Below are 113,690 nucleotides of genomic sequence, written 5' to 3'. Positions count from 1 at the left end.
GCTGCAGCGCCGGCACCAGAAGCTCGTGGAGGAGGCCCCGGCGCCATTCCTTACGCCGGACCAGCGGGCCGCCATCCATGCCTCGGCCAAGGCCATCTGCCGGGAAGCCGGATATGTGGGCGCCGGCACCGTGGAGTACCTGCTGGACGGCTCCGGTTTCCTGAGCTTCCTGGAAGTCAACACCCGGCTCCAGGTGGAGCACCCCATCACGGAGGAAACCTCCGGCGTGGACCTGGTGGCCGCCCAACTGTCCATCGCGGCGGGGGAGGTGCTGCCCATTCTTGACGACCCCGAGCCGCGCGGCCACGCGTTTGAGTTCCGGATCAACGCCGAGGACCCGGGCCGCGGATTCCTGCCGTCCCCGGGCACCGTGGATTCCTTCGAGGTGCCCACCGGGCCGGGAATCCGGCTGGATACCGGTGTGCGGGCCGGGTCAACAGTGCCGGGACAATTCGATTCGCTGCTCGCCAAACTGGTGGTGACCGGCGCGGACCGGCAACAGGCCCTCCGCCGCGCCCGCCGCGCCCTGCGCGAGTTCCGTGTTGGCGGGCTGGCCACCGTCCTGCCGTTCCACCGCGCCGTGGTGGAGGCTCCAGACTTCACCGGCACCGATTCCCTGGGCGTTTACACCACCTGGATCGAGAGGGAATTCGCTGCCGAGCTGGAAGCGGACCCCGCGTTCAGCCCCGCCGCACCCGAGGAACCGCGCCGGACCATTGGCATCGAAGTGGACGGCAAGCGGATGGAGCTCGGACTTCCGGCCGTGCTGCTGGATTCGCTGCTCAACGGCGGTGGCCGCGGCCGTCCCGACGCGGCGGAGGGGAGCGCGGCTGCTCCGGCCGGGAAGAACGACGGCGACCTGCTGGCCACCATGGCCGGCACCGTGGTCAAGTGGCTCGCTGAGCCCGGAACACTCGTCGAGGAAGGCGAGGCGGTGCTGGTGCTCGAAGCCATGAAGATGGAAACGGCCGTGACCGCCCACCGTGCCGGCACGGTCGGGGAGCTGTACGCGGCGCCCGGAGACGCCGTCGGGCCCGGCCAGGCGCTCGCCACCATCGTTTAGGCGGCCGGCGGGGCACCTGGCGACGGCATGCGCGCGAACACCCGGCAGACCGCGAGGCTGAACCAGAGCTGGAGGTCGTGGAACCGGTCCCGGAGCAGATGGCCGGTGAAGAGCCCCGAGGGTTCCTGGTGAGCGGACAGCCAGTCGCGCGCCCTGTCGGTCTTTTCCGATTGGAGGTTGGGACTGATGACACTGATTGCGTCGAGGGCGGACACGAGGTCCGTCATCCAAAAGGGAAAGCTGAACTCGGTCCAGTCGGAGACGCGGCCCTTGTCCGGGTAGGCATCCGGCTCGAAGAAGCGGCCCGCAAGCAGCGCCGCAGCGTGTTGTGCGGAGGCACCGGCGCGGTGCCCAGGATGGGCCGCGTACGCCCTGAGGACTACCCCGGTGATCAGGTGTGAGAAGGGCCGGGCCGGGTCGCCGGTGATGGTCCGCTGGTCGTCGAGCGCGTCGAGGTTTCTTCCCCGGGTGCGGAACGGAAGGGCCCAGCCGCCGTCGTCCTGCCGCGACGCCTCAAGCCAACTGAAGGCACGTTCCAACCGGGGGTCTCCGCTGTAGCCCGCCTTGCTGAGGAGCCCGATGAGGGCCGCCGTGTAGTTGGGAGACACTTGGTTGCCGTAAATCCCCCGAAGATCACCTTCGGCGGACTGGCGTGAGAGGACATAGTCGGCCGCTGCCGCGAGGGCGGGATGCCGGTGCGTGAGCCCGAACATCTCCACCAGGAACCCGAGTTGCCGGTAGGTTTCCAGCAGGTCGTAATCCGTCCGCGCCCGGGGCCGCCTCCCCGGGTAGGTCCACGACCCGTCCGCCGCCTGGCGCCGCAGGATCCGGCGCGGGATCGGAAGGTCCCAGAGTGCCGCTTCAGGCGTTCCCGCCGGGCCGGCGGCAGGGCCTGACGGTGGCGGGGGGAGTTCTTTGGCAGCCCAGTAACGCACAGCCGGGTGCCCGCTCGAAAGCAGCGGACTGATCGGGTCGAAGCGCAGGCCATACAGCCATGTCATGGTCACCATGATGGCGGAATACGTCAGGCGCGGACAGGGTACCCGTGCCCTGCCGATATCGTGGTGCCATGACGTTTGACGAGGTGCTGGCCGATCTTCAAGCCCAGGCCAGGACCACCAAGCACGCCGAAACCGGGCTGTGGGTGGCCGCACAGCTTCGCAGCCGCATTGAGGCCGGCCAGCTCAAGCCCGGCTCCAAGCTCGCCGAGGAAGCCCTCCGCGAGGCCCTCGGCGTGTCCCGGAACACCCTCCGGGAGGCGTTTGCAGCCCTGCACTCGGAACATATCGTCACCCGCATTCCCAACCGCGGCGTGTTCGTCGCGCACCCCACGGCCGAGGACATCCGCGAGATCTACCGGGTCCGCCGCTTCCTGGAGCCGTCAGCGGTCCTGTGGTCCGGCACGGTCTCCACGGAGCCCCTGGCGGCAATCGTCAAGGCAGCGAGGGCTGCCGCAGCCGACGGCGACATCCCGGGCATGGCCGGGGCCAACCAGGACTTCCACCGCGCCATCGTGGACCGCGCCGGCAGCGAACGCCTGAACAGCCTCATGGACCAGGTGCTGGCCGAGATGCGGCTGGTATTCCATTCCATGGCCGCCAATCCCGCCTTCCACGAACCCTACGTGGAGGACAACGCGAAGATCGTCGAGCTCCTGGAGGCCGGGGAACTGGCCGCGGCAGCGGACTTCCTGGCCGGCTACCTGGAGCGCGCCGAAGCGCAACTGCTCGCCGCCGTCGGCCGCTGACCTGATCCTTTCCGCAGGAGGGGTTGCGGGATTGTTGAACAAAACGCTATGCTGTGGATCACACCGTTGTCCTGCAGCACACACAATCCTGCAGCCCTAACGTGACCGGGGCTCCCGCCCCTCGGCGCCGCCCCACCGACTAAACCTGGGCACGGACGCGCCGGCCCCCACTTTCGCAGACCCGTCACGGGTCCCCTGGGAAGGGATAATCATGCTTGTACTCATCGGGGTGCTGCTGGTGATCGTTGGCTTCGCCATCCGCCTGAACCCCCTGATTGTCGTCACCGTCGCGGGCATCGTCACCGCGCTCCTGGGCGGCATGAACCCCGCGCAGATCCTCGAGTCGTTCGGCACCGGCTTCGCCAGCAGCCGCTCCGTCACCATCTTCGTGGCGGTCCTGCCGGTGGTGGGCATTATCGAATTCTTCGGGCTGCAGGAGCAGGCCAAAACCCTCATCGGCCGGCTCGCCAAACTGACCGCGGGGCGCGTCCTGATCGGCTACCTGGCCGTCCGCCAGATCACCGCCGCCGTGGGCCTGACCAGCATCGGCGGCCACGCACAGACCGTCCGCCCGCTGGTGTTCCCCATGGCGGAGGGCGCAGCGCTGCGCCGCTACGGCCACGTGCCGGAAAAGATCAGCGAGAAGATCAAGGGCCACGCCGCCGGCGCCGACAACGTTGGTGTGTTCTTCGGCGAGGACGTGTTCGTGGCGGTCGGCTCCATCCTGCTGATCACCACGTTCGTGGACACCACCTACCACCTGCACCTGGAACCGCTCCAGCTGGCGCTCTGGGCCATCCCCACCGCCATCGCCGCTTTCCTCATCCACGGCTTCAGGCTGCTGCGCCTGGACAAGCAACTGGACAGGGAATACCGCGAGTTTGAGCTCACCGCCCAGAAGGAAACCGCAGGAGAAGCCAAATGATCAACGTTGAAGCCGTTTACTGGCTGGTCGGCATTCTGTTCGTCGCATGGGCGTCGCTGATCGCCGCCGACACCAACCACCCCCGCCGCTGGGGCAGCTCGGCCTTCTGGGGCCTGCTGGGCCTGTGCTTCTTCTACAGCACCTGGGTCCAGGCAGGAACCGCACCCGCCTGGATCCTGGGCGTCGCCGTCCTGGTCCTGGTGGTACTGGCATCCACCGGCCTGCTGGGCCACGGCAAGCACCGCACCTCCACCGGGCCCGAGCGCGAGGCCTACGCCAAACGCTTCGGCAACAAGCTCTTTATCCCCGCCCTGACCCTGCCCCTGGTCACTGTGATCCTGGTGCTCGCTGCTCCTGTGCTGGTGATCGGCGGCACCCCGCTGCTGGATCCCAAGAACACCACGCTCGTGGCGCTGGCCATCGGCGCCGTAGCCGCCGTCGTCGTCGCCCTTGTCATCCTCAAGCCCAAGAACCCGGCCACGCCCCTCTTCGAAAGCCGCCGGATCCTCGAATCCATCGGCTGGGCCGCATTGCTGCCACAGATGCTCACCACGCTGGGCATCCTCTTCACCAAGGCCGGCGTCGGTACCGCGGTGGGTACCCTGGCATCCGGCCTGCTGCCCAAGGGCTCGCTGATCGCGGGCGTGCTGGTGTACTGCATCGGCATGTTCCTCTTCACCGTGCTGATGGGCAACGGCTTCGCGGCCTTCCCGATCATGACCGCCGCCATCGGCTGGCCCGTACTGGTGCAGACCTTCCACGGTGACCCCGCCATCATCTTCGCGATCGGCATGCTCGCCGGCTTCTGCGGCACCCTCTGCACGCCCATGGCAGCCAACTTCAACCTGGTGCCGTCCGCGCTGCTGGAGATGAAGAACAAGTACGGCGTCATCACGGCCCAGGTGGGCACGGCCATCCCGCTGCTGGCAGTCAACATCGTGCTGATGTACTTCCTGGCCTTCCACTAAACCTTCCGCTCATCCCGGCTTTCAAAGGAGCATGATGGACAACGATCTTCGCGTACAGGCGGCCCCGGACTACGCCGCCGTGGTGCTGGGCAACCTTTCGGAGCCCTACCCGCACTCGGCACACCACACCCAGGTGTCCGCCGACGACCGTCCCACGCCGGAGCAGATCCACCCCGCGTTCTACACCTCCTTCGACTGGCACTCCTGCGTCCACATGCACTGGCTGGGGGCCAGCCTGCTGGGGGCCGCCTCAGGATCGCCTTCGTCCGGGGCTGCTCCGCAGGGGGCGTCCGACGGCGGGACGGCGGCTTGGGTGGACGGCCCGACTGCCGCGTCGCTGCGGGAAGCCCTGGGCGCCAACCTGACCCCGGCCAAGCTGGCGGTGGAACGGGACTACCTGCTGGCCAACCCGTCCTGGGAACGTCCGTATGGCTGGGCGTGGCTCATGCGGCTTGCGGCCACCTGTTCCGCGTCCTCCGATGCGCAGATCCGCGAATGGGGCTCCGCCCTGGAGCCGCTGGTGGATGCAGTGGCGGAACTCAGCGTGGCGTGGATGGCCAAGGCGCAATACCCCGTCCGGCACGGGCTGCACACCAACGCCGCGTTCGGTGTGGGCTACATGCTGGATGCCTTCCGGTCACTGGGCCGCGCCGATGCTGCCAGGGCGTGCGAGGAAGCGGCCCGTGAGTGGTTTGGGAACGACCGTGGCTGGCCGGGGGACTGGGAGCTCAGCGGCCAGGACTTCCTCTCCGCCGGCCTCAGCGAGGCGGACCTGATGCGCCGGGTGCTTTCCGCGGACGAGTTCGCAGGCTGGTTCGCGGGGTTCCTGCCTGAGCTCTCCACGGCGTCGCGGATCTTGCAGCCGGTGAGCGTGACGGATGAGACCGACGGCTACCTGGTGCACCTGCACGGACTGAACCTGACCCGGGCCGGCCAGGTGGCGCGCATCATCGCCGCCCTGCGCGAATCCTCCAAGCCCGAGGCATCCGCCGCGGCGGCCGTCCTCAGCGAGGCACTCGATCCGCTGTTGAAGGCCGGGCTCGCCGGGCTGGAGAGCGGCGACTTCATGTCCACGCACTGGCTGGCGAGCTTCGCCTGGGACGCGCTGGGATCCGTGGCGGCGCTGGACTGAGGTTGCGCTGGCCGGGGCCGGTTTGCCGGTAGGCCCGTCGCCGGCTGACCAGTCACACTCCGTCCAAAGCCTCCGGACCATGCATGCTGTGCCATGGCGCGTTAGTCTTGCTGCACCACGCCGGCGTGCGTGACCTGGGAGCAGCGGGCAGGGTTGTAATGAGCTGACTGTCCGCCCATGAGCCCGGAGGAAACCGATGCGCCAGCACGTCAGTACATGCCTGCCAGACCCTGCCGTGGCAGGGGACACCGCCACCCTCAAGCCCCGGCGGAAGCGGACCAGGCACCCCCGGCTTGCGGTGGGGGACCGGGTCAGTTTTGCCGAAGGAACCTTGGCCGGCACCGGGGTCGTGGACGCCGTGACCTCCGATTATTCGATCATCTGGGTGTGGACCGATGAAGGCCAGGGCCGCAGGATGTTCTTGCAGGGGTACGGAAGCATCGTTTCTGCGGTTTAGGTTCGACGCCGAAGCCCGGGCGGCCGCGGACGACCGGCCACGAGCCACACAACTCCGCCCACCACGCCCGAAGGCAACCACAAGGCGGCGCCTGTCGCATTCACACGTCCAGTATGCTCCGGTTCCAAGCTCCCGGACGCCTTTGGTGGGACAATAAGTGCAGGGCCCCTGTCACGGCGCCAGCCAGGTGCCGGCACGGCCCGCGCAAAGACCAGGAGGGGATCCCGATGGACCCCACCACCGTGACTGTCATTGTCCTCGTTATCCTGCTTCTCGTTGCTGCGCGGATGTCCATCCGGATCGTCCGCCAATACGAGAAGGGCGTACTGTTCCGGCTTGGCAGGGTGGTCGGCGTAAGAGACCCCGGCCTGCGGTTGATCATTCCTGTTATCGACCGGCTGCCGCTGGTAAGCCTCAGGATCGTGACCATGCCCATCCAGTCGCAGGGCATCATTACCCAGGACAACGTCAGCGTGGACGTGTCAGCGGTGGCCTACTACCGGGTGGTGGACGCCGTGAAATCCGTCATCGCCATCGAGAACGTGGCCGCGGCCATCGACCAGATCGCCCAGACCACGTTGCGGAAGGTGGTTGGCCGCCATACCTTGGACCAGACCTTGTCCGAGACCGAACGGATCAACGGCGACATCCGCGAAATCCTCGACGTGCTCACCGTCGAATGGGGCGTGGAAGTCACCCTGGTGGAGCTCAAGGACATCCAGCTTCCCGAAAGCATGAAGCGTGCCATGGCCCGCCAGGCAGAAGCCGAACGCGAGAAGCGAGCGAAGATCATTGCCGCCGAAGGCGAGGCCATCGCCGCTTCAGCGCTCGGCGATGCGTCCGACACCATGATGGCGCACCCACTCGCGTTGCAGCTCCGCAACCTGCAGTCCCTGGTGGAAATCGCCGTCGACAAGAACTCCACGGTGGTGTTCCCCGCCCCGCTGATGAGCACCATCGGTGAACTCTCCGCCTTCCTGGCCCGCGAGAACCAGGCAGCGTCCGCCGCCGGGCCGTCCCCTGTGAAAGCGGCCTGACCGGCGGACCGGCCTGCGTACAACCAACGCGTCGGCCGGGCCCGCGCCAGTCCAGACGTCGGGTCCGCACCACAGCGGCCGCTAAAGTCGTGCCATGACCACTGCTGCTCTACGCCCTGTCTACTTCCTCTCGGACAGTACGGGCATCACCGCGGAAACGTTGGGCAATACGCTGCTGACCCAGTTCCCGGTGGCCGACTTTGACCGTGTCACCATCCCCTTCATCACCACGGCCGAGCAGGCACGGGCGGTGGTGCGCACCATCGACGGCCTTGCCGCCACCGGGCCCCGGCCGCTGGTCTTCTCCACCGCCGTCAGCAGCGAAATCCGGCAGATCCTGGCCGGCTGCAAAGGCGTGATCGTGGACCTGATCGGCACGCACGTGGGCGTGCTGGAACAGGCGCTCGGCGCGCCTGCCAGTGGCGAACCCGGCAGGGCGCACGGCCTGGGCAACGCCGCGCGCTACCAGTCCCGGATGGCGGCTGTGGAGTACGCGATGGAGCACGACGACGGCCAGAGCCTGCGTGCCCTGGAGAAGGCGCAGGTGATCCTGGTGGCCCCGTCCCGGTGCGGCAAGACGCCCACCACCATGTATTTGGCACTCCAGCACGGGATCTTCGCCGCCAACTTTCCGCTCGTTGACGAGGACTTCCAGCGGGACGGCCTGCCGAAGCCGCTGCAGCCCTTCGTGTCCAAGTGTTTCGGCCTGTCGTCCAACCCGCTGCGCCTGAGCCAGATCCGCACCGAACGGCGGCCCAGCTCACCCTACGCATCCTTGCGTCAGTGCGGCTTTGAGTTGCGCAGCGCCGAGCAGTTGTACGTATCCCACCGGATCCCGTACCTGAACTCCGCCACCGTGTCCGTGGAGGAGATGGCGGCCACCATCCTGCAGCGGATGAATCTCAAGCATTAGCAACAATTCACAAACGTGGCGTGGCGCACATCATGTGGAAAGTGCGCGGCAGACCTGCCACTGTTGACAAGGTTTTTCTTCCGGCCGGCACTACCGTGGCGGCCAGCAATGCCTAAGCCACCTCTGCAAAGGAGCAGTAAACATGACCACAGACGTTCTTTGGTTCTCCGAACTCGGGCTTGAGGACTTGGACAAGGTGGGCGGCAAGAACGCCTCCCTGGGCGAGATGGTGCAGAACCTGACGTCCGCCGGCGTCCAGGTCCCGGACGGATTCGCCACCACGGCGGACGCGTATCGCCGGTTCCTGTCCGATTCCGGCCTGGACCAGAAGATCGCCGACCGGCTCGTTGGCCTTGACACCGATGACGTGACGGCGCTGGCGGCTGCCGGCCAGGAGATCCGGTCCCTGGTCCGCGACACGCCGTTCCTGGCGGATTTCGAGGCGCAGGTCCGCGAGGCGTACGAGCAACTGGTGGACAAGCACGCCAGCTCGCAGGATCTTTCTTGGGCGGTGCGCTCCAGCGCCACGGCAGAAGACCTTCCCGACGCCTCGTTCGCCGGGCAGCAGGAGACCTTCCTTAATGTCCGCGGCATCGAGAACATCCTGCAGGCCATCAAGGACGTCTTTGCCTCGCTCTACAACGACCGCGCCATCGCCTACCGCGTGCACCACAAGTTCGAGCACGCCGAGGTGGCACTCTCGGCGGGCATCCAGCGCATGGTGCGTTCCGACGTCGGCGCTTCCGGCGTCATGTTCACCATGGACACCGAGTCCGGCTTCCAGGACGCCGTGTTCGTCACCTCCTCCTACGGGCTGGGGGAAGCAGTGGTCCAGGGCGCCGTGAACCCCGATGAGTTCTACGTGTACAAGCCCGCCCTGGAAGCCGGCCGGCCGGCCATCCTCAAGCGGGGCCTGGGCGAGAAGGCCCTCCAGATGACCTACACCACCAACAACGAGATCGGCCGCACCATCGACTTCGTGCCGGTGGAGGAGTCCCAGCGCTCGCGCTTCAGCCTCACGGACGACGACGTCGAGCAGCTGGCGCGCCACGCCGTCGCCATTGAGAAGCATTACGGCCGCCCGATGGACATTGAGTGGGGCAAGGACGGCATCGACGGTGGACTGTACATCCTGCAGGCCCGCCCGGAAACCGTGCAGTCCCGCCGGGCCCCCGGCAGCATGAGCCGGTTCCGCCTGAACGCGACCGGCCCGGTGCTGGTGGAGGGCCGCGCCATCGGCCAGCGGATCGGCGCCGGCAAGGTCCGGATCCTCACCGCGATCGACCAGATGGCCTCTTTCCAGACCGGCGATGTCCTGGTGGCGGACATGACCGACCCTGACTGGGAACCGATCATGAAGCGTGCCTCCGCGATCGTCACCAACCGCGGCGGACGCACCTGCCACGCGGCCATCATCGCCCGCGAGCTGGGGATTCCCGCCGTCGTGGGCACCGGCAACGCCACTGACGCGCTGGCCGACGGCCAGGAGGTGACCGTCTCCTGCGCCGACGGCGAGACCGGCACCATCTACGAGGGCCTGCTGGACTTCAGCGTCGAGGAGACCGGGGTCACCGATCTGCCCGAGGCGCCGGTGAAGGTCATGATGAACGTCGGCACGCCGGAACAGGCGTTCACTTTTGCGCAATTGCCCAACCACGGCGTGGGGCTGGCCCGGCTGGAGTTCATCATCAACCGGCAGATCGGCATCCACCCCAAGGCGCTCCTGAACCTGGACAGCCAGCCGGAGGAGGTGGCCGCCGAGATCCGCGGGCGGATTGCCGCGTACGACAGCCCCCGCGACTACTACATCAAGCGACTGGCCGAGGGCGTGGCCACCATTGCCGCCGCCTTTGCGCCCGAACCGGTGATTGTCCGCATGTCCGACTTCAAGTCCAACGAGTACGCCAACCTCATTGGCGGCCCGGCGTACGAACCGCACGAGGAGAACCCGATGATTGGGTTCCGCGGCGCGTCCCGCTACCTGGAACCATCCTTCCGGGACTGCTTCGACCTTGAATGTGAGGCACTGTCCTTCGTCCGCAACGAGATGGGCCTGACCAACGTCAAGCTGATGATCCCGTTCGTGCGGACACTGGACGAGGCACGCGGCGTCATCGACCTGCTCGCCGAGAACGGCCTGCGCCGCGGCGAAAACGGCCTTGAGGTCATCATGATGTGCGAACTGCCTTCCAACGCGCTGCTCGCCGACGACTTCCTGGAGTACTTCGACGGCTTTTCCATTGGCTCGAACGACATGACCCAGCTGACCCTGGGCCTTGACCGTGACTCGGCCATCGTGGCCAACAGTTTCGACGAGCGGGACGCGGCAGTGAAAAAGCTGCTCAGCATGGCCATCAAGGCCTGCCGGGCGCACGGCAAGTACGTGGGCATCTGCGGACAGGGCCCCAGCGACCACCCGGACTTCGCCGAATGGCTGGTTAAGGAAGGCGTCAACTCCGTCTCCCTGAACCCGGACACGGTGGTGGACACCTGGCTGCGGCTCGCGGGCGCGGCGGAAGACTCGTCCGCCGGGCCAGTGGCTGCCGCGGCCGGCGCAGCCTGACCAGAGCGCCGAAAGGTCCAGGGGCGGTCCCGCCGCGGTGTCATCGCCGTGACGGGACCGCCAGCACCTGCTCGCGCAGGATGTCCGCGTGGCCGCAGTGCTGGGCCAGTTCCCGCAGCATATGCAGGTACACCCAGCGCAGCGGAAGCGGGCCCCGCCGGTTGCCGGTGAGCACATCGTCCAGGCCCAGCCCGGCCGCGGCCGCCCGGGAGGCGGCGCACGCCTCCCGGTGGGCTGACCGGACGGAGGCCACCGTGTCGGCGTCGTCAAGCATGAACGATTCGTCCGGGGTGGCCGGGATGCCGATCTCACTGCGCGCGCGGCCCGTGACGGCTTCGTCGAACCAGACCTTCTCCACGAAGGTGGCGTGCTTCACCAGGCCCAGCAGCGTGGTGCGGGACGGAACCAGCCGGCGCCGGGCCTGCTCTTCGGTCAAGCCGTCCAGGCAGTCGTCGAGCGCAGCCCGGTGCTCGTCCAGGAAGAACTCGAACTGGGCACGCAGCGGCTCGGAAATCACGTCGTCCATGGAACGGGGGAGGATGGCCATACGCCGACCCTAGCAAGCCGGAAAGGATGCGCGGCTACAACGTCCGGGCCAGGGAACGCCCCACCGTCCTGCCGGTGAAGATGCAGCCGCCCAGGAAGGTGCCCTCGAGGGCGTTGTATCCGTGGGCGCCGCCGCCGCCGAACCCGGCGGCCTCCCCGGCGGCGTACAGCCCGGGAATGGGGGCGCCTTCCTGGCCGAGGGCCTGCCCGGACAAATTCGTCTGGATGCCGCCGAGCGTTTTCCGGGTGACGACGTGGAGCCGCACCGCGATCAGCGGGCCCGCCTTCGGATCCAGGATCCGGTGCGGCTTCACTGTCCGGAAGAGCCGGTCACCCAGGTAGCGGCGGCTGTTGCGGATGCCCGCCACCTGGGCGTCCTTGGAATAGGCATTACGGATCTCGGCGTCGCGTTCCCCGATCTGGCGCCGCAGCAGCGCACCGTCCAGCAGCGGTTCCGCGGTGAGCCCGTTCATGCCGCGGACCAGGTCCGGCAGGTTGTCCGCCACCACAAAGTCCGCGCCGTGCTCCTTGAACGCCTCGATGGGACCGGACGCGCCCCGGCCCAGCCGGGTCTTCAGCAGCAGCCTGAGGTCCCGGTTGGTAATGTCCGGGTTCTGTTCGGAGCCGGAAAGGGCGAACTCCTTTTCGATGATCCGCTGGTTGAGGATGAACCAGGAATGGTCGTACTGCTGGATGTCCGGGGTGGTCCGCAGCAAGCGGAGGGTGCCCAGCGTGTCGTAACCGGGCAGGCCGGGGGAGGGGAGCCGCCGGCCCAGAGCATCGAACCACAATGAGGAGGGGCCGGGCAGGATCCGGATGGCGTGGTCCGGCCAGATGGGATTCCAGTTCTGGATCCCCTCGGTGTAATGCCACATCCGGTCCCGGTTCACCAGCCGGACTCCGGACCCGTCGGCGATGTCCAGCATCCGCCCGTCCACATGCTGCGGCACCCCGGTGACCATCCTGCGCGGCGGTGTCCCCAGCCGGTCCGGCCACCAGCGCCGCACCTGCTCATGGTTGCCGCCGATCCCGCCGGAAGCGATCACCACAGCCTGCGCCCGCAACTCAAAGTCCCCAACAATACCCCGGTTGGAGGACACCCCACGCGGCGACGCATCAGGTGCCAGCACTGCGCCACGCACCCCGGTGACCGTACCGCCGTCGTACGTTAAACCGTCCACCCGGTGCCGGAAGAAGAACGTGACGCTGCCCGCCGCGGCCGCCTCCCGCGCCTTGTCCGCGAACGGTTCGGACACCCCGGTGCCGGTGCCCCACGGGACGTGGAAGCGGGGGACCGAGTTGCCGTGGCCGCCGGCCCTGCCATCGCCGCGCTCGGCCCAGCCCACCAGCGGCGTGAACCGGATGCCCTGCTCCTGCAGCCAGGCGCGCTTGTCGCCGGCGGCGAACTCCACGTAGGCGCGGCCCCACTGCGCGGCCCACTCGTCGTCCGGGTGCGGTCCGGAAAGCTGGTCCCATTGCGCTGAGCCCTGCCAGTCCTGCCACGCCAGCTCGAAGGAATCCTTAACGCCCAGCCGGCGCTGCATGGGGGTGTCCACAAGGAAAAGCCCGCCCAGCGACCAAAACGCCTGGCCGCCCAGGTTGGCCTGATTCTCCTGGTCCAGGATGGCGACGCGCTTTCCCGCACGGACCAGCTCGTTGCAGGCCACCAGCCCGGCCAACCCGCCACCAATGATGATCACGTCCGCGTCCATGCGTGCCTGCCCGGCGGGTTGTCCACTCATCGTCCCACTCTGCCATCCGAACCGGCCGTCGGAAACCAAGGCCGCGGGTTAGGCTGGAGCCACCCGCACCAGGAACCCGGAGAACACGTACGCCATGGCTGATGACGGAGCACCTGCCGCACCTTTCGACCGTGCCGTCCTGATCTTCAATCCCGGCCGGCCTGGAATGGGCCAGCGGATCGAGGCGTTGCAGCGGGAACTGGCCACCGACCTGCCGGGGCTGCCCGTTCACCTGTTGCCAACGGAATTTGCCGGCCACGCCCGTGAACTTGCCCGGGGCGAGGCGCGCCGGGGTGTGCCGCTCATCCTTTCCGTCAGCGGGGACGGCGGGTACAACGAGGTGGTCAACGGCGTGATGGACGTGCCCGGGAGCAAGGCCGTCTGCGCCGTCATTCCCGCCGGAAATGCCAACGACCACTACCGAAGCCTGCCGGTGCGAACCTTCGCGGAAGCAGTGTCAGCCGGTGTGGGCCGGCGCATTGACCTGCTGCGGATCACGCTCCGCACCGGAACGCAGGAACGGGTCCTGTACGCGCATTCCTACGTGGGGTTCGGGCTGACCTCGCTGATGGCCATCGGCATTGAACAGGGCGGCAAGGGTAAGGTCCTGGAGCTCGTCTCCGTGGCCCGCACGCTCTCGAGGTTGAAGCCCTTCGAACTTGTCCGAGATGACGGGGCCACCGCCCGGTTCGACAGCCTGATCCTGGCCAACGTCTCACGCATGGCCAAGTACGGCACCGTCAGCGAGTCGCATTACCCGGACGATGGGCGGTTCGAGGTGGTGACGCTGCCCCACGCCGGGTTGATGAAGATGGCCCTGATGACGCTCCGCGCGGTCACCCTGGGGCTGGGGCATCAACCGAGCGTCAGCCGCTATGCCTTCTCCACCAGCGATACGGTGCCCTGCCAGATTGATGGTGAGGTGGTCTACGTCGAGGCGGGAACCCATGTCCTGGTGGAAAGCGCCAAGGGAGCCCTGGCCACCCTCTGACGTCTTAGGTCGGAGTGACGCGCGGGCCGGGGTACCGCCGCCGGGCGGCAGTACCCCGGGACCAGCTACGGCTGCACGGAGTCGAAGAACGTGTAATCCGGATTCGGCCCGGCCTCATGGGATTTCATCCTGATAAAGTCCACGTCCTCCCGGGACAGCGTGGTCTCACCGTGGGGATCTCCGTTGGCTCCCTCGCCGGCGGCTGCACTGATCTGGGCGGAAATTGTCCGTGGCAGAATCATGCAGCCTGGGTTCGCCAGCAGCCATTGGGTGACCGGAGCGGGAAGCAGGTTCCACTGGTCGCGAATACTGATGTCAGTCATGGGGTGTGCCTTTCGTAATGGTGTCAAGGACGCCCCCAGGCCCGGGATGCGCCGGTGCCGGCCGCGGTTTACGCAGCCGGCACACGAGGAGGAAAGGCTTAATCGAAGTGGATGTCTGCGGCCGCCTTGCGCAGCGACTCAAGGCGCTCTTCTTCCACCAGGCCCAACGCTTCGAGTTCGTCGGTTCGGTGGGTCCGTTCCTGGGCGGCCTGGGCTGAAATGTCGCGCAGGATCACGCCTACAAGATGGGCCAGGCCTGCTTTGAGGTCCACCAGGTTGGTGTTGGTGATCAGGAGGCGGCGGTCTGAGACGCGGAGTTCCACATCGCTGTACCCGGCGTCGGCCAGGCGTTGTTTCGTCGCTTCGCCGTGCAGCAGCTCGATTTCGCGGGGCTGCGGCCGGCGGGAGAATACCGCCGGAACGGTGTACCGCGTGGGGCCTTGGGCGGTGCCCAGGTTCGGTGGCAACGCGGATGCGAGGACTCCGCTGACCGATAGCGCCGAGTCGGCGCGTATAACAGAGTCTTGGATGGTGGTCATGGTGTCTACCAGCGTTCTGAAGGGTGCACTGCCGGATCCCGGGACGCGGGGCGGAGTGGCTGGGGCAGGGGATCCGGGGCCGGATCGGCTGCAGTGGAGGTGAACGGTGTTAACCCGTTCCGGCCGGTGTTGTGGTGCGGCCCCTCGTCGTACCGATTCCCTGCTGTGCCGGCGTCGAGGCTACTCGGTACGGCGCGCGCCGGCGGCCGTGGAAGGCAACCGGGAATCGGGCTCATTTTCGGGGCAACGGATGTCCTGTCACGATGTCCCGAGATACTTTGAGTCTACGCTCATCAGCGACTCTTCCGGGCCGGGATGCGGAACCGGCCCGCCGAAGGTCGGACGCCGGCCGGAACGGTAGGCGGAATCAATTACGGATGCGAGTTCGTCCAGCACGGTGTGGTTTCCGGGGAGCACCACGTGGGCCAGGAATTCCGATTCGAGGGAGGCGATTCCCGCGGCCACGGCTCCGAGTTTGGCGTCAATGGCCAGGGCCAGGGCATGCCATGATTTGCGGTTAGCGCGTTCGAGGATTTTCGCGTTGGCTTCGTGGACCCGGCTGTCCGCGATGTCGCCACGAATGGCCAGGGCGCCGTCGGACTGCAGCAATGGCATGACAATCCGGAATTGCCGTCCGGTCCCCCTAAAAGCCACAGCGCTCCGGTCCCCTCGCTGGGTGAACAGGATGTCCGTTGCCCCGTAGTCCGTGAGCGCCTGCCTGATGTGCTTCCGGGAAGCCTCGCTGCTGAAGGAGTCGCCGCGGGTGTAAGGGCTTGTCATCTCCTAACTATGCGCCTCGCCGCCACCCTTTCCTAACGTCGCCATAACGCATCGGCCGCGGAACAGCAATGGACCCGGCAAACGCTGCACTGCAGTCCGTTTGCCGGGTCCATTCGAGGGGAGGCATGCAGCCCCGGTCAGGCTCAGACCCCCGCGTTGTACACGTCCAGGCCAAACCGGTTGAGCCCGGGCGTCCCGGCGTACCCCAGGTACGGCAGCCCAAAGGTGTCCTCGATGCTGGCGAGCAGGCTGTAGTGGTTGTACGGCGTGGTGGACCAGGTTCCGCCCTTCGTGAAGGGGGAGAGGACCAGCGCGCCGACGCGTCCGCCGCCCATGCCCGTGATGCCTGGCAGGGCCGCGTTCGGGCCCGGGCCTTCGCCGCAGCAGGCACTGGCGTCCGACTGGGGCCCGTCGGATTCGTCGAAGGTGATCACCAGGACGCCGTCCTGCTTGAACGCCGGAGAGTTGGTGATGACCGGAACCCATTGCTTGAGCCAGGCGTCAGCGCTTGCCAGGCCGCCGGGCTGCCCGTCCACGCAGGGGGAGTCGTGTCCGTCGTGGCAAAGGTTGGGCGTGATCATGGACAGGTTGGGCGTGGTGGCAGCCGAGGCGAGGTCCGTCTGCAAGGCGGAGAGGTCGACGTCGTTCGTGGCGCAGTCCGGTGAGCCGGTGATCCCGGCGAAGTAGACGAACGGGTTGTGGCGGGCGGCGTACTGGTCGCCCACCTTGGCTTTCTGGGTGTCATCGACGGCGCCCAATGCCGGGTGCCGGCAAGGGGTGCCCATGTCCTCCATGTACCCCTTCCAGGATTTCCCGGCGTCTTTGAGCTGCCCGGCCACCGTGGGAACGCTGGCCGGGAACACGCAGCCGTCGCCGACTGCTTGGCCGGGGCTGGCGGTGCCGCTGCCGACGAACGGGGTGTAGGTCTGGCAGTCGGCCTGCATCTGCGGGTTGGGTCCCTGGCCGGAAATCTGCGCCACGTAGTTGGGCTGGGAGTTGTGCGCCGTGCCGTAGTACTGGTTCAGCAGGACGCCTTGGCTGCGCAGGGTCTGGGAAAGATAAGGAGCGGCCGACGCCGGGCCCCAGGTTTCGTCGTAGCCCTTGTTTTCGAGGTTGATGACGAAGACGTGGTTGGCGCCGGGCAGGTAGCTGGAGGCCGCCGGCGCGGTGGCGGGAGCGGGGGCTGCGGCGGCCGGCTGTGACGGCGTTGCCGCCCCGCCGACGATGGCGGCGGCGAACACGGCGATGGCCGCTGCGGCGGCACGGAGTTTCATTGTCACGGGAGTTTCCATCCGTCGGCGAGTGCTTTCTGTTTCAGTCCAGACCATTCCTCTTCCGGCGGCGGACCCACCGGGGAGCAGGCGGGGCCGGCCACGAATGGCGGAACGAGGTATCTCGGGGCGGCCAGGTTGGCAGGGGTGCCGAAGTCCAGGACCTCTGCAATATTGCGGGCGGCCTGGTCACGCTGTGTGAGGGGCGCCAGGTTCCAGCGCCATTCGATCGCTTTCAGGACCGAGGTGTGGTCGTAGACATCGTGGGCGACGTACCGGCGCCGCGCCCTGGGCGAGACCACCAGGGACGGCACCCGGAAGCCCCGCAGGGCGGTGTCCGGGTTGGTGTCCGGGGCGGTGGCCGGGGGCACATGGTCGTAGAAGCCGCCCCATTCGTCGTAGTTGACCACCAGCAGGGTGGTGGCCCAGCCCGGCCCTGACGTCACGGCGTTGTAGACCTCGGCCAGGAACGTTTCTCCGGAGCGGATATCGGCGTGCGGGTGGTCATCGCCGGAGGTCCCGGAGCCTTCGTCGGTGAACCGTGGATCCACGAAGGACACCGCCGGCAGCGCCCCGGCGGAGCAGTCGGCGAGGAACTCCGCATAGGGGTGGGAAATGCCCTGGTACTTGGCTCCCCAGAGTGCGGTGAACGGGATGTCGCCGTAGTAGTACTTACCGGATACGCCTGCGCTGGCCAGCCGGTCCCAAATCGTGGGAAGGGTACTGGTGGCGGTGGAGTTGTGGATTCGGTCGGTGGCGGCGGCGTGCTGGTAGAACCGGTTGGGGTAGGTCTCGGCCATCGTCGCGGCGAAGTAGCGGTCGCAGACAGTCCAGTCGGGGCCGGCCTGACGCCAGAAGTCCAGGTCTTCGGCGCCGTAGTAGCCCACGGCGAACTCGTCGTTTTCGCCGGCCCGGAGCCAGCCGTCGTTCTTGCCGTTGTTGTATTGGATCCGGCCGCCCTCGTAGGAGTGGTCAGGATCCGGGTGGCCGCAGCCCTGGAAGTCGGTCAGGTGGTAGGTGGAGTGCGGGATGCCGTAGCGGTCCCGGAAGGTCAGTCCGGACTGTGTGCCGTCGGACCCGGGCAGCCAGCCGAGGAAGTGGTCGAAGGAGCGGTTTTCCATCATTACCACGACGATGTGCTCGATGCCGGAGTCACCGGGAGCCGGGAGGGCCGGCGGGGCCGCGGCGGCTGCCCGCAGGGTGCTTCCGGCGGCCAGGGTGGTGGCAGCCGCGGTGCCCGCTGCGAAGAAGCGGCGTCTGGAAAGATTCACGTCAGATTCCTTGTCCGTCATGGAGGACGGCGAAGCGGGCACGCCCCCCACGATGGGCCGATCGCCGGACCGTAAGTTACTGGTCGGTATATTTCGCGTTCACCAGTAGATCACGGCGAGGTTACGGCCCGGGCCCAAACCGGGGTCCGTTCATGCAGAGTTCACCGGACGTTCGGCGGCTTGAGGCGCGTCCCGTGGTGCCGCTCGCCGTATATTCACTACCGGTCGGCGCGCCAACAGTACGTTTGCTGATGATTTGCATGATGATTGCCGGAGGCAACGGGCCGGGCCCTTCGCCGCTGGACACCGTCGTCTTCCACCGAGCAAGGGAATCATCATCATGGGCTTCCTGGACCGTGACCGAACCATCGCCCCGCCGGGCTTCAACCGCTGGCTTGTCCCGCCGGCAGCGCTCGCTGTCCACCTCTGTATTGGCCAGGCCTATGCCACCAGCGTGTACAAAACCGCGCTGGTCAAGCATTTCGGCGCCAGCTTGACCGAGATCGGGGTGATCTTCTCCATCGCCATCGTGATGCTGGGCCTCTCCGCCGCGGTCATGGGCACGTGGGTGGACCGGAACGGTCCGCGGAAGGCGATGTTCACCTCGGCCATGTTCTGGGTGGGCGGCTTCCTGGTCGGCTCCCTGGGCATCTTCACGCACCAGCTTTGGCTGGTCTACCTGGGTTACGGCGTGGTGGGCGGCATCGGGCTTGGCATTGGCTACATCTCGCCGGTGTCCACGCTCATTAAATGGTTCCCGGACCGCCCCGGCCTGGCCACCGGCATGGCGATCATGGGCTTCGGCGGCGGCGCGCTGATCGCCAGCCCCGTGTCCCAGGCCCTGCTCAAGGCCTACGATCCCAACTCCGGTGCGCAGGGCTGGGTGGCCAGTGGCGATGCCGTGGGGAAGCTCTTCCTGACGCTCGCCGTCGTCTATCTCGCCTACATGCTGTTCGGCGCCTTCACCATCAAGGTCCCCGCAGACGGCTGGCGCCCGGCCGGGTTCGACCCCGCCAAGGTCAAGGCCGCCAAGCTGGTCACCACGGAGAACGTCTCCGCCAAGAACGCCATCAAGACCCGGCAGTTCTGGCTGGTATGGGTGGCGTTGTTCTGCAACGTCACCGCCGGCATCGGCATCCTGGAGCAGGCGGCGCCCATGATCCAGGACTTCTTCCGGAAGGCCGACGGCGGCTCCCTGGTCAGCGCCGGCGTTGCCGCGGGCTTCGTGGGGCTGCTGTCCATCGGCAACATGGCAGGGCGGTTCGCCTGGTCCGCCACCTCGGACATCACCGGCCGCAAGCGGATCTACATGGTGTACCTGGGCGTCGGCGCGGTCCTGTACACCGTGCTGGCGCTGGCCGGTGCCACGGCCACGTTCCTCTATGTGGTGCTGGCGTTCCTGATCATTTCGTTCTACGGCGGCGGTTTCGCCACTGCCCCGGCGTACCTGCGGGACCTGTTCGGGACGTTCCAGGTGGGCGCCATCCACGGCCGGCTGCTGACGGCCTGGTCAGCGGCCGGGGTGGCCGGTCCGCTGATCGTCAATGGCATCCTGGACGCGCAGGGGAAACCGGGCCAGTTGACCGGCGCGTCCTACCAGCCGGCCCTGCTGACCATGGTGGCCCTGCTGGTGGTGGGCTTCGTGGCCAACCTGCTGGTCACCCCCGTCGACGCCCGATTCCACGAACCCCGCCCCGCGCGGCACGAACCAGCCATGGAGGCCTGAGATGACCACAGCACATACCCACAGCGGGCAGGAACCGGTCCAAAGGTCCACCGGCAGGCTGGTCCTGGGCTGGATCCTGGTGGGGATCCCGCTGGCGTACGGGGTGTTCCAGACGCTGACCCAGGTGGCGGCGCTGTTCGGGTGAGCCCTGCGCGCCGTCCCGCGTCACGCAGGGCAGGCTTTAGCAGGGGCGGACGACGGCGGGTCCCGGCTTTACGGGGTTCCGCCGCCGTTCCTGGGTCTAAAGCGTGCTGTCCGTGACGCGGGCGCCACGAAGACTCAGGCTGCGGCAGGGCGGGCGAGCCGGCGCCGCAGCAAGGCGGCGGTGGCCCAGGTGACGATGCTGCAGGCCGCGGCTCCCCAAAGGATGTCCGTGACGGCCACCAGGGCAGGGAAATCCTTCAGCACGGCGAACCCGGTCAGCGCCCACGTGGCGTAGGTGAAGAACCCGAACAAGGCTGCTCCCGTGACGCGCTGGCGTACCGAGGCGTCGGGGGTGTTGGGGCGGACGCCGTAGTGCACCATTCCGGCGACGAAGATGACATAGAACAGCACGGCCCCGGCCAGGTTGGCCTTGGGAGCGAGCAGGCCGCCGATCTGGTTCTGGTACAGCGGGTTGGCCACCAGCAGGATCCACGCCACGTCCAGGACGGCGAAAATCACGGCACTGACAACGTAGGCGGTCAGCCAGTTCTTGGTGCGGGGGTTCATGCTTGGCTCCTTGAATCGGTGTACAGGTGGTCCACGAAATGCCGGGCGCGTTCGGCAAACACGGTGCGTTTGAGTTTCATCGTGGGCGTGACATTGCCGTGCGCTTCGTTGAGGTCCGCCAGCAGCAGGACAAATTTGCGCACCTGTTCGGACCGGGCCAGCCGGGCGTTTGCGGCACTGACCGCCTTGCCCACCACGCTGAGCAGCCGGGCGTCCTCGATCCGGACGGCGCCGCCGTCATCCGGAATCTTGAGCCCGCTAAGGTCTGCAATGCCTTCGCGCTCGGCCCACGCCGTCACGGACTCCGGGTCCAGCAGCACCAGGCCGCCAAGGTAGGGCTTGCCTTCGCCCACCATGATGGCGTGGGCCACCAGGGGATCGCCCTCCACATAGCCTTCCCAGATGGCGGGTGTGACGGTCTTGCCGCCGGCGGTCACAATCACGTCCTTGATGCGGCCTTTGAGGGTGAGCCGGCCGTGGGAGTCCAGTTCGCCCAGGTCCCCGGTACGGAAAAACCCGTCCACGAACGCTTCGTCGTTGTCGGAAACGCGGCGGTACCCGGCAAACACGCCCACCCCGCTGGCCAGCACTTCGCCCTGATCGGAGATCCGTACGGTGGTGCCGGGCATGGGGACGCCCACGGACCCGGAATGGATGGAGCCGGGAAGATTGCCGGTGAGCGGGGCTGTGGTTTCGGTGAGTCCGTAGCCTTCGATGACGGGCAGGCCGAGGCCCCGGAAGAACAGGGACAATTCTGTGTCCAGTGCGCCGGCGCCGGACAGCAGGTAGTCAAGGCGTCCGCCCACCAGCGCGCGGAGACGCGCGTAAAAAACACGGTCGAACACGGCCCGGCGGGCCCGCAGGCCCAGCGGGGCACGCACGCCGGGGTCGGCGTCGTGCGCTTCCGCGAACCTGCCCCATTCCACCGCGGTGCGCTGCGCCAGCGCCCAGACCCGGCCCAGGTGCTTTTGCGCCGCAGCGGCCGCCGCGGACGCCTGGATCTTCTGCAGGACGCGGGGCACCACCACCAGGAACGTGGGCTTGAGGGCGCCCAGGGCCGGCACCACTTCACGGGGATCGGCGAGGTGTGCGATGCGCATGCCGTTGGCCAGGCAGATGAGCTGCAGGCCGCGGGCCAGGACGTGCGCCATGGGCAGGAAGATGATGGTGTTGCCGCCCTCGCGGACCACGCTGGTGTAGGCGGCGCCGACGTTGAGGATCTGGCCCACAAAGTTGCCATGGGTGATCAACGCGCCCTTCGGGTCTGCGGTGGTGCCCGAGGTGTAGACGATCGTGGCCACGGACTCCTGGTCCGGCAGCAGGCGCCGTTCCTCCACGTCCCCGTCCGGAACGTCGGTGCCCAGTTCCACCAGCGCCTGAAGGTCAGCGCCGGGGCGGGCATCCATGGTCCAAATGCCCAAGTTTGGAGTTCCCGTCCGGGCGTACCCTTGCTCCAGCAGCGCGGCGTGCGCTGTGGTGCCGGCAATTGCCAGGCGGACGTCGGCGTCGGACAGCACGGCGGTCACTTGGGGCTGGGCGGAGGTTTCGTAGATGGGGACCACGACGGCGGCCGCGAACCACGCCGCCATGTCGGCCACCGCCCATTCGTACCGGGTGGGGGACATGATGGCCATGGTTTCGCCGGGTTGCAGGCCGGCCGCGATCAGGCCCTTGGCAAGGGCCCGGACCTCAGAATCGAACTGCCGGGTGGTCACCTGGCGCCAGGGGGCGGTGATGTCGGCACCGTTGGCCCGCACCTCGAAAGCGACGTGCTCCGGGGAGGTGCGGTACCGGTGCATTAGAAGATCGGTGGCGTTCCGGTGGGTGGACAGGTCGGCCAGGGGCGGCGAGGTGAACTCTCTCACGGGGTGTCCTTCTCGGAAAGGGAATGCAGATGGTCCTGCATGAGGGTCAAGGCGACGTCCAGGAATCCGGCGATGGCTGCCTGTTCGTCCGCGGGGAGCGTGTGGATGTGTCGGTTGGTGGCATCCATGAGGGGGAGCATCAGGTGCCGGATCCTGTCGGCAGCGGCGGGGGTGGCACTGACATGGACATGCCGCCTGTCCTCGGCGGAGCGCAGGCGTTCAGCGTAGCCGCGGGCTTCGAGCCGGCCGACAATGGCGGTGGTGGTGGCCGCGGTGGCGCCCAAAGTTTCCCCGAGGGCGCCGGCGGTGAGCGGTCCGGACTGGAGCAGGGCGCTAAGTGCCCGGTAGTCCGTGAGGTTCAGTTCAAGATGGCGGGCCACCTCGCGCTCTGTCTCATTGGCGAGGTTGAACAAGTTTTGGAGCGCGGCGGTGGCCGGATGGTGCTGCGGTGCGTCCACGGGTCCTCCTCCTTGGCCTTCCCATATTGTAGTTATTGTCCTCTAGTGATCAAATAGATTTGAATACATGAGAGACTAGCAGGATAAGAGGGTATCGTCAGCGCAGGATCGCGCTGGGGCCCCGGGAAAGGAGCCTGTCCGTGAATGGAAGCAGCCGCAAGGCGCTCGTCAGTACTGTCATCGCCGTGGTGGTGGCGGTCCTCATCGCCCTCGCCGGAAGCCAGGGAGGTTCCCGGATTGGCGGGTTCCCGGTGTTTGCGCTGGGGGTTGCCGCGGCGTTCGTGATCCAGTGGCTGGTGTTCATCCCCAGCTTCAAGGCGCAGACCGAGAAGTTCTATGACCTCACCGGGGCCCTTACCTACATCTCCATCACCGTGTTCCTGGTGCTGGCTTCCCCCGGCGTCGATGCACGCGGCCTGCTCCTGGCGGCCATGGTGGTGCTGTGGGCCGCGCGCCTGGGCAGCTTCCTGTTCCTGCGGATCAGCAAGCACGGCAAGGATGACCGGTTCGATGAGCTCAAGCCGGACTTCCTCCGCTTCCTGAACACCTGGACCATCCAGGGCCTGTGGGTGGTGCTCACGGCGGCGCTGGCATGGGTGGCCATCACGTCGGACAAAAAGGTTGGCCTGGACGGGTTCTTCTGGGTGGGCCTGCTGGTGTGGGCCGCGGGCATCACGGTGGAAACCCTGGCGGATATTGAGAAGAACCGGTTCAAGGCAGATCCCGCCAACAAGGGACGCTTCATCAATACCGGCCTGTGGTCAAAGTCCCGCCACCCGAACTACTTCGGCGAAATCACCCTGTGGGTGGGGGTGGCCATCATCGCGCTGCCCGTACTCCAGGGCTGGCAGTGGGCCGCGCTGATCTCCCCGGTGTTCGTGGCCCTGCTGCTCACCAAGGGCAGTGGCGTCCCGCCCCTGGAGAAGAAGGCGGACAAGAAGTGGGGCGGCCAGCCGGACTACGAGGCGTACAAGAAAAACACGCCGGTGCTGGTGCCAAAACTTAAATAGCGGCCCGGAAGGACGTACGACGACGGCGCGCGCCCCGGGTGCCGATGTACGGGCCGGCGGCCCGGCAAGGGAAGATCTCCCCATGCCGGCTGCGGGCGGGCAGGGGATGGTGCCGCCTAAGCTGTGGTCATGGAGATAACACCCTCAGCTTCCGCGGCCCCGATGAAGTCCTTGCTCTACTGGCGCAAGAGCATGATCAACGGAGCGAGGACAGTACCTGCCATCGTGGCCATGGACAGCGCGGGAACGTTCAGCATGCATGACGCTGACGGGGTGCCGGTATTTTCCGTGCCGGCAGCCCAGGCGGCGGTCCGGTTCACGAGTATGGGGACGATGGTGGTCACGGCGAACGGCCGGAAGTACGACATCGTGGGCGTGGGCGCGTCCTTGTCGCCCAGCCCGTCCTCCTGGCAACTCGCGGAGATGGCCGCCGGCGCGGATGGCCGCACGGACCCTACCGGCCTGAGCCGCACCGGTTCCGCCGGAGCCGCCATGAGCGGCGCGGGCGGCCTGGGTGCCGTGGCGGGCGCGGCCGGCGGAGCCGCCATGATGTTCGCCTACTACCAGGGCCTGGACGCCATCAAGGCATGGCAGGAAGCGCTCCCCAACGCCGGAGCCACGGTGCAGAAGAGCTCGATGAAGGCCGGACTCTACATTTCGCTGGGGGTTGTGGCCGCCGTGGTTATCGGCCTTGTGGTGGCGCTGAGCCTCAAATAGTCCACACCCCGGCCGCGGCGCTGGACTTCAAACAGCCCAGTCCCGGGCCGTGGTAGTCTCCCCGCTATGGCCGTGGACCCTGAATTGCTGGACTGGCTGCTCGACTCCGATCCCGCCCTGCGATGGCAGGTGCAAAGGGACCTGGGAGGCGCCCCGCCGTCCAACTGGGAAGCCACCCGGGCCAAAGTCCGGACGGAGGGTTTCGGGGCCAGGCTCTTGACGCTGCAAGACCCGGACGGGCAGTGGGCCGGTGGCGCCTACTTCCCGGCGGACTTTGACTTCGAAGGCCTGGAGGCCTCGGCCGACGCCGGTCAGCCGTACACCGCCACCACCTGGTCCTTGAACATGCTGCGTGAGTGGGGGCTGGAGGCGGACGCACTCCGCGGTACCGCCGAAAAGCTTGCCGCCAACAGCCGGTGGGAATACGAGAACCTGCCGTACTGGGACGGCGAAGTGGATTGCTGCATCAACGCATTCACCCTGGCCAACGGCGCGTGGCTGGGTGCGGACGTGGCCGGGCTTGCCGAGTGGTTCCTGGAGCATCAGCAGGACGACGGCGGCTGGAACTGCGAGTGGGTGGAAGGGTCAACGCGGTCCTCGTTCCATTCAACAATCAATTCCCTCAAAGGCCTGTTGTCCTACGAGGCAGCCATTGGCGGGTCAAGGGAGCTCCGGGCCGCCAGGAACCGTGGCCAGGAGTATCTCCTGGAGCGGCGGTTGCTGTACCGGAAAACCACGGGCGAGCCTGTGGCGACCTGGGCGTCGCGGTTCGTCTATCCGTTTCGCTGGTTTTACAGTGCGTTGAATGCGCTGGACTACTTCCGCGCCGCCGCGTTGCACGACGCCGCGGCGCCCGATCCGCGGCTGGCGGAGGCCGTTTCGTTGGTCAGGTCCGCCCGGCAAGCTGACGGCACGTGGGTCCAGGAGCGGCGCCACCCCGGCCGGGTCTGGTTCGAAACGGACGTTCCACCGGGCCAGCCGTCCAAGTGGCTGACATTCACCGCAATGAGGGTGCTGGATTGGTGGGACCAGGGCGGCGCCGTGGCTCCGGCCGTCGCTGCCCCCGCCCCAGACCGGCGGTAGGTCAGGCGGGGTTCGTTGGGCCACGGCTCACGACGGCGGGACCCGGGTGGCTGCCGGCGTGGCCACTTCGTGCCCGTGTTTGGGGACGGTGGTCCGTCCGAACAGTGCCACGCCGAGCGTGAGCAGCGCTGTCAGCAGGACCCCGAGGCCCAGGTGGAGATGCACGCAGCCCGCGCCGACCGCGGCTCCTGCCATGATCAGGCCCACTGCGGCAAGGCGCCGGCCCCAGAAGGGGTGCGTGCGGGCGCCAAGGTGGGAATCGGCCGCCAGGCCGGTGATGGTGGAGGTGACCACCACGGTGGGGACGTCCTTGACGTTCAGGTGCCGGGCGGTGGCGGCCTGCACGCCCATGGCAACGGCCAGGGTGCCGGTGATGGCTACGGTGGCGGTTTCGCTGCTCCTGGGGTTCGCGCCGCTGAGCAGGAGGATGGCCACGGCCGCCATGACGGTGCTGACGCCCGCCAGCAGGACGGTGGTGCGGTGGTTCCAGCCGGACTTGGTAGGCCGCAGTGCCCGTCCCGCGATGAGGGCGCCGGTCATGAACCCGGCCAGGGCACCGATGGGGCCCAGGATGGGGAGGTTGTCCGCGCCCAGCAGGGCCATGCCCAGGATCACCACGTTGCCGGTCATGTTCGCCGTAAACACGCGGTCCAGGCCCAGGTAGCCGACGGCGTCGAGCACCCCGGTGGAGAACGTCAGGACCAGCATGAGCACCAGGTGCAGCTTGGCCGGATTGGCGGGGGAGGTGCTGGCGGGCATGCGGGTGCCTTTCGGGGTCCGGGTCCGGAGGGGATGCGCGCGTGGTGGGGCGGCTCTTCCAGTATGCGCCGGACCGTCGCCGCCCGCGGAACCCGGGGTGCCGCCGTCGGGCGTCGCGGAGGGGTGGCAGACTTGAGGCTGATCCCACGAGCGAAAGCAGCCCCCTTGATTACCTTGCACCAGGACGCCGAAGGCTTTATCCGGATGAGCCGGCACTACCCGGCCGGTATCCGCATCCGGATCGCTTTCGCCGATGGCAGCACCGGTGAATTCTCCGGCCGGACCCTCAACAACGCCTACGATGCTGCGCTCGCGGAATTCCGGGCCAAGAACGGGCTCGACGCGCGGGGGTTCAACCGTGCCCCTGCCGGCCGGACCAACTCCGGCAACACCGTGGACTACGTTCCGGTGCATCCTGGCATGGGGGAGTAGCTCAGGCCAGCTGCAGCCCGTCCGCCACCACGGTGCCGCGGTGGATCACCGTGCGGCCGGGGAGCTTGTCCATCACGGCGGCGGTGACGGTGTCGCCCTCCAGCAGCACCAGTTCCGCGGGGTCGCCCACTGCCAGGCCGGGCCGGTCCGCCACGGAACCAAGCCGCTGTGCCGCGGGGTCGATGATGCTTGCCCCGCCGATGGTGGCCACGGCCGCACAGTGCTCGATCAGCCCGTCCGCCCGGAACTTGTTGGTGAACGCCAGCTGCCAGGTCCGGTCCAGCATGTCCGCGTTGCCGTAGGGGGACCAGTAGTCGCGCTGGCCATCCTCGCCCAGGCCCACCCGGATGCCGGCGGCGGTGAGCCGTTCCAGCGGCAGCGGGGACGCGGGCGCAACCGTTGCCACGGAGACGTCCAGCTCGGCCATGTCCGCCAGGAGCTCGTCGAGTTGGGCGTCCGGCAGCTCACCGAGGCAGAAGGCATGCGAGATGGTCACCAGCCCCTGCATGCCCAGCGCCTTGGTGCGTTCCAGGATCAGCTGGGTACTGAACAGGCCCAGCTGGCCCGGCTCGTGCAGGTGGATGTCCACGGGTTTGCCGTACTTTTCGGCCAGGCCAAAGACGATGTCCAGGTGCCGGACCGGGTCGCGGTCCAGTGCGCAGGGGTCGATCCCGCCCACCACGTCCGCGCCGAGCTTCAGCGCCTCCTCCAGTACCTCGGCGCTTCCCGGCTCCCGAAGCAGCCCGGCCTGCGGGAACGAGATCACCGCGACGTCCGCCCGGCTGCGGTGCGTTTCCCGGGCGGCGAGGACCGCCTCAAAGCGTTCCAGCCCGGCGTCGGCGTCCACCTGCGCGTAGCTGCGCACCCGGGTGGTGCCGCGCCCGATCATCGCGCCCAGGGTGTGCGTGGCCCGCTCGGTGATGGACGCTTCGGCGTCGCGCCAGTTGTTCCGGTCGTTGAGCATCATGTTCCACACCCCGGGCGTTCCGGTGTGCGGGCGGAACGGCAGCCCCAGCCGGGTGGAGTCGAGGTGGACGTGGACGTCGGAGAAAGACGGCAGCAGGATCCGGCCGCGCCCGTCCACGGTGGCGGCGGGCTTGGAGCCCGGGTCCCCTGGAGCAGCCCCTTCCACGGCAACGGGGCCGACGGCGGTGATCACCCCGCCGTCGAGCGTCACGTCGGCGGCGTCCCCGCCCCAGGGGCGGACGTTGTGGAGGACGAGGGTCATGGGCGCGGTCCTGTCATGGGAAAGTCGGCGGCAGGGTTCGGACTTCAGTTTAGGGCCGGCGGCGGAGGGTACGACGACGGGCCCCACCCGGGCGCCAGGAGCGGCCTGGTGCCGCTTGATGCCGTGCCCCGGCCGGTCCGGGCGGCAAGGCTTCCTGATGGGGGTGCGGCCCGCCACTGGGTCTGCTGCGCCGCGTAGGTAGGATCGGAGGACTGCCGCGGGGGTCGGCAGGAATTTGGGGGAATATCGTGATCCATCAGCCGCTTCGCCGTGCCGCCGGCGCGGTCTCTTCTGCCGGGATGGCACTGCTGGCCGGCGCCGCGCTGGTCCTGGCCTCCGCCGTCGTGGCCCCCGCCTGCCGCTGCCGCCGACGCCAAGTCGCTTGACGCCGTCGGCCAGCCCCTGGGCATTGCCACCGGACCGGACGGCACCCTGTACGTCAGCGACGACGCCTATGCCGGGGTTGTCAACGCCTACGCGCCCGGGGAGACCGCACCGTCCCGCACCATCAAGACCGGGCGCGGCCCTACCTCGCTGGCGGTGACCGCCGACGGGACCCTGTACGTGTCCCAAAGCGAGGGCGCCCAGTCCCAGATCGGCGTTGTTGCCCCGGGCGCCGGCGAGGTTTTCCTGGTGATGAAAGGTGTCTTCCGGGACCCACTGGCTGACCGTGGGCCCGGAGGGATCGCTGTACGTGGTGAATCCGGACGAGCACTCGGTGTCAGTCGTCAAGCCGGGCGACGCGTGGGTCCAGCGGACCATCCAGGCCGGCCCGCATCCGGTGAGGCTGGCGGTGGCCAAGGACGGGACAGCCTACGCCGTTAACGAAGCCGCAGGCACCGTGACCGTGATTCCGGCCGGTGCGCCGTGGCCGTCGCACACCATCGACGTGCAAGCCGGGGCCCACCCGCACGGGATTGCCGTCGCGCCGGACGGGACCGTCTACGTTGCCAACATCATGACCGCCGATGTGGCGGTGATCGAACCGGGCGGGACCACGGTGGCGCGGCGGATCCCCGTAGGCCAGGCGCCGCAGGAGGTCCTGGCCGCCGCGGACGGGACCGTGTACGTGACCAACAGCATGGACGATAATGTGTCCGTCATCGCGGCCGGTGCTGCCGCCGCGCAGACGGTTGCCGCCGGCGATGATCCGGGCCGCATGGCCCAGCGGGCTGACGGGTCCGTGGTGGTGGTCAACAGGCGGAGCAGATCGCTGACAGTGCTCGACGCCGGACAGGCCGGCGCTGTTGCGGCCCCCGCCACGGGTGGGGACGAGCCAGCGGAAGCAGCGGCCGACGGCGGCGCGTCAGACGGTGCGGTTGTTGCCAAGGCGTCCTTCAACGTGCCCGTTGCGGCAGTTGCCGCTGTGGCGGGTGTTGGGCTCCTCGCCAGTGCTGCGCTCCTTGTGCTCGTGCTCAGGCGGCGCAGGAAAACCGGCGGGGCCGACGCCGCCGCGGCCTGGGCGCTGGACTAAGCCCGGCTCCCAGCCCGGGGTGCCGGGCTGGTAACTACTGCGGGCACTGCCTTGACGCGAGGGCGGCCAGATCGTGGATCAGGCGCCGTACCTCATGCTCCCGGTTCCGTGCCCTGGAAGGCTGGCCCTGGATGGGTGTGAGCTTGGTGCGTGGGGGAGCAGGGACAGGCCGCCGGTGGGCGGCCGGTGCCGCCGTTCGCTGCTCCTTGGACACCGCTGGTTTGGCTATGCCTGCGTGCTCTGCCGCATCCGATGCGTTGCAGCTTGTGCCTGAAGATTCATCCGTGAATTTCAAGAGGGACCCCCTTGGGCGAGCTTGTCTGAACACCATAGGGACCTGTGCTGCGGCGGGGAAGGGGATTTATCCATGACGGGGATTAATTGCGCGAATCTTGAGATCACCCCGTGCGTGCCGGTCCTCGGCCGGCCGGAGCGTGGGCGGCCGGAGCTGGGCCACGGCGGGAGGCCAGCGCTTCCCGGAGAAGAGCTGACAACTGCTGCGAAACATATCAATGAAACCGGTGTCAATAGGCCCATTTTCCATCCGGCCGAAAATTCTGGGGTAAATTTCTTGAATGGAATCTCGACGGTATGGCAGCGCTACCTTGCTGGATGTCGCGCGCATGGCCGGCGTCTCCCGGTCCACCGCGGCCAGGGCGCTCGGCGGCTACGGCTCGGTAAGCCATGAGCTGCAGTCGATGGTGGCGGCTGCTGCCGAAGCGTTGGGTTACCGGGGGAACGCCCTGGCCCGGAGCGTGAGCTCCGGACGCTCGCACACCATCGGGGTGGTCATCAGTGACATCGAGAATCCCCACTTCGCCAAAGCCGTCCGGGGCATGACCGATGCCGCGAAGGCAGCCGGGTTCGACGTCATCCTGGCAAATACGGACGAGAATCTGGACGCGGAACGGGCGGCCGTCCAGGTGTTCCTGGACAAGCGGGTGGATGGGTTGATCGTAGCCTCCACGAGCCGAAGCGATTCCGCGCATTTGCTGGACGTGGTGCGGATGGGCCGGCCGCTGGTCCTCTTCGACCGGCGCCCGGACAATGTGGAAGCCGACTGGGTGGGGACTGACTGCTATGCCGACGCCACCGCTGTCATCGAGTACCTCATCGGCCGCGGCCACACGAACATCGTGTTCCTTTCGGCCACCACAAAGACGCCGGAGGAGCTGGAATCCGGGCATCCGCTGCCCATTTCCACCATCGCGGACAGGGTGCGCGCCGTCCGCACGGCCGCCCGGGCAGCGGGGATCCGGTACGAGTTCATCTCCGACGCCATGTCCCCGGAGCGGGCCCACGAAATTGTTGCCTCCCTCCTCCGCCGCCCTGACCGGCCCAGCGCCGTCATTGCCTCCTACAGCCGCCTGGCGCTGCCGGCGTTCCAAGCCTTCCGGGAGGCAGGCATGGAGGTTCCCCGGGACATCTCCCTGGTCTGCCTGGACGACGCCGAGTGGATGACCGTCAGCAGCCCCGAGGTGACGGCCGTTGCCTTGCCCGCTTATGAGTTGGGGCTGAAGGCGGCGGAGGTCCTGGTTGGCCGGATCGAGCACTCGGGTCCGGACCAGAGGGACCATCTGCTGCCGGCCACGTTCACGGAGCGTGGCTCCGTGGCGAAAATTCCCGCAGGCGCGTAACGGCAGGGCAGCTCCTCCGAGGGCTCCTGCACCGCGTGGCGTCCTCTTACTTTCAGCGTGCCCGGGCGCTTCGTCGCGCCTTCCTGGCCCGTAACAAACACCAGGTTCTCCGGTCACCTGGAGCGGAGGAGTAGTCAGGATACCGGTGTCTCAGCCACAATGATTTATCTTCTGAAACCGGTGTCACGAAATCGGCGTCATCAAATTAATAGGTGCGAAACAAAGCGGAAATCATTGACAGTTAGGGTTTACCCCAGAAATACTTTCGTTGCACGAAGTGATACGGATCACTTCCCGGGCAGTCTTCCCAAGGAGCTAGACGCATATGCAAGAACAGACAAAGCTGTGGGGCGGCCGGTTTGCTGGTGCCTCCAGTCCCGAACTCTCCCGCTTCTCACGGTCCGATCCGCGCTACTTCCGGATGGCCCCCTACGACCTGCATGGTTCCCGGGCCCACGTGCGCGAACTCAACCGGTCGGGCCTCATCGATGACGCCGAACTCGCGCTGTTCCTCGACACGATCGATCTCCTGGCCAGGGACATTGAAGCGGACCTGGTCCACCCGCAGGAAGCGGACGAGGACGTCCACACCTTCCTGGAGCGGCTGCTGATCGAACGCATGGGTCCGGTGGGCGGAAAGATCCGCGCCGGCCGCTCCCGCAATGACCAGGCCGCCAACGACCTCCGGCTCTACATGCGGGACAAGGTCCGGCTGATCGCCGACCTCCTGGTGGAACTGGCCGAGGCGCTGGGCTCCCAAGCAGACCGGCACCTCCACACTCCGGTCCCGGGATTCACCCACCTGCAGTCGGCGCAGCCCGTTGTGTTCGCGCACCAGCTGCTGGCCCACGCCCAACCCCTGGTCCGGGACCTGGACCGGTTCCGGGACTGGGACCGCAGGGCAGCCGTCTCGCCCCTTGGCGCGGCAGCGCTGGCCGGATCCACCTTCGCCCTGTCTCCGGAACTCGCAGCCCTGGACCAGGGCTACGATTCGAGCGCGGAAAACTCGATCGATGCCGTGGGAAGCCGCGATGCCGCCATCGAGTTCCTGTTCGTCTGCTCCCTGACGCTCATCGATATCTCCCGGCTCTGCGAGGAGATCATCTCCTGGGCGTCCCAGCAGTTCCGTTGGATCACCATGGACGATGCCTACTGCACAGGCAGCTCGATCATGCCGCAGAAGAAGAATCCGGACATCGCCGAACTCGCCAGGGGGAAGGCCGGCCGGGTCCTGGGGGACCTCATGGGGCTGATGGCTTCGGTCAAGTCGCTGCCGCTCGCCTACAACCGGGACCTTGCCGAGGACAAGAACGCGGTCATCGACGCGGTCGAGACCATCGAGGTCGCCCTGCCCGCCCTGTCCGGCCTGGTACGGACGTTCTCGGTCAACGTCGAGGAGGTCCGCCGGCAGGCAACCGCCGGCTACACCCTGGCCACCGAGGTTGCCGACTGGCTGGCGCGGCAGGGAATTCCGTTCAGCGAGGCGCACGAGATTTCCGGAGCGCTGGTGCGGTTCTGCGAGTCACACGGCCTGGACTACGACGACCTCACTGATGAACAGCTCGCTGCCGTGGATTCGCGGCTGACGCCGGATATCAGGGAGGTCCTCACCCTTGAAGCTGCCCTCGCGGCCCACTCCGGGTTTGGCGGTACCGCCCCGGAACGAGTCGCCGAACAACTGACGCGTCTCCGGGCGAAGCTTGACCAGGCACGGAGCTGGGCGGCCGACTACCAGGGGCTTCGCGTCCCGTCCGGCGCAGCGGGCTGACCCGTGGCGCCCACCAACGCCGGTCCCCGCGGCGACCTTGAAACCCTCCACGATCAGGAAAACGCCATGAAGACTCAACCAGCGCCCAGCATCACAGGCACTGCAGCGGCAGATCTGAAAATCGTCCCGCGCCGGCATATCGGGAGGTGGATTGGTGCTGCGGCCGTGGTGCTGCTCCTGGTCTGGCTGGCCGTCTCCTTCTCACGGGCCAAGATCAACTGGCCCACCGTGCAGGAATACCTGGCCGTTCCCGTCCTGATCCAGGGAATCGGAGTAGCCCTAATCCTCACCGCCGTCGCCATGGCGATCGGACTGGTTCTTGGCGTGGTCACCGCCGTAATGCGCCTGTCGAAGAACCCGGTGGTCTCGGGCGTTGCGTGGCTCTACATCTGGGTCTTCCGCGGCACCCCGGTGTACCTGCAGTTGTTGATGTGGTTCAACCTGGCCCTCATTTTCCCGGTGATCGGCATCCCGGGGCTCTACTCGGGCCGCATGATCGACATCCTGACCCCCTTCGTCGCCGCCTCCATCGGCCTGGGGCTGAACCAGGGCGCCTACACCTCCGAGGTGGTCCGCGGCGGCATCCTCTCCGTTGATGAGGGGCAAACGGAGGCCGCGCAGGCTGTCGGGATGACCCGGCTGCAGGCCATGCGGCGGATCGTCCTGCCGCAGGCCATGCGGGTCATCATCCCGCCCGTGGGCAACGAGGTCATCGGGATGCTGAAGACCACATCGCTGGCTTCCGCGATCGGCGTGAGCGAGATCCTTTCCGAGGCCCAGCACATCTACTACGTCAACAACCGGATCATGGAGCTCCTGATCGTCTGCGCCGTCTGGTACCTGGGCGCCGTGTCCATCCTGAGCATCGGGCAGTTCTACCTGGAACGGTTCTTCGCCAAGGGATCCTCAAGCCGCCAGCTGCCCATGACGCCCCTCCAGCGGCTGTCGAGCATTTTCGGTACCAACAGGAAGGCACAGTCATGACCACCAACGTTCTGGTCCGCGCCGAAAACGTCCACAAGAGTTTTGGCCTCAACGAGGTCCTCAAGGGCATCAACCTCGAGGTCAACAGCGGCGAGGTGGTCTGCCTGCTCGGTGCTTCAGGGTCCGGAAAGAGCACCTTCCTGCGGTGCATCAACCACCTGGAAACGCTCTCCAACGGGCGGATCTGGGTGGGGGACAAGGTGGTGGGTTACCGCCAGGACGGCAACCGCCTCTTTGAGCTCTCCGACAAGGAAGCCGCCCGCCAGCGCCGGTCCATCGGCATGGTGTTCCAGCGGTTCAACCTCTTCCCACACATGACCGTGCTGGAAAACATCATCGAAGGCCCGGTACTCGTCAACAAGGTCAAACCGGCCGAGGCCAAACGGCACGCCTCCGAACTGCTGGCCCGGGTGGGCCTGGAAGGACGCGAAGGGTCCTACCCGCGGCAGCTCTCCGGCGGCCAGCAGCAGCGCGTGGCGATCGCCAGGGCCCTGGCCATGAAACCCGAGCTGATCCTCTTTGACGAACCGACGTCGGCACTGGACCCCGAACTGGTGGGCGAAGTGCTGGACGTCATGAAGGACCTGGCAAAATCCGGCCTCACCATGATCGTGGTGACCCACGAGATTGGCTTCGCCAAGGAAGTGGCCGACCGTGTGGCGTTCATGCACGGCGGCGAAATCGTCGAAATCGGTCCTCCGGCCGAGGTCCTGGGCAACCCGCAGCACGAGCGGACCAAAGCCTTCCTTTCCCGCGTCTTCTAAACATCACCCCAACCCCTTTGGAGCCATCCATGAAGAAGTTCACCACGGCCGCCCGCATTGCGGCCATCACCGCAGTTGCCGCGTTCGGCCTCACCGGCTGTGTCGGCGGCGCCGAAACCACCGCGGACACCAGCGCCGGCAGCACCGGCCTGCCCCAGGCCATCAAGGACGCCGGGAAGATCAGGATCGGCCTCTCCCCGGACTTCCCGCCCATGGAATTCCGCGACTCCGACAAGAAGCTGGCAGGCGTGGACATCGAGCTGCAGCAAAAGCTGGGCGAGGCGCTCGGGGTTCAGGTCGAAGTGGTGGAATCGCCCTTTGACCAGCTGATCAACTCCGTCCAGACCGGCCGCGTGGACCTGGTCATGTCCGGCATCTCGGACACCGTGGAACGGCAGAAGACGGCCGACTTCGTTGACTACTTCAAGTCCCAGGGCCGCCTCTACACTTCGGGCACCCGGGCCGGTGAGTTCAAGCAGGAGAGCGATCTCTGCGGCAAGACCCTCGCGGTAAGCGGCAAGACCGATTACTTCGAACAGGTGAAAACCCTAAGCAAGACCATCTGCACGGACAAGGGCCTCCCGGAACTGAGCATCCTGCCCACGGACTCCGGCGCGGCCGCGCGGCTGCAGATCGACCAGGGCCGCGTGGACCTGGCCGCCCAGGGTGCCGAGAACCTCGCCTACTTCGACAAGACCGATCCCGGAAAGTACGCGGCCGTGCTCGATCCGCTGCCGGCCAAGCCCTTCGGCATCCTGATGCAGAAGGACAACACCCAGCTGGCCAACGCGGTCAAGGATGCCCTGACCAAGGTCACGGACAGCGGTGACTACCAGAAGATCCTGGACAAGTGGGGCATCGGCTACGGTGCCATGAAGCCCGAGATCAACGGGGTTAAGTGAACCAGCAGTCCCTGGAGGCGGGGGCGGCGCTGCGGTGGCCGGAAGGCAAGCGCAGCGCCGTCGCCCTGGCCTTCGATCTTGACGGTCCCACCGGCGATGCCATGTTGAAAGGCACCATCTGGACCCGGCCGGAGTATTTCAGCCAAGGTGCCTACGGACCGTGGCGGGCCCTGGACCGGATCCTCCGGCTCCTGGACGCCCACCAGGTCCCGGCAACTTTTTTTACTCCCGCCTGGGTGGTGGAAACCTGGCCCGAACAGTGCCGGCGGATCGTGGAGCACGGCCACGAAGTAGCACACCACGGCTATAAGCACGAAAAGTACTGGAACCTCAGCACGGGTGAACAGCGGCAGGTGATCGAGACCAGCCAGCGGATCTTCCAGGACGTCCTGGGCACTACGGCCGTCGGTTTCCGCACCCCGTCCGGTGACTGGCGTCCCGAGACCCCCGCCCTGCTCGCGGAGATGGGCTTCCTTTACTCCAGCTCCATGCGGGGCGACGACCGGCCCTACCTCCATGCCGGGGGGAAGCTTATCGAGATCCCGGCCAGGTCAGACATGGACGATTACGCCTCCCTGGCGTACACCACCAACCCGGACTGGCCCTCCGGCGGGGACCGGATCGCCGGCTACGAGCCCACCTTGGACAACTGGACCAGGGAGTTTGACGGGTACCACGCCGAGGGGCTGTGCCTTTCCACCATCTTCCATCCGAAGGTGGTGGGGAAGCCCGGCCGGGCAGCGCTCCTGGACCGCTGGATCCAGCACATGAAGGAGGCCGACGGCGTGTGGTTCGGCACGTGCGCGGAGATCGCCACCTGGTGGCAGCAACAGCACGGAACGGAGCAGGCAGCATGACGTTCACGCAGGAACCGCCGGCGGGGCGCTGGCCCGGGGCGAACCGGTGCGCCTTCGTGGTTACCGTGGGATTTGAAGCGGAACTGTCGGTGCTCGCGGCGGCGCCGGACGCCGTCGACCGCGCCAAAAGCCTGTCCGTTGGCCAGTACGGCGCCACCCGCGGCGTGGACCGGCTCCTGGCGGAACTCGGGCGCACGGGCACCACTGCGAGCTGGTTCATTCCCGGGGCCAACCTCGGCACCTACCCGCGCCAGGTTGAAGCCGTGGCGGCGGCCGGGCACGAACTTGCCAACATGGGCTGGGCGCTGGAGGACATGGGGCTGCAGCCGCTGCCGGAACAACTGGACAGCATCGGCCGGGGCCAGGACGCTTTCGAGGCGCTCCTTGGCGTGCGGCCGCAGGGCTTCCGGGCGGGCCGCGGATCCATGGGGCACGGCCTGCCCGGTGAGCTGCTGGACCTGGGGTTCACCTGGTCCTCCTCGTGGCACGGCGATGACCTGCCCCATTTCCATGCCGGCCGCGCTGCAGGACTGGTGGAGGTGCCACGGCACCATGAACTGGACGACTTCCCCTATTTCGTCTTCAACCTTGACCCGCCTATCCCCAAGGGCAGCCCGCGGATCGCGTCCAGCCGGGAGGTGCTCCGCAACTGGATCCTGGAATTCGAGGCCTACCGCGCCGAAGGACTCTGCTTCGTCCTGACCCTGCATCCGGAGATCATCGCCACTCCCGGGCGGATCGGGATGCTCAGGGAGTTCCTGGACCACGTCCACTCGTACGGCGACGTCTGGCATGCCACCGGCGGGGACGTGGCCCGGTGGTGGCGGGAAACCGCCGCGCCCAACAGCCCTTCCCACCCGGCAGAAATCTTCCATTCCCTCACCCATGAAGGCACCCCGGCATGAGCCCAGAGCTGACAGCATCGGAACGCATAGCGGACTTTCTCACGGCATTGCGTCCGGCGGACATCCCTCCCGAGGTCCTGCAGCGGGCAAAACTCCACCTGCTGGACACCCTGGGCGCAGGCATTGCCGGGGCGGCGTCGCGGGAAGTCCACCTCAGCAGGTCGGCGCTCGCCGCAGCGCACGGAACCCCCTCGCCCGGAACGGGCTCGCCGGTGTGGGGCACGCCCGCCGGGCTGCCGCCGCTGGCGGCCGCCTTCGTCAACGGCGTGGCGTGCCACGCCTTTGAGCTGGACGATTCCGGCGGGTGCGACCACTCCGGAGCCGTGGTGGTTCCGGCTGCGCTCGCCGCCCTGGCCGTCCGGGCCGGCGGTTCCGCGGGGGGAGCGGACGACGACGGCACGGGAGTTGACGGCGGAAGGCTCCTTCACGCCGTCGTCAGCGGGTACGAGGTGGGCCGCAGGGTGCAGGACGCCCTGGGCGGCTACGACCCGGTGAACAACCAGGGCTGGCACTCCACGGGGGTGACCGGCACGTTCGCTGCCGCGGTGGCGGCGGGCGTGGTCCTGGGGCTTGATGCGCCGCAACTGGTGTCCGCCATCGGCCTGGCCGGCTCCTTCACCGGCGGAACCTGGGCGTTCATCGGGGACGGGGCCATGTCCAAGCGCATGCATGTGGGGCGCGCGGCCGAAGCCGGTCTGAACAGTGCGCTGCTGGCCAAGGCCGGATTCACGGGGCCGCGGGATCTGTTCTCCGCTCCGTGGGGCAGCTTCCTCAAGCTCTACGGCCAGCCGGGCGATGTCCAGGAGTCACGGCTCTTTGACACCCTGGGGGAGGACTGGCAGGTCCAGCGCGCGTCCATCAAGCCGTACGCCACCTGCCGGAGCACCCACTCCGCCATTGACGCGATCCTGTCGCTCCGTGACCGGGGGATCACCGCGGAGGCAACGCAGAAAATCACGGTGCGGACCAGCGCCCTCATCGCGGACATGTGCGGCACCGCCGATGTCCGTTCCCTCGTCTCGACCCAGCTGAGCATGCAGTTCGCCCTCGCCGCCGCGCTCATGCACGGCACCGTGGGACTGGACCAGGTGGCGGAACAGGGCCGCAACGATCCCCGGCTGAGGGAGCTGATGGGCCGAATCCATGTGGAAGTGGACCCGGAGCAGCACGGCGGATCGGCCGAACCCTTCCTCACCGTGCAGACGGATACGGACTCGTTCGGGGTGCAGGCGGTCAAGGCAAAGGGGGCCGCCACCAACCGGCTCAGCGACCAGGAGACCATCGGCAAGTTCGAGGGGCTGGCCGGCACCAGGCTGCCCGGCGACCGCGTCAAAGCCATCAGCCGGCTGGTGCTGGGCCTGGAATCCGTGCACGACGCCGGACCGCTCCTGGGGCTGCTCGCGGCAGATTCGGAGCCCGCCGTCCTTACGTAGCCCGTGCCTCGGGTTCCGTGCGGTCACCGCCGGCCGTTGGCGGTGTGCCCGGCCCGGGCCGGGCCAGGCGCTGGAGCAGGGACACGGCATCGTCCACGGGCACCGGCTCGAAGAACCTTGCGTCGGCGAGTTCGACGGCGGCGATGGCCCGGGGAGCCAGCTCGGCTCCGGCGTCGGTGACGCGCAGCCGTTTGGCCCGGGTGTCCGCCGGGTCGACTTCCCGCTCGATGAGTCCCTTCGCTTCCAGGGCGCGCAGGACCTGGGAGGCCATCTTGACGTCGGTGCCCGCCTGCCGGGCGAGGGCCAGCTGGTTCGGGTGCTCGCCCTGGTTGTTGAGCCACCAGGCGCAGGCGAGCAGCACGAACTGGACGTGGGTCAGGTCGAGCGGCGCGAGTGCTGCGGCGATCTCCCGCTGCCAGCGCAGCGTGGCGTGCCAGAGCAGGAATCCGGGGCTTTCGCCGGGGTTGAGCGGCATCAGCCGCCAGCCATCTTGACCAGCGCGGCCATGGTCTCCGGCCAGTCCGCGGTGATGCCCGGCCCAATCTGCGGCCCGGCCTCGTCGGCGCCGTCGCCGGTGATCTCCATCCGGTACACCACCCGGATCCGGTCCCCGCCGGCTGGATCGATGCGGTGGGTGGTGCGCAGGAGCAGGCCGCCGAAGCGGGCCTCGTCCACGAAGCGTTCGTTTTCGACCGCCTCGGCGATGACCAAGGGGATCGGATCGTCACCCGGAGGCGTCATCAGGATATGGCTGCCTTCAGCGAAGGGGCCGTTGATCTCGATCTTCTCGATCTCCCCGTTCCAGGCGCCCCAGTTCTCGACGTCGGACCAGAGCCGCCAGATGGCCTCTGGCGTGGCGTTGGTGTCGATGCCGTGCTCGTATTCCCACATGGTGTCCTCCCCGGAAGATGGTCTATACAAAGATTATCTGTGCACAGACTATTTCCTGTCCAGAGGGAAACCGCATGTTTTACCTGTACCCTGACACGGTAGGTTCTGGGCTTCAGCGCCCTCCATTCACTCATCCCGCGTTTGCTGCCGGCGGACGGTCTGGACTCTTGGCAGCGTCCCCTTCGACGTCGTCGAACCCCCGCTGTAATCGGCCCGAATCCGATCGCACCCAACATCTTGGAATGGAACTTCATCCCTACTGGCACCCCAGCTCCGGCGGAAGTCCCGCCCTTTGACCCCACCCCTTTGAACACAGCCGCGGCGGCCGGGCACGTGACTTGGGAGGACGCCGGCACCGGGATGGCCGCGCGGTGGCGGTCGGCCAACGGCAGGCCGGCGCCCGGGCGGGTGGAGGTGGTGGACGACGCCCTCACGGCCGATGAGGCGTACCGCATGGCATCCCAGGGGATCGCGCTGCTCTGGCACGGAGACTTCCACAACGCGCGGCAGATCCTCAACGCCCTGGACCGCCGGATAGGCGCCGGAAAGAAGGCCGCAGGAACCCCGGCTGAAAGGTTCTACCGGCACCGGCAGGCCGCCTCGCACCGGGCACGCATCCTGGGCCTGCTGCTGATTCCCCTTGATCCGGGTCCGGTGGTGCCGCTGCGCCGCGCACCGGACATCGGCGAAGCCGCCGCGGAAGCGTACGGAGACATTGCAGAGTCTTCCGTGGTGTCCCTGCATGAGCTCGTGGGGGCCATCGGCGCCCACGAGTGGCGGCGGACCGGGGTCTACGTCGATGCCCTGCAGGACCGCATCCACCCGCATTACGGCACATTCTTCCCTACCCGCAGCGAGTATGTGGATCTCGTGGCAGCGGCCGCGCTGCCCGCGGACACGCTCGCGTTCGACGTCGGAACGGGCACCGGAGTGCTCGCCGCCGTCCTCGCCCGCCGCGGCGTCCGCCGCGTGGTGGCGACGGACAATGAACCGCGTGCCATTGCCTGCGCCGCGGAGAACTTCCGTAACCTCGGAGTCGACGACCGCGCCGAGGCAGTGCTGACCGACATGTTCCCGCCCGGACGGGCACCGCTGATCGTATGCAACCCGCCCTGGATCCCGGCCACGCCGCATTCCAGCCTGGACAGCGCCGTCTACGACCCCGGAAGCAGGATGCTGTTCCGCTTCCTGGCAGAGCTCCCCGGTCATCTGGAGCCGGGCGGTGAGGGCTGGTTGGTTCTGTCCGACCTCGCCGAGCACCTGGGCCTGCGCTCGCGTGCGGACCTGCTGGCCGCCATCGAAGCGGCCGGGCTGACGGTGGTGGAACGGCTGGACACCAAGCCAACGCATCCTAAGGCTTCGGACCGCGACGATCCATTGTTCGAGGCGCGCTCGGCCGAGGTCACGTCATTGTGGCGGCTTGTCAGCCAATAGTCACAAGGGATGTGTCCCGGACCAGCGCGGCCTGCCCCAGCTGGGCGCGGCCCGCTACTCGGTCAGCCCATTCCGGATCGCGAACAACGTAGCCCCCACCCGGTTGGTGGCGCCGATCTTGGTGTAGATGTGCTCCACATGGTTGCGGACGGTCTTCCGGGAAAGGAAGAGGCTGTCTGCGATCTGGGCCGGCGTCAGGCCGCGGCACAGCATTCCGAGGATTTCGACTTCCCGCGGGGTGAGCCCGCCTGCGGCGGCATGCGAACGCCGGGGCTGCTGGCCGGCCGCCACGAGCACCGCCTCCGCGGCTGCGGTGGCGAGCCTCCCGGCCGAAACTTCCTGCCGCAGCCGGGCGGCCGCATCAGCTGGCGTCAGAGCCGGCCGGTGCGGGCGTGGCTCCACGGAGGCATGGTAGGAGTCCGCTGCCGCCAGGATCCGCTGCTTTACCCCCAGCTCGTTTCCGCCAATCCCTCGGGGATAACCGGACCCGTCCAGCCGCTCGTGGTGTGAGCCGGTGAGGGCCGCCTCGCCCTTCAGCCCAGGCACGCGGCTGAGGATCCGTTCGCCCAGATACGGGTGCATACGGATGCGTTCCTGCTCCAGGGCGGAGAGGGGCTCTTTCTTGTCCCACACCTGGTTGGACACCCCTAAGCGGCCCAGGTCGTGCACCCAGCCCGCGCGGCGGAGCTCCCTGACGTCCCCCGCCGGGAGCCCGTGTTCCTCGCCTGCCGCGGCCGCCAGTGCCGCCACGGCACGGGAGTGTCCCGCGGTGTAGGGGGATTTGAGGTCAGCGAAGTCGCCGATGGCGCGCAGCACCGTATCGAGCTGGCTGCCGGACAAGGGAGCATCGGTGGGGGCGAGTTCCAGGGCCGCCTGCCAGCAGTCGACGTCGAGAAGCCCATCGGTGAGGGCCTCGGCCTGCTCGATGAACAGCCCGGCCAGTGCGGGATCGAACTGGCTGCCGCGGCGTGCCCGCACCATGGCCACCGCGCCGGCCACGCCCTCCGTCCGCAGGAACACCTCGGCGGTATCGGCCAAATGCATAATCCGCATCTCTAATGGAATGTCCGGCCCCGCCACTCCCTCCGGCAGACCTTTGCCGTCCCACCGCTCAAAGGTGTGGGTGAGCAGTCCTGCCACGCCGTCGTCGAGCCCTACACTGCTGGCCAGCACCCCGGCGGAGACGCAGTGCGAGGCAATCATGGTGCGTACCGCTCCGCTGCCTGTCGCGGCGAAACGCGTCCAGCGGGCGAGGCGGGGGAGTGGCGGGAGGCCGGCGCCGGCGTGGCTGAACATGCCGGCGTACATGGGCAGGCCGTGCTGGTCGCGGCGGTAGTAGTCGGCGCGGAAGCCGATATCGTCCGTGAACAGCGCGGCCAGTTCAAAGGAATCCGCGTGGCAGCCGATCCAGGCCAGCTGGTTGGCGTAGTAGATCCTGCCCTGGCCCGCGGCGTCCACGCCCGCCGCCTCGGCGATCCGCAGCGCCAGCAGGGACGCACGCAGCATGTGCTCCATCGGCTGCCCCAGCCCCAGGTCGATGGCGAGCGACAGCGCGGCCAGGACTTCGCTGCGGCGGGGCGCAGCCGGTAACTGCATCACACCTGCCATTCTAGGAAGCCGCCGGCCGCCGCAGTAGGGACCGCGCGCCGTCGGCCGCTATGCCGCCTGGCTTCTCCCGGTCCGTCCCTGGGCGGCGGCTGGCCCGGCGGGATGGGCGGTGGAGGGGAACCTGACGCCCACCTGCGCTCCGAACAGTCCACGCTGCGGAAGCCAGAAGTCCGCCAGGTGGTCCTGGACCTTGAGCGGGCCGGGCCGTCCGGCGCCCTCACCCAGGACCGTTGCCCTGGAATCGGTGACCAGCCACAGCTGCCGGGGCTGGGCCTGGAACGTCTGGCCGTTGGGCACGCGGCCGGACATTTTCATCCGGCCGGCGCCGAGCAGCGGACCGGCGAACGCCCCCATGGCCTTGAGGACGGGCTCGCTGCGCCACAACCTTTCGGGCATCCGCGCGGCCATGGCGGTCAGCATTGTGGTGGCCGCGGAGGTGCCCAGCTGCAGGTCCCAGTCGAGGACGCCCGGGACCGTGATCACGGCGCTGGACGGGCCGCTCCAGGTGATGTCGACGTCGGTCTCCACCGTGCGGTGGAACACCAGTCCGAAGTAGCGGGCGCAGCTGAATTGCGGCGGGACGTTGGCGTAGAGGGTCCATTCGCCGCCGGGCGAGCGGTGCCAGACGGAGCGGTAGCCGGGGCCGACGGAGCTCACCGGGAAATCCCGGAACGCCAGGTAGTGGCCGCTGGCGAAGGGCAGCCCGAAGACGGCGCTGCCGGCGAAGTGCTCGGCAGGGTCCTCGGGAAGGTCGGCAAGTTTGGGTGTTGCCTGTGCTGATGACTGCGGCTGGTAGATGGTCATGGCCGCCTCCTTTTCTCCATGCCTTGAGATTAGGAGCGGGCCGCGGCAGGGGCATGGGGCAGTTGCCCCATTTAGCGTCGGTTTTACGCGGTACCGATGGCGTCGAGCCACTCCTGGAACGTCTGGCGTCCGACGGCGGAGCCCGGCGCCGGGATCAGCGCGCCTGTGCGCATGGCCGTGCCCATGGGGCCCGGGACGCGGAGCAGAATGATCCGTTTCTTCTGCCCCGTCTTGGCCAGATGGGCCGAGACCAGGTCCTTGAGCTGTTCGGTCCGTGGGCCGCCGAGGTCCGGGAGCCGTCCCTTCGGGCCGGCCTCGGCCGCGTCCACCAGTGCAGCGGCCACCTCCTTCGCCGCCACCGGCTGGGTGACCATGGTGGGCACGAAGACCAGCGGGCCCACGGAGGCGGCCTTGATGGACATCGGCACGAACTCGTGGAACTGGGTGGACCGGAGGATGGTCCAGGGAACGCCGCCGTGCCTGACTTCGTCCTCCTGCACCAGCTTTCCGGCGTACAGTCCCGAGTTGGCTTTATCGATGCCCACAATGGACAGCACCACGTGGTGCGTTACGCCGGACTTCTTCTCAGCCGCCAGCAGGTTCTGGGTGGCGTTGGTGAAGAAATCCACGGCCCTCTTGGTGGACAGGACCTGGACGCCGGAGACGTCGATGACGGTGTCGGCGCCCTCGAGTGCCTGGTCGAGGCCGCGCCCGGTGATGAGATCCACCCCATCCGCGCGGCTCAGGCTGACCACGTTGTGCCCGCGCTCCCTGGCGATGGCCACCACGTAGCGTCCTACTGTCCCGGTTCCCCCTGCAACGGCAATCCTCATGGTTGGAATCCTATGCGGGATGACTGACAAAAACGGGTGCCCGCCGCGCGGCGTCCCGACGGACTCTACCCCGCCACCGCCGCCTTCGCCGCCCGCGTTGCGTTCATCCACTCAGTCAGCCATGGGGCCCGGACGCTGGACGTGATCCGGCAGTCGGCCACAAACGTGCCCTGAGCGACGGCGTCGATCCAGTGCTGCAAAGCGGAGGTCACCGTCACTGCGTGATCTTGTACCAACCGGAGTCGTCCGCGGGCTTGACGATCACCGTCAGTCCCATGTCACGCTAAAAACACAGCAAGGCCTCCGGTAACTGCCGGAGGCCTTGTGTTGTTGGGGACGAAGCTATTTGACGGCGACAAAGACCTTGTCGGCGATCATGCCCGCCCGGACGGCGAGAACGCCTTGGCCAGCTGTCGGGCTTGGTACCTGAATGGCGATATTGCCCGTTGCGGTGCCGCCCTTGTAGAGGGTGTTACTGTCGATCGCGTCGGGCGCAACGACATGGTGATCGTACGAATTAATGGTTTTACCGTCTTCGGTGACGTATTCCACGGAGACGAAAGACGGCGTTTGTCCATTGGCGTCGCTGCCGACGTAGGTTGCCGAGTAGTTCACCAGGATGTACTCCGAACCCGCAGTGGGAGCGTCGTTGAACCGGTTGGCCGCCACGACTGCGTCGGTAGCCGCCAAAGTGACAGAGTTAACCACTACCCGCCAGTCCTTTGACTCCACGACTGAACCGATCGGCGAAGGATTTTCCCGTGTTCCGGCCTTGGCAGCGGGCGCTGCTGCTGAAGCACCTCCACCCGCTTCAGTGGTCGGTGCCGAAACTTTAGTGTCGGTGCCGCCGAAAGCGTCCTTGGCGGAAGCGGTGACAACGGAGAAGAAGACAACAAAGCCGACAATGGTTCCCACGATGGACAAGATCAGGGCTGTGATGCCCATTCCCTTGGCCTTGTCCTTTAGGAAGAGGGAAACAATTGCCAAGATGAACGCAATCGGCAACAAGACCCAGCCGGCAATGAGCACACCGGGAATGCATGAAAGGATGAAGCCGAGAATCGCCGCAATAAGGGCGATGAGCCCGATGACATTTCGCTGCTTTTTTGCTTTCGCGTACTCTTTGGGGCCCGAAAGTCCTGGTGGACCATAGCTGGGCGGTGAGGGTGGAATTGGTGGTTGCTGGTGGGGCGAAGTCTGCTGAGAGCTTGCCCCCGGAAGCTCTGGTGTAGTCATGTGATGATGATGCCAGAATATTTGGCTTTCCGCATTCATGACTTTGATTTTGAAAATTGCTGGCCCGCCGTGGTTTTGGCCTGTTTCGGCAGGCCAACTCTTTATCCCACTGGAACTTTCCTCAACCCTCTGGCAATATTTGGTTTTTACTAGGAAAATCCTGCACAAACCTTGATCTAGATTCACTGTCGCTGCGCTCTGCTCTGTTTGGAGGCCCACCCTAGAGAGATCAATCAGCAGCGCCCCGCGGAGGACGGCCGCCACAGCTGAAGAGCGCGCCATCAGACTACGGCTACCTCCGCCAGCCCTGCTGCGCCCTCGTGCCGGACGACTAAATGTCTGAATAGCTAACGTAAGACTCCGCTGTTTTGATCTGTATTGTCTGTTCTGGCGCTATCCTTGACCCAGATATATCGGCTGTTGTTAGAGTCCAGGAGATTTCATGGCTGTAGAACTCGGTCTGTGGCGGGTCGATGACGCTCCCCGAAGAATAGCTACACAGGCCATGCCGCTAGAGGCAAAACTCGAAAGACTCATCCTGCAGGACCCGGAAATACTGGAAGCAAAACTTCTGCTCATTGGAAGCCAAGTACCAACTGGATATGGGAAATTCATAGATATCCTCGGGGTAGATTCCGAAGGTACACTCCACATCCTGGAACTGAAAAGGGACAGGACTCCGCGTGAAGTCGTGGCGCAGGCGCTGGACTACGCTTCGTGGGTTGAAGCCCTTGGCAACGAAGAGGTCCGTGGCATTTTCGAAGCAAACCACCCAGACAGAAGCTTTGATGAAGAGTTTGCCATCCGATTTGACGGGGCCCCTGTCCCTGATGAGCTTAACTCCAGCCATGTTATGACCATCGTAGCCAGCGATTTGGATAGCAGCACTGAAAGGATCGTTTCGTACCTTAACCGGACCCATGGTGTGCCCATCAACGTCATGATCTTCCGTTACTTCGTGGATGAAGGCCATGAGTATCTTGCTCGGACCTGGCTTATTGACGACGCCGTTCAGGTCCTGCCGACTCCCGCATCAAAGAGGGGAACGCGAGCATCATGGAACGGTCAGGATTGGTACGTAGCTTTCGGCGTCGACGGCGAGTCCCGTTCTTGGGAGGATGCAGCGGCCTATGGCTTCGTTTCTGCGGGGGGAGCGGACTGGTACTCGCGCACTTTGAAGGGGCTTCCAGTAGGAGCCCGAATTTTCGTACACGTTCCGAAACGCGGTTACGTAGGAGTGGGTACAGTGCTCGCTTCCGCCAAACCGGCAGACGAAGCAGTTTTGCAAGTCAACGGGGAGTTGAGGAATTTCAGAAGCCTAAACTTAAAGGCGAAGTACGTCCATCCGGAGGCTGGGGAAGGAGCTGACTCAGCTGAGTACGTGGTTCCCGTTGAATGGACAAAACAAGTCTCCCTCGACAACGCCCTGTGGCGCGAAGGCATGTTTGCGAACCAAAATAGTGCCTGCAAACTGCGCAATCAGTTCACCATTGACGAAGTTTCCCGTCATTTCAATTTGAACTGATGGACGAGGCTGGCGGTCCAGATAGCAACCGGAACGCCAGCCGGTTAGGTAGCTGCCGAGCCTGACGCACGGGAAACGCTACCCCGCCACCGCCGCCTTTGCCGCCCGCGTGGCGTTCATCCACTCGGTCAGCCACGGTGCGCGGACGGAGGACGTGATCCGGCAGTCCGCAACAAAAGTCCCACGAGCGCCGGCGTCGATCCACTCCTGAAGCGCAGACAGATCAGACAGGGACCGGATGACAGCGGACTCAGCCCCCAGAGCCCGCGCAACGCCACTGAAATCGACTTCCGGAATCAGCATCGGCTTCTCGGTCAGCCCCTGCGAGCCGTACTGGTGGATCTCGGCCCCGTAGGCGGCGTCGTTGTAGATCACCACAATCGCGCTGCAGGCCGTACCGATCAGGGACTCGAGGTCGGGCAGGCCCATCAGGAAACCGCCGTCGCCGGAGGCCAGCACCAGGGTGCGGCCGTCCTCTAGCGCGCGGGCTGCCCCGACGGCACTCGCCAGGCCCAGCCCGATGGTCTGGTAAGCGGTCCCCACCATCACCAGGTCCTGCGGCCGCGGGATGTTCCAGTACATGGGCGCCCAGCCGATGAAGTGGCCGCCGTCCTGGACCACCGTGCGGCGCTCCGGCAGCACGGCATCCAACGCGGTAGCGAGGGCGCGCGGGTCCAGCCGGCCGTCCTCAGTCTCGACCGAACCCACGTCATGCCCCGGCCCCGCAGCCAGGCGCTTCGAGGCTTCGGCGCGCCAACCAGCCACAGCGGGGTCGCCGTCCAGCAGCGACAACAGCCGCGACGCAGCAGCCTTCGCGTCCGCTTGAACGAACAGGTCCACCCGCGGGTTGGTCGGCTGCAGGGCGGTGTCGATCTGGATGACGGTGCTGTCCGGGCCCAGCAGGTGCCCGAACCGCATGGTGAACGGGCTCAGGCTGGCCCCGGCCACCAGGACCACGTCGGCCTCGCCCATGAGCCCGGCCGCGGTGTCGGTGCCGAAACCGCCGGCCACGCCCAGGTACCCCTCGCCGTTGAGGAGGTTGAGCGCCAGGGCGGTTCCGGCGGTCAGTGCGCCGAGCCGGTCGGCGAGTTCGCGGAGCTCGGGGCCGGCTCCGGCGAGGTGCGCGCCCCGGCCTGCCAGGATCAGCGGCCGCCTGGCACCGGCGAGGAGGCGGGCAACCTGCCCAAGGCCGCCGTCGACGTCGTCCGTCACCTTTGGTGCCGCTGCTTCCGGAAGGTCCTCGTCCGCGGCCTCGAGCGCGGCGAGGTCGTAGGGGACGGCCAGCACGACGGCGGTGCGCCGGGTGAGTGCGTACTCCACCGCCTGCCGGGTGACGGCGCCCGCGGCGTCGCGGGTGACGGTGAAGGTGGCCGCGCCGAGGCCGGCGGCGATGGCAGCTTGGTCCACGTCCCAGGGCCGGGCGCCGCTGGTGGGCGCGTCGCCGGTGACCAGGACGACGGGGATCTGCGCCTGGACGGCCTCGGCGAGGGCGGTGAGCGCGTTGGTGTAGCCGGGGCCGTAGGTGGTGGTGCCTGCGGCGAGCCGTCCCGAGGCGCGGTAGTAGGCGTCGGCCGCAGCGATGGCGGCGCCCTCATGCCGGACGGGCGTGAAGCGCAGGCCCTGCTGCTCTACGGCGTCCAGGAAGTACACGTTGCCGTTGCCCATGACGCCGAAGACGTCGCTGACATAGCTGCTGAGAACCCCTGCCACGCGGCCGGAGACGGTAAGTGAAGTCATGCAGGAAGCCTGTGGGCCAGCCCACATAATCGGCAAGAGGCGGAACTTCACTTGGGATTTTTGGCAGCAGAAGCAAGAAGTAGTGACAAAACGCCCACCTGTGGCGCGCATCACCCGCGCTCAGTCGCGAGACTCCTCCTTGGACAACCTGCTGATCAGCCCGTCGTACCGGGGCGGCATGAGTTCCAGGATGGAGATGGCCGTGCTGGTCCGCTCGATTCCCTCGATCTCCAGGATCTCAACTTGCAGCCTGAGCAGGCTGCATCTTGGTGTCGGGCGGATTACACTTTGCGGCCTATCTTGCAGCCGCTGGACCTGTCATGCCCCCGAATCCAGAAAGGCTGCAAGTGCTCTCTTTATTCGTGGTACGAAGCTCGTTATGGGAGTTGGCCTCTATGGCTGTATTGGCGCAATTACTTCGATCTCCTGTCCGAGGCGCTGCGCCCCGCTGAGGTGACGTCGGCTCATCGAACTCATGGCAGCTTCTGGATGGCCTAGTTGTGCAAGGCGGATCTTTATGAGTTCGCGCGTTACCCTCTCGGCGACACGAAAAAGATTGCCGTGGAACGGTGAGCCCTCGGCTACGTGCTCCATAACGGGTAATTCCGTGTCGTGGACGATGGTGTTACGGGTATCGGCCAGATACCAGTACCAATGACCGAAAGCGCTGTACATGTCCGTGCGCCCCTTGAATTTGCGAGGGAAGCTCAGACTTGAATCACGCCACAAAAACTCATCTGCCCCAATGGATCCCTTCACTGAACTGTAGATTTCCTCGAGGACTTTTATGCCTTGTGCTGTTCCGCTATTGCCTGAGAGGGCCTCTATGGCTGTCTTTAGCTGCACGAGGATATCGGTCATGGTGTGAGGTGGTGAGTTCTCCCACGCTCGGCTGTGCCAATGAAGGGCAGCCCAGACCTGCCTGTGTATCTTGAGTGAGTCATCTGACAGAGCTTCCAGCGAAACACGGTACACGGCGTCCAAGAGCCTGTGATCGAGTTCAAGGTCTGGAATCGATACCAGCCCTTCTGGAGCCGGTACGATGACGAAGTCATCATGCACTGTGCCGCCACCAACGATTCGCCTGTTTAGTGTTCCACCTCTCGTGCGCACAAATGTGCCGTTTTCCAGTGCCTCGAGTTCGCCAACAAGAAAAGTCGCGATCTCAGCCGTAGCAGGGTTTAGAGCGGGCGCGTCCCAGTCAATCTCATTCCCAAGGCCAGCGTTGGCATCGGCCACGCCGAATAACACCGCCGCTTGAAGGGCACTTCGTTCTTGCCCGCGTACTTCTCCCGGAGAGGCCTCTGGCTCAGTACGCTGAACGAGGGTCGCCGTCCTTAAAGGCTCGCCGGCTTCATCTCGGAACCGGGCAAGGGTAGCGCCTAGCGTCCGGCCAAAGGCGTCATGAGGCGCAGCAAGTTTCTTCGGATCGAGCGGCTGCAGTGACCACGGCCCAACTGTCACCTGCTCTCGCAGACGCAGATACGGGAAAAGATAGATCGCTGGTCGGTCAGTCACGTGTTGATTACTCGTGCCCGATGTCATGTGCGCGCCTCCTGCTCCGACAGCCGGCTGATCAGCCCGTCGTACCGGGGCGGCATGAGTTCCAGGATGGAGATGGCCGTGCTGGTCCGCTCGATCCCGTCGATCTCCAGGATCTCGTTGGTGATGCGGTAGAGGTCTGCCGTGCCGCGGGCCACCACCTTGGCCATGAGGTCCGCGTCCCCGGTGGTGGCGTGCACCTCAATGACCTCCGGGATGGCGGCGAGCCCGTTCTCCACCGAGCCCGTCCGGGTCTGGCTGATGGAGAGGGAGAGGAAGGCCATGAGTTCGTAGCCGAGCGCGGCGGGGTCCAGCCTGCGGCTGAAGGAGCGGAGCGCGCCGCTGCGCTCCAGCCGCGCCAGCCGGGCGTGGACGGTGTTGCGGGCGACGCCGAGTGCCCGGGAGAGTGCCAAGGCGCTGGCTTCGGGGTCCTTGTCCAGGGCAAGGATGATCCGGCCGTCGAGCGAATCGAGGGTGCGAGAGTTTGTAATGGTCATATTTTCACCAGAGGTACTAGAAGTTGAGCAGAAGTCCCAAGCATCGGAGCCTACCTTGCATTGTGGTTCGGGTCACTTCCATGATCGGACTTCATGACTCCAGATCAACTCCTGGCCGAACCAGCGACAGCGCTGCCCGCCCTCCGCAGCGCCGTCACCGGACTTCCGGCGTACGTCCCGGGGCGCCGCAGCCTCGGCGCGGACATCGCCGCCCTCGCCAGCAACGAAAGCCACTACGACCCGCTGCCCGCAACCGCCGCCGCGGTGACCGCGGCGGCGGGCAGGATGAACCGCTACCCGGACATGGCCGCCGTCGAACTCCGCGAACGGATCGCCCGGCACCTGGGCGTGACCGCGGAGGAGGTGGCGGTGGGGCCAGGCAGCGTGGGCGTCCTGCAGCAGATCATCACCGGACTGTGCGACGCCGGGGACGAGGTGGTCTTCGCGTGGCGCTCCTTCGAGGCGTACCCCATCCTGGTGGAGCTGGCCGGCGCCCGGCCGGTCCGCGTCCCGCTGGACGACGCCGAGGGCCACGACCTCGACGCGATGGCCGCCGCCGTCACCGGCCGCACCAAGGTCATCCTGCTCTGCACGCCCAACAACCCCACCGGCGTGCCGATCAGCCACGACCGCCTCGAGGCCTTCCTGCAGTCCGTCAGCTCCGACGTCCTGGTGGTGATCGACGAGGCCTACGTGGAATACGCCGACGCCGGCAGCGGCCCCGACTCCCTGGCTCTCTACCGCCGGTACCCGAACGTCTGCATCCTGCGCACCTTCTCCAAGGCCTACGGGCTCGCCGGCCTGCGCGTCGGGTATGCCATTACGACGCCGGCCATCGCGGAAGGTCTTCGCCGCACCGCCCTGCCGTTCGCCGTGAGCGCTTTGGCTCAGCAGGCGGCGATCGCGTCTCTGGACGCGCGGGTGGAAATGGCAGCGCGGGTTGCCGCAGTGAAGGAGGAGCGCGCCCGGATGGCCACGGCGCTGGAGGCCCAGGGCTGGACGCTGCAGCCGAGCCAGGGCAATTTCCTGTGGATCCGTGCCGACGGCGGGCTCCTGGCCCGCCTGATGGACGCGTTCAACGGCGCGGGCATCATGGTCCGTGCCTACCAGGGCGACGGCGTGCGGATCACCGTTGCGGACCCCGCCTCCAACAACCGCGTGCTCCGGCTCCTCGCAGCCCACGCTGGCTGAAGTTTTTATCCCCAACAGTTACCGACAACTAAGAGGAATCCCCATGGAACAACAGACAACGACGTCTGCCCGCCCCCTCGGCGCAGCCCTCAAACCCCGCCAGCTCACCATGATGGGGCTCGGCAGCGCCATCGGCGCGGGGCTCTTCATCGGCTCCGGCGCGGGCATCCAGGCCGCCGGCCCGGCGGTGCTGATTTCCTACCTCGTGGCCGGCACCCTGATCATCCTGGTGATGTGGGCCCTGGGCGAGATGGCCGCCGCCAATCCGGACAGCGGCGCCTTCTCTGTCTATACCGCCAAGGCCTACGGGCCGGTGGCCGGCGCCACGGTCGGCTGGCTCTGGTGGATCCAGCTGGTGGTGGTCATCGCCGCCGAGGCGCTTGGCGCGGCGGGTCTGCTCGCCACCATCTTCCCTGCCCTGCCGGTGTGGCTGATGGCCCTGGTGTTCATCGTGGTGCTGACCGCCGTGAACCTGACCAGCGTGAAGAACTTCGGTGAGTTCGAGTTCTGGTTCGCCTTGCTGAAGGTGGCGGCGATCGTCGGGTTCCTGCTGGTGGGCTTCGCGCTGCTGGTCGGCTGGCTGCCGGGCGTGCAGTCGCCGGGCCTGTCCAATTTCACGGGCGCCGGTTTCGCGCCGAGCGGTTTCGCCGGGATTGCGACGGCGCTGTTCGTGGTGGCGTTCGCGTTCGGTGGCACCGAGATTGTCTCCGTGGCCGCGGCCGAGACGGCTGAGCCTGCGCGCAGCGTGAAGAAGGCCGTGCGGACGGTGCTGTGGCGCATCCTGGTGTTCTACATTGGTGCCATCTTCGTGATCGCTGCCGTGGTTCCGGTTGGTTCGGCGGGGCTGAAGAGTCCGTTCGCCGCCGTGCTGGAGGCCGCCGGGATGTCGGGTGCGGCCACTGCGATCACTCTGGTGGCCGTGGCGGCTCTGCTCTCCGCGCTCAATGCCAACCTCTACGGTGCCTCCCGGATGGCGTTCTCCCTGGCTGAGCGGGGTGAAGCACCTGGAGTGCTTGCTGCGGTGTCCAAGGCGCGTGTCCCAGTGGTGGCAGTGCTGGCAAGCGTCGCCTTCGGTGTTGTCACGGTGGTGCTGGAGCTGATGTTCCCCGAGATGGTCCTTGGCGTTCTGCTCAACATCGTGGGCTCGACGTGCTTACTGGTGTGGACGTCCGCGCTCCTGGCCCAGCTCGCGCTGCGTCTCCGCGCCGACCGCGAGGGAACGGAGCTTCCGCTGCGGATGCCCGGCTTCCCGTGGCTCACTTTCCTGGGCCTGCTGATCCTCGCGGCGATCTTCACGGTGGGCTTCATCGGCGAGGACTCCCGGCCCCAGCTGCTGAGCACTTTCGGACTCGTGGCGCTCCTGGCGGTGGCGAACTGGGTCAACCACCGGAACAGGAAAATTATGGCGGTTGTCGAATCTTCGGAAGGTGACATGGAGCCCGTGCTTATCGACTGACTCAGCCACTTCGAACCACTTCATGGGTTCAGGGCACACGAAGGGCGCGTCCGGCTTTGGCCTGGCGCGCCTTTTTGCAACCTGTGCCAGCGATGGCCGCGCTGGCTGTCCTAAATTCGGGCCCGCCACGGGTGTGCACTATTGCCCACCGAAGCTCCGCCAGGTCCGGGGGGGGGGGGGGGGGGGAGAGAGGCTGTCCGGGTTCCTCAGGGACTAGAAACGGTGTGACAGCAGAACCGCTTCGGTCGGTCGACGCATAGGGAACGCCCTGAAGCAGCAGGCCGATCTGCGCTTGAAGCTCAAGCTTCCAGAGAACTTTCGGCGTCCCCCGGACTTTCGGGCTTATCTCCGCTTTCAGCCATGAATCTGCCGCCGACAAAAGCTAAAGCTAGGGCGGCTACGGCGCCACCGACGATTGCCATCTTATTCAGAGAATCTGCCAAGAACTGCTTATCCTCAGTGTTCTTTTGGGAGGCCATCCTTGCAAGTTCCATGAGTCGGTCGAAAATCTCCTCTCTGTCCCCCGGGGTCAACCCGTCCCTGTCGAGTTCACCCCTTAAGATTTCTCTGGTGTCCTGAAGTGCCTGATAGACGTGGTCCGTACTCTGCTTGTTAGCCGCGAGTGTTTTTTCGTGTGCTTTCCCTATCGCATCCACAATTTCTAGGGCGAACTTCGTGAATGCGGGAAATTGCTGAATGATCTTTAGAGCCACTTCCCTGTCCATGTCAGGCATCATGGCTGCGAACTTGATTACGTTGCTTTTGGAGAGATTCCTCCATGACTCGATTCCGAGCTTGCGCTTAATCTGATCTTCGTTCGTATACTTCATGGCGTGTTCCATCCTCGTTCTGCCTGTGTTCCCAAATTTTATAGCCGCCCCATGAATACAGTGGTGCACGTTCTGTAGCTATGGCGTTCGCACCAACAACGACTTGAGGTCCTTCGGTGTCAGCCATGGATTGCCGTGGTGGATCATGCGGTGGCAGTTGGCGCAGAGCAGGACGAGATCGGAAAGGCGCGTGGTCGTGGGGCCGGAAGCGTGTAGCGGCAGTACGTGGTGAACTTCGATGTAGTCCAGGCCTCGCTGGCCGTATGTTGCTCCAAAGTCGAACGAGCAGACCTCGCAGGCGACAGGTAGGCCTGCTTTTTTTACGCTTTCGACTTTTCGGTTCCGCAAGCCGCGATTCCGCTCCCGCTTCAGGTGTCGGGCCAGCAGTAGGCGCCCCTCCAATGCCTCTATTTCGGCATCAGGATCGTCCTGGTTGGGGAGCATAGTATCACCTCGAAGTATTTCCGCTCGGATCGCAGCGGCCACCGTCTGCATCTTGGTCGGCGCAGAGAGGAAGTCGTTCAGCACGATCGCGTCGAGCTTGTTGCCCTTGGTCTTTTGGCCGGTGTAGTCCGGATGCTGGGTGGCGATGTCCCATGTCTTGCGGGCCACGCCGGCGGGGTTGCGGAACTTCTGATCCCGAAGTTCCACCGGATGTAGGGGGCTTTCATTCAACAGTAAGGACAGGTCTAGTACGCGGCGGTCCTTCTCATCTAAGCCGTTCCAGTTGTTTGTCCTGGTCAGGTCGCATGCAAGGATTATTTCGTCCCGCGTCCAATTAATGCTCATCCCGCCCCATTTCGGCATTGCTACTTACAGCGGGCAACAGCCCCCAATGAGTCCCTACTGTACTCAGAACCTTGCCTTATTTGGACGTCAATACTCTTGTCAGAGCACAGTAGAAGGCACTGACTCCCAGAGAGGGTTATTTCTAAGTGAGTAGCCCCTTCCCCAAAAAGCCCGCAGCCCCCGTCTCAGCCCTGCGCTCCTTACCGACGACGAGTAGACCCGGCCCGTTTGGGTCATGTCTGTGGTGTGGCCTGGACTCCAAAGCTAACGGGCGCCTCGCATAGATAGGGCGTGTCTCCTGAACCCTGGTCGGGTTAGCCGGGATGCTTGATGGATTAAGTAGTCGTAGAGCTTGCCCCGACCAAATAGGGGCCGAGCAGCCGGGGATGTCGGCTCCACACTGAGAGGGTTGGCTGCTGCACCAGCCATTTTCTGGCCCAATCTCATCTCTAGTCGAACGCACATTGCTGAGCGGGATTCTGAAAAACCGTTCCGGTAATCTCGTACCCGGCCACCAAAACCTTTTGATTCTCATCAGCTAGAGCAGACAGAATTGTGCAGGACCTCCTTGCGGATAAGATGCACCTTGCAATCCGGAGGGGGTTCCACCTTAGCTACTAGGACAAAACTGTGGCGGTTACGAGGAATTCACGTGCGACATCAGCCGTCACGACTTTGAGTGGCACACTGAGCAAGATCGTGGGCTTCAGTGCGAGCAAGGATGGCGTCATGGTGGCGGTAGTCCCCTACGAGGCACCAGAGGCCTATATGCGGTCATCACCGATGAGCACATGTCCGTGTGCGAAAGTAGGATCGACGACGGCAAAATGCATTATCAACGTTGCGCACGTCACCGACAATCGCGTGGACGTCGAAATCGCATCTGAGGGCGAACACCCTCTGGGAAGGGAACTTGGCATGAGCGAGGAGTACGGCGGTAACAAGTACACGCAAGCCATGAGATGGGTCCGCCAACCCCCTGAGATTGGCTGGGGCATGTGGGAGGAGGGGCGCGTAGAGCCACCGCAGGCACCGTACACGTTTGAGGACATGGCCAGGGCTGGCGTAACCAACTTCTACGTGGACATTGAGAACAGTATGACAAACGAGGACCTGCGGGTCACGTTTTACAAGGGCGAATACGACGGCAAGCCCGTAGTTCAGATCGACGGGGGTGGGGACTTCCGGGTGAACGTGAACGAGGGCGTTGTGTTCAACCGTCACACGGACAGCAATTCAGTGATCCACGAATCGGCGCTCCGCCTCTACCAAATGGAACTGGCCAATGCTGACGAATATCGGAGCTACAGCCTGGTCAAGATGCATCGGCTACGGAATGAGCTTATCGCTGCAGGCTTCAGCCGCAATCAGGTTGACGGCAACGGAGCGCTGAAGCCACTGAACAAAATTGTGGTCGGCATCTGGTTTCAGGGTTGGTTTCACGGCAACGAACGCCGCTATGACCGGACATACGATGAGGCAACGCTTCACAAGGACTGCGAGGAGGAGGGGCGCAAGCTGTTCGCCTGGATCAGGGAGGATGAGGACGGCGATGAGCTTGTGTGGGAGCAGCTGGATCCCCATAACCTACCGACATGTGAGGTCTGCAATGGGGTGGTAGGACTGCCAGAGAAGGAGCGGGATCAATGAGCATCACCGCGCTGGGAGAAGGCGGGGCAGTCGTTGCCGACTTGTTGCGGCGGCTGGCGCTTAGGAATGCCGAGAAAAGGGAGCACAAACACTCGCTCAGGGATATGCGCCTGTAGGAGTAGGGGGCGCACCTGGCAAAACGTGCCGAAATGAATTCCCTCAAGCTGCGCCCAGTACCAGGAGAGGCTTGCCCAGGGCTGCTACTTCTTGGGTCCGTCTTCGAACAGATAGCGGGCGATAATGTAAACAATCCCGAGGACTTCGACCACGGTGGCGCTTATCCATGCCAGCATTACTGCGTCGGATATGTGTCCCCACTGAGACTTCATATAAGCCGCAAAGAGGACGACGTTGACGGTCAGGAGGGCTCCCGTACCGCCGGTCGCAGCCCTGAAGAACTCTTGGCGTAGTGAATTTGACTGCTCAGCCTTATGCGCCTCGGCATTCTTTACTCGACTAGCGGGCGTTTGTCTCGGCGGTCTTGCTCTTGCAACCTTGCTTTGACTGGCCGGCGACGGACCCTCAACGTCATCCTCTAGTTGATCTTCGGTGGCTTCTTGATCCGTTACTTCAAACGGGTCTCCCGACCGTCCCTCCCGGCTCAAGAACCAATTCCCAGCTTCATCCTTCTGACCCGTACCGCATGCTGAGAAACGCCGTAACGCCTGGCCAAGTCAGCGTCCGAAGCACCAAACCAGACCTCACTCCGCATATCGTCGGCTGGCATGAGGAGGTTTCCGGCGAACTCATTGGCGTAAAACTCGTGTGCGTTAACGGCTCCATTCCGACGATCAACGAACTCGAACTCATCGTCAGGGCGCTCGCGATACTGTCGTTCGACAAAGTGCCCAAGCTCATGTGCGCAAGTAAAGTTTTGCCGCTGGGCAGACTCGCCTGAGGCGAAGTAAATTTCTGCAGGCTCACCGGCTAGCTTAAGAATCATCCCTGACGTGCCTGGATCCAAATCTGCTTGGTAAACGCGTAGCCCCATCTTCAGTGCAATCTGGGCCGGGTCAACCGGGAAAAGGCTAGGGCTCCAGAACTCGTCAAGAATACGGTCGGCGTCTGCGCGCGCTTTATCTTTGATAAGCGTTGCCATGTGCTCGCCTCCTTTAAGCTGCTTTCCCCGCGGCCAACGGGGTCGGCCACGGGGTTGGTTCTGAGATCTACTCCGAATGATAGCGCAAGATGTTCAAGAGAGACCGCGACGCGGCAGTAATCACTTGACGAACCGAGAGTCGCCGGGTGGGTCATGCGAGGGCACCAGACAGAACCAGACCGTAATTCACATTCTGAGCAACTTGCCGCCGTTAGCCGTGCTCACGGACGGGGAACTGTACTTGTCGTGGTGACCGGTCGGGATGAAACGCTGCTCCTCTTTTGATTCGTATGATGTGACCCGAGGCCGAGGGTAGCGCTTCGTGACGTGCGAGGGCATTTTGAAGCTCTCAGCTTCCAAAGCAGTCTCTGCAGCTCTCCAAGCGAGGAACTACTCCTCCACTAGTCACCGAGGACGTCTGCTTCCTACAGGTCGCCGCTAGCTACCTTAGCGGCGGTACGGCGGTACGCGTGCTCGATGTATTGCTCCAGGTCGCTAGTTCCGATGCGCCAAGCGCCCCGATTATCTTGACTCTTCTCACGTGTAGGAATTGTTTATTCCGGCACTCTGCTGCTCATTCCTCACACATTTCAGGATGGGTGTGAGGATGACTGTTCAGCATTCAGCCAAAACTTATGTTCAAGAAGGGACCACTCGATCGGGGTGCCGTTCACCGAGCTTCAAACCGCTCATCCGAGTTGCCGACTGCGTCCCTCTACTTCGTTTCCGATCGTGCGAGCAGGGACCGTAACGGTGAGGGATCAAATTCGACGCGCCGTCGCACGGACCAAGCTTCGGCCACGTCTACGGCTTCTCGCAAGCCTGCACTCCATACGCATGCGGGTCGTCTGGCGGGTTGACCGGTAGGGCTACCTGAATCTTTAGAAAGCGGTCCACTTTTCGGAAAGTTCCGGTGCGAACTCCCTGGAAATCAGGGGTGATGAGGTTTCCCGGCACCTGGAACTCCACGTTTAGGCTCAATTCTGATTCGAGTTGATCTCTCAAACCTGAGACGCCTCGCGATAGCCGCATGAGAGCCTTTCGCCAGATCCTGCTCTCCGTAGTACCCCCCCGACAATGACTCCGACGGAGATGGAGTTGGGCCCATCGGGAAGTGGCTCGGTCATTCCTCATCGCCCGACCCTGCGTCATCGAAATCGCCCGCAGCGATCCGTTCGGCGGTGCGCCGGTACGCCTCGGCGACGTAGTCCTCGACGTCCTGGCGGCCAATGCGCCACATTCCGCGGCCGCCAACTTGAAAAGCCCTCAGTACGCCCGTCCTGATGAGACCCTGAACAAGACTTTGCTTCACGTTCAACTCATCTGCGACCTGCGCAATGGTCAGGAAACGGGGCTGGTTTGGCTCAGTAATCACGGGCCCATCCTATTCGGGGTCGGTTACCGACTCTGGACCCACCCATCCTCACGAACCTCGCAGAACTATGCGCAACCTGAGAGGCTCCTCCCCCATATCCCGAGAACAAACCGCCCCAGCTCAGACTAACGGTGAAGATAACCGCGCCCCCCGATCTGTAGTCCGCGAAGTTCACCCGACTTAAGCATTGCCCTGATTAGAGGCTCCCCCACGCTGAGCTCCTCTGCCACCTGTTCGATCGTAAGGAACCGGCATGCCCGGCTCTCTTTCGTCATGCAGCTATCGTATTGGGCAGAGAGCGCAATGGTTATGCTGCCTGTCCCATCACGATTCCTTGGGCATGACAAGGTAACCTGCCAAGTCGCCCGCCTTTAGCTTGTGCCCTGCTAGCAGTCGCTCAATATCGGCGGGGTTGTTCCATACGAGCAGCGATGCAAGCGCTTCGCTGTACGAGCGGACAGCGGTAACTAGCCGTGCCAAATTTTGGGCTGTCAGCAGACGCATGCCGTAGGGTGCGGTCGCGTCCTTGAACAGCTGGGTTTGGGAGTGCACCATGACCGGAGTTGCAATTGCGGCTTCATCGTATCGTTTCGCAAACCAAGCCATAGATTGGCCCAACTGTCCCACGTCCCGTTTGGCTATGAACTTGCTGACAGCACCCGTCTTAGCTTCAATGACCCAGAACTTGTTGTCTCCCAAGGCCCAAAGGTTGTCAGGGCCCTGGCCCATGTCCTGCTCGGGCCGCTGGGAGCCGAGACCGAGCACGTGCCCGAGCATAAGCATTGCCACTTCGAATTCGTCCGTCTTCTGTGGGTCAAACTTCAGATCCTCGAAAATCGCTTCGACACCCAGTCGTAGTGCAGCAGGGCTGCCGTACATTCCTACGAGATTTGCCGACGCTCTAGTTGCTTGCTGGTCAGCCCCGTTCAACCTGGTATATGAGACGCCAGAGATCGGTCTCGTTGTATGTCCATTCTTGCCCCGAGCAGATGTCAATAATGTCTGAGCTTCGCTTGGATCGTAGTGGTCAACATAGGCTGCTTGCTGCTCAAGAAGCCAACCTTGTTCCTTGCTGACTTTCGAGGTGGCGACCGCCTCACTGATCAGTTCTGCCGCTGTGGAGTAGTCCGACATAGCCGCCGCCTCAAAAGCCTGGCGCCTCTTCACTGCGATGGGAGACACACTTCCCGGTTGAGGTCCGATCCCGCGCAAGGACCGTTTCGCCACCTTAACCCAGCTGCTGTCCCTCTCGAGGCCCTGTCTAACGGTCCCAATAATGGCGCTCATTGGCACTTTATCCATGCTCCGAGCCACCTCCCTTGACAACTTCAATTGCGCGCGAGTCGCTGGACTGAACCGAGGCAGGGTTCGAGGGTCACTAGTGAGCTGCGACAGTCTGGAACCAATCAGGATGACCACGCAGTGATCCTCATTGCTTCTAACGCCACGACCCATGCCCTGCTCGATGCGTTGAACTTGGCGATCATCAACGCCAAATTCGTGGCTGGTCAACTGAGACTCAAGCCGTTCTTCACCAGTGAAAGCGGTTGGAAGGCCATCGATAACTAGGATTCGGCAAGCATCCTGGGGTAGATCGATCCCGTCGTATTTATTAGAAAGTAGGACCAGCCCGAGGTGGCGACCTGACTTCAACTCGGCTACGACATCTTCAATATCTTCAGCTTTCGCCGTCCGGTCAGCTTCGGGCCATGCTGCCATTGCAGCATCACTGGGCACCAATACGACAGTGTTGTACTTGGCACTCAGCTTAACTATTTCCTTCCGGATTTCGTCATTGGCGATGTCCGGGTTTATGTCTTGGGGTGCGATTATCATTCGCTCCCCAATATCACCGGCAGTGAGGGGATTGATGGGATTCCTGATGCTTGCGGGGTCGGCCCCAAAATCAGTCACGAGTACGCTATCATCGGCCATTGTGGCAGAAAGATAAACCCTGCGCTTGGCGTTTGCGAACGCGCTTACATGTGCAATAGGGGGGCATGGAGGCGTGATTGTCACTTCTCTGCTCGTAAAAACCACCCGGCACAAGTGCAAAACCCGGCTCACCGCCGGCCACGGGTAGTAGAGCTTTTGACCTCTCTTCGAGTGAGCGCGCAGGATGCTGCGACTCTCCTCCACTTTTCCCCTCCATGACCAGAAGGGCACCCGGACTAGCGCTCCAGGGCTTCTCTCCTCGATATCGAGAATCCCGTCCGGGTATTGCTGATGTAGGTCACTCCGAAATAGATCCAGCAACTCATCGAACATTGTGTCCGAATCGGGAGTCGCGAGCGCCCCTTTAGCGGGCCGCGCGATAGTCAAAGAGAGCTTCTGTCGCAAGGTTGCTATGGCCGCGTGAGCATCGTCAATGACGACAGTGCCAATAGGCACTGGAGCCGCCGCTGTCCTGTCATCCGAGAAAACCGTCCGACCATTAAACAGCTTGGATGCGTTTACAACAGCGATCGCCTCACTGGCGAGGTAGCGGGGATCGTCCGGGTCCGTAACTGTCGCAAGGCCAAGGTTAGAGGCTTCCCTAATTACCTGCTTGACAAGGTAGTTGTCTGGAGCAACGTAGAGCGCCGGGCCCTCACCCTCGTTCAGACAGCTTTGCAAGATGATTAGCCCGTCAATGGTCTTCCCGCCGCCAGTATTGACCTTGATTACGAGGTCCTGTTCCTTCCGCCGGGCGTGCCACGCCGTTAGAACCTGGGCTTGCACGTCGCGGAGGTACCCGTATCCAGGAAGCTTGTTCGGCAGTTGCTCGTGTAGCTCACGAGGCTCCACCGGCAGCGCCGATTCTTGATCTTCAAGAAATTTGCCGAAGTCCATTTCCCCCCCATGCAGCAGCGTCATTCGTTATAAGGGACTTTACAGTCTGAAACCTATCCACGGGTTGCCGTTCCAGATAAGACAACAGGCTTTGACGAAGACCCACTTACTTCACCGCTACGAATTGGGTAAGATCTGAGGAGGGGCCTATTACAATCCTTGCGTCGGCAGCGACCGTACGGGTTTGATCGCCCAGCCTACAGCTAATTCTTGGGTTTAGTGTCGGCCCCGGTATGAAACCCGTATGTTTCTAAGGCGATGGCGGTTTGCGTGCCGTCCAGACTCATGAATCGTTTGCCTCGCGAGCGAGAAATGCACTCCATGAGGCTTCGAACCGCGGCCACAAGCTCCCCATGGTATTTAACAACGGCGATATTAATTAGGCTCGCGAAACTGTCGTGGCCTTGATCCCCGTTTCTACTTGACGGTGAATTTACCCTTTACCCCGGATGCCTAGAAAGCGAACGCCGCAGATTTAGGAATGCAACGGAGGGTTACTTTCGATGACAAGTCATAAGGCTCACAACCCCTCTACTATGCTCTGTCCGCCCTGTTTATTAACACTTGCACCATTCGAGTCCTACCGGTTGTCGCTCTCGGCCTCAGCAGGATTAGGCCTCAGTACGAGGACCGACGGCAAGCATGCGCTCCGTCAATCTCACGATCAGGATTACGGCTTGAGCCGACGCGAATGCCTCGACCCCGTCAACGCTTCCATGAGTGGTCTTCTGGGAAAGGTCCCAAGCGGCACGGTAAAACTTGCGGAAGTCACTTCGACTTGCCCCTTCCGCATACTTCTCGAGGAAGGCGTCGTACCATGCCTTGCCGTTAGCCGCTTGGGGCAGTTCCAAGCTATCGAGAATTAGGGGCATTGTGGACATGACCTTGGACATGTCCACAAGAATCTCACGACTACGGCGACCACAGTCTTGCCATCCGTCAAGCGTGGTTGCCTGCCGCAGCTCCGCGGCAAGCTCCTCAATTCTCGCATCAATCTTCGGCCAGGTAGGCAGATCAGGAGAACCCGGATCGCTGACATTCTGCCCGCTGTCCAAACGGTCCAAATCCAAACGCAGCAATGAGGCGAGCTCGTTGATGTAATCCCTACGTTCCTTATAGGTTTCGAAATTCGCACGCCAGTGACCGCGCCAATCCGACAAACTTTCCCAAGGGATTGGCTGCTGGAGGCCAAGATGTCCAAGTACCGAGTTCAGGGAAGAGAGTAGTTCTTTATACTGCGGATCGGCCTTTTTCAGATCTTGACCGCCCGTAGAAACGTCGATCAGCTTTGCCACGATCTGATCTAAAAGAGTGCGCGCTTTCGCAATCTCAGTGTTGCTGATAGCCATTATGTCCAATCCTTCTTGTTTTCCAGACGAACGTAAACAAGGCGGAGGATGGTGATCGAAGACCTCCAAATTCGCCTGAAGAGGTCACAATTCGCCGCTTGCCATGCCTCGTCACTGAGCGAAGCGCGAATCCTGGTCAACTCGTGGGCCACCCATTGCTTGGTGTAGCCAAGAATCGATGAAGTCCCCTCCCGCGGTGAGCTTCGAAAAGTCGGCAACGATGCCCGTTGAAACAGATTCGAAGTCGTAGCCGGTTTTATGGGAGACTGTGCGGAAAGCCCTCCGGTATGTGCGGAGCAATAGTTCGGCACCGGAATCCGACCTGGTCAGCTCCGCCAAAGCGGCATTACCGACAAGTACGGCGGTCTCTGGTGACGCTTTCAGGACGGCACCTTTAGAGCGATGCCCCACCAGGGTGTTCCCAACGATTGCCGCGTAGAAAGTCTCAGCACCATAGGTTTCGGCAAGCAGCCTAAGCTGCTGGCCAAGGCGGGCCCCGTCACCTCCCTTTGCAGAGCCCGTCTTGTTCTTGCACTGGAATAGCCGGATTTTGTTGGGGGTTTGGGGGAGCGGTACTTGCCCGATGTCCGCCCCAGGGAACGGATTCGTCGCTGGATGAAGCACGTTCTTGCTGCCGCTTAACGTTTGCAGCGGTTCGGGAACTCGGAAGTTTCCACGCATGGAGCCGATCACAAGCTCATGCATCCCACCCAAAAGGTCCTCAATTTTCATGAGGATCTTATGGGCGATTGTCATTTCTATGGTGCGGTCCATGTTTCGACCACTGAGCAAGTCGAAGTTTGCAGCCAAGATGAAGGGATCCAAGACGTCTCCCTTATTTGCTCCGACCTGTATGTGTGCAGCCACCGTGGGGAACTTCGAAACGATGCCCTCAATCTTCGTCTCGATTTCACCCAATATCAATCTTGGCTCAGCAAAGGCACGGCAGAGTTGCACCTCATCCGCCAGGTCTGCCGCAACATCTGTTCCTGCCGGGAAGTGGGGCGCGAACAAGGTTTGCAGTTCTTCGTGCGGTGTGTTCCCGAACGATAGAGCATTCGTGTCGGCGGGAGCTAGGGCAACGATTGAGGCGTCAAGCTTGAGGTGACCACAAGCCATACTAAGAAGATCGCGTGCTGATGCGCTTTCTAACCACTCGAGGTCGGCGGTGGTTTTCATCAGTTGATGCCCAAGTCTTGGGTCAATGCCTCTGAAAGCTGGGTTGTCGTACCAGTTCACGCTGCAACCTTTCGGGCTACTTTGTTTCGTGCGGCCTGCCGCAGCGTGCTACTTGCATCAGCCAGCATGGTTTCCAAGCTACGTGACTCCACTGCACCACTGCCGCTTAGGTATTCAGTTACGGCTTTCCCTACCGCGGCTCCAAGTTCTACCGGGACTGCGTTGCCGATTTGCGTGTACTGGCTTCCTACGCCTCCCTCGAAATGCCAGGTATCGGGAAAGCCTTGTAAGCGGGCACATTCGCGAACGGTTATAGGACGAGAGAATTCTGGATGGCACATTGCCGAGCCTTTGCGGTTTGCCTTACCCGTGATCGTTGGAGAAGGCGCGTCCCAAGCGAGTCGCCGGAAAAAGCCTGTCTTACCGCCGCCGGCCAAAAGGCTTTTCTGGCCCATGGCTTCCGCGGCAACTTCCGTGGGCAAGGACCGCCAGTTCCCCCCCTCCGGAACAAGATCAAAGTACCCGCGCAGGCGTTCGCTGTATTCCGAACCCGGCCCCGCATTGTTCCGAAGGTCCCATATAGCATCACGCACAGTCCTGTACGGGAGGGCATCCTCGCCATGCGTGGCTATAGGCAACATCGGCGCCTTGCCATCTCGGGCCCCTATGATCACAAGCCGTAGGCGCTTTTGAGGCGCTCCGTGTTCGGCGGAATTTAGTACTCCAAGTGAAATGTCATAGTTCAGTTCTTCCTGAATCACCTCAAGCAGGTATTTGATGGCCGACCCCGACATTTCCTCGCTCCGCATCGGTTCGACTCCGGGATCAATACTCTGGGAGGAGGATGCGTAGGAGGCCAAGTTCCACCGCTGCCCCGGGCGCTCGGCGATTGGCCGATGTGATAAGGCCGCTGTGATCAGGTTCGCCACGTTCTCAAGCACAAACACTTTGGGCCGTACCTCATTGATCAACCGAATGAACTCAAAAATCAGGTTCCCGCGAGGGTCGGAGAGACCAGCCCTGCCACCGCCAGTGGAGAAGGACTGGCAAGGGGGGCCTCCAACCAGTAGGTCCACCTCTCGGCCATAAGCTGTTACGTCGAGGTCAGATGCGTGCAGCTTGGATACGTCTTCATTGAGTATTTTGGTTCCGCTGGTGAGGTTGGCTTGGAGCGTCCGGCAGAAAAGGGGGTCAATCTCAGCCACCAGCTCGGGCTCAAGGCCCCATCTTGTTAGGCCGAGGTCGAGTCCGCCAGCACCACTAAACAATGAAATAACACGCATGTTATTAGTATCCCTCACCCCTCCGACAACAAGTAACAAGAGGCCTGCATAACAGTTGGTCAGACCTGTCGCAGGGAAAGCTGGCAGTTTCGATGCTCGACGAGCGAATGCGGTTCGAAAGGCCGAGATCACCAAGTGGGCTCTAGTAGGTTCAGCCGCCGACACTATAGCTCCAGCGTGAACACCCATAGCAGCACGTCCTCGCCCGGCACGTACCAGTCACGGTTCGGTGCGCGGCGGAACCTCAGCGACTGGTAGAGGTTGTGGGCACGTTCCATGAACGTGGCACTCGTGATGCTGATCCCGTCAATCCCGGGCAGCTGGCGTGCATGCTCCACGATCTCCCGCACCACGGCGCGTCCCACGCCGCCGCCTTGGTGTGCCGGGTCCACGGCCAGCATCCGGAATTCCAGCTCGCCGTCCCGGGCGATCTCGCTGTACGGCTGGCCGGCGAACGTCAGCGTCACCGCCGCCACCACCTTCCCGGCCGCCTCCGCCACCCACACCTGCGCGTGCTCGGCGCGGTGCTCCACATCCTCCAGCACACTCATATAGGGATGGTCAGCGGCAAAGTGCCCAGCCCGCAGGTACGCGTCGCGGGTGATGCGCCGGATCTCCGGGAAGTCCGCCGGCACCGCCCGCCGGAACACAGCAGTGAGCGGCAACGCGACAGTCACGATGCAGCGCCCGAAGCGGCGGAGGCCTGCTCCACGTAGTGGCCCAGCTGTGCCAAATCCGGCTGCGACGACGGATCACTCACAGCATCCCCGCCCACAGCATTGGCAACAGCCAAGGCCCCCGCGTAGTCCAGCCCGCTCCTCAGCGCCCGGACCAGGGCGGCGCAGAACGCGTCGCCGGCACCGACGGTGTTCGCCACCGTGACAGCAGCAGAAGGAGCCTCGGCCACCTTCCGGCCGCGCTCGAACATCGCCGAGCCGTCCTTGCCGTACGTCACCGCCACCAGCTTCGCCTCCGCCAGGGCGGGGATCAGGGCGTATTCGCTCTCGTTGACGATCACCAGGTCGCACCGCTCCAGCAGCTTCGCCGGCAGGTCCATGGCCGGCGCCGCGTTCAGCACAAAGAAGCCCTGCGCCTTCCGTGCCGCCTCCAGCACCACGTCCAGGCCGACCTCCAGCTGGCACAGCACCGTCTCCTCCGGACCGAACTCCACCCCGTCCAGCGACAGGTTCGAGTTGGCGCCAGGGCACACCACGATCTGGTTCTCGCCGTCGCGGTCCACCACGATCAGCGCCGTCCCCGTCGGCTCGGGCAGGGCGGCCACGTCCGAAGTATCAACACCGGCGGCTGCCAGGGCGTCCAGCATGCGCTGCCCGGACGCGTCCAAGCCCACGGCGCCGACCATCCGGGCACTGCCGCCCAAGCGCGCCGCAGCCGCGGCCTGGTTGGCACCCTTGCCGCCGGGCTGCTCAGACAGGACGGCGCCGCCGATGGTTTCACCCGCCGTTGGCAGCCGCTCGGCGGTGGCGATCAGGTCCAGGTTGATGCTGCCGACCACGGTGACGGCAGGACGTGTTGTGTTCATGGAAAGACTCTCTGAAGGGGGAGGGCCGGAAGCGGCCGGGGGTTCGCAAAAGTCTAGCGCATGGTTGTACTTGTGAGTCATACATGGTTGTATAACAACTTGAATCGCCACGAAAGACGATCCTTTCTGCTCGAACAAAGGAGTTTGATGTGAACAGCCCCACCCCCGCCGCAGCGGCGCCTCCCGCCGAAGGAGGCGCCGCCGTCGTACTTCCCGACGACGACGCGACCAGGCTCTCCGGCCGCCGCGCCGCCCTGCTGATCTCCACCCTTCTGCTGGGCGTGCTGTCCTTCCAGCTGAACGCCAGCATGGTCACCCCCGCGCTGCCGCAGATCGCCGCGAGCTTCGGCGGAAGCGCGGACAGCGCCGCCCCCGTCCAGTCCATGTTCTTCCTGGCTGGCGCGATCGCCGGGCCCGTGATCGGCCGGTGGAGCGACTTTATCGGCCGCCGCGCCGCGCTGCTGCTGGTCCTGGGCATCATGGGCGTCGGCACCATCCTCTGCATCGCCGCGCCCACCCTGCCGCTGCTGGTCACCGGCCGGTTCCTGCAGGGCGTCTCCAGCGCCGTGTTCGCCCTCGCCTACATCGTGCTCAGCGAGAACCTGCAGGCCAAGGTCTTCGGCACCTCCGTTGGCATCATCGCCGCCATCAACGGCGGGATCGGCGGCGTGGACGGCTACGCGGGCGGGCTCATGGCCGAGACCTTCGGCTTCCGGTCCATCTTCGTCGTCGTCCTCGTCCTCACCGCCATCGCCGCTCTCTGCATCTTCCGGCTAGTGCCCGCCGGACGCCCTGCTGGGGTCCGCGGCGCCATGGACTGGTGGGGCGCCGGCTCGCTCTCGCTGTTCCTGGTGTTCCTGACGTACTTCGTGTCCGACGGTTCGGCCGCCGGCTGGACCTCGCCCACCGCCCTGGCCCTGCTGGCCGGCACCGTGTTGTCCTTTGCGGGATTCTGGGTCATCGAGAAGCGCCGCAGCCACCCGCTCATCGCCGTGCACCACCTGCGCTCCCGCCAGGTGTGGCCGGTCATCGCCACCACCGTCCTGACCCTGGCCGGCATCTTCGCGGTCATCAACTTCACCGTGGTGCTGCTGAGCCAGGATCCCGACGGCTTCGGGCTTTCCGCCTCCATCTCGGCTTTGCTGTTCCTCACCCCCGCCGCGCTGATCGGCGTCTTCGCCGCGCCTTTGGCCGGGTGGCTGGCGGACCGGCGGGGATGGATCCGCATCCTGCGGCTGGGGACGTCGTTTAGCCTGGTGTGCGCCGCGGTGGCCGCGGTGTTTTCCACTTCGCCTGTTGCCGTCTTTGTTGCCGTTGCCTGCCTGGGCATTTTCTACAACGGCTTCTTCCTGACCGCCATCAACGGACTCTCGGTGCTTTTGTCGCCCAAGGAGGCCCCGGCGGCGCTGCCCGGCATCAACGGTGCCTCGTTCGGGATCGGGGCGAGCCTCGGCGTCGTCCTCGTGGCGCCGTTCGCCGCGCAGGCCACCGCCGCCGGGTACGCCACCGCCCTCTGGATCTCGGTGGGCATCACCGCCGCCGCGTCCATCATCAGCCTCTTCGTCGCCGCCCCTAAGGGCGAGACGGTCTAACCCCTCTATCTGTTGCGAAGGAATCTATTGTGACTGCCCCCGTTTACCTCGACTGCGACACCGGCATCGACGACGCCCTGGCCCTGGCCTATCTACTCGCCTCCCCACTTGCTTCTGTTGTGGGCATCGGGACGGTCAGCGGGAACGTCAGTGCCGCGGTTGGCGCCCGGAATACCCTTGACCTGCTGGCGCTCGCCGGTGCCGCCGATATTCCGGTGGCGCTGGGCGCTCACGATCCGCTGGCCGCTTCCTTCCATGGCGGGGCGCCGTGGGTGCACGGGGAGAACGGTGTTGGCGAGGTTGAGCTTCCAGCTTCCGGAGCTGCCTTGGCCGGTGAGTCCGCGGCCGAGATGCTGGTGCGGCTGGCGCGCACCTACCCCGGGGCGTTGCGAGTGCTGGCGATCGGGCCGCTGACCAACATCGCCGAAGCCCTGGAACTGGACCCTGCGCTGCCGTCGTTGGTGGAGTCGGTGACTGTGATGGGCGGGGCTGCGCTGGCGCCGGGAAACATCACGCCCGCGGCCGAAGCGAACATCTGGCACGACCCCGAGGCCGCCGCCCTGGTGCTGGCCGCCGACTGGGACGTGACCCTGGTGCCGCTGGACGTGACGATGGCGTCGGTGTTGGAGGAGTCGCACCGGCAGGATTTGTTGGCTTCCCCGGGACCGGTGCCGCGGGCGCTGGGGGAGATGCTGGGCTACTACTTCCGGTTCTACGAGGGCATCTACGGCCGGCCCTGCTCCGCAATGCACGATCCGCTGGCGGCTGCGCTCGCTGTTGGCGCTGTCAAGCCTGCGCTGGCACCCGTGGTGCGTGCCGTCGTCGACACCTCCTCCGGGCCTGGCCGCGGCCAGACCGTGTGCGACATGCGCGGGCTGTACGCGGGGTACCCGGAGGTGAAAGGCGCGCGGTGCCGCGTGGTCCTCTCGCTCGAGGAGGACTTCGCCCCGCACCTGGTGGAGACGGTGCTTGAATACTTTGAAGGCACGACGGCGGAGCTCGCCTCAGCAGGTTCCGCCGCCTGACGCGCCCCGTCGGGCATGACACCCCACACTTGGACGATTGAGATGCCTTATTTGGTTGTTGACGCCGAGTTCGCCCCTTCAGCAGAGTCGGCCGGCGGTAGCATGAGGTAGCGGTAGTCCATTCTCCTCTTGAGCACGGAAACTTTCGGCGACGGAAAACCGGCGTCCCGTAGTTCCTGCGCTTTCCATCCCGCGCCCTTGGCTCTTTTGAAAGACTCTATGTAGCGGCGTCTTGCTTGATACAACACGCGCTCGGCGTCGTGCATGGCATTGAAGGCTTCGAGGACGTTGGAAGCGAGCTCGAGTTGTTGCTCTGAATGGCGCTGGCTGGTCTGTCGGAGGAATGCCAGCGGGTCCTTGCTTGTCATGGCTCATCGTACCGATCGGCGCGAGGGACGGACCAGAGTCGAAAGCTGGGTCCTCGATCCAACCGAGGATCCCGGAACGGCGCGACGTATTCCTCCCGCCGTTTCGATATTGTCCAGGTTAGTTCTGCGATCCGATTACTGAATGTGCGATTAGCATGTCGAGTCGGCGAACGTCCACCTTCTTGCCGACCTTAATTTTGATATGACCTGCCCGGGTCCATAGTTCCAATTCGGCGTCGAGATCGAACTTGCCGGCGTTCTCGGAAGACCACATGTTGATAGCGGAGTACGGCAATGAGTACACCTCCACCTTCTTGCCCGTGATGCCTTGGGCATCGCGGACAATCATGCGCTTGGTGGTGAAGATGGCGCTGTCCCGGAACGTCCTGTAAGCCGCAACCGGCTGCTCACCGGGGAGCATCAGCTCCATTACATCCTGTGGGATAGGACATTCCTCGACGAACGTCCACGTTGTTACTGCTGCTGCCTCCATAAGGCGCCCCCTCTTCCTTGGTTCACGAACCCGCCCAGTCTCTCAAACTCCGTGTCGTCGACGTTCAGGCGCGCTGAGCTTGGGGTCAGGACTGGAACTGCTGCATCACCGAAAGGTGGCCCGCCCTGGCGGACACCAGGCATTTGGCGAGATAGAAGGGCCGGTTGCCTTTTTGCACGTACTGCGTGAGCACCAGCACCGGGTCCGACGGGCGCAGGTCCAGCAGCTTCGCCCTGCTGGGGCCCACCTGGCTGAGGCTGATCTGGCACTCGCCGGGGCCGGCCAATCTGCCCACTTGCTTGTTGAGCGCGGCAAGTAAGGTGGTGCCGCCGTCGTCCTCTATCTCAAGGGGCGCTGCGGGGCCCTTGCCGAAGCTGACCGGCTGGGCTGTGACGTTCTCCTGTAGGTGGGCAATCGCCTCGCCGTCACGGATCAGGACCGATTCCCAGAGCCAGCAGTCCGTGCCGGGCTCGACGCCGATGCCGGGGGCGACGAATTCGGAGGCCGCCTGCTTGATCACCTGTGTGCGTTTGACCTCCGCCGGCTGGCCCGGGCTGCCGAGGACGTCCTCGAACGGTTGGATGCGTTCAATGCCGATGCGGGGGAGTGTGTCCGAGACGAAGCGTCCGACGCCGCGCCGCGCCCTGATTAGGCCATCCTCCTCGAGCAGCATCAGGGCTTCGCGGACCACGGTGCGGCTGACCTTCATATCCGTGCCGAGCTCGGTTTCGGTGGGAATCATGGAGCCGGGGGTGAGGAGGCCATTGCGGATGGCCTCGGCGATCCGCGAGTACACAGCGACGCGTAGGGGCGCGCCGGGCTGGGCGGCCACCGGCTGGGACAGGAACCGGGCGGCGTCCTGGTGCACGTTATGCCTCGCTTTTGTGGTGGTGGTCTGGGGATTTCCAGCCTACTTCAACGTCCGACGCGTTTGTTGGACAAGGCGAGCCGGTTCGATGACAACCACGGGGCTCCTGCCAAGTTGAATTACGGCGTTCTGGCAGGCTCAGCCACAGGACGCAGAGGACGCGCGGAACGCCGAATACCGGGGATCATCACGTCCCACCAGCTGTCCCAGTGCTTTCACACCCTCCGTGTCTGCAGCCCCCATGTCCGTGGAAAGCCACCGAACCAGCAGCCCGGCATCCCCGCTGGCCCGCACCGCCGAACCGACGGCCAGGTCCAGCTGGTCCCGCAGCAGCTGCACGGCCAGGGCTCCGGACCGGCTAAGCAGGGGAGCAGTGTACGCCTCCAGCGCCTGAGCCACACGGCCTTCGCGCAGCAGCCGCAGCACCCGCCCAGAATCCGAACACCCGGCCAGTCCGGCAGCCAGCCGGTAGGGGTTTGACTCCACCGCGTCGCCCAGCAGCGACCGGACCCGGAACATCTCGGTCCGGATCGCCTGCGGCGTGCCCGCATCCCCGTGCAGCTCGAACGCCAGCTCGTCGGCGCTCCAGCCTTTGGACCGCGAATCCAGCAGCGCCAGGATCTCCGCCCGGCGCAGCGTTAGCGGTACCCGGCTCCCGTCGGCAAGCACCGCGGCAGGTCGGTCCCCAAGCAGCTCCAGCGACGAGACTTCAACACCAGGCCGTCGCACACCCTGGCGGGATGCACGGACGGAAGACGCAGCACCCAAGGAGGGGGCGCCGTCGGGCGTTCCCAGCAGCGACTCCGCCACCCGGACCGCGCACCGCACCATCCGCAGCGTGTCCGAGCTGATGGTGTCCAGCGGCCCGGAGACGTCGAGCACGCCCAGCAGCGCACCCGTCGAAGGGTCCGTGATGGGCGCCGCCGTGCACGCCCAGTCGTGGTGGGTGCGGACCAGGTGTTCGGCGGAGAACAGCTGCACCGGCCCGCCGGTGACCAACGCCTCGCTGATGGCGTTGGTGCCTATCCCCGCCTCGGACCAGTCTGCCCCCTCGGAGAACTCCAGCCGGTCCGCCCGCCGCAGCGCCTCCCGGCTGCCCACCCTCCACAGGATCTCGCCGGTCGCGTCGGTGAGTACCAGCAGGTGCCGGCCGGAACTGGAATCGTCGGCCAGCAGGTCCTGCAGCGCCGGCATCACCCGCTGCAGCCGGTGCTCGCGCCGCAGCTGCAGCACCTCGGACGGATCATGGAGGTGCCGGGGGCTGTGCTGGTCCGGGCTGATGCCCAGCGCCATTGACCGCCGCCAGGACTCCGCCAGCGGAACGGGAATCTCAGGGCGCGGGACACCGGAGATGACCAGCTCGTGCGCGCGGCGCAGGGTACGCGCGTACTTCGCCGGGTCCGAAAACCTCAGGCCGTAGTCCACCGTCTCCTCCTCACCGCCGGCGTCCTTGCCGGCAGTGCCCGTGTAACGCGCTTGTTACCCCCGCCGCGTTCCAATGGTGATGCAGCTCACGCCCGCCCCAGCATACCGCAGGGACACCGGCGGGATGGAGCCGCCCGGACCACCTGAGGGACCGACACAAAGGAGTGGAGATGACCGAAACACCCACCGCCGCCGCCCAGGCCTGGCTTGCCAGCCTGGAGGGCGCGCTGCAGCGGCACGACGTGGACGCCGCGCTGGACCTCTTCGAGGATGAAAGCTATTGGCGCGACTTCGTGGCGTTCACCTGGAACCTGAAAACACTGGAAGGCAAGGCAGACATCCGCCGGATGCTGCAGGCCACGCTGGACCACGTGCAGCCGGCCAACTGGGCGCTCGCGGAGGATGCCACCGGCAACGCGGGCCGGGACGGGACCGTGGAAGCCTGGATCACGTTCGAAACCGGCGCCGCCCGCGGCTACGGCCACCTCCGGCTGCGGAACGGCAAATGCTGGACGCTGCTCACCACCATGCAGGAGCTGAAGGGCTTCGAGGAGAAGAAGGGTCCGCGCCGCGAGCAGGGCGTGGCACACGAAATCATCCGCGGCCGCCGCTCCTGGAAGGAACTTAAGGAGGAACAGGAGGCGCGGCTGGGCTACGAGGAGCAGCCCTACTGCGTGATCATCGGCGGCGGGCAGGGCGGCATCGGCCTCGCGGCGCGGCTGCGGCGGCTGGGAGTGCCCACCATCGTGATCGAGAAGAACGAGAACCCGGGCGACTCCTGGCGCAACCGCTACAAGTCCCTGCACCTGCACGACCCCGTCTGGTACGACCACCTGCCGTACCTGAAGTTCCCGGACGACTGGCCGGTCTTCGCCGCCAAGGACAAGATCGGCGACTGGCTGGAGCACTACACCCGCATCATGGAGCTGAACTACTGGTCCGGCACCGAGTGCGTGGGCGCGGAGTACGACGACGGCCCGCAGGAATGGGCGGTTAAGGTCCTCCGCAACGGGTCGCCTGTGACGTTGCGGCCCAAGCAGCTGGTCTTCGCCCTGGGCGTCTCCGGCTACCCGAACATCCCCGCGTTCGACGGGGCCCAGAGCTTCCTGGGGGAGCAGCGGCACTCCTCCCAGCACCCCGGCGGCGGGGATTGGACCGGCAAGAAGGCCGTGGTGATCGGCTCCAACAACTCCGCGCACGATATCTGCGCCGACCTCTGGGAGCACGGAGCCGACGTCACCATGGTCCAGCGCTCCTCCACCCACATCGCCCGCAGCGAATCGCTGATGGACCTGGCGCTGGGGGACCTGTACTCGGAGCGGGCTTTGGCTGCCGGCGTGACCACGGAGAAGGCCGACCTGCTGTTCGCGTCCCTGCCGTACCGGATCCTGCCCGAGGCGCAGGTGCCCGTGTACCGGGAGATGGCCAAGCGGGACGCGGAGTTCTACTCGCAGCTGGAGGCCGCCGGGTTCGAGCTGGACTTCGGCGTGGACGGGTCCGGGCTGTTCCTGAAGTACCTGCGGCGCGGCTCCGGCTACTACATCGACGTCGGCGCCTCCCAGCTGATCATCGACGGCCGGGTGAAGCTGAAGAACGGGCAGGTTTCCAAGATCACCGGCAGCGCCGTGGTGATGGACGACGGCACTGAGCTGGAGGCCGACCTCATTGTCTACGCCACGGGATACGGGTCCATGAACGGCTGGCTGGCGGACCTGGTGTCGCCCGAAATCGCGGACCAAGTGGGCAAATGCTGGGGATACGGCTCAGACACGCCAAAAGACCCTGGCCCCTGGGAGGGAGAGCTGCGCAACATGTGGAAACCAACCAACGTCCCCAACCTCTGGATCCACGGCGGCAACCTGCACCAGAGCCGGCACTACTCCTCCTACCTGGCGCTGCAGCTCAAGGCCCGGATGGAAGGGCTGGAGACGCCGGTGTACGAACTGCAGCCCAGCCACCACACCCGCTGAAGGAAGAAACCATCATGAAAGCAGCCCGATTCCACGCCCGCAAGGACATCCGCATCGAGGACATCCCGGAGCCGGAACTCCGTCCCGGGGCGGTGAAGATCGACGTCGCGTGGTGCGGCATCTGCGGCACGGACCTGCACGAGTACCTGGAAGGGCCCATCTTCTGCCCGGCACCGGGGCATCCGCACCCGCTGTCCCACGAGGAATCCCCGGTGACCCTGGGACACGAATTCTCCGGGACTGTCTCCGAGGTGGGCGAAGGGGTGACGGGCCTGGCGAAGGGGGACAACGTCGTCGTCGAACCCTACTTCGTGGACGGGAGCTGCGACATGTGCCAGGCCGGCAGCTACCACCTGTGCCGGCAGATGGGCTTCATCGGGCTGTCCGGCGGCGGGGGAGGGCTGAGCGAGAAGATCGTGGTGGACCAGCGGTGGGTGCACCCCATCGGGGACATCCCGCTCGATGAGGCGGCGCTGATCGAGCCGCTGTCCGTGGCGCACCACGCGGTGGCGCGCAGCGGCGTGAAGGCCGGCGACACGGCGCTCGTGGGCGGCTCCGGGCCCATCGGGCTGCTCACCGCCGCGGTCCTGAAGGGCATGGGCGTGACCACGATCATCAGCGAACTCACCCAGGCGCGCAAGGAGAAGGCCACCTCCAGTGGTGTTGCGGACCACGTCCTGGACCCCAGCAAGGAGAACGTGCCGGAGCGGGTGCGGGAACTCACCGGCGGCACCGGGGCCGACGTCGCGTTCGAATGCGCCGGCGTGAACGCGGTGCTGGACACCATGCTCGACGCCGTCCGGCCCGGCGCCGTGGTGGTCAACGTGTCCATCTGGGGCGCGCCCGCCACCATCGACATGCAGAAGTTGGTCCTCAAGGAGATCGACCTGCGCGGCACCATCGCCTACGTCCGCGACCACCCGGCCGTGATCAGGATGGTGCAGGAGGGCAAGGTGGACCTCAAGCCGTTCATCACCGGCCGGATCGCGCTGGAGGACCTGGTGGAGCAGGGCTTCGACACCCTGATCAACCACAAGGACACGGCGGTGAAGGTGCTGGTGCACCCGTAGGTTCTGGCGGCCAGACGCCCGGCACGCGAGGACGGACGACGGCGGAAGGGGAGTTTCGTCGTCGTCCTTCCCCTTCCTTCGCTGCGGAGCGCCGTTGTAGGGTCGGGGCGTGATCGTTCCCGATATCTCCCAGGACGCCGTGGCCGTGGCGGATCACTACGACGAGCTTGATCCCCTCTACCGCCGGGTGTGGGGCGAGCACGTCCATCACGGGCTGTGGACGACGGGCCGCGAGTCACCCGCCGAGGCCGTCGAGGCGCTGGTGGACACTGTTGGCGACCGGCTGGGACTGTTGCCGGGCCAGGAAGGCGTTGATATCGGCTGCGGTTATGGCTCCACGGCACGGCGGCTCGCGGTGACGCGGGGGGTTGGCGTCACCGGCTTCACGCTGTCCGCCGAGCAGGCGCACTACGCCGCCGCGCACCCCGTCGCCGGCGTGGACATCCGGGTCCGCGATTGGCTCGACAACGGGCTGGCCGACGCCTCGGCCGACGCCGCCTGGGCCATCGAGTCGAGCGAGCACATGGTGGACAAGTCCCGGTTTTTCGCCGAGGCGCACCGCGTGCTGGCGCCCGGCGGCCGGTTCGTCATCTGCGCTTGGCTCGCCGAGACCGATGCCCGCGAGTGGAAGGTCCGCCACCTGCTGGAGCCGATCTGCCGCGAGGGTCGCCTGCCCTCGATGGGCACGCGCGAAGAGTATGAGGCGATGGCTATGGCGGCCGGCTTTGAGGTCACCGGCTATGAGGATGTCAGCCGCCGCGTCGCCCGCACCTGGCCGATCTGCGCTCGCCGGCTGGTGAAGGCCCTGCTCGTGGATCCCGAGATGCGCCGGCTTGCCCTTCGGTCCCGCAACCGCAACTCGTTTCCCGGCATTCCCCGCCTGATCCTGGCCTACCGCACCGGTGCCATGCGCTACGGGATCTTCACGCTCGCCAAGGCTGGGGCGCCTGGTGCTCAGCCGAACCGGGCAAACTAACGCTGACGGCGCCCATCACATCAGTGCTGCGTTCCCAGAACGGAGTGGGCAATCAACATGTCGAGGCGCCGGATGTCGGCTTTTTTGCCGACTTTGATCTTGATATGCCCTGCCCGGGTCCACAGTTCCAACTCCGCATCCAAATCGAATTTCCCGGCATTCTCTGACGACCACATGTTGATGGCCGAGTACGGGAGCGAATAGATCTCCACTTTCTTACCCGTGATGCCCTGGGCATCCCGGACAATCATGCGCTTGGTTGTGAAGATGGCGCTGTCCCGGAAGGTCCTGTAGGCCGCGACCGGCTGCTCCCCACCAACCATGAGCTCCATGACGTCATTCGGAATAGGACATTCTTCGACGAACATCCAGGTAGTTACTGCGGCTGCTTCCAAGACGATTTCCCCCTGTTTTGGATCTAGGTCAAACCAGATCTATTTCGGCCGTGTTCCGGCAAGATCGTGGCGTGGAACTGCTGCTGCCCACCCTACCGGCAGGCCTCTGGGATTTCGGTGATCACGTGGAGGAGGGTGGCCGGACTGAATCCTTCTTGAGCGGGAGGACAGGCGCGCCCTGTAGCCCGGCACGAGAAGTGCCTGTCTGCAAGGATGGAGCCATGAACCAGAGCAGCCCCCGCCAACACCAGGATTCCGTCACGGTCAATACATCAGCCGAGACGCTCTATGGCCTGGTCTCCGACGTCACCCGCACCGGTGAGTGGAGCCCGGTCTGCAAAGCGTGCTGGTGGGACGACGAGGCCAGCGCCGGCCACGTTGGCGCGTGGTTCACCGGCCGGAACGAGCTCCCGGACCGGACCTGGGAGACCCGCTCGCAGGTGGTGGCCGCCGAGCCGGGCCGCGAGTTCGCCTGGGTGGTGGGCGGCAAATACGTCCGCTGGGGCTTCACCCTCACCCCGGCGGGCACCGGAACGGTCCTGACCGAGTCCTGGGAATTCCTGCCCGAGGGTATCGCCATGTTCGGAGAAAAGTACGGCGCCGACGCAGACGCGCAGATCGCCGACCGCACCCAGCAAGCGCTGGAGGGCATCCCGAAAACACTCGAGGCAATCAAGAGAATCGCCGAGTCCATCGCCGCACACGACGACGTAAGGTCCCCGCGATGACCCACGAACAGCACGAAACCGCCGCGCCGGCACTGGACAGCACGGACCTTCCGGCATTCGAGGCCGCCTACCAGGCCGCCCAAAAGAGCCTGGCCGAGGGCGGCATCCCCATTGGGGCTGCGATCGCCCGGGACGGCGTGGTGTTCGCCAGCGGGCACAACGAACGGGTCCAGAACGCCGATCCGATCGCGCACGGCGAGATGTCAGCGCTTCGCGCCGCCGGCCGGCAGAAGAGCTACCGGGACACCACGCTGTACACCACGCTGGCCCCGTGTGCCATGTGCGCGGGGACCATCATCCAGTTCAAGATCCCCCGTGTGGTGGTGGGGGAGGCGCGCACGTTCGACGGCGAACTGGACCTCCTGCGCGCACGTGGGGTTGAGGTAGTGGTCTTGGACGATCAGCGTTGCGTGGACATGATGCGCTCGTTCCAAGCCGACAAGCCGGACCTGTGGGCCGAGGACATCGCCGAGTAGGTTCAGGTCAGTGCGGCCAAACAGTCACGTTTACGGGTGGACCGGTGAAGCCGCTTCGTTTCCGAGCACGGTGGTCCACGGGCTGGCGGCCCACGATGTCACCACGCCGTTGATGACGTAGGGGTCCGCTTCCGCAAACGCTTTGGCGGCCTCAAGCGGGTTCTCGCCGGTGAAAATCAGCAGTCCCTTGAAGGGGCCTTCGCCGGCTGCTCCGCCCAGCAGAAGCTCGCCGCGTTCCACGGCTTCCCACCCCGCCCTGAGATGGTCGGCGCGGTACTGTTCACGGCTCTCAAGATAGTCGTCAGCGTAGGTGTATTCGAGCACGGCGTGCATGCGGGTCTCCGTTCCGGTTAGAGGCTTGCCGAGGTGTAGCAGTAGCCTACGCGGGGTTTCGACAGGCTGGGTTTCGACAGGCTCAACCACCGCCCGGCGGCAGGAGGTTGGCGGCCAGGGTCCTGGCCATGAACGTCCCGAAGCGCTCGGCGCTCCAGCCGCGCTTGAGGACCAGGGTCTCGTATAGCTCGGCCGAGGTGCTCATGAAGAAGACGTCGGCCACCTCCTCCGCCGTCAGGCCCGGGCGCAGGAATCCCCGTCCGAGCACCTGGTGCGCGTTGTGCAGCATCCGCCGGTACCGCTCGTCATCCACGTGGCGCAGGAGTGCGGCCATTTCCCGGTCCCCGCTCGACGCGGCGTCCCGGATGAGCAGGTAGACGGGCGAGCCCAGCGGGCTCACCTCGGAAATGAACCGGCCGAACTGCTCCAGAAGCTCGCGGGCGTCGACGGCGGTGGCCTGCGCGCGGTCCGACCGCTCTTCAGCGGGAGGGCCGCCGGATCCCAGGAGGCTTTGCTCGTAGATCGCCCGGACCAGCCCGGGCTTCCCGCCGAACCCCTTGTACACCGACTCCTTGGACACGCCGGCGGCATGGGCGATGGCGGCGATGGTGGTCCGGCCGTATCCCTTCGCGAGGAACAGCGCGCGCGACTCGGCGAGCACCCGCTTCCTGGACTCCCCGGCCGCTTCCTGCCGGCGGCGGGCGTCGTAGCCGCGGGAGCGGGGTGGCGCACCGTTGACCGCGGGTCCCATCGGGCTTAAGCTCCTTGTATCAGTTAGATACAGCTGACTGTATCAAATTCAGCGTACCAGCCTCTCCGCCTCCCGCGACGGAACCTAAGGAGCAGATCATGGACGCTTCAGGAATCGAGCGCGTCCCCGAAGGTCCGGTCCGGCGCATGCTGGCCGCGGCCGGCCGCCACGACGTCGAGGACATGGTGTCCCAGTTCGCGGATGACTACCGCAACACCACCCCCGTCCACCCGGCCCGCAGTTTCACCGGCTCCGCCCAGGTCCGGAAGAACTGGGCGGCACTCTTTGCCGGCCTGCCGGACCTCACCCTCACCGTCCATGACGCTGCCACCGGACCGGACGGCAGACTCTGGCTGGAATGGAGTAACCGCGGCACCCGGCCGGACGGATCCGTGCAGCGTGCCGCGGGGGTGGCCATTTTCACCCTCCGCCACGACAAGATCGCCGCGGCCCAGTTCTACCTTGAGCCCGTGGACCAGGACTCCGGCGACGTGAACCAGGCCGTCCGGGAAGCAATCCAGGGCGCTGCGGGAGGTGGCCGGCCATGATCCTGGTGGTCGGCGGCACGGGCCGCCTTGGCCGCGCCGTGGTTCCCCTCCTGCTGCAGGCGGGACAGCAGGTCCGTGTCATGGCCCGCGGCACGTCCCAGCCTTTCCCCGAAAAGATGGGCGACGACGTCGAACTCCTCCGTGGGGACCTCGCCTCGGACACGGACTGCCGGCAAGCGGTGGCCGGCTGCACTGCGGTGGTGTTCGCGGCCTCCGGATTTGGGGCCAAAGACACAAACCCGCGCGCGGTTGACCGCGACGGCGCCATCAGGCTGATCCGTGCGGCCGGCGCAGCCGGAGTCCGGCACCTGGTGATGATGTCCATGCACGGCGCCGCCCCGAACGGACCGATTGACTACCTGCGCTGCAAAGCGGCCGCCGAGGATGCGCTGTGGTCATCCGGCATGGACTGGACGGTCATCAGAATGGGGGCGCTCCTGGAACAGCGGCTGGAGATCATGGCGGCCCCGCTTGAATCGAAGGGCAAGGTACCCGTGTTCGGCTCGGGGTCAGTCCCGGTGACCTATACCTCGGTCCGGGACGCGGCCGCCGTCGTGGTCCGTGCCCTCCGGGACCCTGCGCTGCGGAACCGCGTCGTCGACTGGGGCTCGCAGACGCTCACTGCCAACGAGGTGGCGGAGGCCCTGTTCGCCCGGGCCGGCCGTGGATCAGCCCAGCGGATTCCGGCGGCCGCCGTGCGGGCCCTCTCCGTTGCTGCCAAGCCGTTTTCACCGTTCCTCGCCCGGGTAGCGGGCGCCGCGGCCTGGGAGGAATCGGGGGCTGCTTCCTTTGAGTTTGCGCCAGCGCGGTCCGAGTTTCCCGACATCCCGGTCACCGGGCTGCAGCAGGTCCTCGAGGTATCAGGCACTCCGGGACCTTTGGCGTAGCCGCCTACCAGGCCGCCCAAAGAGCTTGGCCGAGGGCGGGATCCGGTAGGGGCCGGAGGCCCGCGGTGAGGTTCAGGGCCGTTCGTCGATACCGCACCACCCGGCAATGAAGAGGGCGATGCTCTTGGTGATCCGGCGGATGGATTCGACCGAGACCCGCTCGTCGAAACCATGGATTGACTCTGACACGGGGCCGTAGACCAACGCCGGCGTGTTGGCATAGAGCGCGAAGACCCTGCCGTCCAGGTATCCCGGCGTGGTGAAGCTTTTCAGTTCACTGCCGAACACCTGACCATGGGTGCGCTCCAGCATCGCCTCCGCTTCGCTTCCGGGCTCCAGCACATAGCCCTCGGAGAAGAAGCCTGTCTTCACGCCGACCGCGCTGATCGGGGCGGGTCTCCGGCCAAGGGAGGCAAGGCAGTCCTGAAGTTCAGCCCATGCCTGCTCCGCGGGGATTCCGGGATAAATTGCCGCGCGCACGTCGAACTCGCACCAGGCCGGGACGCTTGAAGGCCAGTCCCCGCCCTGGATGCCGCCGAAGTTGAAATTGATGGGGTGCTCCAGGTCTTCAAAGTAGCGGTGCTGACCGCGGTCGGCGTTCCACTTCTCTTCAACCTCCCGCAGCGCGGAAATTGCCGTATACGCCGCGTCGATGGCGTTGAAGCCGGTGCCCATCTCGCGGGGATGGGTCGGGTTTCCGGTCACCCTGACCCTGAACCAGAGCACGCCCACGTTGGCGCGCACCAGCATGTCCTCCTCGGGCTCGGGAATGATGACGGCGTCGGCACGGTAGCCGCGCATCAGGGCGGACAGCGAGCCGTTCCCTGTGCATTCCTCCTCGACGACGGACTGGAAGTGGATACGGCCTGTCGGCTCGAACCCCGCGGCGCGGACGGCGTCGAAGGCGAAAAGGTTGGCCGCGAGACCTGCTTTCATGTCGCCGGCGCCCCGGCCGTACATCCATCCATCGATGATGGGGGCGTCCCAGGGGTGGCGCGACCAGGACTCGGAAGGGCCCTCGGGGACGACGTCTATGTGGCCGTTGAGGATCAGGGAACGTCCGCGCTCAGCAGCCGGACTGTACGTGCCCACCACGTTGGTCATCCCCGCATAGGAAACCGTTGCGGGCCCGTAGCCCTCGTGGGCGGACAGGTCATCGGCGTCCAGCTCCCACCGGTCCATCTCCAGGCCACGGCTTGCCATGGCCGCATGCATCAGGTCCTGGGCGCTGCCCTCCCGGGTGCGCAGCGACGGGTGCCTGACCAGGTCCTGGGTGAAGGCCAGCTGGGCATCGAAGGCGGCGTCCACGGCCTCCAGGATGCGAAGTGTATGGTCCTCACCGGGCACTGTTGTCTCCGACAAGCTGCTTGTCATGGACCCGCAGGCGCTCGCCGAAGAACCCGCCGACGGCGGTAAGCAGCGAGATGATCGCCAGGATCAGGGCCGCACCCCACGACTGGTTGCCGGAGACGCCCAGCATGGCCGTGGCCAGCAAGGGCATGAATCCGCTGGTGGCGCCCGCGATGTTATAGCCCAGGGCCACGCCGGAGTAGCGCAGCTTCGGCGGGAACAGCTCGGTCAACAGGGCGCCGTTGACGGCGTAAGCAACCGCTATGAGCATGATCCCGACGGTGATGGCCAGCGTAATCAACAGGGGGGATTTCGTATCAATCAAGGCGAAGAGGGGGAACGCGGCGAGAGCGCTGATGATGCCGCCCCACATGGTGACCTTGCCCGGCCCGATTTTCTCTGCGAGCCGGCCCATGAGGAATGTGACGCCGATCTGGGCCACGGCGGCGACCAGCGTGGCGTTGACCATGACGTTCCGGTCCACCTTCAGGGTGTTGGATCCGTAGCTCACCGCGAAGGTGGTGATCATGTAGAAGCCACCCACGCCGAGGAGTGCGGCCAGTACGGCAACGAGGAGGCGGCCGGCGGCGTGGCGGAAGACCTCGAAGGCTGGAACCTTGGACGTTTCGCCTTGGGCGAGCAGGTCCTTGAAGATGGGGGACTCTTCCACCTTGAGGCGGATCCAGAGTGCGATGCCCAGCATCGGGAAGGCCGCCAGGAATGGGATCCGCCAGCCCCAGGCGTCAAAAGCTTCGGACGGGAACAGCAGGACGAGCGAGAAGGCGCCTGACGCCAGCAGCGTGGCCACCGGCGAGCCGACCTGTACCAGCGCCGCATACCGGCCGCGCTTTTCAACGGGGGCGTGCTCGACGGCCATTGTCACGGCGCCGCCCCATTCACCGCCGACAGCCAGGCCTTGGACCAACCGCAAGACGGCGAGCAGGATGGGCGCCGCCAGGCCGATACTGCCGAAATCGGGCAACAGGCCGATGAAGGCCGTGGCCGCGCCGATCATGACGATGGTCATCAGCAGAGCGGGCCGGCGTCCGTAACGGTCTCCGATGTAGCCAAAGATCATGGCTCCCAGCGGACGGGCCGCGAAGCCGACCCCGAATGTGGCGAAGGAGGCCAGCAGCGCAGCGGTGGGGTCCATGTTGGTGAAGAACAGCCGGTTGAAGACCAGCGCGGCGGCGGTGCCGAAGAGGTAGTAGTCGTACCACTCCAGGGCGGTCCCGACGAACGCGGCTCGGGCAATTTTTCCCGCGTCCTTGCCTGAGATGACCGGAGGAGCATCTGCACCGGGGGAAAGTGAATGTGAGGTGGTCACTGCGTGGGCCCTTTCGAGCGGGGTTGAGTTCTTGCATCCCGGGTCCCGCGGCGGGCGAAGGGCGGTGGCCTGCACTGCTGCGGTGGTGGTTATTCGAGAGTAAGTGAGTGATAACGCCCTGAACAATGATAATTTCCACCCACTTCCGGCCCCTATCTTGGGCATTCGCACAAATCAGGAACGGAACTCGCTATAGCGGTTAAGGGCGATGAGTGCCCGCGCGGCCTCGGCCGGTACGGTGAGGTCAAGGCCGATCACCTCGTGAAGGCTGTGCAGGCGGTTCACTACTGTGTTGCGGTGGCAGAACAGCTCCTCCGCCGTTTCCTTGATGGATCCGGTCCGCCCATAGCTGCGTGCCACCTCCAGCAGGCGTTGGCGCTCAAGCGGAGTGCACTTCTCCAGTGCGTTTTTTATGGGGGCTGAAAAGCCGGGAAACTTCTGCTCCAGGAGGGCGCCGGCGATTCCCATCCATGCGTCTTCCATCGTGGCCAGCCGGGTGCCGCGGCGCTTCTGCTGCGCCAACACAAGCGCCGCGGCCGCAGCGGAGGGCACAGCATCCAATCCCTCAACGTCGGGTACGTATCCGGCAGGAAAGGGCGGCGGCTCATGACGCCAGGTCAGCCCCTTCCGCTGCTGCCGGAAGACATACAGGACTCCGTTGTTCTCGTACATATAGATGCTGTGGTCGGGCTCAAACTGCTGCTGGGCCTGGGATACGGCGTCCAAGGTCACGGCGAGCACTTCGAACGCACCGGTGGCCTGCACTTCGAGGGCTGCTGCAAGGTCCTGGACTTCCCGTGGGGTGTCAAGGCCCGCATTGAACAGCCGGGAAAGCAGGCGCTGCCGGTACAACTGCTTGTTGCGGGCCAGGCGGGCCTCTTCCTCGGCATAGGCCTGTTGGATGCTGGTCACGTAACCTTCGACGGCATCCAGGACCCGGTCCATGTTGGCCACCAGGACACCGATTCCCTTGTCCCGCGCAACCCGTTCCAGCCCCTTCCAGAGAACACGGAAGTCATTGCGGATGGCTACCAGGAACGCGTCCAGGGGGACCCCCTGGCGGGCGCGCCGGGCGGCCACCTCGCGGGGAAGCGTCTGCAGGTCCGGCGGGAGCTCCAACCCGGCCATCTGATAGAGGAACATGTCCATGGTGTCCGCAGCGGTCCGGTAGATGTCCTCCTTGGGAACCACTGCTTCACCATAGGAAATGGAAGAAAAGCGCTCCAGGAAGTCGTCTGCCAGCAGGGACCGATCCTTCCAAAGACTTTCCAGCAACTCGGTCCATTCGGGCTCGGTAGGACGGCCGGGACGGAACTCCCTTGCGCCAGTACCGTAGGATCGCGACACGTCACCATCATTTGCTGTCATGACGCTAGTTTATGCAAAAGCCTAAATTTCGGCCATAAAACAGCGTTTTATATCCATTGAAGGCAGCGATATCACAGAGTTGAATGGACGGAGCGGCACGTACAGGCCGCGGTTCCAACCCCCGGAAAGGCCCGGGGACCCTAGCAAAGAGGATCCATGCCCGTCGATCTCCTGATTCGCAATGCACACATACTGACCCAGGATGCCTCCCGCCCCACCGCGACAAGCCTGCTCATTCACGACGGCAAAATCCTTGATGTGGATCCCGACGCCGGTCTCTGCGGCCATGCCCTCAGGACCATTGATGCCGCCGGAACCACGATTGTCCCTGGATTCAATGACGTCCACGCGCACAGCGTCTGGTTCGGCCTGGGGCTGATGGAGGCCAACGCAGGGGCAGCGGCGAACCTGGACGAGCTGTACCGGATCATCGCTGAGGCCGCCGCCGGGATGGCCCCGGGGGAGTGGGTCGTGGCATCGGGCTACAGCCCGCTGCTGCTCGACGGCCAGCAACCGGACAAGGACCGGCTGGATGCGGCGGCGGGGGGACGTCCAGTGTGGATCAAACATTCTTCCGGCCACGCCTGCACGCTCAACGGCGTAGCACTGGAGCGGGTGGCCGCCCATGCCGATCTCAGTGCACCGATCGAAGGCGGCGTCGTCGTCATGGGCGAAGATGGCCTGCCGACGGGGCTGCTGGAGGAAAACGCCATGCGGCTGGTGCAGGACATCCTGCTGCCGTATCCGCTGGAGACCATTGAACGCGCACTGGATCTGGCCACGTCACACTATCTGTCCGAAGGAATTACCAGCGTCACTGATGCGGGCATCGCCGGTGGCTGGATCGGTTATTCGCCGCGGGAGTTCGCCGCGTACCAGAACGCCCGCGACAAGGGGCTGCTGAGCGTCAGGATGCAGCCAATGCTGGTCATGGATGCCCTCCACGATGTGCCCGGCCACGCCGATGATCCGGCCTCCATTGGCCTCGACGCCGGAATCCGCACCGGCCTGGGCGACGATTGGCTGCGCTTGGGACCGGTGAAGATCTTCAGCGACGGTTCGCTCCTGGGCAGCACGGCCTACATGACCGAGGACTATGTCGGCTGCACCCATAACCACGGCTATCTGCAAATGGGCGCGGAGCAGCTGCGAGAGTCGGCGCTCAGCGCCTACCGTGCTGGCTGGGCGATTGCGATGCATGCCATCGGCGACCACGCAATCGACCACGCCATTGACATCATTACGGAGGCGCAGGAAAAGTTCGGGGCCAACGCACAACCCAACCGGATCGAGCATGGCGGAGTTGTCCGCCCCGATCAGCTTGACCGGATAGCCCGGGCCGGCATCGTGCTGGTCCCGCAGCCGCACTTCATCACCGAATTCGGAGATGGCATGGCCCGCCTGCTGGGCCCCAAGCGCACCACCTGGTCCTACCCTGCCAGGGGCCTGCTGGCGCGGGGGATTACGCTGCCGGGAAGTTCGGACCGGCCCGTCTCCAACGGCCGGCCCCTGGACGTCATGCAGTCTTTCGTGGAGCGGCTGACCCCTTCGGGCGACGTATACGGCCCGGACGAAAGGATCACAGCAGCCCAGGCGCTCGCTGCGTACACCACCGGATCGGCCGCCGCGACCGGAACCGGCCACATCAAGGGGCGCCTGGCACCGGGGTACTTGGCGGACCTCGTGTTCCTGGACCAGGACCCCACCGCCGTCGACCCCTCAAACATCTCAGCCACGCGCGTGCTCGCCACCATGGTGGGCGGTCAGATCCGCTTCGGCGAGGAAAATCTGCCGGCGCCGGTCCGCGCCACAGACCTGGATGCCGCACTGACAGGGAAGGAAACCCCATGAACACCGCACACAACGAGTTCCTTGCAGACTTCGCCACGATGTCAGGCTTCGGCGCCACGCCCGGGGGAGGCGTGGACCGGCAGGCCGGCACGGCCGCAGACCACGCCACGCGGGCGTGGTTCAGCCAGTGGCTGGCCCGGCATGGCTATGCCGAATCAGTGGACGGGGCAGGCAACCAGTTCGGCACCCTGGACCTGGTCGCCGGCGCCCCCTATGTGCTGGTCGGCTCGCACCTGGACTCCCAGCCGCTGGCCGGCCGGTACGACGGGGCCTACGGCGTTCTCGCAGCGGCCCATGCAGGCGCCCGCGTCGCTGCGGAAGCCCGGGCCGGCAAGCTCCACCCCACCTGCAACCTGGCCGTTGTTAACTGGTTCAACGAGGAAGGCAGCCGCTTTGCGCCCAGCATGATGGGAAGTTCGGTCTTCACCGGGAAACTGCCGCTGGGCGACGCGCTTGCCACCGCAGATCCTGCCGGAATCACTGTGGCGGAGGCCTTGGCGGACGGCCATGCCACCCCGCAAGCGAACGCCCCGGTCCTCGCCGACGTGGCATGCTATGCCGAGATCCACATCGAACAGGGCAGGAACCTTGAAGAAACCGGCACCCAAGTGGGGATCGTGGACCGTACCTGGGCCGCCAGCAAGTACCGGGTAACGGTGGATGGAGCCCAGTCGCACACTGGCGCGACCCGCATGGAGGACCGCCGCGACGCCCTGTACGGGGCCGCGCTGGTCATCGCCGCCGCCCGTGAACTGGCCGCGGAATTCGAGCCGGGGCAGCTGCACACATCGGTATCGGAGCTTTATGTCCTGCCGAACTCGCCGGTCACCGTCGCCCGCCAGGTGCTGATGAACCTGGACCTGCGTTCCCCCGATGAGTCCGTCCTGGGCCTGGCCATGGAACGGCTGGGCAAGAGGATTGTCGACGCCGAGGCAGATTCCCGGACGGAGATCCGCCTGGACCTCACCCACAACTGGGGCGTGGTGTCCTACCAGTCCAAGGGGGCTGAACTGGCCAGGTCAAGCGCAGCGAGCCTTGGCTACAGCCACCGGGACGTGATGACCGTCGCCGGGCACGATTCCACCAACATGAAGGACGTGGTCCCCACCGTCATGCTTTTCGTTCCCAGCGTCGAAGGCATCTCGCACAACGAGGCCGAATACACGCTCGATGACGATGCATTGCGCGGCGTTGACTTGCTCACGGACGTCACGCGGCGGCTGGTCCGCGGCGAGCTGCAAGGGGATTAGCGTCACAACGGACGGATGCTGCGGTTGGTCGAGGTGTCTCCACAGCCACGCAGCGGTCCGGGGAACGCTCAACCACCGGAAACCGCAGCCACCTCAACGCTGACCCCCGCGTCCCGGAACTTCTGCACCTGGGCAGGGTCGGCGCCGTCGTCCGTCACCAAAGTCCACGGCAACGCCAGCCGCACCCAAGCGTGGAAGGGCCGCAGGCCCAGCTTGGAGGAGTCGGCCAAAACGTAGACGGAACGCCCGCGCCGGGCCATGAGCTCCTTGAGACGGGTCTGGGCGTGGTCGGCCTCGCAGATGCCGTCGTCGGCGGTGACGGCGTCCGCCCCCAGGAACACGCGGTCAAAGCTCATCCGCTCCAGCGCCGCCTCCGCCAGCGGGCCGACGAAACTCTGGGAAACACTGCGCAACCGCCCGCCCAGGCAGTCCACCTCGATGCCATCGCATTCGGCCAGCTCCTGCAGCGTGTTGATTCCCGGCGTCGTGACCGACAACCGGTCAAACCCGCGCAGCTCGTGCGCCAGGGCACCTGCGGTGGAGCCGGCGTCGAGCAGGATGCTCTCCCCGGGCTGGATTACCGAGGCCGCCCACCGGGCGATCGCATGCTTCTGCTCGAACGCCTCACCAGTGCGTTGCCGCAGCGACGCCTCCGGGTGCGCGCCCAGCGCCATTGCCCCGCCGTAGGTACGGGCCAGGCGGCCCTGGCCGTTCAGCAATGCCAGGTCGCGGCGGATGGTGGACGCCGTCACCTCGAACTTCGCCGAGAGCTCCTCCACGGACGCGAGGCCGGTGGTCACGGCAAGGTGGTAGATCTCCTCGCGCCGCGCGTTTGCGCTGAGCATTCCCGGTCTCCTTCCCGTGGGCATGGCGGTGGCAGTGCTACCAATGCTAGTCACCGATGGGTTTCGACTGGCTCAACCAACGTGGGCCGGCCGGGTGGCCATTTCTGCCGCCTGGTGCAGCGCCTCCACCATGGACCGGGAATCGGCGATGGCCTTGCCCGCGATGTCGAACGCGGTGCCGTGGTCAACGGACGTCCGGATCACCGGCAGGCCCACCGTGATGTTCACGCCGGCCTCGATCCCCAGCACCTTCACCGGTCCGTGCCCCTGGTCGTGGTACATGGCCACCACCAGGTCGTAATCGCCGCGGCCGGCCAGGAAGAACAGCGTGTCCGCGGGCAGCGGGCCCACGGCGTTGATCCCGTCCGCCTGCGCCGCCTTCACGCCCGGCTCGATCTTCTCCGCTTCCTCGCCCTGCCCGAACAGGCCGTTCTCGCCGGCGTGCGGGTTGATGGCGCACACGCCGATCTTCGGGTTGGGGATGCCCGCCCGCACCAGCGCCTCGTGGCCGCGGCGGATGGTCCGCTCCACCAGGTCCGGGTTGATCTTGCGGATGGCATCCACCAGGCCGATGTGCGTGGTCACGTGGATCACCCTGATCTTGGGCGTGGAGAGCATCATGGACACTTCCTCCGTGCCGGTCAGGTGCGCCAGCAGCTCGGTGTGCCCGGGGTAGATGTGCCCGGCGGCGTGCAGCGCCTCCTTGTTCAGCGGCGCGGTGCAAATGGCTTGCACCTTCCCGGCCATCGCCAGCTCGCTGGCCACCCGGATGTATTCGTAGGCGGCATGCCCGGCCACGGGCGAGAGCTGGCCCCACGGCAGGTCCGCCGGCAGCAACGCCAGATCGATGACGTTAACCCGGCCCGGCGTGAACACAGCATCGTCCACATCCTCGATCGGCCGGATGTCCGCCCCGATGCCCAGCACCTCCGCCGCCTGCCGCAGCCGCAGCGCGTCGCCGATCACCACGGGCCGGCACTCGGCATTGCTCTGCGGATCCAGCACGGCGGCCACCACCACCTCGGGGCCAACTCCGGCGCCGTCGCCCATGGTCACGGCCACGTAGGGAAGGGGCTGGTTCTGCATTGATTCGTCAGTCATTGTTGCTCCAGATTCTTCGGAAGTCTTGTGGGAAAGGGTTTGGGTGGAAGCTGCGGCGGCCTGGCCGCGGCGCCTCCGGATTTCGTCGTACAGCTGAAGGAGGGCCAGGTGGTCGCCGAAGCTGCCGGGCTTGGTGCCCACCAGCGTCCCGTCGTCCGCGCGGCTCAGCACGGCTCCGTGCTGCACCGCCGCGAGCGGCACCAAGCTGGAGCGGCCGACGGCGTCCAGGACTTCCCGGGCCGTCTCACCGCCGGTGAGGATCAGGTCGGCCCGGGTTCCCTTGACGGCCTCGGCGGCGAACCTTGCCAGCGCCTGCACGATGCGGGGTGAGGCGGACGGGTCCACTTTCTGGGCCGCCAACGTGACGATCATGCGGGCACCTGACCGCAAATCCGCCGAAACCTGGGCCAGTTGGGACACGTAGGCGCCGGCTGCACCGGCGTAGAGCGGGTGCAGCCGGACCACCGTGAACCCCCGGGCTTCAAGGGCAGCCAGTTGCGCCTGCGCGGTCTGTGAAGCGGAGCCGACGACGGCGAGCACCGGCCCGGGTGCCTCCTGCGGTTCCGCGGTGGTTGCGTCAGCCGTTGCCACAGGTTGCGCATTTCGCGCAAGTCGTGGGCTGAGCCGCTGGGCGAGGACATCGGCCGCCCCGCCGGTTCCGACCAGCACGATGCGGCGTCCGCCCGCCCGGAACTCCAGTTCCAGCAGGGCGTCCACGGTGTTCTCCAGGTCCCGGACGGTCTCGCCGTCCACCACCACGAGCTGCGGCCGCTCGGGTTCGAGCAGCCCGGCGAGCTTCGCAGCCAGGGATCCGGAGCGGACCGCAGCCAGATCAACGGAGCGCACAGAGGACGGATCCGCCGGGGCCAGCAATGAAGGAACATCGACTGGCGGGGCCGACAGCTCGGCCTCCCAGAAGTCCGTTTCCGCCAGGGGAGTGCCGGCAGCCAGCGGCTTGCCACCGAGTACTGTGCGCTGCAGCTGGGGGAGTGCGCCCGCAATCACGGCGTGGAATCCAAGGCTGGCCAAGGCCGACACCTCAGCCTGGATGTTGCCGCGCCACAGGGAATCCATCTTCTTGAACTGCACCTGTGCGGCAGAGGCCTCGGGACCGGAGAACGCCTCCTTCACCAACGCCTCAGCCTCGGCCCCGGACAGGCCACGGGAGTGTGTATCGGCGACCACCACGTCGGTGACCTCTCCCGCAAAGGAGGGGCCGCCGTCGTGCGTTCCGAAAGACGTACCCGCGGCGAGAATGACCTGCGCAGTCAGCCCATGTTCCACAAAGCAATAGCCAACCTCGGCGGCGCCGGAGAAGTCGTCGGCCTGCACAAATACGGAAGCCACGGTGCTCCTCTCGTCATAGTCGGCTGGAACCCGCCAATCAGCGGGAGCTTTCCATCATCATGACATGGTTGCGCGAATCGCGCTAGATAGGTTGCGCAATTTGCGCAGGAGTGGCAAAGTGATGGACACAACATTCGGCGCAGCCATTCCGGCAGCCCGCCATCCCCGATCTACCGAGAGGTCAACGATGACCGTTCTTCCTCAAGGAAGTGAGATTTCCCGCCGCCGCCTCCTTCAGTTCGGTGCGGCCGCCGGGTTTCTGCTGGGCACCGGCAGCCTGGCCGGCTGCGCCGGCCCCACCGGACTCCCCGGACCCAGCACCCTGACCCTGGCCCTCAACCGGTCCCTGGTCAGCCTGGACAACAAGCTCAACCAGTTTGACGCAGCCGTCACCGTGCAACGCTCGGTCCGCCAGGGACTCACCGCCATCGGCCCCGAAACCAAGCCCGTCCTGGTCCTGGCCGAACGCTTCGAGATGACCGGCCCCACCGAATGGACCGTCCGGCTCCGCGACGGCATCCGCTACTCGGACAACAGCCCCGTCACTGTGGAGGACGTCTCCACCGCCCTGAAGATGTACAAGCAGGTCCAGGGCTCCTTCGTGGCCGGGTTCTTCCCCGAATTCCCCGAGGTTGTCCCCGTGGATGACCGCACGTTCAGGATGGTCACCAAGAAGCCGGTCCCCATCCTGGACTCACTGATGAGCATGATCCTGATAACCCCGGCCGCACAGAACAAACCGGAGGAACTCCAGGAAGGCCTGGGCACCGGTCCTTATGTTGTCACCAAGTACAACCGTGGTGCCGGCACCTACAGCTTGGAACGCAACAAGAACTACTGGGGTCCCGCGCCGCACATCGACAACGTGGAGGTCCGGTTCCTCCCTGAGGAATCCAGCCGCGTCATCGCCCTGCGCAGCGGCGAGGTGGACGTCATCGACTCCATCACCCCAGACTCCCGCGAACAGCTCGCAGGCCTGCCCGGCGTCACGCTGCAGGAAGCCTCAAGCCTGCGCCTCAACCAGATCTTCTTCAATTTCCGCAAGCCCGCCGGCCACCCGCTGGCCAACCCCCGCGTCCGCCAGGCCCTCAGCATGGCCATCGACGGACAGTCCCTGGTGAAGGACGTCCTGGTGGACTCCGTCACCCAGGCCGCAGGCGTCACCCCGTCCAGCCTCACCGGCTACTACAAGACCGGCGAATACGTCTACGACCCCGAGAAGGCCAAGGCCACCCTTGCAGAACTTGGCGTCAAGGACCTCACCCTGAAGATCATCTGGGAAACCGGCGAATTCGCCTCCGACACCTCCGTGATGGAAGCCCTGGTGGAAATGTTCGGCAAGATCGGCGTCAAGGCCGAGCTCCAGCAGTTCGAACCCGGCGGCAACATCATGGCCTGGCGCCAGGGCAAACAGGGCGACTGGGACCTGCTGGCCAACGGCTACCCCAGCCCCACCGGCCTGGCCATCACCATGCTCCAAGGCATGTACGCCGGCACCCCGGAAAAGGAAGCCACCCGCGACACCTACCAGGGGTACGTCATCCCCGAGGTCACCGCCAAGATCCAGGCCGCTTCCGCCGAGGCGGACCCGGCGCGCAGGACGCAACTGCTCAACGACGCCCAGCAGGCAGTCTGGGACACCTGGCCCTGCGCCTGGGCGTTCGTGCCCAAGTCCGTCCTGGCCCACCGGGAACGGGTGTCCGGGATCAACCTGGCACCCACCAACTCCTACCCCCTCGTTGATGTCCGGCTGGAGGCCTAAGCCATGACGAACTACATCCTCAAACGCCTGGGACAAGGCCTGCTCACCGTGTTCCTTACGGTATCCACCGTGTTCATCCTGATCCGCATGGCCCCCGGCGACCCCGCCGTCTCCTACGCCGGTCCGCTGGCCACTTCCGAACAGCTCGCCAAGGTGCGCGAACAGTTCGGCCTGGACAAGCCCCTCCTGGAGCAGTACTGGATCTTCCTGCAGCAACTGTTCAGCGGCAACCTCGGCCAGTCCTACTCGTTCCAGGCGCCGGCCATGCAGGTGGTCTTCGAACGCCTGCCCTACACCCTGACCCTGGCGACGTCGGCAATCCTGCTGACCGCCGTCGTCGCCATCCCGCTGGGGGTGTGGATGTCCCGCCGCCCTGACACCGGCCGCGAATTCGGCGTCAACGTGCTCACCATCGCCGGGCAGTCCATGCCCGATTTCTGGACCGGCATCATGCTGCTCACCGGGTTCGCCGTGCTGGTCCCCCTCTTTCCGGCCTCCGGCTTCGCCACCTGGGGCGGCCTGGTCCTGCCCACCGTCACCATCGCCATCCTGCAGATCGCGCTGATCTCCCGCATGGTGCGCCGCGAGATGACCAACAACCTGGCCGCCCCGTACCTCACCGTGGCCCGCTCCCGCGGCGTGAAGAACTCCGTGCTCACCTGGCGCTACGCAATGGGCAACTCCGCCATCCCCGTCTTCACCGCACTGGGCACCCGGTTCGCCGCGATGCTCAACGGCGTGGTGGTGGTGGAAGTGGTGTTCGCCTGGCCCGGCGTCGGCTCCCTGATCGTCCGGGCCCTGGAAACCCGCGACTACCCCCTCATCCAGGCCACGGTCCTCATCACCGCGCTCCTGGCCGTAGGCGTGCAGCTGCTGATCGACCTCGCCTACCCGCTCCTTGATCCCCGCGTTCGTCTCGGAAAGGCGGCCACAGCATGAGCCTCCACACCGCAACCCCCGCCGGCCCGTCCGGAAGCACCGGCGCGCCAACCCGGCAGCCAAGCCCCAGCGCCGTCACCAAGGCGGACCTTGCCCGGGCCGGCGCCACCCGACGTCGGAAAGCCGCGCAATGGAAACTGGTGGTCGGCGCCATCTGCACCCTGCTGGTGATCATCCCGATCATCCTGGCCAACGTGCTCCCGCTCCCGGACGCCAACTTCCAGGACCTCGCCGCCCGGCGCCTGCCCCCGCTCACCGACGGCCACCTGTTCGGTACCGACCAGCTGGGCCGCGACCTGCTCTCCCGCGTCCTGCACGGCGGCCAGGTCTCGCTGACCATCGGCCTGCTGGCAGTCCTGGTCTCAGGGGCCATCGGCGTGATCCTCGGCTCCGCCGCCGGCTACTTCGGCGGCTGGGTGGACACCATTGTCTCCCGTCTCCTCGAAGCCCAGATGTCCCTGCCGCTGCTGATGATGCTGCTGCTGGTGGTGGCCCTCTTCGGCCCCTCCATCCCCGTGATCACGTTCGTGATCGCCATCGCGCAGTGGCCCGAGGTGGCCCGCCTGACCCGCTCCATGGTCCTGGTGGAACGCGAAAAGCCGTACGTCTCCGCCGCCCGGATCCTGGGCCTGCACCGCATCCAGATCCTGATCCGGCATATCATCCCCAACGTCATCAAGCAGGCAACCCTGGTGGTGCTGCTCCTGCTGGCGCAGGCCGTGCTGCTCGAATCCGCGCTGTCCTTCCTCGGTGCCGGCCCCCAGCGCCCCTTCGCCACCTGGGGCCGGATCATCTCCGACGGCCAGGACTACATCACCACCTCCTGGTGGATGGTCACCCTGCCCGGCCTGGTGATCGTGCTCATGGTGGTAGGCGTCAACCTGCTGGGCGACGGCCTCCGCGACCGTCCCCGCCGCAAGAAGAAGGGTGCCTGACATGTCTGTTTCCCCCACGTTCACCGAGCAGCCGCTGCTGGAGGTCCGCGACTTCCAGGTGGAACTGATCACGGACGCCGGCATCATCCGCGCCGTGGACTCCGTCAGCTTCAGCATCCACCGGGGCGAGACGGTCACCATCATCGGCGAGTCCGGTTCAGGCAAGTCCACGACGGCGATGGGCATCCTCCGCCTGCTGCCCGAGGACTTGGCGGTCCTGTCCGGCACCGTGCTGATTGACGGCGTCGACATCTCCGCCGACCCCAAGGCCATCGACAAGGTGCGCGGCAGGACGCTGGCGCTGATCCCGCAGGACCCGATGACGGCACTGAGCCCCGTGCACTCGATCGGCAGCCAGCTGTTCGAGGCTATCCGGATCGCCGGCGCCGCCTCCGCCAAGGACAAGGGCGCGCTGCAGGCCCGGGCCGTGCGGCTGCTGGAACAGGTGCACATCCCCACGCCGGAGAAGCAACTGAAGAAGTACCCGCACCAGCTCTCCGGCGGCATGCTGCAGCGCGTGCTCATAGCCATCGCTTTGGCGTCCGAGCCGCAATTGCTGGTGGCGGACGAGCCGACATCGGCCCTGGACGTCACGGTGCAGGGCGGCATTCTGGACCTGCTGCTGGAACTGCAGGAACAGCGTGGCATCGGCATCCTGATGATCACGCACGACCTCGGCGTGGCCCGGCTCATCTCTGACAGGATCCACGTGATGAAGGACGGGTCCTTCGTCGAATCCGGCGAGGTCCAGCAGATCGTGGACCACCCCGCCACCGAGTACACCCGCACGCTGCTGGCCGCGGTGCCCGTACTGGGGCCGTGGGACGAAACCCCCAACGCCACCCTGACCACTACTGGAGCACGCCATGACTAAGCCGTTCCTCGCCGTCGACAACCTGGTGGTGGACTACCACGTCCCCGGCGGCACCTTCCGCGCCGTGGACGACGTCTCCTTCTCCGTGGACAAAGGCAAGACGATCGCCGTGGTGGGTGAATCCGGCTGCGGCAAATCCACCATCGCCAAGGCCCTGATGCGGCTGGTGACCCCCACCAGCGGCAAGATCAACCTCGACGGGACGGACATCGCGGCCATGAGCGAAGCGAAGCTGCGGCCCATGCGCTCCAAGTTCCAGATGGTGTTCCAGGATCCATACGGCTCCCTGGACCCGCACATGACCGCGCAGGAAATCGTGGCCGAACCGCTCAAGCTGCAGGGAGTCCGCTCCAAGGCCGAACGGCATGCGGCGGCGGCGAAGCTGATTGACCAGGTGGGCCTTCCCGTCCGGTCCCTGGACAAGCACCCCGGCGAGTTCTCCGGCGGCCAGCGCCAGCGCATCGGGATCGCCCGGGCGCTGGCCTCCAAGCCCCAACTGCTGGTCTGCGACGAAGCCACCAGCGCCCTGGACGTCTCTGTCCAGGCGCAGGTGCTGCGGCTCCTCAAGTCCATCCAGGACGAAACCGGCATCACCTACGTGTTCATCTCGCACAACCTTGGCGTGGTGCAGGAAATCAGCGATACCGTCATGGTGATGCAGCGCGGCAAGCTCGTGGAACTCGGCCCCACCGCCGACGTCCTGACCGCCCCCAAGGAGGACTACACCCGCAAACTCCGCCGCGCGGCCCTGGACCCCTCCACCATGACCGGCCTGAAGCCGCGGCACATCGTCCGCTCCCTGGCGCTCGCCAACCAGCCCTGACCCTTTGACACACGCAACCACGAGGAATCAACGCATGAGCACGCAGCCCAACGGCACCCAGGTGGACGGCCTGGAACTACCCATCTCCCGGCTGGTCCTGGGGACCATGACGTTCGGCGACACCGCTGACGAGGCCACCGCGGGCCGGATGGTGGAAGAAGCGCTCGCCGCCGGCATCACCACCATCGACACCGCCAACGCCTACGTTGGCGGCACCACGGAGGAGATGCTCGCACGCCTTTTGAAAGGAAAGCGCGACGCCGTCATCCTGGCTTCGAAGGCCGGCATGCCGCACGCGGACCACGGCTCCAATGCACCGCTCTCCGCGGCGGGGCTGCGCGCCAGCGTTGAAGGCAGCCTGCGCAGGCTGGGCGTGGACAGCCTCGACCTCTTCTATCTGCACCAGCCGGACCGGGCCACGCCGCTGGCCGAAACGCTCTCCACCGTGGCGGCCCTGGTCGCCGAGGGCAAAATCGGGGCGCTGGGCGTGTCCAACTTCGCCGCCTGGCAGATCGCCGATGTCATCCACACGGCACGCGAAGTGGGGGCGCCGCAGCCCGTCGTCGCGCAGCAGCTCTACAACCTGGTGGCGCGCCGGCTGGAGGAGGAATACCTCGAATTCGCCGCCACCCATGACGTGCACACCATGGTCTACAACCCGCTGGGCGGCGGCCTGCTCACCGGCAAGCACAGCTTCGAGGCAAAGCCCACCGAGGGCCGCTTCGGCGACTCCAAGCTCGCGGCCATGTACACGCAGCGGTACTGGGACAAGCAACTGTTCGACGCGATCGGCGAGCTGTCGCGAATCGCCACCGGTGCCGGGCTGCCCCTGGCCGAACTGTCGCTGCGCTGGCTCGCCTACCGCAAGGGTGTGGGCTCGATGCTGCTGGGCGGCTCCAAGGTGGAACAGCTGCGTGCCAACATCGCCGCCGTGGCCAACGGGCCGCTGCCGGCCGACGTCGTGGACGCCTGCGACGCCGTGGGCACCTCGCTGCGCGGCCCCATGCCCGCCTACAACCGCTGACCCATTCCTCCCGACTGAACCGATTACGAAACTGAAGGACTCTGATGACCTCCCAACTGGCCCTCGAATTCGCCCGCAAGATCCGCGCCCGTGAGCAGGCGGTGGGCTATTGGTCGGTGCTGGACGCGCCCGTGGCCACCGAACGCATCGGCCGGCTCGGCTACGACTACGTGGCCCTGGACGCGCAGCACGGACTGCTCGGCTACTCCGGCGTGCTCAACGGGCTGATGGCCATCGACGCCGGGCACACCGCCGTCGGGATGGTCCGCGTGGAGGCCAACGACTTCACCGCCATCGGCAAAGCACTCGACGCCGGCGCCGCGGGGGTCATCGTTCCGCTCATCAACAACGCCGAAGACGCCGCTGCCGCCGTGGCCGCCGCCAAGTACCCGCCGCTGGGCGGCCGCTCCTACGGGCCCATGCGCTCGGCGCTGCGGATCGGGCCCGTCCCGGCCGAGGCCAACGCCACCACCCTGGTCTTCGCCATGATCGAGACCCCCGAAGGCCTGGCCAACGTGAAGGAAATCTGCGCCACCCCCGGCCTGGACGGCATCTACGTTGGCCCCTCCGACCTCTGCATTGCGGTAGGCGGGGCCTTCCCCGGGGATCCCGCCGTCGAAACCGAATTCAATGCCGCCCTGGAAACCATCGCCGAGGCAGCGGCCTCCGCGGGGATCGCCGCCGGCATCCACACGGCCGCCGGCACAGTGGCCAACCAGCGGCTGCGGCATGGCTACACGTTCACCACCGTGGCCTCGGACCTGACGCACCTGGAACAGATCGCCAAGTCCCACCTCGACGCTGCCCGCTCCGATGCCGGCACCAAGGAGAGCTAATCCCATGCAGAACACCACAACCGACGCGTACAACACCATCACCCCGGACGGAGCGGTCAAGACGGCCGACGGCGCCGACTTCGCCTACCTGCCCGCACCCACCGTGCAGAGCCACGCGGCCAACCTGCTTACCCTTCCCGACGGCCGTTTAGGCTGTGTGTGGTTCGGCGGCACCCAGGAAGGCGTGCCGGACATCTCCATCTGGTTCTCCACCCTGGAGCCTGGCAGCAGGCAGTGGTCCGACGCCGTCCAGCTTTCGGATGACTCCACCCGGTCCGAGCAAAACCCCATCCTGTTCGTTGCGCCGGACAAAGCCCTGTGGCTGCTGTACACCGCGCAGAAGGCGGGCAACCAGGACACCGCCGAGGTCCGCCGTCGTATCTCCCTGGACAGCGGCCGCACCTGGGGTGAGGTGGAGACCCTGTTCCCGGCCAACGAGACCGGCGGCGTGTTCGTCCGCCAGCTGCCCGTGGTGCTCCCGTCCGGCCGGCTGATCATCCCGATCTTCCGCTGCATCACCACGCCTGGCGAAAAGTGGGTGGGCAACAGCGACGACAGCGCCGTGATGATCTCCGACGACGCCGGCGCCACCTGGACCGAAACCGTGCTTCCCGGCAGCCTGGGCTGCGTTCACATGAACATCCAGCCCGTGGCCGACGGCTCCCTGCTGGCCCTGTTCCGCAGCCGCTGGGCCGACTCGATCTACGAATCCCGCTCCACGGACGACGGCACCACCTGGAGCGAGCCCGTCCCCACCGAGCTGCCGAACAACAACTCCTCCATCCAATTCACCGCGCTCGCCGACGGCCGCCTTGCCCTGGTGTACAACCACAGCCGGGCGGGGGAGGGCACCGAACGGCGGCTGTCCCTCTACGACGAGATTGACGACGACGGCCTGGCCGACGAACAGGGGCAGGTGGCCGAGCCGGATGCTTCTGTTCCGGACGACGGCGTGAAGCGCGCCTTCTGGGGGACGCCGCGCTCACCCATGACGCTGGCCATCTCCGAGGATTCAGGCCGTACGTGGCCGATCCGCCGGAACCTGGACGTGGGGGACGGGTACTGCCTGTCCAACAACTCCCGTGACGGGCTCAACCGCGAATACTCGTATCCGTCCATCCACCAGGGCCCGGACGGCGCCCTCAACATCGCCTACACATACTTCCGGCAAGCCATCAAGTTCGTCCGGGTCGACCCGCAGTGGGCCTACGAGGGCGCCACCACGCCGGGCGGGGACTCATGACCCGGCACGCTGTGGTCACCGGCACCAGCTCGGGGATCGGCAAGGCGATAGCGGAGCGGCTCCTGGCCGACGGGTGGCAGGTGACCGGCCTGAGTCGGACCGGGTCTTCGCTGGTCGGGAAGTTCGCGTGGCGCCAGGCCGATCTCTCGGAGCCCGAATCGTTGCCGGATGTCCTGGCCGGGCTGGGTTCCGTTGACGCGTTAGTTCATGCCGCAGGATTCCAGGGCACCGCGCACCTTGGCTCCCTTGACCCGGCGGCGCTGGCGGGGATGTTCACGGTCCACGTTGCGGCCGCGTCGGTGCTGGCGAACGAATTGGTGCCGTCCATGCCCGACGGCGGCCGGATCGTCCTGCTGGGCAGCCGCACCTCCACGGGGATGCCGGGTAAGAGCCACTACGCCGCGACGAAGGCGGCGCTGATGGGGCTCGGCCGGACGTGGGCGCAGGAACTCGCGCCGCGGGGGATCACGGTGAACGTGCTCTCCCCGGGGCCCACCGACACCCCCATGCTCAACGATCCGGGCCGCGCCGCCACTCCGGTGAAGCTGCCTGCACTGGGCGCCCTGGTGGACCCGGAGGATGTGGCCGCCCTGGCCGCGTTCCTGCTGGGTCCGCATGGCAAGTCCATCACCGGCCAAAACTACGTGATCTGCGGCGGCGCCTCCCTTTAGCGCTCGGTGAGGAGGATCATGGTCCTCGTGGGGTTGACGTACCGCAAGCGCGTTCGAGGTGTGGCCGCAATCGCTGCGGCCCTCCTGGTGGCCGCCGCCGCGGGCTGCACCGGTGCCCCGGAACCCGCTGGCCCGCCCGGCGGCACCGCGAGCCCCGCGGCGGATGTCCGGATCGCCGCCGTCGGGGACATGAACCCCGAGGGGAACGCGGACCCGGACAGCAGGTCTGGCCGGAACGGTGCGGCCATCTCCCGGCTGGTTAAGGGCAATGAGATCGATGCGTTCCTGGGGCTCGGCGACTTCCAGTACGACACCGCCTACTGCCGGGACTACGTGGACTACTGGACGCAGCTGTGGGGCGGCACGATGCCCAAGCTGTACTGGGTGTCCGCCCCCAACCACGACTGGCAACCGGGCCGCAACGAAGACCTTGATGATTTCATGAACGGCCAGTGCCCGGGCTCGGACGCGAAAGCGGCCATCAACGAGGAAAGGGGCTTCATTCCCAACGAAAAACCGTATTCAAAGGACTTTGGGAACTGGCACTTCGCATTCCTGCCCTCCGGGCTGTGGCGGTACGACAAGGCAGCGGCTTCCGCCGCGACAACATGGCTGGACACTGACCTCGGTGCCGCCAGGGCAGCAGGCAAACACCTTGCGGTGGTCTACCACGAGCCCTACTTCACGTCGGACACGGACGAACATGAGCGGGCCGCAAACCATAAGCCCTGGATCAACGTGATGTGGAAGCACCGGGTCCGGCTGACCCTGTCCGCCTCACAACACAACTACGAGCGGTCCTGCCCCGTGGATAATGCGGATACCTGCGTCGATGACGGCATGACAGCCTTCCAGGTTTCAACGGGAGGCCGCACCCTCCGCCCGTTCACCAGCAGCCCAAAATACATCGCCAAGCGGTTCAGCGACACCCACGGGTTTCTCCGGCTGACGCTGCACGGTGACGGTTCGTTCGACTGGACCTTCGTCCCGACCACAGGGCAGAGTACGGACTCAGGTTCGCGGTCGGCACCCTGATCTGTCCGCCAGGCAGAACCCCGCGGGTGCTCCCCATCCTCCAGCGCACCCATGACCCATCCGCCCCGGTGGCGAATCGAGGTCTACAGTGGAGGCATGGCTCTCAGCCGCAATCCGCTCGATGACCTGCGTGAAACCATCGGCCACCTCGCCGATCAACTCAAGCTGCCCGGTTCGGAACGCGTCGACGACCTCGTCGGCGACCTCATGGGTGCCAGGCCCGGGCCGGCGCGGCCGCTGTCCGAGCTGCAAGCCGAGCTCGATGCGCTGGTGGGACTGGAAACCGTCAAGGAACAGGTGCGGGCCCTGGTCGCACTGCTCCAGGTCCAGGCACGCCGCAAGGCGCACGGCCTGCCGGAAGTGGCCACCTCTCAGCACCTGGTGTTCCTCGGAAACCCCGGTACGGGCAAAACCACCGTGGCGCGGCTCCTGGCCGAGATGTACCGGGCGGTGGGCCTGCTGCAGAAGGGCCACCTGGTCGAGGTGGACCGTTCGGGCCTGGTGGGGCAATACGTCGGCCAGACCGCGATCAAGACGGACCGGGTGATCCGGCGCGCACTGGACGGCGTCCTGTTCATCGACGAGGCCTATGCGCTGGCCCCGGAGGACGGCCGGATGGACTTCGGCCCGGAAGCCATCGAGGTCCTGCTCAAACGCATGGAGGACCACCGCCACCGCCTGGTGGTGATCGTGGCCGGGTACCCGCGGCTGATGGAGGCTTTCCTGCTCTCCAACCCCGGACTCCGCTCCCGGTTCGCCCGCGAGATCACGTTCCCGGACTACTCCGTGGACGCACTCCTGGCCATCTTCAGCCAGATGCTGGCCCAGCACGAGTACCTCCTGGAGCCGGACGCGGACCAGATGCTGCGCCGCATCTTCACCGGGCTCCACGCCGGCGAAGACTCCGGCAACGCACGGTTCGCCCGCACGCTGTTCGAGCAAGCGCTCAACAGGCAGGCGCTGCGGCTCTCCCTGGACGAGGACCAAAGCCTCGACGCGCTCGACCGGGAGGCCGTCATGACGCTCACCGCTGACGACCTCGTCCAGGCCGCGATGGCGTTGGGCGAGGAGCCGGAACCGGAACCGACGACGCCACCCGAGCAGCCACGCTGGAAACGCTGGCTGTTGGCCTGACGCTGTCTACGCCCCGCCTGGATCCCGGCCGCCCTGAATCCGCCAACCCTCGAGATCGCCGGAGCGGTGCGAGCCCGCCGGAACGTTCCGGCGAGTTCGCACCGTTCCGGCGACCCGGACACCCCTCCGGCGATCTCGGCGCGAGCCGCAAAACTGCACATTTGTGCAAACGCCGCTGGGAGCCCGTCCACGCCGCGATAAGGCCAAAATAGCTACTCACCAGTAACAATGCCTGTGCCGTGGGTCATATCCGGCGTGTGCGGCCGCGCTGCAGGAAGGGATTTTGGCCGCACGTCCGTGCAGTTTCGCTGCGCAGGGAAGGCATCGCTGCAAGCATGGAAAACCTCGGCCGGTCCTCATGGATCCCCCAAAACCATGAGGCCCGGCGCCCCGCAGACTGACGAACAAAGAGGTTTCCATGTCACTCCTAACCCGGGCCCTGTCCGTTGCGGCAGCCGCCGTCCTTGCCTCCTCCCTGATGGCAGTCCCTGCCCAGGCCGTTGATGTCTCTCCGCCGGGCGCCAACGACTGGACCTGCAAGCCATCTGCGCAACACCCATATCCGGTCATCCTTGTTCCCGGCACGTTCGAGAGCATGGAGAAAAACTGGTCCACCATGGCGCCGTACCTCAAGAGCCAGGGCTACTGTATCTTCGCCCTCAACTACGGCGCCACCAACGGTGTGTACGCCACGGCTCCGGTCACCGAATCCGCGAAGGAGCTCGCCCCGTTCGTGGACTCTGTCCGCTCGGCCACCGGCGCCAAGCAGGTGGACCTGGTGGGCCACAGCCAGGGCGGCATGATGCCCCGGTACTACATGGGCTTCCTCGGCGGCGCCAAGTACGTCCACCAGCTCGTCGGCATCGCCCCGTCCAACCACGGCACCAAAGGCGTGATCCTCCCGCCGCCGGACCTGGTTCCCACTCCCGACTACACGGCCGCCGGCTGCGCCGCCTGCGCCGACCAGCAGGCAGGCTCGCCGTTCATGCAGGAACTCAACTCCATCGGCGACACCGTGGCCGGTCCCGCCTACACGGTCATCTCCACCACCCACGACGAGGTGGTCATCCCGTACAACAGCCAATTCCTGAATGGGAGTGCGCGGCAGGTCACCAACATCACCATCCAGGACAAGTGCCCGGCGGACGTCTTCGAACACGATCAAACGCCCAATGATCCCGTGGTCCACCAGCTCGTGGGCAACGCCCTGGGCCAGCCGTCCGGCCCGGCGGACCCGGCGTTCCAGCCCGTCTGCCTCTAGCCCCTGAAGCAACGCCTGACCCCTGACAGCAATAACGACGGCGGGCGGCCGGCACCCACGCCGGCCGCCCGCCGTCGTAACCGGCCAAGAGGCCTAGAGCGTTGGGGGAATGGGCCGTCCCGGAAACAGCGCGGCATACTGTTTCCGGTACATCCGCCGCCCAACCAGCTTGTAGGCAAGCCGGACGGGTGCGGGGATCTCCTTGAACAGTTCAACCTGGTCTTCCCGCGGATTCGTCGCAAGCACCATGCCGAGGTACCCCACCAGGAACTTCTTGTCGAGTTCCTGGATCCCGTGCTGGCCGACCGCGGCAGCTTCCTTCTCTGTCATCACCCTGTCCGCAACCGGCATCATCTCCGTGACCTCGCGGCGCAGATGGACATTGAGGACTCCGGACAGGTCTTCATAGCGGGCCGCGAGTTCCGCGCCGGACTCCTCATCCGCCGTCTGCATCCAGCGCAGCCGGACCGGCTCTATGGCCTGCAGCCTCTGCGTGACCTGCCTGTGCTGCTCGAGCATCTGCCCCACATGAAGTGCGCATGCCGGTGCCCGCTCCTTCAGTTGCGGGTACATCAGGAGGTCTTCGCCTTCGTGGTGGATATGCAGTACCTTGTCGAAGTTGCCCAGCACTTCGCCTACGTAGGCTGCCCGCGCAGTGTCGCCGGGGGCGGCGGAGCGCACCAGTCCCGGTGCCTCGCTGTAGGCCCAGAGGAAGAAGCGGTGGATGCGGCGCATGGCTTCGGTTCCGGTGCACAGCACCGGTCCGGGCGGCAGCGGAGCTGCGGTCTCACCGGGCTGCATGGTGAAGAAGTCGGTCATGAGCATGGCCCTTTCCAGTCTCGCGAGACTAAGGACCTCTCCCCGCGAGCATCCTAGTCCTGCGCCCCGGCGCACACAATGCGCACCGCAACGGGCTCCAGGCGGCGACGGCGTAGTTTGGGACCCGTCAGGCCCGCGCCTGCAACCCGGGACCGCCGTCGCGGATTTCGAAGGAGGCTTTCGTGGACACCGGTGCGCCGGGCGTGGTCACGTGGTCCAACACCCGGAAGTCCGCGGTGATCGCGTCCCTGGTGATGCGGGTGGCCACGTAGCCGCGGTTGTCGTTGTAGAACTTCAGGTGCGGGTTCCAGGCCATGGTGGCATCCGTGGTGGAGCCGGTGCCGTCACCGGTGGAGGTGATCGAGGTGCACACCAGTTCCGAGCCCACCACGGGGGAAGCGGGGTCCTTGTAGTCCACTTTGACGTCGTTGGCCCAGTTGCGGTGCACATCGCCCGTCAGCACCACGGCGTTGCGGACGTTCGCGTCCACCCACCCCTGGGTGATGCGGCGGCGGGAGGCGGCGTACCCGTCCCAGCCGTCCATGGAAACGTCGTCGATGTCCGGGGCCTTGTTCCGGTCGCGCTCCGCGAAGAAGACCTGCTGGCCCAGAATGTCCCAGCGCTGGGTGGAACTGCGGAACCCGTCCAGCAGCCACTTTTCCTGCTCGGCGCCGGTGATGGTCCGGTCCTCGGCAAGCCGTTCGGCCACATTCTTCTGCCAGCCGTCGCCTGCCAGCTGGTCGTCCCGGTACTGCCTGGTGTCCATCATGTGGAAGTTGGCGAGCTGGCCCCACTGGACCCTGCGGTAGATCTTCATATCCGGTCCGGCCGGCAGCGAGGACGGGCGCAGCGGCATGTTCTCGTAGTACGCCTGGAACGCGGCGGCGCGGCGCTGGCGGAAATGCTCCACGCTGTCATTGAGCTGGCCGGCGTCCTTGTTCTCCGGAACGTCGTCCGCCCAGTTGTTGTCCACCTCGTGGTCATCCCAGACCACCAGCCACGGCGCGGCGGCATGCGCAGCCTGGAGGTCGCCGTCGGCCTTGTACTGCGCGTGCCGCTGGCGGTAGCTTGCCAGCGAGACCGTCTCCGGGCCCTCGTGGTCGCGCGGGTTGCCGCCGCCGATCACGTAGCTGTCCTTTTTGTACTCGTACAGGTAGTCGCCCAGGTGCAGCACCAGGTCCGGGTGGTCCTCCGCCAGGCGCCGGTACGCGGTGAAGTAGCCGTGCTCGTACTGCGCGCAGCTGGCGAACGCCATGGCCAGCGCCGCGGGGGTCTCGTGCAGGGCGGGGCTGGTGAGGGTCCGTCCCACCGGGCTGACGTGCTTGCCGGTGCGGAACCGGTAGAAGTATTCGCGGCCCGGCTTCAGGCCCCGCAACTCCACGTGCACCGAGTGTGCGGTCTCGATCCTGGCCTGCTCCACGCCGCGGGCCACCACGCTGCGCATGCCTGCGTCCTCGGCAACTTCCCATTGCACGGCCACCGGCCGGGACGGCATGCCGCCCAGCCCGTCCTCCGCTACCGGGTTGACGGCCAGCCGGGTCCACAGGACGAAGCCGTCCGGCCAGGGCTCGCCCGACGCGATGCCGAGCATGAAGGGGTCGGTGCGGAGTCCGGCGTCGTCCGCGGTGGAAACGGCGACGGCGGCACCCGGCAATGCGGCGACCAGGCCGGCCCCGAGGCCGGCGGAGATAAGGGATCGGCGGGAAATGTTGTCCATGGCTCCCACCGTATTTCCAGCCCTTGTACAGGATTTTAGGAGCATATGAATGGCTGGTTAACGGCATGACAAGAAATGACAGCTAGTTCGGGCGGATCTCGGAAGGAGCCGCCGGACTTTAGTCCCTGTTCTGGAGTAACCCCCGGGAGTACCGTCGACAGTGGATCCTGCGACTGCGGGAACCGCGTTAGTAGGGGGCATCATGGCCAAGGCCGGGCTTTCGGTTCTCAGTGTTTTGGGGCTTACCGCCACGATCATGCTGACAGGGTGCTTTGGCCCGCCGGCCCCGTCCCCCAGCACCAGTTCCGCGGCACCAAGTACGACGACGGCCCCCACCCCGAGTGCCACGGCAAGCCCTTCCGCCGCGCCAACCTCCACAGCCGCCACCACAACGCCCGCCACGACGGCAGCCGCGCCGGGCACCACCGCCGCCGCGCCGCCGTCGTCCGCCCCTGCCAGCCCGACGGCTACGCAGGAACCCAGCCCAACCGGCCTCCCGGAGCAGGTGGGCCCGCTGACCATCTACTACGTGGCCGTCGATGACAACGGTGTGTCCGGTCCCAAGATCGGCTGCGGCGACAGCCTGGTGGCCACCACCACCGGGCCGGTCCGCTTCACGGACCAGGTGGGCCCCAGCGTCGGGACCCTGCTCGCGAACAAGAGCCGGGACGTGGGCATGTCCGGACTGATCAACGCGCTGTACCAGTCGAACCTGACGTACGTGGCCGGTGAGCTGGACGGCAGCACCATCACCATCTGGCTGACCGGGCAGTTCATGCTGGGCGGCGTGTGCGACATCCCGCGGGCAAAGGCCCAACTGGAGTACACCGCCATGGCCGCCTCCGGTGCCACCAGCGCGCAGGTGTTCGTCAACGGCCGCCCCATCGATGAGGTCCTCAGCCTAAAGTAGCGCCGTCAGCCCCGACCGCTTAAAGGCATAGGAGCACGTGCAGCGCCACTGTCGGCCCGGCGTCGTACTCTTGGATCCATCCACTACTCAAGTGTGCGAACGGACCCAGATGCCAGAGCTGAACGTGCAGGAGCGGACATCCCTCCTGCTGCCCATTACCGAGGCAGCGGGCCTGACGACGGACCAGGCACTCGCACGGCTGGGATCCGGTCCGGGTGGGCTCACCGGCGAGGAAGCGGAACGGCGCCTGGCGGAGATCGGGCCCAACGCCGTCCGCACCCACCGGGCCAACGGGTGGGCCGTGCTGGGCCGCCAGTTCGCCAGCCCCATCCTGATCCTGCTGCTCATCACCGCCGGGCTGTCCCTCTTCCTGGGGGACGCCACCAACTCGATCGTCATCGGCGTGATCCTCCTGGTCAGCGTTGGCCTCGGATTCACCAACGAGTTCCGGGCCGAGCGCGCGTCCGAGGCCCTGCACGACCGCGTCACCCACCGTGCCGTGGTGCTCCGCGACGGAGCCACCACGGAAGTGGACGTCACCGCGCTGGTGCCCGGCGACGTCGTCCATCTCTCTCTGGGTGCCATCATCCCGGCGGACATCCGCCTCCTGGCCACCGGCAACCTCCTCTGCGACGAAAGCATCCTGACAGGGGAGTCCCTGCCCGCCGCCAAGGACCCCGCCGCCGTGCAGGCCGGCGCGGCACTGGCGGACCTCTCCTCCTGCGCGTTCATGGGCACCGTCATCCAGTCCGGCAACTGCACCGGCGTGGTGGTGGCCACCGGCGGCCGGGCCGAATTCGGCCGGATCGCCCTGGGCCTGGGCGAACGGCAGCCGCAAACTGAATTCCAGCTGGGCCTCAAACGGTTCTCCTTCCTGCTGCTCCAGGTGGCCATCGGACTCACCACGCTCATCTTCATCGCCAACCTGCTGCTGCAGCGGCCGCTGATCGAATCGCTGCTGTTCTCCCTGGCCATCGCGGTGGGCATCACGCCGCAGCTGCTCCCCGCCGTCGTCAGTACCTCCCTGGCCACCGGCACCCGCCAGCTCGCGAAGCGGAAGGTCCTGGTCAAGCGGCTGGTGTGCATCGAGGACCTCGGGGACATGGACATCCTGGTCACGGACAAAACCGGCACCCTCACCGAAGGGAAGATCAGCTTCACCGCTGCCCTCCCGGCCACGGCGGAGCTGCCCGGCGACACCCTGCTCACCCTGGGCCTGCTGGCCACCGAGGCGGACTACACCGACGCGAAGCTCACCTCCGCCGGGCAAAACCCGCTGGACGCCGCCCTCTGGGACAGCCCGGGCGCCTCCGGGTTCGACCCCGGCCGTTACGAGCGGCTGGACATGATCGGCTTCGACCACCAGCGCCGCCGCACCACCGTGCTGGTGCGGGAAGCCGGCGGGCCGCCGCAACTGGTCACCAAGGGCGCCCCCGAGGACGTCCTCGCCCTGTGCGGCCCGGTCGCCCCGGCCGTGCAGGCCCTGCTGGATGAACAGTTCGACGCCGGATCCAGGGTGGTGGCCGTCGCCACCCGCCCGGCCGACGGACCGGGCACGCTGACCGCGGCCGATGAACGCGGCCTCACCCTGGCGGGTTTCCTGGTATTCCTGGACCGGCCCAAGGCCAATGCCCGGCAATCGCTGGACCGGCTGGAGGAACTGGGCATCTCGGTCAAGATCGCCACGGGTGACAACGCCAAGGTGGCCGAGAAAGTCTGCGCCGACTTGGACGTCATCTCGGGTGGCACACTCACCGGGGCGGATATCGACGCCCTGTCCGACGCCGACCTTGCCGCCTCCGCCCGGACGGCCACCATCTTCGCCCGGGTATCGCCCGAACAAAAAGCCCGCATCATCGCCTTGCTGCGCCAAAGCGGCGGCTCCGTCGGGTTCATGGGCGACGGCGTCAACGACGCCCTCGCCCTGCACAAGGCGGACATCGGCATCTCCGTGGACAGTGCCACGGATGTCGCCAAGGACGCGGCCGACGTCGTCCTCCTGGACAAGGACCTCGGCGTCCTGGCCGAAGGGGTGATGGAGGGCCGGCGGATCTTCGCGAATACCATCAAATATGTCCTGATGGGCACCTCCAGCAACTTCGGCAACATGTTCAGCGCCGCCGTCGCGTCCGTGGTGCTCAGCTTCCTGCCCATGCTCCCCGGCCAGATCCTGCTCAACAACCTGCTGTATGACAGCGGCCAGCTGGCCATCCCGGGCGACCGCGTGGACAAGGAACAGCTCCGCGCCCCCTCGCACTGGAACATCGCCTTCATCCGCCGGTTCATGTTCCTCTTCGGGCCCATCAGTTCGCTGTTCGACTTCGCCACGTTTGCCCTGATGCTGTTCGTGTTCGATGCCGTACCGGGGGAGTTCCGGGCCGGCTGGTTCATCGAGTCCATCGCCACCCAGACCCTGATCATCTTCGCCATCCGCACCCGGCGCGTGCCGTTCGTGCGGAGCCGGCCGTCCGCCGGGCTGATCACGGCGTCCCTGGGCGTGGTGGCGTTGGGCATCCTCCTGCCACTGTCTCCGCTGCAGGGCGTGCTCGGGTTCGATCCCCTTCCCGTCCCGTTCTTCCTTGCACTGCTGGGCATGATCGTCCTGTACCTGGTGCTGGTGGAGATCGCCAAGGCGTGGTTCTTCGCCCGCGCCGCCCAGCAGGTGCCAACTGTCCCGGTCCGGCGCCGGGCGGACACCCACCACATCGCCCGCCGCGCCTTCCGCTTCAGCATCCCCGTCAAGGTCCCCCGGATCACGGCCGGCCCCGGGGGACACCGGCGTCCCGGGAGGCGGCGGACGGAGCGGATCCGATCCGCCTCGCCAGAACAGGGAACGATGCGGCGCTCCGGGGGCTAACATGGCTGGAAGAGGGATTTTAAGCTGTCTCATATGGATTCAGGCGATGAAGTCCGCCATGGATCATGCTGATCATTTGACCGAGGTGTCTCACAGTGTGGCGTGAACCGATCAGGCGGCGGACCCGCGAACTTCTCCGGGAGTTCGTGGACAGGGCGGACGAGCTGGTACGGACCCAGGAGCATGTCGAGGGGCTGCTGGGGGCCGTGGTGTCCCTTTCGGAGGACCTCAGCCTCGAAGCGGTCCTTGACCGGGTAGTGCAGTCGGCGTGCGAACTCGTCGGCGCGCGGTACGGGGCCCTTGGCGTCATCGGCGACGACCAACAGCTCAGCCACTTCGTCACCGTCGGCATTGACGACGATGGCATCCGCGTCATTGGTGACCTCCCCACCGGCCACGGGGTCCTTGGGCAGCTGATCCGCGAACCAAAGCCCTTGCGGCTCCATGACCTGGGCGAGCATCCGATGGCTGTTGGCTTCCCGGCCAACCACCCGCCCATGAAGACTTTCCTGGGTGTCCCGGTCCGGGTGCGGGACACCGTCTTTGGGAATCTGTACCTGACCGAGAAGATCGACGGCCAGGATTTCACTGCCGAGGATGAAGACCTGGCAGTCGCGCTCGCCTCTGCGGCAGGTGTGGCGATCCAGAACGCGCGGTTGTACGAGGACAGCAGCAGCCGCCAACGGTGGCTCGAAGCAGGGATCGAGGTCAGCGACCGGCTGAAGGCCAGCCCGCGCTCCGACACCGAGAATTTGGAGATGATCGCGGAAGGGTCAATGCACGCGTCCGCCTCCGCGTTGGCCCTTATTGCATCGGTTGCGGGGGACGGAAGCCTCAGATGCCGGACCTCCCTGGGGGTGCAATCGATACCCGCAGGGCAGGAACTCCCGCCCGCAGCAGTCTTCAGCCAGGTCCTCTCGTCCAGGCAATCGAAGTCCTTCACCGATCCCCGGAAGGTATTCGACCCGGAATCGGCAGAAAAACTCGGCCCTGTCCTGGTGGCGGCCCTGGGCAGCGACACGGACGGCCAGCGTGACACGGTGCTCATCCTGGCCAGGGCTGCCGGCGGAGCACGCTACACAGACCTGGATCTTGAACAAAGTGCAGTGTTCGCTTCCCGGATCGGGCTGACGCTTGAACTGTTGAAGGCCAATCAGCTGCGGGAAGAACACGCATTGTTCATCGACCGTGAGCGGATTGCGGCGGACCTGCACGACCTCGTCATCCAGCGGCTGTTCGCGGCCGGACTCAGCATCCAAAGCCTGCGCCGCTACACCTCTGACCCGGATGCCCATGAACGCCGTATTGCCGGCATCACCGCAGAGCTTGACGACTGCATCCACCAGCTCCGCGACACCATTTACTCGCTCCAGGCCAGGCAACCCGACCGGGAACTGCTCAGCGGGCGGGTTCTGCGCGCCGTCCTGGAAGCCGCCAACGCCGCCGGATTCCTGCCGAGAGTCCAGCTCTCCGGACCCATCGACCTGGTGGGGGATGAGGTTGCCGAGCAGCTCCTGCCGGTGCTGACCGAAAGCGTCAGCAACGCGGTGCGCCATTCCGGCTCCGAGGATATCCATGTGCTGCTGGCCGCGCAGGACGGCGAAGTTGTCCTCACGGTGCGCGACCAGGGGAACGGGTTCGACCATCCTGTGAGGGTCAGCGGGTTGGAGAACATGAAGACCCGTGCCTCACGCCTTGGCGGGACCTGCGTCGTTGACAGCGCCCCGGGGAAGGGCACCAGCGTGGTCTGGACGGTGCCCGTGGTGGTGTGAGGGCCGCCGTGTGCGGGTGTGCGGGCCGTCAGGACACCACCTCCCAGGCCCTGGGGATAGGGGCCGGGATCAATGGGTTCCGGCGCCGGAAACCCAGCTTCTGCAGGACAGAGGACACGCTGCCGATGACGGCATCGTCGGGCAGCCGCAGCTCTTGCCCGATCTGCCCATTGGTCAACCCCCTCGCCATGAAGGCGAGCACGTTCCGTTCCACGTCAGTGAGACTCTTCAGCCACGATGCGTGGGACGCGGCGTACAGGCTTTCGGCTACCCTCTCCCTGAGATCGGTGGTGAACAAGGTGTCGCCTTCGGTGGCCCGCCGGATGCGGCTCAGCAGTTCCTTGTGGTCCTTTACCTGTTTGAGGAGGTAACCGGAGGCGCCTGCCAGAACCGTGGCGCGCGCCGCATGCTGTTCGTCCCAGCCGGTCAGGATCAGGGATTTCACCGCCGGGGCTGTCGCGCGGAGGTCCCGGCAGACCTCTATCCCGGTACCGTCCGGCAGCCGGTCGTCCAAGACAGCCAGGTCCGGGCTCAGGCTGGGGATGAGGCGGCATGCCTCCGCCGCCGAACCACTTTCTCCGGCCACGGCGAAGCCATCGTTTTCGAGCAGGTCCCGAAGGCCCCGCCGCACCGGTTCGTGGTCGTTGAGGATGAAGATCCGGGCGGACCCGGGGGACCGGAACACATCCCGGGGTGCTGCGGGTGTTTCCATCTGTATGCTCTCGTCGGCTCGTGGCCCTTCCCGGCCGCCGGTTCGACTCAGCCGCCCCTGGTGGAAGGAACCTCAATTATCATCCCGCAGCATCGTCCCCAGCTGGCAGGGTCCAAAGTCCATAGCCGGTTTCTTCACCGATCAAGAGGGCGGCAAGCGGGGGCTTTGTGCCCTGTTTCGGCCTGTGCGGCCGCCCTAGCCTGAGATGAGCAGGGCGGTGCCGCGCCGCCTGCCTGATCCGGGAGGCGCACGGTGAAATCGACAAATGCAAGCATCATCGCAGGCATCGTCCTCATCGCGTTGGGTGGGTTGCTGCTGCTGGACCGGCTTGGCGTCACGGACAGCGGGGCCTTTGTGG

107 protein-coding genes (2 of these 107 cut by a window edge) are annotated in these 113,690 nt (G+C 65.8%); 58 read left to right on the top strand and 49 right to left on the bottom strand.

The genetic code is table 11. The annotated features are described in order from the left end of the window. Positions 1 to 1,063, top strand: partial view of a biotin carboxylase N-terminal domain-containing protein gene (locus DC347_RS15850; protein ID WP_109863604.1) — the 3' portion only. It extends 686 nt beyond the left edge of the window; the window shows 1,063 of its 1,749 coding nt (coding positions 687–1,749); its start codon lies beyond the left edge, outside the window; its stop codon occupies positions 1,061 to 1,063. Here the strand turns inward: DC347_RS15850 and DC347_RS15845 are convergent. Then, positions 1,060 to 2,073, bottom strand: a complete 1,014-nt coding sequence (locus DC347_RS15845; protein WP_240617819.1) for a prenyltransferase/squalene oxidase repeat-containing protein — start codon at positions 2,071 to 2,073, stop codon at positions 1,060 to 1,062. The two genes, DC347_RS15850 and DC347_RS15845, sit on opposite strands and share 4 nt — an antisense overlap. A 59-nt stretch (positions 2,074 to 2,132) precedes the next feature. Between DC347_RS15845 and DC347_RS15840 the strand changes: the two genes are divergently transcribed. The 8 genes from DC347_RS15840 to ppsA all read left to right on the top strand — a co-directional run bounded on the left by DC347_RS15840 (position 2,133) and on the right by ppsA (position 10,805). Then, positions 2,133 to 2,810, top strand: coding sequence for a GntR family transcriptional regulator (locus DC347_RS15840; protein ID WP_018762093.1), 678 nt, complete (start codon positions 2,133 to 2,135; stop codon positions 2,808 to 2,810). 211 nt (positions 2,811 to 3,021) lie between these two features. Beyond that, positions 3,022 to 3,735 (top strand): DUF969 domain-containing protein, encoded by a 714-nt coding sequence (locus tag DC347_RS15835; protein ID WP_109863603.1) that lies wholly within the window; start codon positions 3,022 to 3,024, stop codon positions 3,733 to 3,735. Further along, the gene (locus DC347_RS15830; protein WP_018762091.1) at positions 3,732 to 4,703 is read left to right on the top strand and encodes a DUF979 domain-containing protein; all 972 of its coding nucleotides are present in this window, start codon (positions 3,732 to 3,734) and stop codon (positions 4,701 to 4,703) included. Before DC347_RS15835 ends, DC347_RS15830 begins: the two co-directional genes overlap by 4 nt. 34 nt (positions 4,704 to 4,737) lie before the next feature. Continuing rightward, positions 4,738 to 5,835 (top strand): DUF2891 family protein, encoded by a 1,098-nt coding sequence (locus DC347_RS15825; RefSeq protein WP_109863602.1) that lies wholly within the window; start codon positions 4,738 to 4,740, stop codon positions 5,833 to 5,835. 196 nt (positions 5,836 to 6,031) lie between these two features. Then, complete coding sequence (locus DC347_RS15820) at positions 6,032 to 6,292, top strand: hypothetical protein (RefSeq protein ID WP_018762089.1); 261 nt, start codon at positions 6,032 to 6,034, stop codon at positions 6,290 to 6,292. Between the two features lie 227 nt (positions 6,293 to 6,519). After that, a complete protein-coding gene (locus DC347_RS15815) occupies positions 6,520 to 7,329 on the top strand; it encodes a slipin family protein (protein ID WP_018762088.1) in 810 nt (269 codons plus the stop codon). Positions 7,330 to 7,423: 94 nt separating this feature from the next. Next, the gene (locus DC347_RS15810) at positions 7,424 to 8,242 is read left to right on the top strand and encodes a pyruvate, water dikinase regulatory protein (RefSeq protein ID WP_026264675.1); all 819 of its coding nucleotides are present in this window, start codon (positions 7,424 to 7,426) and stop codon (positions 8,240 to 8,242) included. A 142-nt stretch (positions 8,243 to 8,384) separates the two neighbouring features. Continuing rightward, positions 8,385 to 10,805 carry a phosphoenolpyruvate synthase gene (gene ppsA, locus DC347_RS15805; protein ID WP_109863601.1) on the top strand — a complete coding sequence of 807 codons (2,421 nt, stop codon included), beginning with the start codon at positions 8,385 to 8,387 and terminating at the stop codon, positions 10,803 to 10,805. Between the two features lie 40 nt (positions 10,806 to 10,845). On the opposite strand, the gene DC347_RS15800 is transcribed toward ppsA, so the two are convergent. Both DC347_RS15800 and DC347_RS15795 read right to left on the bottom strand, forming a co-directional pair. Further along, on the bottom strand, positions 10,846 to 11,352 hold the full coding sequence (locus DC347_RS15800; RefSeq protein WP_109863600.1) for a DinB family protein: 507 nt from the start codon (positions 11,350 to 11,352) through the stop codon (positions 10,846 to 10,848). 34 nt (positions 11,353 to 11,386) lie between these two features. Continuing rightward, the gene (locus DC347_RS15795) at positions 11,387 to 13,063 is read right to left on the bottom strand and encodes an FAD-binding dehydrogenase (RefSeq protein WP_109863599.1); all 1,677 of its coding nucleotides are present in this window, start codon (positions 13,061 to 13,063) and stop codon (positions 11,387 to 11,389) included. 124 nt (positions 13,064 to 13,187) lie between these two features. On the opposite strand from DC347_RS15795, the gene DC347_RS15790 reads away from it, so the two are divergent. After that, positions 13,188 to 14,084 carry a diacylglycerol kinase family protein gene (locus DC347_RS15790; protein ID WP_109863598.1) on the top strand — a complete coding sequence of 299 codons (897 nt, stop codon included), beginning with the start codon at positions 13,188 to 13,190 and terminating at the stop codon, positions 14,082 to 14,084. 65 nt (positions 14,085 to 14,149) lie between these two features. Here the strand turns inward: DC347_RS15790 and DC347_RS15785 are convergent, their stop codons facing one another. The 5 genes from DC347_RS15785 to DC347_RS15765 all read right to left on the bottom strand — a co-directional run bounded on the left by DC347_RS15785 (position 14,150) and on the right by DC347_RS15765 (position 18,268). Then, entirely contained in the window at positions 14,150 to 14,407 is a 258-nt protein-coding gene (locus DC347_RS15785; RefSeq protein ID WP_109863597.1) for a hypothetical protein, read from the bottom strand. Between the two features lie 98 nt (positions 14,408 to 14,505). Continuing rightward, positions 14,506 to 14,946, bottom strand: coding sequence for a hypothetical protein (locus DC347_RS15780; RefSeq protein WP_240617818.1), 441 nt, complete (start codon positions 14,944 to 14,946; stop codon positions 14,506 to 14,508). A 258-nt stretch (positions 14,947 to 15,204) separates the two neighbouring features. Then, the gene (locus DC347_RS15775) at positions 15,205 to 15,726 is read right to left on the bottom strand and encodes a hypothetical protein (RefSeq protein WP_018762080.1); all 522 of its coding nucleotides are present in this window, start codon (positions 15,724 to 15,726) and stop codon (positions 15,205 to 15,207) included. Between the two features lie 143 nt (positions 15,727 to 15,869). Beyond that, positions 15,870 to 17,000: an alkaline phosphatase family protein gene (locus DC347_RS15770; RefSeq protein WP_109863595.1), complete on the bottom strand. Its 1,131-nt coding sequence runs from the start codon at positions 16,998 to 17,000 to the stop codon at positions 15,870 to 15,872. A gap of 2 nt (positions 17,001 to 17,002) precedes the next feature. After that, on the bottom strand, positions 17,003 to 18,268 hold the full coding sequence (locus DC347_RS15765) for an alkaline phosphatase family protein (protein WP_018762078.1): 1,266 nt from the start codon (positions 18,266 to 18,268) through the stop codon (positions 17,003 to 17,005). Between the two features lie 340 nt (positions 18,269 to 18,608). On the opposite strand from DC347_RS15765, the gene DC347_RS15760 reads away from it, so the two are divergent. Together DC347_RS15760 and DC347_RS21705 are read left to right on the top strand one after the other, a co-directional pair. After that, positions 18,609 to 19,994 (top strand): OFA family MFS transporter, encoded by a 1,386-nt coding sequence (locus tag DC347_RS15760; RefSeq protein WP_109863594.1) that lies wholly within the window; start codon positions 18,609 to 18,611, stop codon positions 19,992 to 19,994. Position 19,995: 1 nt separating this feature from the next. Beyond that, positions 19,996 to 20,139, top strand: coding sequence for a hypothetical protein (locus tag DC347_RS21705; protein WP_018762076.1), 144 nt, complete (start codon positions 19,996 to 19,998; stop codon positions 20,137 to 20,139). Positions 20,140 to 20,273: 134 nt separating this feature from the next. On the opposite strand, the gene DC347_RS15755 is transcribed toward DC347_RS21705, so the two are convergent. From DC347_RS15755 to DC347_RS15745, 3 genes are read right to left on the bottom strand one after another with little or no spacing between them, the layout of a single operon-like run. Continuing rightward, on the bottom strand, positions 20,274 to 20,705 hold the full coding sequence (locus DC347_RS15755; RefSeq protein WP_109863593.1) for a DUF2177 family protein: 432 nt from the start codon (positions 20,703 to 20,705) through the stop codon (positions 20,274 to 20,276). Further along, the gene (locus DC347_RS15750; protein WP_165838051.1) at positions 20,702 to 22,570 is read right to left on the bottom strand and encodes a long-chain fatty acid--CoA ligase; all 1,869 of its coding nucleotides are present in this window, start codon (positions 22,568 to 22,570) and stop codon (positions 20,702 to 20,704) included. Before DC347_RS15750 ends, DC347_RS15755 begins: the two co-directional genes overlap by 4 nt. Then, entirely contained in the window at positions 22,567 to 23,028 is a 462-nt protein-coding gene (locus DC347_RS15745) for a MarR family winged helix-turn-helix transcriptional regulator (RefSeq protein WP_109863592.1), read from the bottom strand. The genes DC347_RS15750 and DC347_RS15745 overlap by 4 nt, the downstream gene beginning before the upstream one ends. A gap of 140 nt (positions 23,029 to 23,168) precedes the next feature. Between DC347_RS15745 and DC347_RS15740 the strand changes: the two genes are divergently transcribed. The 3 genes from DC347_RS15740 (at position 23,169) to DC347_RS15730 (ending at position 25,838) form a co-directional block, all read left to right on the top strand. Next, positions 23,169 to 24,038: a DUF1295 domain-containing protein gene (locus tag DC347_RS15740; protein ID WP_018762072.1), complete on the top strand. Its 870-nt coding sequence runs from the start codon at positions 23,169 to 23,171 to the stop codon at positions 24,036 to 24,038. Positions 24,039 to 24,167: 129 nt separating this feature from the next. After that, the gene (locus tag DC347_RS15735) at positions 24,168 to 24,755 is read left to right on the top strand and encodes a hypothetical protein (protein ID WP_240617817.1); all 588 of its coding nucleotides are present in this window, start codon (positions 24,168 to 24,170) and stop codon (positions 24,753 to 24,755) included. 66 nt (positions 24,756 to 24,821) lie between these two features. Continuing rightward, positions 24,822 to 25,838, top strand: a complete 1,017-nt coding sequence (locus DC347_RS15730) for a squalene cyclase (RefSeq protein ID WP_109863590.1) — start codon at positions 24,822 to 24,824, stop codon at positions 25,836 to 25,838. 27 nt (positions 25,839 to 25,865) lie between these two features. On the opposite strand, the gene DC347_RS15725 is transcribed toward DC347_RS15730, so the two are convergent. Next, positions 25,866 to 26,597 carry a YoaK family protein gene (locus DC347_RS15725; RefSeq protein ID WP_109863589.1) on the bottom strand — a complete coding sequence of 244 codons (732 nt, stop codon included), beginning with the start codon at positions 26,595 to 26,597 and terminating at the stop codon, positions 25,866 to 25,868. Between the two features lie 165 nt (positions 26,598 to 26,762). On the opposite strand from DC347_RS15725, the gene DC347_RS15720 reads away from it, so the two are divergent. Continuing rightward, positions 26,763 to 27,029: a hypothetical protein gene (locus DC347_RS15720; RefSeq protein ID WP_026264667.1), complete on the top strand. Its 267-nt coding sequence runs from the start codon at positions 26,763 to 26,765 to the stop codon at positions 27,027 to 27,029. Between the two features lies 1 nt (position 27,030). Here DC347_RS15720 and DC347_RS15715 read toward each other — a convergent pair whose 3' ends face one another. After that, on the bottom strand, positions 27,031 to 28,257 hold the full coding sequence (locus DC347_RS15715; protein WP_109863588.1) for an amidohydrolase: 1,227 nt from the start codon (positions 28,255 to 28,257) through the stop codon (positions 27,031 to 27,033). A 248-nt stretch (positions 28,258 to 28,505) separates the two neighbouring features. Here DC347_RS15715 and DC347_RS21975 point away from each other — a divergent pair, with 248 nt between their 5' ends. The 10 genes from DC347_RS21975 (at position 28,506) to DC347_RS15670 (ending at position 38,981) form a co-directional block, all read left to right on the top strand. Continuing rightward, positions 28,506 to 28,643 carry a hypothetical protein gene (locus tag DC347_RS21975; RefSeq protein WP_240617816.1) on the top strand — a complete coding sequence of 46 codons (138 nt, stop codon included), beginning with the start codon at positions 28,506 to 28,508 and terminating at the stop codon, positions 28,641 to 28,643. A 257-nt stretch (positions 28,644 to 28,900) separates the two neighbouring features. Further along, positions 28,901 to 29,731, top strand: a complete 831-nt coding sequence (locus DC347_RS15710; protein WP_240617815.1) for a YncE family protein — start codon at positions 28,901 to 28,903, stop codon at positions 29,729 to 29,731. 575 nt (positions 29,732 to 30,306) lie between these two features. Further along, positions 30,307 to 31,368 carry a LacI family DNA-binding transcriptional regulator gene (locus DC347_RS15705; RefSeq protein ID WP_109863587.1) on the top strand — a complete coding sequence of 354 codons (1,062 nt, stop codon included), beginning with the start codon at positions 30,307 to 30,309 and terminating at the stop codon, positions 31,366 to 31,368. 325 nt (positions 31,369 to 31,693) lie between these two features. Continuing rightward, positions 31,694 to 33,136, top strand: a complete 1,443-nt coding sequence (argH, locus tag DC347_RS15700; protein WP_109863586.1) for an argininosuccinate lyase — start codon at positions 31,694 to 31,696, stop codon at positions 33,134 to 33,136. A gap of 66 nt (positions 33,137 to 33,202) precedes the next feature. Continuing rightward, the gene (locus DC347_RS15695; RefSeq protein ID WP_109863622.1) at positions 33,203 to 34,120 is read left to right on the top strand and encodes an amino acid ABC transporter permease; all 918 of its coding nucleotides are present in this window, start codon (positions 33,203 to 33,205) and stop codon (positions 34,118 to 34,120) included. Continuing rightward, positions 34,117 to 34,884: an amino acid ABC transporter ATP-binding protein gene (locus tag DC347_RS15690; RefSeq protein WP_018762062.1), complete on the top strand. Its 768-nt coding sequence runs from the start codon at positions 34,117 to 34,119 to the stop codon at positions 34,882 to 34,884. The genes DC347_RS15695 and DC347_RS15690 overlap by 4 nt, the downstream gene beginning before the upstream one ends. 29 nt (positions 34,885 to 34,913) lie before the next feature. Beyond that, entirely contained in the window at positions 34,914 to 35,786 is an 873-nt protein-coding gene (locus DC347_RS15685) for an ABC transporter substrate-binding protein (RefSeq protein WP_109863585.1), read from the top strand. Continuing rightward, entirely contained in the window at positions 35,783 to 36,643 is an 861-nt protein-coding gene (locus tag DC347_RS15680) for a polysaccharide deacetylase (protein WP_206073948.1), read from the top strand. The genes DC347_RS15685 and DC347_RS15680 overlap by 4 nt, the downstream gene beginning before the upstream one ends. Beyond that, complete coding sequence (locus DC347_RS15675) at positions 36,640 to 37,548, top strand: polysaccharide deacetylase (protein WP_109863584.1); 909 nt, start codon at positions 36,640 to 36,642, stop codon at positions 37,546 to 37,548. The genes DC347_RS15680 and DC347_RS15675 overlap by 4 nt, the downstream gene beginning before the upstream one ends. Beyond that, complete coding sequence (locus DC347_RS15670) at positions 37,545 to 38,981, top strand: MmgE/PrpD family protein (RefSeq protein WP_109863583.1); 1,437 nt, start codon at positions 37,545 to 37,547, stop codon at positions 38,979 to 38,981. Before DC347_RS15675 ends, DC347_RS15670 begins: the two co-directional genes overlap by 4 nt. Here DC347_RS15670 and DC347_RS15665 read toward each other — a convergent pair. Next, complete coding sequence (locus DC347_RS15665; protein WP_109863582.1) at positions 38,974 to 39,456, bottom strand: MarR family winged helix-turn-helix transcriptional regulator; 483 nt, start codon at positions 39,454 to 39,456, stop codon at positions 38,974 to 38,976. The two genes, DC347_RS15670 and DC347_RS15665, sit on opposite strands and share 8 nt — an antisense overlap. Next, a complete protein-coding gene (locus tag DC347_RS15660) occupies positions 39,456 to 39,872 on the bottom strand; it encodes an SRPBCC family protein (protein ID WP_109863581.1) in 417 nt (138 codons plus the stop codon). The genes DC347_RS15665 and DC347_RS15660 overlap by 1 nt, the downstream gene beginning before the upstream one ends. A 360-nt stretch (positions 39,873 to 40,232) precedes the next feature. Here DC347_RS15660 and DC347_RS15655 point away from each other — a divergent pair, with 360 nt between their 5' ends. Continuing rightward, entirely contained in the window at positions 40,233 to 41,306 is a 1,074-nt protein-coding gene (locus DC347_RS15655; protein ID WP_109863620.1) for a class I SAM-dependent methyltransferase, read from the top strand. A 54-nt stretch (positions 41,307 to 41,360) separates the two neighbouring features. Here the strand turns inward: DC347_RS15655 and DC347_RS15650 are convergent, their stop codons facing one another. The 5 genes from DC347_RS15650 to DC347_RS15635 all read right to left on the bottom strand — a co-directional run bounded on the left by DC347_RS15650 (position 41,361) and on the right by DC347_RS15635 (position 45,826). Continuing rightward, entirely contained in the window at positions 41,361 to 42,902 is a 1,542-nt protein-coding gene (locus DC347_RS15650; RefSeq protein WP_109863580.1) for an HD domain-containing phosphohydrolase, read from the bottom strand. Positions 42,903 to 42,962: 60 nt separating this feature from the next. After that, complete coding sequence (locus DC347_RS15645) at positions 42,963 to 43,718, bottom strand: hypothetical protein (protein ID WP_109863579.1); 756 nt, start codon at positions 43,716 to 43,718, stop codon at positions 42,963 to 42,965. Positions 43,719 to 43,801: 83 nt separating this feature from the next. Then, entirely contained in the window at positions 43,802 to 44,551 is a 750-nt protein-coding gene (locus DC347_RS15640) for an SDR family oxidoreductase (protein WP_109863578.1), read from the bottom strand. A gap of 65 nt (positions 44,552 to 44,616) precedes the next feature. Then, positions 44,617 to 44,769, bottom strand: a complete 153-nt coding sequence (locus DC347_RS21700) for a hypothetical protein (protein WP_165838050.1) — start codon at positions 44,767 to 44,769, stop codon at positions 44,617 to 44,619. 124 nt (positions 44,770 to 44,893) lie between these two features. Then, positions 44,894 to 45,826 carry a DUF4352 domain-containing protein gene (locus DC347_RS15635; protein ID WP_240617814.1) on the bottom strand — a complete coding sequence of 311 codons (933 nt, stop codon included), beginning with the start codon at positions 45,824 to 45,826 and terminating at the stop codon, positions 44,894 to 44,896. Between the two features lie 403 nt (positions 45,827 to 46,229). On the opposite strand from DC347_RS15635, the gene DC347_RS15630 reads away from it, so the two are divergent. After that, positions 46,230 to 47,312, top strand: coding sequence for an endonuclease NucS domain-containing protein (locus DC347_RS15630; protein WP_109863577.1), 1,083 nt, complete (start codon positions 46,230 to 46,232; stop codon positions 47,310 to 47,312). Between the two features lie 78 nt (positions 47,313 to 47,390). Here the strand turns inward: DC347_RS15630 and DC347_RS15625 are convergent, their stop codons facing one another. From DC347_RS15625 to DC347_RS15610, 3 genes are all read right to left on the bottom strand, one after another. After that, on the bottom strand, positions 47,391 to 49,049 hold the full coding sequence (locus DC347_RS15625) for a thiamine pyrophosphate-binding protein (RefSeq protein ID WP_109863576.1): 1,659 nt from the start codon (positions 49,047 to 49,049) through the stop codon (positions 47,391 to 47,393). A gap of 393 nt (positions 49,050 to 49,442) precedes the next feature. Continuing rightward, positions 49,443 to 50,594: a hypothetical protein gene (locus DC347_RS21520; protein WP_133247096.1), complete on the bottom strand. Its 1,152-nt coding sequence runs from the start codon at positions 50,592 to 50,594 to the stop codon at positions 49,443 to 49,445. Further along, positions 50,591 to 51,088: an Lrp/AsnC family transcriptional regulator gene (locus tag DC347_RS15610; RefSeq protein ID WP_109863574.1), complete on the bottom strand. Its 498-nt coding sequence runs from the start codon at positions 51,086 to 51,088 to the stop codon at positions 50,591 to 50,593. Before DC347_RS15610 ends, DC347_RS21520 begins: the two co-directional genes overlap by 4 nt. A gap of 93 nt (positions 51,089 to 51,181) precedes the next feature. Here DC347_RS15610 and hisC point away from each other — a divergent pair, with 93 nt between their 5' ends. Beyond that, positions 51,182 to 52,279, top strand: coding sequence for a histidinol-phosphate transaminase (gene hisC, locus DC347_RS15605; protein ID WP_109863573.1), 1,098 nt, complete (start codon positions 51,182 to 51,184; stop codon positions 52,277 to 52,279). A gap of 43 nt (positions 52,280 to 52,322) precedes the next feature. Next, entirely contained in the window at positions 52,323 to 53,735 is a 1,413-nt protein-coding gene (locus DC347_RS15600) for an amino acid permease (RefSeq protein WP_109863572.1), read from the top strand. A 299-nt stretch (positions 53,736 to 54,034) separates the two neighbouring features. Here the strand turns inward: DC347_RS15600 and DC347_RS15595 are convergent, their stop codons facing one another. Together DC347_RS15595 and DC347_RS15590 are read right to left on the bottom strand one after the other, a co-directional pair. Further along, positions 54,035 to 54,565: a hypothetical protein gene (locus DC347_RS15595; protein WP_109863571.1), complete on the bottom strand. Its 531-nt coding sequence runs from the start codon at positions 54,563 to 54,565 to the stop codon at positions 54,035 to 54,037. 78 nt (positions 54,566 to 54,643) lie between these two features. Then, positions 54,644 to 55,354, bottom strand: a complete 711-nt coding sequence (locus DC347_RS15590) for an HNH endonuclease (protein WP_165838049.1) — start codon at positions 55,352 to 55,354, stop codon at positions 54,644 to 54,646. 729 nt (positions 55,355 to 56,083) lie between these two features. On the opposite strand from DC347_RS15590, the gene DC347_RS15585 reads away from it, so the two are divergent. Then, on the top strand, positions 56,084 to 57,004 hold the full coding sequence (locus DC347_RS15585) for a hypothetical protein (RefSeq protein ID WP_133247095.1): 921 nt from the start codon (positions 56,084 to 56,086) through the stop codon (positions 57,002 to 57,004). Between the two features lie 601 nt (positions 57,005 to 57,605). Here DC347_RS15585 and DC347_RS15580 read toward each other — a convergent pair. From DC347_RS15580 to DC347_RS15540, 9 genes are all read right to left on the bottom strand, one after another. Then, positions 57,606 to 58,103 carry an ImmA/IrrE family metallo-endopeptidase gene (locus tag DC347_RS15580; protein WP_109863568.1) on the bottom strand — a complete coding sequence of 166 codons (498 nt, stop codon included), beginning with the start codon at positions 58,101 to 58,103 and terminating at the stop codon, positions 57,606 to 57,608. 1,123 nt (positions 58,104 to 59,226) lie between these two features. Then, positions 59,227 to 59,478, bottom strand: a complete 252-nt coding sequence (locus DC347_RS15575) for a helix-turn-helix domain-containing protein (RefSeq protein WP_109863567.1) — start codon at positions 59,476 to 59,478, stop codon at positions 59,227 to 59,229. A gap of 125 nt (positions 59,479 to 59,603) precedes the next feature. Then, complete coding sequence (locus tag DC347_RS15570; RefSeq protein WP_109863566.1) at positions 59,604 to 59,753, bottom strand: excisionase family DNA-binding protein; 150 nt, start codon at positions 59,751 to 59,753, stop codon at positions 59,604 to 59,606. A gap of 49 nt (positions 59,754 to 59,802) precedes the next feature. Next, positions 59,803 to 62,310, bottom strand: a complete 2,508-nt coding sequence (locus DC347_RS15565; protein ID WP_109863618.1) for a helicase C-terminal domain-containing protein — start codon at positions 62,308 to 62,310, stop codon at positions 59,803 to 59,805. Positions 62,311 to 62,921: 611 nt separating this feature from the next. Next, complete coding sequence (locus DC347_RS15560) at positions 62,922 to 63,659, bottom strand: hypothetical protein (RefSeq protein ID WP_109863565.1); 738 nt, start codon at positions 63,657 to 63,659, stop codon at positions 62,922 to 62,924. 111 nt (positions 63,660 to 63,770) lie between these two features. Next, the gene (locus DC347_RS15555; protein WP_133247094.1) at positions 63,771 to 64,898 is read right to left on the bottom strand and encodes a hypothetical protein; all 1,128 of its coding nucleotides are present in this window, start codon (positions 64,896 to 64,898) and stop codon (positions 63,771 to 63,773) included. Continuing rightward, positions 64,895 to 66,121 carry a DNA cytosine methyltransferase gene (locus DC347_RS15550; protein ID WP_109863563.1) on the bottom strand — a complete coding sequence of 409 codons (1,227 nt, stop codon included), beginning with the start codon at positions 66,119 to 66,121 and terminating at the stop codon, positions 64,895 to 64,897. Before DC347_RS15550 ends, DC347_RS15555 begins: the two co-directional genes overlap by 4 nt. Before the next feature lie 164 nt (positions 66,122 to 66,285). Then, entirely contained in the window at positions 66,286 to 66,798 is a 513-nt protein-coding gene (locus DC347_RS15545) for a GNAT family N-acetyltransferase (RefSeq protein ID WP_240617813.1), read from the bottom strand. Then, entirely contained in the window at positions 66,795 to 67,664 is an 870-nt protein-coding gene (locus DC347_RS15540; RefSeq protein WP_109863562.1) for a ribokinase, read from the bottom strand. The genes DC347_RS15545 and DC347_RS15540 overlap by 4 nt, the downstream gene beginning before the upstream one ends. Before the next feature lie 149 nt (positions 67,665 to 67,813). On the opposite strand from DC347_RS15540, the gene DC347_RS15535 reads away from it, so the two are divergent. Both DC347_RS15535 and DC347_RS15530 read left to right on the top strand, forming a co-directional pair. Further along, positions 67,814 to 69,256: an MFS transporter gene (locus tag DC347_RS15535; RefSeq protein WP_109863561.1), complete on the top strand. Its 1,443-nt coding sequence runs from the start codon at positions 67,814 to 67,816 to the stop codon at positions 69,254 to 69,256. A 29-nt stretch (positions 69,257 to 69,285) separates the two neighbouring features. After that, positions 69,286 to 70,281 carry a nucleoside hydrolase gene (locus DC347_RS15530; protein ID WP_109863560.1) on the top strand — a complete coding sequence of 332 codons (996 nt, stop codon included), beginning with the start codon at positions 69,286 to 69,288 and terminating at the stop codon, positions 70,279 to 70,281. Positions 70,282 to 70,328: 47 nt separating this feature from the next. On the opposite strand, the gene DC347_RS15525 is transcribed toward DC347_RS15530, so the two are convergent. The 4 genes from DC347_RS15525 to DC347_RS15510 all read right to left on the bottom strand — a co-directional run bounded on the left by DC347_RS15525 (position 70,329) and on the right by DC347_RS15510 (position 73,435). Continuing rightward, the gene (locus tag DC347_RS15525) at positions 70,329 to 70,649 is read right to left on the bottom strand and encodes a hypothetical protein (RefSeq protein WP_109863559.1); all 321 of its coding nucleotides are present in this window, start codon (positions 70,647 to 70,649) and stop codon (positions 70,329 to 70,331) included. A gap of 118 nt (positions 70,650 to 70,767) precedes the next feature. Continuing rightward, a complete protein-coding gene (locus tag DC347_RS15520; protein ID WP_109863558.1) occupies positions 70,768 to 71,142 on the bottom strand; it encodes a PH domain-containing protein in 375 nt (124 codons plus the stop codon). An 85-nt stretch (positions 71,143 to 71,227) separates the two neighbouring features. After that, entirely contained in the window at positions 71,228 to 72,010 is a 783-nt protein-coding gene (locus tag DC347_RS15515; RefSeq protein WP_109863557.1) for a GntR family transcriptional regulator, read from the bottom strand. 138 nt (positions 72,011 to 72,148) lie between these two features. Next, a complete protein-coding gene (locus tag DC347_RS15510) occupies positions 72,149 to 73,435 on the bottom strand; it encodes a GAF domain-containing protein (protein WP_109863556.1) in 1,287 nt (428 codons plus the stop codon). Between the two features lie 170 nt (positions 73,436 to 73,605). Here DC347_RS15510 and DC347_RS15505 point away from each other — a divergent pair, with 170 nt between their 5' ends. The 3 genes from DC347_RS15505 (at position 73,606) to DC347_RS15495 (ending at position 77,451) form a co-directional block, all read left to right on the top strand. Continuing rightward, entirely contained in the window at positions 73,606 to 75,405 is a 1,800-nt protein-coding gene (locus DC347_RS15505) for an NAD(P)/FAD-dependent oxidoreductase (RefSeq protein WP_109863555.1), read from the top strand. A 14-nt stretch (positions 75,406 to 75,419) separates the two neighbouring features. Beyond that, positions 75,420 to 76,475, top strand: coding sequence for a 2,3-butanediol dehydrogenase (locus DC347_RS15500; RefSeq protein WP_109863554.1), 1,056 nt, complete (start codon positions 75,420 to 75,422; stop codon positions 76,473 to 76,475). Between the two features lie 109 nt (positions 76,476 to 76,584). After that, positions 76,585 to 77,451, top strand: coding sequence for a class I SAM-dependent methyltransferase (locus tag DC347_RS15495; protein WP_109863553.1), 867 nt, complete (start codon positions 76,585 to 76,587; stop codon positions 77,449 to 77,451). A 20-nt stretch (positions 77,452 to 77,471) separates the two neighbouring features. Here the strand turns inward: DC347_RS15495 and DC347_RS15490 are convergent, their stop codons facing one another. Further along, a complete protein-coding gene (locus DC347_RS15490) occupies positions 77,472 to 77,846 on the bottom strand; it encodes a PH domain-containing protein (RefSeq protein ID WP_109863552.1) in 375 nt (124 codons plus the stop codon). Between the two features lie 221 nt (positions 77,847 to 78,067). On the opposite strand from DC347_RS15490, the gene DC347_RS15485 reads away from it, so the two are divergent. Together DC347_RS15485 and DC347_RS15480 are read left to right on the top strand one after the other, a co-directional pair. Then, entirely contained in the window at positions 78,068 to 78,574 is a 507-nt protein-coding gene (locus DC347_RS15485; protein WP_109863551.1) for an SRPBCC family protein, read from the top strand. Next, positions 78,571 to 79,050, top strand: coding sequence for a nucleoside deaminase (locus DC347_RS15480; RefSeq protein WP_109863550.1), 480 nt, complete (start codon positions 78,571 to 78,573; stop codon positions 79,048 to 79,050). The genes DC347_RS15485 and DC347_RS15480 overlap by 4 nt, the downstream gene beginning before the upstream one ends. A gap of 30 nt (positions 79,051 to 79,080) precedes the next feature. Here the strand turns inward: DC347_RS15480 and DC347_RS15475 are convergent, their stop codons facing one another. Together DC347_RS15475 and DC347_RS15470 are read right to left on the bottom strand one after the other, a co-directional pair. Next, a complete protein-coding gene (locus DC347_RS15475) occupies positions 79,081 to 79,383 on the bottom strand; it encodes a YciI-like protein (protein ID WP_109863549.1) in 303 nt (100 codons plus the stop codon). An 82-nt stretch (positions 79,384 to 79,465) separates the two neighbouring features. Continuing rightward, positions 79,466 to 80,134, bottom strand: a complete 669-nt coding sequence (locus tag DC347_RS15470) for a TetR/AcrR family transcriptional regulator (protein WP_109863548.1) — start codon at positions 80,132 to 80,134, stop codon at positions 79,466 to 79,468. 98 nt (positions 80,135 to 80,232) lie between these two features. Here DC347_RS15470 and DC347_RS15465 point away from each other — a divergent pair, with 98 nt between their 5' ends. Next, complete coding sequence (locus DC347_RS15465) at positions 80,233 to 80,682, top strand: nuclear transport factor 2 family protein (RefSeq protein ID WP_109863547.1); 450 nt, start codon at positions 80,233 to 80,235, stop codon at positions 80,680 to 80,682. Beyond that, positions 80,679 to 81,569: an SDR family oxidoreductase gene (locus DC347_RS15460; protein ID WP_109863546.1), complete on the top strand. Its 891-nt coding sequence runs from the start codon at positions 80,679 to 80,681 to the stop codon at positions 81,567 to 81,569. The genes DC347_RS15465 and DC347_RS15460 overlap by 4 nt, the downstream gene beginning before the upstream one ends. A 72-nt stretch (positions 81,570 to 81,641) precedes the next feature. On the opposite strand, the gene DC347_RS15455 is transcribed toward DC347_RS15460, so the two are convergent. The 3 genes from DC347_RS15455 to DC347_RS15445 form a co-directional block, all read right to left on the bottom strand. Then, positions 81,642 to 82,916 (bottom strand): ArgE/DapE family deacylase, encoded by a 1,275-nt coding sequence (locus DC347_RS15455; protein ID WP_109863545.1) that lies wholly within the window; start codon positions 82,914 to 82,916, stop codon positions 81,642 to 81,644. Next, on the bottom strand, positions 82,906 to 84,246 hold the full coding sequence (locus DC347_RS15450) for an MFS transporter (protein ID WP_109863544.1): 1,341 nt from the start codon (positions 84,244 to 84,246) through the stop codon (positions 82,906 to 82,908). Before DC347_RS15450 ends, DC347_RS15455 begins: the two co-directional genes overlap by 11 nt. Before the next feature lie 174 nt (positions 84,247 to 84,420). Beyond that, positions 84,421 to 85,614 (bottom strand): helix-turn-helix domain-containing protein, encoded by a 1,194-nt coding sequence (locus DC347_RS15445; protein WP_240617812.1) that lies wholly within the window; start codon positions 85,612 to 85,614, stop codon positions 84,421 to 84,423. 156 nt (positions 85,615 to 85,770) lie between these two features. On the opposite strand from DC347_RS15445, the gene DC347_RS15440 reads away from it, so the two are divergent. Beyond that, complete coding sequence (locus DC347_RS15440) at positions 85,771 to 87,465, top strand: amidohydrolase (RefSeq protein ID WP_109863542.1); 1,695 nt, start codon at positions 85,771 to 85,773, stop codon at positions 87,463 to 87,465. Next, a complete protein-coding gene (locus DC347_RS15435; RefSeq protein WP_109863541.1) occupies positions 87,462 to 88,715 on the top strand; it encodes a M20 family metallo-hydrolase in 1,254 nt (417 codons plus the stop codon). The genes DC347_RS15440 and DC347_RS15435 overlap by 4 nt, the downstream gene beginning before the upstream one ends. Before the next feature lie 68 nt (positions 88,716 to 88,783). On the opposite strand, the gene DC347_RS15430 is transcribed toward DC347_RS15435, so the two are convergent. Together DC347_RS15430 and pdxA are read right to left on the bottom strand one after the other, a co-directional pair. Beyond that, positions 88,784 to 89,560 (bottom strand): DeoR/GlpR family DNA-binding transcription regulator, encoded by a 777-nt coding sequence (locus DC347_RS15430; protein ID WP_018762022.1) that lies wholly within the window; start codon positions 89,558 to 89,560, stop codon positions 88,784 to 88,786. Positions 89,561 to 89,632: 72 nt separating this feature from the next. Further along, entirely contained in the window at positions 89,633 to 92,008 is a 2,376-nt protein-coding gene (gene pdxA, locus DC347_RS15425; RefSeq protein ID WP_109863540.1) for a 4-hydroxythreonine-4-phosphate dehydrogenase PdxA, read from the bottom strand. A gap of 187 nt (positions 92,009 to 92,195) precedes the next feature. Between pdxA and DC347_RS15420 the strand changes: the two genes are divergently transcribed. The 12 genes from DC347_RS15420 to DC347_RS15365 all read left to right on the top strand — a co-directional run bounded on the left by DC347_RS15420 (position 92,196) and on the right by DC347_RS15365 (position 104,545). Next, a complete protein-coding gene (locus DC347_RS15420; RefSeq protein WP_018762020.1) occupies positions 92,196 to 93,770 on the top strand; it encodes an ABC transporter substrate-binding protein in 1,575 nt (524 codons plus the stop codon). 3 nt (positions 93,771 to 93,773) lie between these two features. Then, the gene (locus DC347_RS15415) at positions 93,774 to 94,709 is read left to right on the top strand and encodes an ABC transporter permease (protein ID WP_018762019.1); all 936 of its coding nucleotides are present in this window, start codon (positions 93,774 to 93,776) and stop codon (positions 94,707 to 94,709) included. Beyond that, on the top strand, positions 94,706 to 95,644 hold the full coding sequence (locus tag DC347_RS15410; RefSeq protein WP_018762018.1) for an ABC transporter permease: 939 nt from the start codon (positions 94,706 to 94,708) through the stop codon (positions 95,642 to 95,644). The genes DC347_RS15415 and DC347_RS15410 overlap by 4 nt, the downstream gene beginning before the upstream one ends. A 1-nt stretch (position 95,645) precedes the next feature. Beyond that, positions 95,646 to 96,518, top strand: coding sequence for an ABC transporter ATP-binding protein (locus tag DC347_RS15405; protein WP_109863539.1), 873 nt, complete (start codon positions 95,646 to 95,648; stop codon positions 96,516 to 96,518). Then, positions 96,511 to 97,341, top strand: a complete 831-nt coding sequence (locus DC347_RS15400) for an ATP-binding cassette domain-containing protein (protein ID WP_109863538.1) — start codon at positions 96,511 to 96,513, stop codon at positions 97,339 to 97,341. Before DC347_RS15405 ends, DC347_RS15400 begins: the two co-directional genes overlap by 8 nt. A gap of 34 nt (positions 97,342 to 97,375) precedes the next feature. After that, on the top strand, positions 97,376 to 98,365 hold the full coding sequence (locus DC347_RS15395; RefSeq protein ID WP_109863537.1) for an aldo/keto reductase: 990 nt from the start codon (positions 97,376 to 97,378) through the stop codon (positions 98,363 to 98,365). Between the two features lie 44 nt (positions 98,366 to 98,409). Continuing rightward, on the top strand, positions 98,410 to 99,201 hold the full coding sequence (locus DC347_RS15390) for an HpcH/HpaI aldolase/citrate lyase family protein (RefSeq protein WP_109863536.1): 792 nt from the start codon (positions 98,410 to 98,412) through the stop codon (positions 99,199 to 99,201). Positions 99,202 to 99,205: 4 nt separating this feature from the next. Then, positions 99,206 to 100,444, top strand: a complete 1,239-nt coding sequence (locus tag DC347_RS15385; protein WP_109863535.1) for an exo-alpha-sialidase — start codon at positions 99,206 to 99,208, stop codon at positions 100,442 to 100,444. Then, complete coding sequence (locus tag DC347_RS15380) at positions 100,441 to 101,115, top strand: SDR family NAD(P)-dependent oxidoreductase (RefSeq protein WP_109863534.1); 675 nt, start codon at positions 100,441 to 100,443, stop codon at positions 101,113 to 101,115. Before DC347_RS15385 ends, DC347_RS15380 begins: the two co-directional genes overlap by 4 nt. An 18-nt stretch (positions 101,116 to 101,133) precedes the next feature. After that, the gene (locus DC347_RS15375; protein ID WP_109863533.1) at positions 101,134 to 102,150 is read left to right on the top strand and encodes a hypothetical protein; all 1,017 of its coding nucleotides are present in this window, start codon (positions 101,134 to 101,136) and stop codon (positions 102,148 to 102,150) included. A gap of 96 nt (positions 102,151 to 102,246) precedes the next feature. After that, on the top strand, positions 102,247 to 103,284 hold the full coding sequence (locus tag DC347_RS15370) for an AAA family ATPase (RefSeq protein ID WP_109863532.1): 1,038 nt from the start codon (positions 102,247 to 102,249) through the stop codon (positions 103,282 to 103,284). A gap of 418 nt (positions 103,285 to 103,702) precedes the next feature. Beyond that, entirely contained in the window at positions 103,703 to 104,545 is an 843-nt protein-coding gene (locus DC347_RS15365) for a triacylglycerol lipase (protein ID WP_109863531.1), read from the top strand. A gap of 93 nt (positions 104,546 to 104,638) precedes the next feature. On the opposite strand, the gene DC347_RS15360 is transcribed toward DC347_RS15365, so the two are convergent. Both DC347_RS15360 and DC347_RS15355 read right to left on the bottom strand, forming a co-directional pair. Next, the gene (locus tag DC347_RS15360; protein ID WP_240617811.1) at positions 104,639 to 105,370 is read right to left on the bottom strand and encodes a hemerythrin domain-containing protein; all 732 of its coding nucleotides are present in this window, start codon (positions 105,368 to 105,370) and stop codon (positions 104,639 to 104,641) included. 121 nt (positions 105,371 to 105,491) lie between these two features. Next, entirely contained in the window at positions 105,492 to 107,081 is a 1,590-nt protein-coding gene (locus DC347_RS15355) for an alkaline phosphatase (RefSeq protein WP_109863530.1), read from the bottom strand. Between the two features lie 202 nt (positions 107,082 to 107,283). Between DC347_RS15355 and DC347_RS21970 the strand changes: the two genes are divergently transcribed. From DC347_RS21970 to DC347_RS15340, 3 genes are all read left to right on the top strand, one after another. Continuing rightward, the gene (locus DC347_RS21970) at positions 107,284 to 107,991 is read left to right on the top strand and encodes a hypothetical protein (protein WP_240617810.1); all 708 of its coding nucleotides are present in this window, start codon (positions 107,284 to 107,286) and stop codon (positions 107,989 to 107,991) included. Between the two features lie 109 nt (positions 107,992 to 108,100). After that, on the top strand, positions 108,101 to 110,848 hold the full coding sequence (gene mgtA, locus DC347_RS15345; protein ID WP_109863528.1) for a magnesium-translocating P-type ATPase: 2,748 nt from the start codon (positions 108,101 to 108,103) through the stop codon (positions 110,846 to 110,848). A 95-nt stretch (positions 110,849 to 110,943) separates the two neighbouring features. Then, the gene (locus DC347_RS15340; RefSeq protein ID WP_109863527.1) at positions 110,944 to 112,620 is read left to right on the top strand and encodes a GAF domain-containing protein; all 1,677 of its coding nucleotides are present in this window, start codon (positions 110,944 to 110,946) and stop codon (positions 112,618 to 112,620) included. Positions 112,621 to 112,648: 28 nt separating this feature from the next. Here DC347_RS15340 and DC347_RS15335 read toward each other — a convergent pair whose 3' ends face one another. After that, positions 112,649 to 113,332: a response regulator transcription factor gene (locus tag DC347_RS15335; protein WP_165838047.1), complete on the bottom strand. Its 684-nt coding sequence runs from the start codon at positions 113,330 to 113,332 to the stop codon at positions 112,649 to 112,651. A gap of 252 nt (positions 113,333 to 113,584) precedes the next feature. On the opposite strand from DC347_RS15335, the gene DC347_RS15330 reads away from it, so the two are divergent. Beyond that, on the top strand, positions 113,585 to 113,690 hold the beginning of the coding sequence (locus DC347_RS15330) for a hypothetical protein (RefSeq protein ID WP_109863525.1). The gene runs 599 nt beyond the window's last position; only the first 106 of its 705 coding nucleotides appear in the window; the start codon lies at positions 113,585 to 113,587; its stop codon lies off the right edge, out of view.

The sequence above is a fragment of the Pseudarthrobacter sp. AG30 genome (genome assembly GCF_003116525.1).
GTDB lineage: Bacteria > Actinomycetota > Actinomycetes > Actinomycetales > Micrococcaceae > Arthrobacter.
Note: the sequence above shows the minus strand (reverse complement) of the source record. Positions and strands in the feature narration are given on the sequence as shown.

Bases quoted from the DNA above. Each gene is read 5' to 3' on its own strand.
- DC347_RS15715 (WP_109863588.1), bottom strand. From the start codon at position 28,257: ATGACCCTCGTCCTCCACAACGTCCGCCCCTGGGGCGGGGACGCCGCC.
- DC347_RS15475 (WP_109863549.1), bottom strand. From the start codon at position 79,383: ATGCACGCCGTGCTCGAATACACCTACGCTGACGACTATCTTGAGAGC.
- DC347_RS15730 (WP_109863590.1), top strand. From the start codon at position 24,822: ATGGCCGTGGACCCTGAATTGCTGGACTGGCTGCTCGACTCCGATCCC.
- DC347_RS15355 (WP_109863530.1), bottom strand. From the start codon at position 107,081: ATGGACAACATTTCCCGCCGATCCCTTATCTCCGCCGGCCTCGGGGCC.
- DC347_RS15610 (WP_109863574.1), bottom strand. From the start codon at position 51,088: ATGACCATTACAAACTCTCGCACCCTCGATTCGCTCGACGGCCGGATC.
- DC347_RS15845 (WP_240617819.1), bottom strand. From the start codon at position 2,073: ATGGTGACCATGACATGGCTGTATGGCCTGCGCTTCGACCCGATCAGT.
- DC347_RS15540 (WP_109863562.1), bottom strand. From the start codon at position 67,664: ATGAACACAACACGTCCTGCCGTCACCGTGGTCGGCAGCATCAACCTG.
- DC347_RS15470 (WP_109863548.1), bottom strand. From the start codon at position 80,134: ATGGGACCCGCGGTCAACGGTGCGCCACCCCGCTCCCGCGGCTACGAC.
- DC347_RS15770 (WP_109863595.1), bottom strand. From the start codon at position 17,000: ATGAAACTCCGTGCCGCCGCAGCGGCCATCGCCGTGTTCGCCGCCGCC.
- DC347_RS15830 (WP_018762091.1), top strand. From the start codon at position 3,732: ATGATCAACGTTGAAGCCGTTTACTGGCTGGTCGGCATTCTGTTCGTC.
- DC347_RS15385 (WP_109863535.1), top strand. From the start codon at position 99,206: ATGCAGAACACCACAACCGACGCGTACAACACCATCACCCCGGACGGA.
- DC347_RS15725 (WP_109863589.1), bottom strand. From the start codon at position 26,597: ATGCCCGCCAGCACCTCCCCCGCCAATCCGGCCAAGCTGCACCTGGTG.
- DC347_RS15735 (WP_240617817.1), top strand. From the start codon at position 24,168: ATGGAGATAACACCCTCAGCTTCCGCGGCCCCGATGAAGTCCTTGCTC.
- DC347_RS15640 (WP_109863578.1), bottom strand. From the start codon at position 44,551: ATGAGGATTGCCGTTGCAGGGGGAACCGGGACAGTAGGACGCTACGTG.
- DC347_RS21970 (WP_240617810.1), top strand. From the start codon at position 107,284: ATGGCCAAGGCCGGGCTTTCGGTTCTCAGTGTTTTGGGGCTTACCGCC.
- DC347_RS15440 (WP_109863542.1), top strand. From the start codon at position 85,771: ATGCCCGTCGATCTCCTGATTCGCAATGCACACATACTGACCCAGGAT.
- DC347_RS15365 (WP_109863531.1), top strand. From the start codon at position 103,703: ATGTCACTCCTAACCCGGGCCCTGTCCGTTGCGGCAGCCGCCGTCCTT.
- DC347_RS15760 (WP_109863594.1), top strand. From the start codon at position 18,609: ATGGGCTTCCTGGACCGTGACCGAACCATCGCCCCGCCGGGCTTCAAC.
- DC347_RS15690 (WP_018762062.1), top strand. From the start codon at position 34,117: ATGACCACCAACGTTCTGGTCCGCGCCGAAAACGTCCACAAGAGTTTT.
- DC347_RS15630 (WP_109863577.1), top strand. From the start codon at position 46,230: ATGGCTGTAGAACTCGGTCTGTGGCGGGTCGATGACGCTCCCCGAAGA.
- DC347_RS21705 (WP_018762076.1), top strand. From the start codon at position 19,996: ATGACCACAGCACATACCCACAGCGGGCAGGAACCGGTCCAAAGGTCC.
- DC347_RS15520 (WP_109863558.1), bottom strand. From the start codon at position 71,142: ATGGAGGCAGCAGCAGTAACAACGTGGACGTTCGTCGAGGAATGTCCT.
- DC347_RS15650 (WP_109863580.1), bottom strand. From the start codon at position 42,902: ATGCAGTTACCGGCTGCGCCCCGCCGCAGCGAAGTCCTGGCCGCGCTG.
- DC347_RS15435 (WP_109863541.1), top strand. From the start codon at position 87,462: ATGAACACCGCACACAACGAGTTCCTTGCAGACTTCGCCACGATGTCA.
- DC347_RS15590 (WP_165838049.1), bottom strand. From the start codon at position 55,354: ATGAGCATTAATTGGACGCGGGACGAAATAATCCTTGCATGCGACCTG.
- DC347_RS15775 (WP_018762080.1), bottom strand. From the start codon at position 15,726: ATGACAAGCCCTTACACCCGCGGCGACTCCTTCAGCAGCGAGGCTTCC.
- DC347_RS15665 (WP_109863582.1), bottom strand. From the start codon at position 39,456: ATGCCGCTCAACCCCGGCGAAAGCCCCGGATTCCTGCTCTGGCACGCC.
- DC347_RS15570 (WP_109863566.1), bottom strand. From the start codon at position 59,753: ATGACGAAAGAGAGCCGGGCATGCCGGTTCCTTACGATCGAACAGGTG.
- DC347_RS15370 (WP_109863532.1), top strand. From the start codon at position 102,247: ATGGCTCTCAGCCGCAATCCGCTCGATGACCTGCGTGAAACCATCGGC.
- DC347_RS15810 (WP_026264675.1), top strand. From the start codon at position 7,424: ATGACCACTGCTGCTCTACGCCCTGTCTACTTCCTCTCGGACAGTACG.
- DC347_RS15635 (WP_240617814.1), bottom strand. From the start codon at position 45,826: ATGAATGCGGAAAGCCAAATATTCTGGCATCATCATCACATGACTACA.
- DC347_RS15695 (WP_109863622.1), top strand. From the start codon at position 33,203: ATGAAGACTCAACCAGCGCCCAGCATCACAGGCACTGCAGCGGCAGAT.
- DC347_RS15800 (WP_109863600.1), bottom strand. From the start codon at position 11,352: ATGGCCATCCTCCCCCGTTCCATGGACGACGTGATTTCCGAGCCGCTG.
- DC347_RS15595 (WP_109863571.1), bottom strand. From the start codon at position 54,565: ATGAAGTATACGAACGAAGATCAGATTAAGCGCAAGCTCGGAATCGAG.
- DC347_RS15645 (WP_109863579.1), bottom strand. From the start codon at position 43,718: ATGACCATCTACCAGCCGCAGTCATCAGCACAGGCAACACCCAAACTT.
- DC347_RS15485 (WP_109863551.1), top strand. From the start codon at position 78,068: ATGAACCAGAGCAGCCCCCGCCAACACCAGGATTCCGTCACGGTCAAT.
- DC347_RS15500 (WP_109863554.1), top strand. From the start codon at position 75,420: ATGAAAGCAGCCCGATTCCACGCCCGCAAGGACATCCGCATCGAGGAC.
- DC347_RS15480 (WP_109863550.1), top strand. From the start codon at position 78,571: ATGACCCACGAACAGCACGAAACCGCCGCGCCGGCACTGGACAGCACG.
- mgtA (WP_109863528.1), top strand. From the start codon at position 108,101: ATGCCAGAGCTGAACGTGCAGGAGCGGACATCCCTCCTGCTGCCCATT.
- DC347_RS15395 (WP_109863537.1), top strand. From the start codon at position 97,376: ATGAGCACGCAGCCCAACGGCACCCAGGTGGACGGCCTGGAACTACCC.
- DC347_RS15405 (WP_109863539.1), top strand. From the start codon at position 95,646: ATGTCTGTTTCCCCCACGTTCACCGAGCAGCCGCTGCTGGAGGTCCGC.
- ppsA (WP_109863601.1), top strand. From the start codon at position 8,385: ATGACCACAGACGTTCTTTGGTTCTCCGAACTCGGGCTTGAGGACTTG.
- DC347_RS15415 (WP_018762019.1), top strand. From the start codon at position 93,774: ATGACGAACTACATCCTCAAACGCCTGGGACAAGGCCTGCTCACCGTG.
- DC347_RS15625 (WP_109863576.1), bottom strand. From the start codon at position 49,049: ATGACTTCACTTACCGTCTCCGGCCGCGTGGCAGGGGTTCTCAGCAGC.
- argH (WP_109863586.1), top strand. From the start codon at position 31,694: ATGCAAGAACAGACAAAGCTGTGGGGCGGCCGGTTTGCTGGTGCCTCC.
- DC347_RS15460 (WP_109863546.1), top strand. From the start codon at position 80,679: ATGATCCTGGTGGTCGGCGGCACGGGCCGCCTTGGCCGCGCCGTGGTT.
- DC347_RS15390 (WP_109863536.1), top strand. From the start codon at position 98,410: ATGACCTCCCAACTGGCCCTCGAATTCGCCCGCAAGATCCGCGCCCGT.
- DC347_RS15525 (WP_109863559.1), bottom strand. From the start codon at position 70,649: ATGACAAGCAAGGACCCGCTGGCATTCCTCCGACAGACCAGCCAGCGC.
- DC347_RS15380 (WP_109863534.1), top strand. From the start codon at position 100,441: ATGACCCGGCACGCTGTGGTCACCGGCACCAGCTCGGGGATCGGCAAG.
- DC347_RS15705 (WP_109863587.1), top strand. From the start codon at position 30,307: ATGGAATCTCGACGGTATGGCAGCGCTACCTTGCTGGATGTCGCGCGC.
- DC347_RS15565 (WP_109863618.1), bottom strand. From the start codon at position 62,310: ATGGACTTCGGCAAATTTCTTGAAGATCAAGAATCGGCGCTGCCGGTG.
- DC347_RS15840 (WP_018762093.1), top strand. From the start codon at position 2,133: ATGACGTTTGACGAGGTGCTGGCCGATCTTCAAGCCCAGGCCAGGACC.
- DC347_RS15815 (WP_018762088.1), top strand. From the start codon at position 6,520: ATGGACCCCACCACCGTGACTGTCATTGTCCTCGTTATCCTGCTTCTC.
- DC347_RS15560 (WP_109863565.1), bottom strand. From the start codon at position 63,659: ATGGCTATCAGCAACACTGAGATTGCGAAAGCGCGCACTCTTTTAGAT.
- DC347_RS21520 (WP_133247096.1), bottom strand. From the start codon at position 50,594: ATGACATCGGGCACGAGTAATCAACACGTGACTGACCGACCAGCGATC.
- DC347_RS15660 (WP_109863581.1), bottom strand. From the start codon at position 39,872: ATGTGGGAATACGAGCACGGCATCGACACCAACGCCACGCCAGAGGCC.
- DC347_RS15670 (WP_109863583.1), top strand. From the start codon at position 37,545: ATGAGCCCAGAGCTGACAGCATCGGAACGCATAGCGGACTTTCTCACG.
- DC347_RS15445 (WP_240617812.1), bottom strand. From the start codon at position 85,614: ATGACAGCAAATGATGGTGACGTGTCGCGATCCTACGGTACTGGCGCA.
- DC347_RS15790 (WP_109863598.1), top strand. From the start codon at position 13,188: ATGGCTGATGACGGAGCACCTGCCGCACCTTTCGACCGTGCCGTCCTG.
- DC347_RS15675 (WP_109863584.1), top strand. From the start codon at position 36,640: ATGACGTTCACGCAGGAACCGCCGGCGGGGCGCTGGCCCGGGGCGAAC.
- DC347_RS15780 (WP_240617818.1), bottom strand. From the start codon at position 14,946: ATGACCACCATCCAAGACTCTGTTATACGCGCCGACTCGGCGCTATCG.
- DC347_RS15505 (WP_109863555.1), top strand. From the start codon at position 73,606: ATGACCGAAACACCCACCGCCGCCGCCCAGGCCTGGCTTGCCAGCCTG.
- DC347_RS15820 (WP_018762089.1), top strand. From the start codon at position 6,032: ATGCGCCAGCACGTCAGTACATGCCTGCCAGACCCTGCCGTGGCAGGG.
- DC347_RS15465 (WP_109863547.1), top strand. From the start codon at position 80,233: ATGGACGCTTCAGGAATCGAGCGCGTCCCCGAAGGTCCGGTCCGGCGC.
- DC347_RS15655 (WP_109863620.1), top strand. From the start codon at position 40,233: ATGGCCGCGCGGTGGCGGTCGGCCAACGGCAGGCCGGCGCCCGGGCGG.
- DC347_RS15785 (WP_109863597.1), bottom strand. From the start codon at position 14,407: ATGACTGACATCAGTATTCGCGACCAGTGGAACCTGCTTCCCGCTCCG.
- DC347_RS15400 (WP_109863538.1), top strand. From the start codon at position 96,511: ATGACTAAGCCGTTCCTCGCCGTCGACAACCTGGTGGTGGACTACCAC.
- DC347_RS15335 (WP_165838047.1), bottom strand. From the start codon at position 113,332: ATGGAAACACCCGCAGCACCCCGGGATGTGTTCCGGTCCCCCGGGTCC.
- DC347_RS15580 (WP_109863568.1), bottom strand. From the start codon at position 58,103: ATGGCAACGCTTATCAAAGATAAAGCGCGCGCAGACGCCGACCGTATT.
- DC347_RS15825 (WP_109863602.1), top strand. From the start codon at position 4,738: ATGGACAACGATCTTCGCGTACAGGCGGCCCCGGACTACGCCGCCGTG.
- DC347_RS15360 (WP_240617811.1), bottom strand. From the start codon at position 105,370: ATGCTCATGACCGACTTCTTCACCATGCAGCCCGGTGAGACCGCAGCT.
- DC347_RS15375 (WP_109863533.1), top strand. From the start codon at position 101,134: ATGGTCCTCGTGGGGTTGACGTACCGCAAGCGCGTTCGAGGTGTGGCC.
- DC347_RS15600 (WP_109863572.1), top strand. From the start codon at position 52,323: ATGGAACAACAGACAACGACGTCTGCCCGCCCCCTCGGCGCAGCCCTC.
- DC347_RS15755 (WP_109863593.1), bottom strand. From the start codon at position 20,705: ATGAACCCCCGCACCAAGAACTGGCTGACCGCCTACGTTGTCAGTGCC.
- DC347_RS15420 (WP_018762020.1), top strand. From the start codon at position 92,196: ATGACCGTTCTTCCTCAAGGAAGTGAGATTTCCCGCCGCCGCCTCCTT.
- DC347_RS15585 (WP_133247095.1), top strand. From the start codon at position 56,084: ATGGTGGCGGTAGTCCCCTACGAGGCACCAGAGGCCTATATGCGGTCA.
- DC347_RS15410 (WP_018762018.1), top strand. From the start codon at position 94,706: ATGAGCCTCCACACCGCAACCCCCGCCGGCCCGTCCGGAAGCACCGGC.
- DC347_RS15550 (WP_109863563.1), bottom strand. From the start codon at position 66,121: ATGCGTGTTATTTCATTGTTTAGTGGTGCTGGCGGACTCGACCTCGGC.
- DC347_RS15835 (WP_109863603.1), top strand. From the start codon at position 3,022: ATGCTTGTACTCATCGGGGTGCTGCTGGTGATCGTTGGCTTCGCCATC.
- DC347_RS15430 (WP_018762022.1), bottom strand. From the start codon at position 89,560: ATGCTCAGCGCAAACGCGCGGCGCGAGGAGATCTACCACCTTGCCGTG.
- DC347_RS15795 (WP_109863599.1), bottom strand. From the start codon at position 13,063: ATGGACGCGGACGTGATCATCATTGGTGGCGGGTTGGCCGGGCTGGTG.
- hisC (WP_109863573.1), top strand. From the start codon at position 51,182: ATGACTCCAGATCAACTCCTGGCCGAACCAGCGACAGCGCTGCCCGCC.
- DC347_RS15685 (WP_109863585.1), top strand. From the start codon at position 34,914: ATGAAGAAGTTCACCACGGCCGCCCGCATTGCGGCCATCACCGCAGTT.